Origin of the sequence: Desulfovibrio sp. ZJ746 (genome assembly GCF_011039155.1) — a bacterium.
In the GTDB taxonomy this organism is placed as follows: domain Bacteria; phylum Desulfobacterota; class Desulfovibrionia; order Desulfovibrionales; family Desulfovibrionaceae; genus Desulfovibrio.
In genome coordinates this window covers 55,338-169,795 of sequence record NZ_JAAKEK010000004.1, presented here as the reverse complement: position 1 = coordinate 169,795, position 114,458 = coordinate 55,338, and the positions used below count along the sequence as shown (strand labels likewise).

The 114,458-nt window shown below is 67.4% G+C and carries 97 protein-coding genes and 1 tRNA gene (2 of these 98 cut by a window edge); 60 read left to right on the top strand and 38 right to left on the bottom strand.

Annotated elements, in window-relative coordinates; translation table 11 throughout:
• The 6 genes from G7Y54_RS08135 to G7Y54_RS08110 form a co-directional block, all read left to right on the top strand.
• Positions 1–159, top strand: the 3' portion of a protein-coding gene (locus G7Y54_RS08135; RefSeq protein WP_165078823.1) for an amylo-alpha-1,6-glucosidase. Its footprint begins 2,007 nt before the window's first position; only the last 159 of its 2,166 coding nucleotides appear in the window; the start codon falls outside the window, past its left edge; it ends in the stop codon at positions 157–159.
• Positions 159–1,481, top strand: coding sequence for a glycosyltransferase family 4 protein (locus G7Y54_RS08130; protein ID WP_165078822.1), 1,323 nt, complete (start codon positions 159–161; stop codon positions 1,479–1,481). Before G7Y54_RS08135 ends, G7Y54_RS08130 begins: the two co-directional genes overlap by 1 nt.
• On the top strand, positions 1,481–2,935 hold the full coding sequence (locus G7Y54_RS08125; protein ID WP_165078821.1) for a glycoside hydrolase family 57 protein: 1,455 nt from the start codon (positions 1,481–1,483) through the stop codon (positions 2,933–2,935). Before G7Y54_RS08130 ends, G7Y54_RS08125 begins: the two co-directional genes overlap by 1 nt.
• Positions 2,936–3,060: 125 nt before the next feature.
• Positions 3,061–7,308 carry an alpha-glucan family phosphorylase gene (gene glgP, locus G7Y54_RS08120; protein WP_165078820.1) on the top strand — a complete coding sequence of 1,416 codons (4,248 nt, stop codon included), beginning with the start codon at positions 3,061–3,063 and terminating at the stop codon, positions 7,306–7,308.
• 515 nt (positions 7,309–7,823) lie between these two features.
• Positions 7,824–9,101, top strand: coding sequence for an adenylosuccinate synthase (locus G7Y54_RS08115; RefSeq protein ID WP_165078819.1), 1,278 nt, complete (start codon positions 7,824–7,826; stop codon positions 9,099–9,101).
• Positions 9,102–9,133: 32 nt separating this feature from the next.
• Complete coding sequence (locus G7Y54_RS08110; RefSeq protein WP_165078818.1) at positions 9,134–10,081, top strand: DNA polymerase III subunit delta'; 948 nt, start codon at positions 9,134–9,136, stop codon at positions 10,079–10,081.
• Between the two features lie 8 nt (positions 10,082–10,089).
• Here G7Y54_RS08110 and G7Y54_RS08105 read toward each other — a convergent pair whose 3' ends face one another.
• From G7Y54_RS08105 to G7Y54_RS08085, 5 genes are all read right to left on the bottom strand, one after another.
• Complete coding sequence (locus tag G7Y54_RS08105; protein WP_241159420.1) at positions 10,090–11,643, bottom strand: cobyric acid synthase; 1,554 nt, start codon at positions 11,641–11,643, stop codon at positions 10,090–10,092.
• Positions 11,644–11,752: 109 nt separating this feature from the next.
• Positions 11,753–12,289: a hypothetical protein gene (locus G7Y54_RS08100; protein WP_241159419.1), complete on the bottom strand. Its 537-nt coding sequence runs from the start codon at positions 12,287–12,289 to the stop codon at positions 11,753–11,755.
• A 150-nt stretch (positions 12,290–12,439) separates the two neighbouring features.
• A complete protein-coding gene (locus G7Y54_RS08095; RefSeq protein ID WP_165078817.1) occupies positions 12,440–13,837 on the bottom strand; it encodes a sigma 54-interacting transcriptional regulator in 1,398 nt (465 codons plus the stop codon).
• A 477-nt stretch (positions 13,838–14,314) separates the two neighbouring features.
• Positions 14,315–15,271 carry a glycyl-radical enzyme activating protein gene (locus tag G7Y54_RS08090; RefSeq protein WP_165078816.1) on the bottom strand — a complete coding sequence of 319 codons (957 nt, stop codon included), beginning with the start codon at positions 15,269–15,271 and terminating at the stop codon, positions 14,315–14,317.
• 176 nt (positions 15,272–15,447) lie between these two features.
• On the bottom strand, positions 15,448–17,943 hold the full coding sequence (locus G7Y54_RS08085) for a glycyl radical protein (protein ID WP_165078815.1): 2,496 nt from the start codon (positions 17,941–17,943) through the stop codon (positions 15,448–15,450).
• A gap of 622 nt (positions 17,944–18,565) precedes the next feature.
• On the opposite strand from G7Y54_RS08085, the gene G7Y54_RS08080 reads away from it, so the two are divergent.
• The 4 genes from G7Y54_RS08080 to G7Y54_RS08065 all read left to right on the top strand — a co-directional run bounded on the left by G7Y54_RS08080 (position 18,566) and on the right by G7Y54_RS08065 (position 23,254).
• Positions 18,566–19,576, top strand: a complete 1,011-nt coding sequence (locus G7Y54_RS08080; protein ID WP_165078814.1) for a TRAP transporter substrate-binding protein — start codon at positions 18,566–18,568, stop codon at positions 19,574–19,576.
• 176 nt (positions 19,577–19,752) lie between these two features.
• Positions 19,753–21,606 (top strand): TRAP transporter large permease subunit, encoded by a 1,854-nt coding sequence (locus tag G7Y54_RS08075; RefSeq protein WP_165078813.1) that lies wholly within the window; start codon positions 19,753–19,755, stop codon positions 21,604–21,606.
• Positions 21,607–21,657: 51 nt separating this feature from the next.
• Positions 21,658–22,494: an amidohydrolase family protein gene (locus tag G7Y54_RS08070; RefSeq protein ID WP_165078812.1), complete on the top strand. Its 837-nt coding sequence runs from the start codon at positions 21,658–21,660 to the stop codon at positions 22,492–22,494.
• Between the two features lie 22 nt (positions 22,495–22,516).
• Complete coding sequence (locus G7Y54_RS08065) at positions 22,517–23,254, top strand: sulfite exporter TauE/SafE family protein (RefSeq protein WP_165078811.1); 738 nt, start codon at positions 22,517–22,519, stop codon at positions 23,252–23,254.
• 72 nt (positions 23,255–23,326) lie between these two features.
• On the opposite strand, the gene G7Y54_RS08060 is transcribed toward G7Y54_RS08065, so the two are convergent.
• A tRNA-Ala gene (locus G7Y54_RS08060) sits at positions 23,327–23,402 on the bottom strand.
• 378 nt (positions 23,403–23,780) lie between these two features.
• Between G7Y54_RS08060 and G7Y54_RS08055 the strand changes: the two genes are divergently transcribed.
• A complete protein-coding gene (locus G7Y54_RS08055; protein WP_165078810.1) occupies positions 23,781–26,108 on the top strand; it encodes an ATP-binding protein in 2,328 nt (775 codons plus the stop codon).
• Positions 26,105–27,427, top strand: coding sequence for an extracellular solute-binding protein (locus G7Y54_RS08050; protein WP_165078809.1), 1,323 nt, complete (start codon positions 26,105–26,107; stop codon positions 27,425–27,427). Before G7Y54_RS08055 ends, G7Y54_RS08050 begins: the two co-directional genes overlap by 4 nt.
• A gap of 66 nt (positions 27,428–27,493) precedes the next feature.
• On the opposite strand, the gene G7Y54_RS08045 is transcribed toward G7Y54_RS08050, so the two are convergent.
• From G7Y54_RS08045 to zraS, 6 genes are all read right to left on the bottom strand, one after another.
• Positions 27,494–30,625: an ATP-binding protein gene (locus G7Y54_RS08045; protein WP_165078808.1), complete on the bottom strand. Its 3,132-nt coding sequence runs from the start codon at positions 30,623–30,625 to the stop codon at positions 27,494–27,496.
• 284 nt (positions 30,626–30,909) lie between these two features.
• Positions 30,910–31,422: a GTP cyclohydrolase gene (locus G7Y54_RS08040; protein ID WP_165078807.1), complete on the bottom strand. Its 513-nt coding sequence runs from the start codon at positions 31,420–31,422 to the stop codon at positions 30,910–30,912.
• A 355-nt stretch (positions 31,423–31,777) separates the two neighbouring features.
• Complete coding sequence (locus G7Y54_RS08035) at positions 31,778–32,851, bottom strand: hypothetical protein (RefSeq protein ID WP_165078806.1); 1,074 nt, start codon at positions 32,849–32,851, stop codon at positions 31,778–31,780.
• Between the two features lie 153 nt (positions 32,852–33,004).
• Positions 33,005–34,105, bottom strand: a complete 1,101-nt coding sequence (locus G7Y54_RS08030; protein ID WP_165078805.1) for a LacI family DNA-binding transcriptional regulator — start codon at positions 34,103–34,105, stop codon at positions 33,005–33,007.
• A 21-nt stretch (positions 34,106–34,126) separates the two neighbouring features.
• Positions 34,127–35,497 (bottom strand): sigma-54 dependent transcriptional regulator, encoded by a 1,371-nt coding sequence (locus tag G7Y54_RS08025; protein ID WP_165078804.1) that lies wholly within the window; start codon positions 35,495–35,497, stop codon positions 34,127–34,129.
• Positions 35,498–35,611: 114 nt separating this feature from the next.
• Positions 35,612–37,213: a two-component system sensor histidine kinase ZraS gene (zraS, locus tag G7Y54_RS08020; protein WP_241159418.1), complete on the bottom strand. Its 1,602-nt coding sequence runs from the start codon at positions 37,211–37,213 to the stop codon at positions 35,612–35,614.
• Between the two features lie 189 nt (positions 37,214–37,402).
• Here zraS and G7Y54_RS08015 point away from each other — a divergent pair, with 189 nt between their 5' ends.
• Positions 37,403–37,948, top strand: a complete 546-nt coding sequence (locus G7Y54_RS08015; RefSeq protein WP_165078803.1) for a periplasmic heavy metal sensor — start codon at positions 37,403–37,405, stop codon at positions 37,946–37,948.
• A gap of 892 nt (positions 37,949–38,840) precedes the next feature.
• Here G7Y54_RS08015 and G7Y54_RS08010 read toward each other — a convergent pair.
• On the bottom strand, positions 38,841–39,917 hold the full coding sequence (locus G7Y54_RS08010; protein ID WP_165078802.1) for a radical SAM protein: 1,077 nt from the start codon (positions 39,915–39,917) through the stop codon (positions 38,841–38,843).
• Between the two features lie 247 nt (positions 39,918–40,164).
• Between G7Y54_RS08010 and G7Y54_RS08005 the strand changes: the two genes are divergently transcribed.
• Positions 40,165–40,452: an integration host factor subunit alpha gene (locus G7Y54_RS08005; protein WP_165078801.1), complete on the top strand. Its 288-nt coding sequence runs from the start codon at positions 40,165–40,167 to the stop codon at positions 40,450–40,452.
• Between the two features lie 253 nt (positions 40,453–40,705).
• Here G7Y54_RS08005 and G7Y54_RS08000 read toward each other — a convergent pair whose 3' ends face one another.
• Positions 40,706–40,888 carry a hypothetical protein gene (locus G7Y54_RS08000; protein ID WP_165078800.1) on the bottom strand — a complete coding sequence of 61 codons (183 nt, stop codon included), beginning with the start codon at positions 40,886–40,888 and terminating at the stop codon, positions 40,706–40,708.
• A gap of 133 nt (positions 40,889–41,021) precedes the next feature.
• Between G7Y54_RS08000 and epsC the strand changes: the two genes are divergently transcribed.
• Together epsC and G7Y54_RS07990 are read left to right on the top strand one after the other, a co-directional pair.
• A complete protein-coding gene (epsC, locus tag G7Y54_RS07995) occupies positions 41,022–41,957 on the top strand; it encodes a serine O-acetyltransferase EpsC (protein WP_165078799.1) in 936 nt (311 codons plus the stop codon).
• Complete coding sequence (locus G7Y54_RS07990; RefSeq protein WP_165078798.1) at positions 41,954–42,112, top strand: hypothetical protein; 159 nt, start codon at positions 41,954–41,956, stop codon at positions 42,110–42,112. Before epsC ends, G7Y54_RS07990 begins: the two co-directional genes overlap by 4 nt.
• Positions 42,113–42,119: 7 nt before the next feature.
• On the opposite strand, the gene G7Y54_RS07985 is transcribed toward G7Y54_RS07990, so the two are convergent.
• From G7Y54_RS07985 to G7Y54_RS07965, 5 genes are read right to left on the bottom strand one after another with little or no spacing between them, the layout of a single operon-like run.
• The gene (locus G7Y54_RS07985; protein ID WP_241159417.1) at positions 42,120–43,322 is read right to left on the bottom strand and encodes a sel1 repeat family protein; all 1,203 of its coding nucleotides are present in this window, start codon (positions 43,320–43,322) and stop codon (positions 42,120–42,122) included.
• Entirely contained in the window at positions 43,319–44,611 is a 1,293-nt protein-coding gene (locus G7Y54_RS07980) for a hypothetical protein (RefSeq protein ID WP_165078797.1), read from the bottom strand. The genes G7Y54_RS07985 and G7Y54_RS07980 overlap by 4 nt, the downstream gene beginning before the upstream one ends.
• A gap of 10 nt (positions 44,612–44,621) precedes the next feature.
• Positions 44,622–46,196 carry an MBOAT family protein gene (locus G7Y54_RS07975; protein ID WP_165078796.1) on the bottom strand — a complete coding sequence of 525 codons (1,575 nt, stop codon included), beginning with the start codon at positions 46,194–46,196 and terminating at the stop codon, positions 44,622–44,624.
• Between the two features lie 52 nt (positions 46,197–46,248).
• Complete coding sequence (locus tag G7Y54_RS07970; protein ID WP_165078795.1) at positions 46,249–46,986, bottom strand: P-II family nitrogen regulator; 738 nt, start codon at positions 46,984–46,986, stop codon at positions 46,249–46,251.
• Positions 46,983–48,479: a DUF1538 domain-containing protein gene (locus tag G7Y54_RS07965; protein WP_165078794.1), complete on the bottom strand. Its 1,497-nt coding sequence runs from the start codon at positions 48,477–48,479 to the stop codon at positions 46,983–46,985. The genes G7Y54_RS07970 and G7Y54_RS07965 overlap by 4 nt, the downstream gene beginning before the upstream one ends.
• Before the next feature lie 204 nt (positions 48,480–48,683).
• Between G7Y54_RS07965 and lepB the strand changes: the two genes are divergently transcribed.
• From lepB to G7Y54_RS07900, 13 genes are all read left to right on the top strand, one after another.
• Positions 48,684–49,310 (top strand): signal peptidase I, encoded by a 627-nt coding sequence (lepB, locus tag G7Y54_RS07960; protein ID WP_165078793.1) that lies wholly within the window; start codon positions 48,684–48,686, stop codon positions 49,308–49,310.
• A gap of 15 nt (positions 49,311–49,325) precedes the next feature.
• Positions 49,326–50,903: a YifB family Mg chelatase-like AAA ATPase gene (locus G7Y54_RS07955; protein WP_165078792.1), complete on the top strand. Its 1,578-nt coding sequence runs from the start codon at positions 49,326–49,328 to the stop codon at positions 50,901–50,903.
• A 130-nt stretch (positions 50,904–51,033) separates the two neighbouring features.
• Positions 51,034–51,681 (top strand): redox-sensing transcriptional repressor Rex, encoded by a 648-nt coding sequence (locus G7Y54_RS07950; protein ID WP_165078791.1) that lies wholly within the window; start codon positions 51,034–51,036, stop codon positions 51,679–51,681.
• Positions 51,681–52,520: an adenosylcobinamide-GDP ribazoletransferase gene (locus G7Y54_RS07945; RefSeq protein WP_165078790.1), complete on the top strand. Its 840-nt coding sequence runs from the start codon at positions 51,681–51,683 to the stop codon at positions 52,518–52,520. The genes G7Y54_RS07950 and G7Y54_RS07945 overlap by 1 nt, the downstream gene beginning before the upstream one ends.
• A gap of 424 nt (positions 52,521–52,944) precedes the next feature.
• The gene (locus G7Y54_RS07940) at positions 52,945–53,544 is read left to right on the top strand and encodes a nitroreductase family protein (RefSeq protein WP_165078789.1); all 600 of its coding nucleotides are present in this window, start codon (positions 52,945–52,947) and stop codon (positions 53,542–53,544) included.
• Between the two features lie 114 nt (positions 53,545–53,658).
• Entirely contained in the window at positions 53,659–54,399 is a 741-nt protein-coding gene (gene pyrH / locus G7Y54_RS07935) for a UMP kinase (protein WP_165078788.1), read from the top strand.
• 57 nt (positions 54,400–54,456) lie between these two features.
• On the top strand, positions 54,457–55,017 hold the full coding sequence (gene frr, locus G7Y54_RS07930; RefSeq protein WP_165078787.1) for a ribosome recycling factor: 561 nt from the start codon (positions 54,457–54,459) through the stop codon (positions 55,015–55,017).
• A gap of 10 nt (positions 55,018–55,027) precedes the next feature.
• Positions 55,028–55,771 (top strand): isoprenyl transferase, encoded by a 744-nt coding sequence (locus tag G7Y54_RS07925; RefSeq protein WP_165078786.1) that lies wholly within the window; start codon positions 55,028–55,030, stop codon positions 55,769–55,771.
• The gene (locus G7Y54_RS07920) at positions 55,761–56,570 is read left to right on the top strand and encodes a phosphatidate cytidylyltransferase (protein ID WP_165078785.1); all 810 of its coding nucleotides are present in this window, start codon (positions 55,761–55,763) and stop codon (positions 56,568–56,570) included. The genes G7Y54_RS07925 and G7Y54_RS07920 overlap by 11 nt, the downstream gene beginning before the upstream one ends.
• A 100-nt stretch (positions 56,571–56,670) precedes the next feature.
• On the top strand, positions 56,671–57,999 hold the full coding sequence (gene dxr, locus G7Y54_RS07915) for a 1-deoxy-D-xylulose-5-phosphate reductoisomerase (RefSeq protein WP_241159427.1): 1,329 nt from the start codon (positions 56,671–56,673) through the stop codon (positions 57,997–57,999).
• Positions 57,993–59,093 carry an RIP metalloprotease RseP gene (gene rseP, locus G7Y54_RS07910; protein ID WP_206214929.1) on the top strand — a complete coding sequence of 367 codons (1,101 nt, stop codon included), beginning with the start codon at positions 57,993–57,995 and terminating at the stop codon, positions 59,091–59,093. The genes dxr and rseP overlap by 7 nt, the downstream gene beginning before the upstream one ends.
• A complete protein-coding gene (gene tsaB, locus G7Y54_RS07905; protein WP_165078783.1) occupies positions 59,090–59,917 on the top strand; it encodes a tRNA (adenosine(37)-N6)-threonylcarbamoyltransferase complex dimerization subunit type 1 TsaB in 828 nt (275 codons plus the stop codon). Before rseP ends, tsaB begins: the two co-directional genes overlap by 4 nt.
• A 7-nt stretch (positions 59,918–59,924) precedes the next feature.
• A complete protein-coding gene (locus G7Y54_RS07900) occupies positions 59,925–60,797 on the top strand; it encodes a glycosyltransferase (protein ID WP_165078782.1) in 873 nt (290 codons plus the stop codon).
• A gap of 124 nt (positions 60,798–60,921) precedes the next feature.
• Here the strand turns inward: G7Y54_RS07900 and G7Y54_RS07895 are convergent, their stop codons facing one another.
• The 6 genes from G7Y54_RS07895 to hisI all read right to left on the bottom strand — a co-directional run bounded on the left by G7Y54_RS07895 (position 60,922) and on the right by hisI (position 65,017).
• Positions 60,922–61,689: a 4Fe-4S binding protein gene (locus tag G7Y54_RS07895; RefSeq protein ID WP_165078781.1), complete on the bottom strand. Its 768-nt coding sequence runs from the start codon at positions 61,687–61,689 to the stop codon at positions 60,922–60,924.
• Between the two features lie 58 nt (positions 61,690–61,747).
• A complete protein-coding gene (locus G7Y54_RS07890; RefSeq protein WP_165078780.1) occupies positions 61,748–62,065 on the bottom strand; it encodes a cupin domain-containing protein in 318 nt (105 codons plus the stop codon).
• A 141-nt stretch (positions 62,066–62,206) separates the two neighbouring features.
• On the bottom strand, positions 62,207–62,869 hold the full coding sequence (locus G7Y54_RS07885) for a flavodoxin family protein (RefSeq protein WP_165078779.1): 663 nt from the start codon (positions 62,867–62,869) through the stop codon (positions 62,207–62,209).
• Positions 62,870–62,956: 87 nt separating this feature from the next.
• Complete coding sequence (locus G7Y54_RS07880) at positions 62,957–63,601, bottom strand: TetR/AcrR family transcriptional regulator (protein ID WP_165078778.1); 645 nt, start codon at positions 63,599–63,601, stop codon at positions 62,957–62,959.
• Positions 63,602–63,680: 79 nt separating this feature from the next.
• Positions 63,681–64,574, bottom strand: a complete 894-nt coding sequence (hisG, locus tag G7Y54_RS07875; RefSeq protein WP_165078777.1) for an ATP phosphoribosyltransferase — start codon at positions 64,572–64,574, stop codon at positions 63,681–63,683.
• A complete protein-coding gene (gene hisI, locus G7Y54_RS07870) occupies positions 64,571–65,017 on the bottom strand; it encodes a phosphoribosyl-AMP cyclohydrolase (protein WP_165078776.1) in 447 nt (148 codons plus the stop codon). Before hisI ends, hisG begins: the two co-directional genes overlap by 4 nt.
• Positions 65,018–65,232: 215 nt before the next feature.
• Here hisI and G7Y54_RS07865 point away from each other — a divergent pair, with 215 nt between their 5' ends.
• From G7Y54_RS07865 to G7Y54_RS07840, 6 genes are all read left to right on the top strand, one after another.
• Positions 65,233–67,014: a DEAD/DEAH box helicase gene (locus tag G7Y54_RS07865; protein WP_165078775.1), complete on the top strand. Its 1,782-nt coding sequence runs from the start codon at positions 65,233–65,235 to the stop codon at positions 67,012–67,014.
• Positions 67,015–67,344: 330 nt separating this feature from the next.
• Positions 67,345–67,818 carry a hypothetical protein gene (locus G7Y54_RS07860; RefSeq protein WP_165078774.1) on the top strand — a complete coding sequence of 158 codons (474 nt, stop codon included), beginning with the start codon at positions 67,345–67,347 and terminating at the stop codon, positions 67,816–67,818.
• 18 nt (positions 67,819–67,836) lie between these two features.
• The gene (locus G7Y54_RS07855; RefSeq protein ID WP_165078773.1) at positions 67,837–68,778 is read left to right on the top strand and encodes a bifunctional riboflavin kinase/FAD synthetase; all 942 of its coding nucleotides are present in this window, start codon (positions 67,837–67,839) and stop codon (positions 68,776–68,778) included.
• On the top strand, positions 68,775–69,608 hold the full coding sequence (locus G7Y54_RS07850; RefSeq protein WP_165078772.1) for a histidinol-phosphatase HisJ family protein: 834 nt from the start codon (positions 68,775–68,777) through the stop codon (positions 69,606–69,608). Before G7Y54_RS07855 ends, G7Y54_RS07850 begins: the two co-directional genes overlap by 4 nt.
• Positions 69,609–69,630: 22 nt before the next feature.
• Complete coding sequence (locus G7Y54_RS07845) at positions 69,631–70,458, top strand: YkgJ family cysteine cluster protein (protein WP_165078771.1); 828 nt, start codon at positions 69,631–69,633, stop codon at positions 70,456–70,458.
• A gap of 132 nt (positions 70,459–70,590) precedes the next feature.
• On the top strand, positions 70,591–71,019 hold the full coding sequence (locus G7Y54_RS07840) for a bacteriohemerythrin (protein WP_165078770.1): 429 nt from the start codon (positions 70,591–70,593) through the stop codon (positions 71,017–71,019).
• A 103-nt stretch (positions 71,020–71,122) separates the two neighbouring features.
• Here G7Y54_RS07840 and G7Y54_RS07835 read toward each other — a convergent pair whose 3' ends face one another.
• From G7Y54_RS07835 to G7Y54_RS07785, 11 genes are all read right to left on the bottom strand, one after another.
• Positions 71,123–72,391: a 6-phosphofructo-2-kinase/fructose-2,6-bisphosphatase gene (locus G7Y54_RS07835; RefSeq protein ID WP_165078769.1), complete on the bottom strand. Its 1,269-nt coding sequence runs from the start codon at positions 72,389–72,391 to the stop codon at positions 71,123–71,125.
• Positions 72,392–72,441: 50 nt separating this feature from the next.
• Entirely contained in the window at positions 72,442–73,638 is a 1,197-nt protein-coding gene (gene tyrS, locus G7Y54_RS07830; protein ID WP_165078768.1) for a tyrosine--tRNA ligase, read from the bottom strand.
• Between the two features lie 203 nt (positions 73,639–73,841).
• Entirely contained in the window at positions 73,842–74,090 is a 249-nt protein-coding gene (locus G7Y54_RS07825; protein WP_165078767.1) for a hypothetical protein, read from the bottom strand.
• 169 nt (positions 74,091–74,259) lie between these two features.
• The gene (locus G7Y54_RS07820; protein ID WP_206214932.1) at positions 74,260–75,090 is read right to left on the bottom strand and encodes an FAD/NAD(P)-binding protein; all 831 of its coding nucleotides are present in this window, start codon (positions 75,088–75,090) and stop codon (positions 74,260–74,262) included.
• A 493-nt stretch (positions 75,091–75,583) separates the two neighbouring features.
• Positions 75,584–76,657 (bottom strand): 4Fe-4S dicluster domain-containing protein, encoded by a 1,074-nt coding sequence (locus tag G7Y54_RS07815; RefSeq protein ID WP_165078766.1) that lies wholly within the window; start codon positions 76,655–76,657, stop codon positions 75,584–75,586.
• The gene (locus G7Y54_RS07810) at positions 76,657–78,102 is read right to left on the bottom strand and encodes a hydrogenase iron-sulfur subunit (RefSeq protein ID WP_165078765.1); all 1,446 of its coding nucleotides are present in this window, start codon (positions 78,100–78,102) and stop codon (positions 76,657–76,659) included. The genes G7Y54_RS07815 and G7Y54_RS07810 overlap by 1 nt, the downstream gene beginning before the upstream one ends.
• Complete coding sequence (locus G7Y54_RS07805) at positions 78,090–80,051, bottom strand: CoB--CoM heterodisulfide reductase iron-sulfur subunit A family protein (protein ID WP_165078764.1); 1,962 nt, start codon at positions 80,049–80,051, stop codon at positions 78,090–78,092. Before G7Y54_RS07805 ends, G7Y54_RS07810 begins: the two co-directional genes overlap by 13 nt.
• On the bottom strand, positions 80,048–80,956 hold the full coding sequence (locus tag G7Y54_RS07800) for a CoB--CoM heterodisulfide reductase iron-sulfur subunit B family protein (protein WP_165078763.1): 909 nt from the start codon (positions 80,954–80,956) through the stop codon (positions 80,048–80,050). The genes G7Y54_RS07805 and G7Y54_RS07800 overlap by 4 nt, the downstream gene beginning before the upstream one ends.
• Complete coding sequence (locus G7Y54_RS07795; RefSeq protein ID WP_165078762.1) at positions 80,953–81,537, bottom strand: 4Fe-4S dicluster domain-containing protein; 585 nt, start codon at positions 81,535–81,537, stop codon at positions 80,953–80,955. Before G7Y54_RS07795 ends, G7Y54_RS07800 begins: the two co-directional genes overlap by 4 nt.
• 144 nt (positions 81,538–81,681) lie before the next feature.
• Positions 81,682–82,128, bottom strand: coding sequence for a type II 3-dehydroquinate dehydratase (aroQ, locus tag G7Y54_RS07790; RefSeq protein WP_165078761.1), 447 nt, complete (start codon positions 82,126–82,128; stop codon positions 81,682–81,684).
• 20 nt (positions 82,129–82,148) lie between these two features.
• Positions 82,149–82,997: a shikimate dehydrogenase gene (locus G7Y54_RS07785; RefSeq protein WP_165078760.1), complete on the bottom strand. Its 849-nt coding sequence runs from the start codon at positions 82,995–82,997 to the stop codon at positions 82,149–82,151.
• Positions 82,998–83,125: 128 nt separating this feature from the next.
• Here G7Y54_RS07785 and dut point away from each other — a divergent pair, with 128 nt between their 5' ends.
• The 19 genes from dut (at position 83,126) to G7Y54_RS07690 (ending at position 106,150) form a co-directional block, all read left to right on the top strand.
• Entirely contained in the window at positions 83,126–83,629 is a 504-nt protein-coding gene (gene dut, locus G7Y54_RS07780; protein ID WP_165078759.1) for a dUTP diphosphatase, read from the top strand.
• Between the two features lie 50 nt (positions 83,630–83,679).
• Entirely contained in the window at positions 83,680–84,876 is a 1,197-nt protein-coding gene (locus tag G7Y54_RS07775; protein WP_165078758.1) for an aspartate aminotransferase family protein, read from the top strand.
• Positions 84,877–85,428: 552 nt separating this feature from the next.
• Positions 85,429–85,917, top strand: coding sequence for an adenylyl-sulfate reductase subunit beta (gene aprB / locus G7Y54_RS07770; protein WP_165078757.1), 489 nt, complete (start codon positions 85,429–85,431; stop codon positions 85,915–85,917).
• A 32-nt stretch (positions 85,918–85,949) separates the two neighbouring features.
• The gene (gene aprA / locus G7Y54_RS07765) at positions 85,950–87,938 is read left to right on the top strand and encodes an adenylyl-sulfate reductase subunit alpha (protein WP_165078756.1); all 1,989 of its coding nucleotides are present in this window, start codon (positions 85,950–85,952) and stop codon (positions 87,936–87,938) included.
• A gap of 300 nt (positions 87,939–88,238) precedes the next feature.
• Positions 88,239–89,474 carry an FAD-dependent oxidoreductase gene (locus tag G7Y54_RS07760; protein WP_165078755.1) on the top strand — a complete coding sequence of 412 codons (1,236 nt, stop codon included), beginning with the start codon at positions 88,239–88,241 and terminating at the stop codon, positions 89,472–89,474.
• A gap of 5 nt (positions 89,475–89,479) precedes the next feature.
• Complete coding sequence (locus G7Y54_RS07755; RefSeq protein WP_165078754.1) at positions 89,480–91,804, top strand: hydrogenase iron-sulfur subunit; 2,325 nt, start codon at positions 89,480–89,482, stop codon at positions 91,802–91,804.
• A gap of 12 nt (positions 91,805–91,816) precedes the next feature.
• Entirely contained in the window at positions 91,817–92,998 is a 1,182-nt protein-coding gene (gene qmoC / locus G7Y54_RS07750) for a quinone-interacting membrane-bound oxidoreductase complex subunit QmoC (RefSeq protein WP_165078753.1), read from the top strand.
• A gap of 60 nt (positions 92,999–93,058) precedes the next feature.
• Positions 93,059–93,781: a hypothetical protein gene (locus G7Y54_RS07745; RefSeq protein ID WP_165078752.1), complete on the top strand. Its 723-nt coding sequence runs from the start codon at positions 93,059–93,061 to the stop codon at positions 93,779–93,781.
• 262 nt (positions 93,782–94,043) lie between these two features.
• Positions 94,044–95,453 (top strand): TolC family protein, encoded by a 1,410-nt coding sequence (locus tag G7Y54_RS07740; protein ID WP_165078751.1) that lies wholly within the window; start codon positions 94,044–94,046, stop codon positions 95,451–95,453.
• A gap of 2 nt (positions 95,454–95,455) precedes the next feature.
• Complete coding sequence (locus tag G7Y54_RS07735; protein ID WP_165078750.1) at positions 95,456–96,478, top strand: efflux RND transporter periplasmic adaptor subunit; 1,023 nt, start codon at positions 95,456–95,458, stop codon at positions 96,476–96,478.
• Positions 96,475–97,671, top strand: coding sequence for an ABC transporter permease (locus G7Y54_RS07730; protein WP_165078749.1), 1,197 nt, complete (start codon positions 96,475–96,477; stop codon positions 97,669–97,671). Before G7Y54_RS07735 ends, G7Y54_RS07730 begins: the two co-directional genes overlap by 4 nt.
• Entirely contained in the window at positions 97,668–98,849 is a 1,182-nt protein-coding gene (locus G7Y54_RS07725; protein ID WP_165078748.1) for an ABC transporter permease, read from the top strand. Before G7Y54_RS07730 ends, G7Y54_RS07725 begins: the two co-directional genes overlap by 4 nt.
• A gap of 479 nt (positions 98,850–99,328) precedes the next feature.
• Entirely contained in the window at positions 99,329–100,210 is an 882-nt protein-coding gene (locus G7Y54_RS07720) for a hypothetical protein (RefSeq protein WP_165078747.1), read from the top strand.
• A 102-nt stretch (positions 100,211–100,312) separates the two neighbouring features.
• Positions 100,313–100,867, top strand: a complete 555-nt coding sequence (locus G7Y54_RS07715; protein ID WP_165078746.1) for a hypothetical protein — start codon at positions 100,313–100,315, stop codon at positions 100,865–100,867.
• Positions 100,868–101,160: 293 nt separating this feature from the next.
• Positions 101,161–101,640, top strand: coding sequence for an Lrp/AsnC family transcriptional regulator (locus tag G7Y54_RS07710; protein WP_165078745.1), 480 nt, complete (start codon positions 101,161–101,163; stop codon positions 101,638–101,640).
• Positions 101,641–101,684: 44 nt separating this feature from the next.
• Positions 101,685–102,962, top strand: coding sequence for a glutamate-1-semialdehyde 2,1-aminomutase (hemL, locus tag G7Y54_RS07705; RefSeq protein ID WP_165078744.1), 1,278 nt, complete (start codon positions 101,685–101,687; stop codon positions 102,960–102,962).
• Between the two features lie 131 nt (positions 102,963–103,093).
• Positions 103,094–104,152, top strand: a complete 1,059-nt coding sequence (locus G7Y54_RS07700; RefSeq protein ID WP_241159415.1) for a cobalamin biosynthesis protein — start codon at positions 103,094–103,096, stop codon at positions 104,150–104,152.
• The gene (gene cobJ / locus G7Y54_RS07695) at positions 104,152–104,931 is read left to right on the top strand and encodes a precorrin-3B C(17)-methyltransferase (RefSeq protein ID WP_165078743.1); all 780 of its coding nucleotides are present in this window, start codon (positions 104,152–104,154) and stop codon (positions 104,929–104,931) included. Before G7Y54_RS07700 ends, cobJ begins: the two co-directional genes overlap by 1 nt.
• Before the next feature lie 31 nt (positions 104,932–104,962).
• A complete protein-coding gene (locus G7Y54_RS07690) occupies positions 104,963–106,150 on the top strand; it encodes an MFS transporter (RefSeq protein WP_165078742.1) in 1,188 nt (395 codons plus the stop codon).
• Between the two features lie 10 nt (positions 106,151–106,160).
• Here the strand turns inward: G7Y54_RS07690 and G7Y54_RS07685 are convergent, their stop codons facing one another.
• Positions 106,161–107,126 (bottom strand): AEC family transporter, encoded by a 966-nt coding sequence (locus tag G7Y54_RS07685; protein WP_165078741.1) that lies wholly within the window; start codon positions 107,124–107,126, stop codon positions 106,161–106,163.
• Positions 107,127–107,251: 125 nt separating this feature from the next.
• Here G7Y54_RS07685 and G7Y54_RS07680 point away from each other — a divergent pair, with 125 nt between their 5' ends.
• The 4 genes from G7Y54_RS07680 (at position 107,252) to G7Y54_RS07665 (ending at position 112,215) form a co-directional block, all read left to right on the top strand.
• Positions 107,252–109,567: an AsmA-like C-terminal region-containing protein gene (locus G7Y54_RS07680; protein ID WP_165078740.1), complete on the top strand. Its 2,316-nt coding sequence runs from the start codon at positions 107,252–107,254 to the stop codon at positions 109,565–109,567.
• 210 nt (positions 109,568–109,777) lie between these two features.
• Positions 109,778–110,626, top strand: coding sequence for a flagellar motor stator protein MotA (motA, locus tag G7Y54_RS07675; RefSeq protein WP_165078739.1), 849 nt, complete (start codon positions 109,778–109,780; stop codon positions 110,624–110,626).
• A gap of 105 nt (positions 110,627–110,731) precedes the next feature.
• Positions 110,732–111,439 (top strand): flagellar motor protein MotB, encoded by a 708-nt coding sequence (locus G7Y54_RS07670; protein ID WP_165078738.1) that lies wholly within the window; start codon positions 110,732–110,734, stop codon positions 111,437–111,439.
• Between the two features lie 5 nt (positions 111,440–111,444).
• The gene (locus G7Y54_RS07665) at positions 111,445–112,215 is read left to right on the top strand and encodes a TlyA family RNA methyltransferase (protein ID WP_165078737.1); all 771 of its coding nucleotides are present in this window, start codon (positions 111,445–111,447) and stop codon (positions 112,213–112,215) included.
• 105 nt (positions 112,216–112,320) lie between these two features.
• Here G7Y54_RS07665 and G7Y54_RS07660 read toward each other — a convergent pair whose 3' ends face one another.
• On the bottom strand, positions 112,321–112,914 hold the full coding sequence (locus G7Y54_RS07660; protein ID WP_165078736.1) for an OmpH family outer membrane protein: 594 nt from the start codon (positions 112,912–112,914) through the stop codon (positions 112,321–112,323).
• A gap of 349 nt (positions 112,915–113,263) precedes the next feature.
• Between G7Y54_RS07660 and G7Y54_RS07655 the strand changes: the two genes are divergently transcribed.
• Complete coding sequence (locus G7Y54_RS07655) at positions 113,264–113,863, top strand: RsbRD N-terminal domain-containing protein (RefSeq protein WP_165078735.1); 600 nt, start codon at positions 113,264–113,266, stop codon at positions 113,861–113,863.
• A gap of 3 nt (positions 113,864–113,866) precedes the next feature.
• On the top strand, positions 113,867–114,458 hold the 5' portion of the coding sequence (gene dsrM, locus G7Y54_RS07650; RefSeq protein ID WP_165078734.1) for a sulfate reduction electron transfer complex DsrMKJOP subunit DsrM. Its footprint extends 428 nt past the window's final position; only the first 592 of its 1,020 coding nucleotides appear in the window; the start codon lies at positions 113,867–113,869; the stop codon falls past the right edge of the window.

The following is a 114,458-nucleotide window of genomic DNA, read 5'->3' as shown; positions in this document are numbered from 1 at the left end:
GACGCCTGGGAGCACAAGGTCGCGCACCGCCTCGCCAACCCGGTCTCCGGCGACACCGCGGGCGTGTGCCGCGTGACCATGATCCTCGAAGACGAATCCCCGGCACCCGCGCCCACCGCCAAGCAGGCCAGGCGCGCCAAGAAGAAGGGGGATGCCTGATGCGAGTCCTCATGTTCGGCTGGGAGTTTCCGCCGTATATCAGCGGCGGCCTCGGCACAGCCTGTTACGGCATGACGCACGCCCTGGCCCAGCTCGGGGTTGAGGTCATCTTCGTGCTGCCCCATGTGGAGGACGCGGCCACCGACTTCCTCAAGCTGGAGTCGGCCTCGGGCACGCCCATCACCCAGGAGGTGCAGGAGCGCATGGCCTGGGCCGGGCAGGAGATCTGGCGGTCCAACATCCGCTACCTTCAGGTGGACAGCCCGCTCATGCCCTACCTCACCCCGGAGAGCTACCGCGAGGCCCTGAAGAACCTGTCGAGCGAGTCCACGCCGGGCGGCGAGGTGGTCAAGACCCACGCCGGGCCGGCCTTCACGTGGAAGCTCAAGGGCGGCTACGGGCCGGAGCTCATGACCGAGGTCTACCGCTACGGGCGCCTCGGCGGGGCCATCGCCCTGCGCGAGGATTTTGATGTCATCCACGCCCATGACTGGATGACCTATCCCGCGGGCATCCTCGCCAAGGCGCTCACCGGCAAGCCGCTGGTCGTTCACATCCACGCCACGGAATATGACCGCAGCGGCGAGAACATCAACGAGATCGTGGGCGGCATCGAGCGCGCGGGCCTTTTGGCCGCGGACGTGGTGGTGGCCGTGAGCCAGCTCACGCGCAACATGGTCATCCAGCGCTACGGCGTGCCGCCGGAAAAGGTCAAGGTGGTCTACAACGCGGTGGAGCGCCATGACGTGGCGCGGCATTACGAGATCCCGCCGCGCATCCGCCACGAGAAGCGCGTGCTCTTCCTCGGGCGCATCACCTTCCAGAAAGGCCCGGAATACTTCATGGAGGCCGCGCGCCTCGTGCTCGAGAAGATCCCCAACGTGCGCTTCTTCATGGCCGGCAGCGGCGACATGCTGCCGCGCCTGGTGCGCCGCGCCGGGCAGTTGCGCATCGGCAGCCGCTTCCACTTCGCGGGGTTCTTGCGCGGCGAGCAGGTGGACCGCATGTTCGCCCTGAGCGACCTCTACGTCATGCCCTCGGTGTCCGAGCCCTTCGGCATCACCCCGCTGGAGGCCATGCTCTACGACGTGCCCGTGCTGCTCTCGCGCCAGTCGGGCGTTTCCGAAGTGCTCGAGCACGCGCTCAAGGCCGACTTCTGGGATACGCGCGACATGGCCGACAAGATCTGCGCGGTGCTCCGCTACCCGAGCCTCGCCGAGGAACTTGTGAAGAACTGCCGCGAAGAAATGAAATCCATCCGCTGGGGCAATGCGGCGGAACAGCTTCTGCAAATTTACCGCAACGTTACAGGGGAAAACTGATGCCAGCTCTCTGCCTTTGCTACGAAGTGCATGAACCGTACAGGCTGCGTCGCTACACGGTCTTTGACATGGGCCAGAACTCCATCTACGAGGACGATGACAAGAACTGCGACATCCTCCTCTACACCGCGCGCGCCTGCTACCTGCCCATGAACGACCTTCTCCTCAAGCTCATCCGCCGCTTCGGGAAGGACTTCAAGGTCTGCTTCTCCATTTCCGGCACGGCGCTCGACCAGTTCGAGCAGTACGCGCCCGAGGTTCTGGAGAGCTTCCAGGCGCTGGCCGCCACGGGCAGCGTGGAATTCGCTTGCGAGACGGCGCCGCACAGCTTCTCCTTCCTCTATTCCAAGCCGGAATTCGTGCGCCAGGTGGAGGACCACGCCAAGCGCATCAAGCGCCTCTTCGGCAAGAAGCCCGTCACCTACCGCAATGCGGAACTCGTGTACAACAACGCCATGGGCGTCGCGCTTGGCGAGCTCGGCTACAAGGCGGTGATGGCCGAAGGCGCGGACCATGTGCTCGGCTGGCGCAGCCCCAACTATCTCTACAGCCCCATCGACGCGCCCAAGGTGAAGCTCTTTTTGCGCAATATCCGCCTCTCCACCGACCTTGGCCGCCGCTTCAGCGACCAGTCGTGGGACCAGTGGCCGCTCACCGCGGAGAAATACGCGGGCTGGATCCACAGCCTGGCCGGCGATGCGGAGGTCATCAACATCTTCAACGACTACCACGTGTTCGGCCTGCGCAACACGCGCGAGTCCGGCATCTTCGCCTTCATGGAGGCGCTGCCCGACCGCATCCTCGCCAACAAGGACTTCCACTTCGCAACGCCCGCCGAGGCCGTGAAAAAGCTCCCCAGCGTGGGCGAGCTGGACGTGCCCGACTTCATGAGCTGGGACTACGAGGGCCGCGACCTCACCGCATGGCTCGGCAACGACATGCAGAAGGACGCCATCCACACCCTCTACAAGATGACCGACCGCGTACACGCCCTCGGCGCGCCTGACATCACGAGGGATTTTGAGCGCTTGCAAAGCTCCGACCACTTCCATTATATGTCCACCAAGTGGTTCACGGCCTTTGCGCCCGACAGGCCCAATCCCTTCCCGAGCCCCTATGACGCCTATATCACCTATATGAACGTGCTCTCCGACCTTGAGATGCGCGTGACCGCGGCGGAGGCGGAGTGGGAACTGGTGGACGACGTGGAAAAGATGGCCCGCAAGATCACCCCCGCCAGGGGCGAAGCGAAAAAGTCCGGGGGCAAGACGAAGGCCAAGGCCGCCCCGGAAAAGGCTGCCGCCAAAAAGCCCGCTGCCAGGAAACCCGCGGCCCCCAAGGCGGCGCCCGCAAAGAAGGCCGCGCCCAAAAAGGCACCCCCCAGGGCCGCCGGCGCCGCCAAGGGCGCGAAGAAATCCGCCCCGGCCAAAAAGTCCGGGGAAAAGAAGGCCTGAAGCAGGCCCCGATGGCTGGACGCCGCTGAACCGTGGGGGGCAAAACCGCCACGGTTCAGCCTTACGTTAATGACAACTGCCTGCCGCCGCCCGGCACCGTGCCGCCGGCGCCCAAAGGAGAAGACATGGAATTCCACAACGCTCCCGTGACCCTGTTCGAGGTGAGCTGGGAGGTCTGCAACAAGGTCGGGGGCATCTACTCCGTGGTGAGCAGCAAGGCCCTCCAGGCTGTGGACACCTTCGGCGAGGATTACTTCCTCCTCGGGCCCCAGCTCCAACACAACGCGGGCTTCGAGGAAACGGACGAGCACATCTGGGATTCCATCCGCCCGGCGCTGGCGGCGCGCAACCTCAAGTGCAGCCTCGGCCGCTGGAACATCCCCGGCCGGCCCAAGGCCATCCTCGTCAATTTTGACCAGCGCTACGGCAGCAACCAGCTGCTCTTCGACCTGTGGAAGAATTTCGGCGTGGACTCCCTCTCCGGCGGCTGGGACTATGTGGAGCCCGTCATGTTCGCCACGGCCTGCGGCGAGGTCATCGCGGCCATCCACGAATGCCTCGTTGCGCCCACCAAGGGCCGCTCCGTGGCGCTCTTCCATGAATGGATGTGCGGCGCGGGCCTTCTGAGCCTCAAGCGTAACGCGCCGGCCATCGGCACGGTGTTCACCACCCACGCCACCATGCTCGGGCGCGCGCTCGCGGGCACCGGGCGCGACATCTATTCCAACCTGCGCAGCATCAATCCGGCGCAGGAGGCCGCGGCCCAGAACATCACGGCCAAGTGGTCCATGGAAAGCGCCTCGGCGCGCGAGGCCGACGCCTTCACCACGGTGAGCCCCATCACCGGCGAGGAGTCCACGGTCTTCCTCGGCCGCTCGCCCGATGTGATCACCGTGAACGGCCTCGACATGCGCGTCATCCCGGACTTCACCAAGGACCGCAAGGTGCCCGCCGCCCACCGCGCCAAGGTGATGGAGGCGGCGGGCCGCTTCCTGCGCACCGAGCTTGCCCCGAACACGCGCATCTTCGCCATCTCAGGGCGCTACGAGATGCACAACAAGGGCATCGACATCTTCCTCGACGCGCTGGCACGCGCGGACAAGAACCTGCGCGGCACGGACGCCTCCATCCTGGCGCTCTGCCTCGTCATGGGCGGCCACACCGGCGTCAACCAGGCCGCGGTCTCGGGCGACCCCAACGCCACGGACAACGGGCTGCCCTTCATCTGCACGCACCACGCCTGGAACGCCCCGCAGGACCCCATCATCAACGCCTGCCGGCGCCTCGGCCTCAACAACCAGCCGGACAGCCACGTCAAGGTCATTTTCGTGCCGGCCATGCTGGACGGGCACGACGGCTTCCTCAACATGCAGTATGAGGATGTCATCTCGGCCTGCGACATGGGCTTCTTCCCCTCCTGGTACGAGCCCTGGGGCTACACCCCGCAGGAATGCGCGGCCTGGGCCGTGCCCACCCTCACCACCGACCTTTCCGGCTTCGGCATGTGGGCGCGCAACGCCCAGAAGGGCAACGACGAAAAGAGCGGCGTGGCCGTCATGCCGAGGCGCGGCATGAACTTCGACCAGAGCGCGGAAATGCTGCACACCTATGTGCTCAAGGCCGCCACCATGGCCCCGGAGACCCTCGCCGAGCTGCGCACAAGCGCGCGCGACGTGGCCGAGCTCACTTCCTGGAGCCACTTCTTCGCCAACTATCTCGAGGCTTTCCGCATCGCGCTCGAGAAATCCACGGCCCGCACCGAGCAGGAGAGCGAGGCGCGCGAGGGCATGAACCGCGTGCTCCAGGCCTCCTCCTCGGTGACGCCTTTCCTCCGGCCCATCCTCGCCGTGGCAGAGCTGCCGCCCGAGCTCTCGCGGCTGCGCGAGCTCTCCAACAATCTCTGGTGGTGCTGGCACGACAAGGCGCGGGCGCTCTTCATGAGCCTGAACCCGCAGATGTGGGACAAGTGCCACAATCCCATCCAGGTGCTCGGCCAGGCGGACAACGAGCGCCTCGAGAGCCTTGTCGCCAATGAGGAATACATGCGCCTCTACACCGAGGTCATGGCCGAGTTCGACGCCTACATGGCCGAGCCGCTGCGCGACCTCGACGAGCATGTCAACGTCAAGCACCCCGTGGCCTACTTCTCCACCGAGTACGGCATCACCGAGTCCGTGCCCATCTATTCGGGCGGCCTCGGCGTGCTCTCCGGCGACCACCTCAAGAGCGCCTCGGACATGGCCGTGCCGCTCTTCGGCATCGGCCTGCTCTACAAGAACGGCTATTTCAAGCAGGAGATCGACGAGAACGGGCGCCAGGTGGCCGTCTATCCGCTCAACAACTTCTCGCAGCTGCCCGTGAGCATGGTTACCGACGCCAACAACGCGCCGCTCTATGTGCAGCTGGAGCTGCCCGGCCGCATCCTCTACGCGCGCATCTGGCAGATGAAGGTCGGCCGCGTCACCCTCTACCTCATGGATACGGACACCACCCGTAACAGCGAGGAGGACCGCAAGATTACCGACCGCCTCTACGAGGCCAACCGCGAGATCCGCCTGCTCCAGGAAATGCTCCTCGGCATGGGCGGCATCCGCCTCATCCGCACCCTCGGGCTGGAGCCCCATGTCTACCACATGAACGAGGGGCACTCCGCCTTCCTCGTCATCGAGCGCCTGCTCGAGTGCATGGGCCAGGGCATGAGCTATGACGTGTCCACGGTGCGCGTGCGCTCCAACACGGTGTTCACCACGCACACGCCTGTCCCGGCGGGCAACGAGGCCTTCTCCATCGACCTCATGAGCCGCTATTTCACCCACTTCGCCAGCAAGCTCGGCCTTGACTGGGGCCAGTTCGTCCAGCTCGGCCAGATCGAGGGCGGCAATGCCCATAACTTCGAGATGACGGTGCTGGCGCTCAGGTTCTCCTCCTGGGCCAACGGCGTGAGCCGCCTGCACGGCGAGGTCTCCAGGCACATGTGGAACAAGCTCTGGAAGAGCCTGCCGCTCGCCGAAACGCCCATCACCTATGTCACCAACGGCATCCACACGCCCTCCTATGTGGGCACGCAGATGCACGAGCTGCTCAACCAGTACCTCGGGCAGGGCTGGCTCCAGGCCGAGCCGGACGACCCGGTGTGGGCCAAGGTGGACGCCATCCCGGACGACACCTACTGGGCCGCGCGCATGACCCAGAAGGAAGAGCTGCTGGACGCCCTGCGCGCCGCCATCCCCGGCTACGCGCAGAAGTACCGCTTAAACCGCGCCGAGCGCGCCCTCATGGAGAGCGCCCTCAAGCCGGGCACCCTGCTCATCGGTTTCGCGCGTCGTTTTGCGCCCTACAAGCGCGCCACCCTGCTCTTCGCCGACCCCGACCGCCTCGCCCGGATCATCAACGATCCCGAGCGCCCGGTGGCCTTTGTGTTCGCCGGCAAGTCGCACCCGGCGGACGAGGCGGGCATCAACATCCTCCAGGAAGTCATCAGGATGAGCCGGGACGAGCGCTTCCTCGGCAAGATCTTCTTCATGGAGGATTACAGCCTCGCGGTCTCGCGGCTGCTCTCGCAGGGCTGCGACGTGTGGCTCAACACACCGCGCCGGCCGCATGAGGCCTCGGGCACCAGCGGCATGAAGCTGCCCGTCAACGGCGGCATCAACCTGAGCATCTCCGACGGCTGGTGGTGCGAGGGCTACAACCGCGAAAACGGCTGGACCATCGGCCCGGTTGTCACGCTGGAACTGCCCACGGACGACCAGAACGACTACTCCGACGCCGAGGCCCTGTACACCCTGCTCGAGCACCATGTGCTGCCGCTCTACCATGACCTCAACAACCAGGGGCTCCCGGGCCGGTGGATCACCATGTCCAAGCGCTCGCTCAAGAGCCTGACCGCCATGTACAGCAGCAACCGCATGGTCCGCGACTATGTGCACGAGGCCTACTGCCCGGCCGCGGCGCGCCGCGACGAGCTCGCGCGGGACAACTGGGAGCTCTGCCGCGAAGTGGCCGAGTGGAAGAAGGACCTGCCCGTACGCTTCGGCACCGTGAAGATGGAAGAGATCATCCTGAGCGGCGCGGACGGCAACACCATGCTCTGCGGCGAGCCGGTCAACGTGCGCCTGCGCCTCAACCCGGGCGAGATGAAGCCCGAGGAGATCCTGGCGCAGCTCGTCATCGGCCGCACCTACGCCAACGGCAACTTCCGCGACCGGCCCGACGTGCTCCGGCTGGAGCCGCGCGCCAATGGCAACGGCATCACCTATTCGGCCACCTATATCCCGCGCCGCAACGGCGCCTACCGCTACGGCATCAGGATCATGCCCGTGCACAAGGGCCTGTCCTCGCCGCTGGAGACCGGGCTCGTGCTCTGGGGCTAGCGGCGGCACGCCCTTCCGCTGAATGACGGACCGCCCCTTCTCCCGCGTCCGGGGGGAGGGGCGGTTTTTGTATGTGCCTTGCTGTGGTGGGGCATGGTCTCAATGCTGAAGTATCCGTCAAAAACAGCCTGGCTCCCGGCCGTTGCGGCGCAGGAAGCCGCGGAGGGAGGCAGCAATCAGGCAACGCGCCGGTCATCCGGCGAAACCGCTGTCGCCAGCCGTGTGGCTCGCAAGCTCGCCGGCGGCTGGCGCTCAAGCACCCCAAAATCTTGTTTTCCAGGATTCTTCCGGCACCACCCGCCCGTCTCCCGCCTCGCTCCGGAAGGGATAGCGGAAGATCCCCCTCCTGCATACCAACGCTCTTGCGCATGTCCCGCAGCAAAAGGCTTCGAATGACCACAAGCCCCGGGCTCCCGCTTGACTTGCCCCGGCCATCTCTCTAGGGTTAAAATTCCGGCGGCGCGCGGCGCGTTTGGTCGCGGGCGCCTGCCGTCCACCTCAGAGGAGAAGGCATCATGGCCAATACAGTGATCATCGGCGCGCAGTGGGGCGACGAGGGCAAGGGCAAGATCGTGGACATGCTCAGCGCCGAAAGCCAGGTCATCGTGCGCTTCCAGGGCGGCAACAACGCCGGCCACACCATCAAGGTGGACGGCGAGGAGACCATCCTGCACCTCGTGCCCTCGGGCATCCTCCACCCGGGCGCGCTCTGCCTCATCGGCAACGGCGTGGTGCTCGATCCCGGGGTCTTCCTCCATGAGCTCGACGAGCTGGCGGCCCGCGGCGTCGACGTTTCGCCGGCGCGCCTCGGCGTGAGCAAGAAGGCGCACCTCATCCTGCCCTACCACAAGAGCCTCGACAAGGCGCGCGAGGCCAAGCGCGCGGGCCAAAAGATCGGCACCACGGGCCGCGGCATCGGGCCCTGCTACGAGGACAAGGCGGCGCGCGTGGGCCTGCGCGCGGCCGACCTGGCCGACCCCGAGCTCGTGCGCGCCAAGGTGCGCCACGCGCTGCTCGAAAAAAATATCCTCCTGCGGGAGCTCTACAAGTTCGAGCCGCTGGACGCGGAGGCCGTGAGCGACGAGCTGCTGGCGCTGGCCCCCAGGCTGCTGCCCTATGTGCAGGACACGGACGCCCGGCTCCACGCCGCCATGCAGGCCGGCGAAAACGTGCTCTTCGAGGGCGCGCAGGGCATTCACCTCGACATCGACCACGGCACCTATCCCTTCGTGACCTCTTCCAACACCGTGGCCGGCAATGCGGCCGCGGGCAGCGGCGTGGCGCCCTCGGCCCTCGACCGCGTGGTGGGCGTCATCAAGGCCTACACCACGCGCGTGGGCTCCGGCCCCTTCCCCACCGAGCTCCTGGACGATGCCGGGAGCTACCTGCGCACCAATGGCCACGAGTTCGGGGCCACCACGGGCCGGCCGCGGCGCTGCGGCTGGTTCGACGCGGTGGTGGCGCGCGAGAGCGTGCGCCTCAACGGCATCACCGACTTGGCGCTCACCAAGCTGGACGTGCTCCAGAACCTGCCCGTGCTCAAGATCTGCGTGGCCTACGAGCTCAATGGCAAGACCCTCGACTACCTGCCGCAGGAGGAAGGCGCGCTTGCCCGCGTGACGCCCATTTATGAGGAAATGCCCGGCTTTGAGGAAGACATTTCCGGCTGCCGCACCTTCGACGAGCTGCCGGACACGGTGCGCGCCTATGTGGAGCGGCTGGAGGAGCTGGCCGGGGCGCGCGTTTCCATCGTCTCCGTGGGGCCGGGCCGCGAGCAGACCATCCTGCGCTGAGGGGCCGGGCGCCCGCGGGATTTCCGTCTATCATGGCTGACGCGGCTGACAGCCCTTTCGCGGCCATTGCCGGCGAAGACTTCGCCCGGCTGCGCGGCGTGCTCGACCGCCTGGCGCTTGCGCCGCCGCAGACCCTGTTGCTCGAGGGCGGCAGCGAGGCCGGGCGCCTGGGGCTTGCGCGCTACTGGGCCTGCGCCAACAACTGCCCGCAGGCTCTCGCCGCCGCAGGGCGCGGCGAGCCGGCGACGCCCTGCCTCGCCTGCCCGGCCTGCATGCAGGTAGAAGCCGGGGAGCACCTTGACGTGCTCGCCTTTGACGGCCGCATCGGCAACCGCGAGGACGAGGAAAACCCGGGCCCGGTGATGGCCTTCAACATGCGCCGCGCCCGCGAGCTCAAGAGCCGCCTGCGCGACGCGCCCCACGGGCCGGGGCGGCGCGTGGTGCTGCTCATGGGGCTTTCGCCCGCACGCGACGAGGCGGCCAATGCCCTGCTCAAGGCGCTGGAAGAGCCGAGCCCGCATACGGTCTTCGTGCTCCTCGCGCCGCAGCGCGAGCAATTGCTGCCCACCCTCGTCTCCCGCTCCTTCTGCCTCACCCTGCCGTGGCCGGAAACAACGGCGCCCGACGCCGGGCTCGCCGCTTGGGAAGCGGCCCTCACCGACTTTTTGCGCACCGGCCGGGGCTTTCTGGAAAAAGCCGCGGCCCGGGGCGGCCTTGACGCCGCGCAGGCGGCCGGCCTGCTCCTGTCGTGCCAGAAAGCACTTGTCCATGTGCTTGCCGGGGGCGCGCCGGCAGCTTCGGAAGGGCCGCTCGCGGCGGCGCTGGCGCCCTTGCACGACGCGCCCCGCGCGGCCCTTTGCGGCCGCTGGCTCGACGAGGCGCAGGAAATGCTGCGCTACGGCGTGGCCCCGGCCCGCGTCATGGAAGGCCTTGCCAGCCGCCTCTTCGTGCTCTTGCGGTCGGGCGGTAGTCCGGACTAACCCTTCCCTCACAGCCCGAGCAGGGCGTCGATGGCCGCCATGTCGAGGCTCGCGGCCACCACGTCGGCCACGCGGTCGAGCTCGGGCCCCAGGTCCCACACCGCGCCGGCAACGGGCGCCAGGCCCGCCTCCCGGCGCAGGCGGCCGAGCAGGGCATGCCGGAAGCTGTCGCTGTCAAACACGCCGTGCAAATAGGTGCCCCAGATGCGCGCGGTGTTGCCCCCATCCAGCCGGCCCCAGCCGAGCGGCGCCCCCTCCCTGTTCCTCATGATGACCTGCGCGCCCCGGCTTTCGCTCACGCCGTGGTGGATCTCATAGCCGGCCACGGGCAGCGCCTCGCCGGCCACAGTCGGGAGGGCCGTGCCTTCCGCGCGCCTCAAGGTCTTGCCGGGCGCAAGCTCGGTCACCAGCGGCAAGAGGCCCAGCCCGGCCACCGTCCTTTCCCCGTTCTTCCCGGCTTCCAGCCCCAGCGGGTCATGGATACGTTCCCCCAAAAGTTGCAGCCCCCCGCAGATGCCCACCACGGCGCCGCGCCCCGCCTCGAGGCACTTCAGGGCGTGGGCCCTAAGGGCGTCAGCGAGGCCCGAGGCGCGCAAAAAGGCCATGTCCGCCATGCTGTTGCGGCTGCCCGGCAGGATGGCGAGCTGCGGGCGGCCCAGCTCCTCCGGGCGGCGCACCGCGCGCAGGCGCAGGCCCGGCTCGGCGCGCAGGGCGTCGCAATCGGTCACGTTGCTGATATGCGGCAGGTCGATGAGGGCCGCGTCCAGCAGGCCGGGCGCCGCGGGCTCCTGCCCCGTTCCCATGCCCGGGCTCCTGCCCAGCTTGAAGCTGACGGAGTCCTCCTCGGGGAGCCTGAGGCCCGGGATCATGGGGATGACGCCGAAAAAGGGGCGCCGCGTGCGGCGGCTCACGGCCTCCATGGCCGGCGCGAGCAGGCTCGCGTCCCCCCGGAAGCGGTTGAGCGCAAAGCCGGCCACCCGGGCGCGGTCGGCCCGGCCGAGCAGGGCCATGGTGCCGGCAAGGGCAGCGAAGGCGCCCCCCCGGTCGATGTCCGCCACGAGCAGCACCTTCGCCCCGGCATGGGCGGCCATGCGCATGTTCACGATGTCGTGCCTGCGCAGGTTGATCTCCGCCGGGCTGCCCGCGCCCTCCAGCACCATGAGGTCGCGCCCCTCAGAGAGCTCCGCCCAGGCGCGGCGCACCGCGCCCCAGGCCTTGCGCTTGTAGATGATATAATCGCGCACGCGCATCATGCCCACCGGGCGCCCGAGCACGATGACCTGCGAGCCCTGGTCGCTTACGGGCTTGAGCAGGACCGGGTTCATGCGCGCGTCAGGCTCGAGGCCGCAGGCAGCGGCCTGGAGCGCCTGGGCGCGGCCCAGCTCCTCCCCTTTCAGGGTGACGAAGGAATTGAGCGCCATGTTCTGCGCCTTGAACGGCGCGACCTTGAGGCCCCGGCGCGCGAAGAGGCGGCAGAGCGCGGCGGCGATCAGGCTCTTGCCCGCGTCCGAGCAGGTGCCCTGCACCATGAGGGCGGGCACGCGGGGGCGGGCCTCAGGCATGGCGGGGCGGTGGGCAGGGACGCGCCCCGCGCGGAGCGGCCGGCCGGAAGATACAGGGCCGTCCGCTCCGGCAGGGCGCAACAGGCTGGCGGAGTGGGCTCACGCGGGGCTACTTTCTCACGCTCTCGGCGAGCACGTCGAGCATGAGGGCGCCCGGCTGTTTCTTGCAGGCGTCAAGAAAGGCGTCGAGGCTCTCGTTGCTTTCCAGCGCCGAGGCCGGCTGGCCGCTCTTGCCGCGCTGGTAGCCGTCCAGCCAGATGACGAAGCCGCTGCCGTCCTCCTCGTTGGCCGCATAGTCCTTGCAGGAGGTCTTGTCCGCGCGCCAGGGGCCGTCGGTGGCCGCCACCTTCTGCTTGCGGGCCTCCTCCCAGTGGGGCAGCACCTTGTCCGCCGGCGCGGCCTGGCAGGTATCGTAGACCTCGAGCAGCAGCGGCGAAAGCAGGGCCGGGTCGGCCACGGCCGCGCCGGCCCTGGCCGCGGCATAGCCGTCCAGCTGGAGGCCCTCGAAGAGCGGCGGCTCGCCGGAAGTCGTGGCGGCGACGAGTTCCGCGCAGATATAGGTGGCCGGGTCGATCTTCTCCTCGGCCGAAACGGTATTCGCCGCCAGCAGCAGGGCGCAGCAAGAGAGCAGGAGTTTTTTCAGCATGGGATTCTCCGGGGGCAGGGGCCGCGCTCGCCGGCCCCATTGAAAAATGACAGGCACAAAACGACTTTGGGGAAATTAATATGCTGGCGGGAAAAAAGGAAGCAAAATTTCCGGCCGCCCTCGTGCGCGCCCCCGGCGCGCTTCCGGGGCCTATTCCGCCCCGGCGGGGGGCTGCCTGAGCTTGCGGAAGATGGTGGTGCGGCTCACGTTGAACATCTTGGCGACCTTCTGGATGGAGCCGTGCACCTCCACGGCCTTGGTGAGGAAGTCGCGCTCCATGTCGGCCATGATGTCCTTGAGGGGGCGCTCGGTGGTGAAGATGTCCGGGTAAACGGAGGCGATGTTTTCCTTGGCGCCCATGTGGAAGGGCAGGTCGGCCGGAGCGATGAGCGGCCCCGGCAGGGTGATGGCGAGGGTGTGCACCATGTTCTGCAATTCGCGCACATTGCCGGGCCACGGATGGGTGCGCAGCATGTCCAGCGTGATGTCCATGAAGGCCAGCACCTTGTGGTACTTGCTGCAATACATGCGCAAAAAGTGCTGCGCCAGCGGCGCGATGTCGTCCGGCCGCTCCCTGAGGGGCGGGATGCGCACCGAGGCCACGTTGAGGCGGTAGTACAGGTCGCGCCGGAAGGTGCCCTCCTCCACGCACTGGGCGAGGTCGCGGTTGGTGGCCGCGATGACGCGCGCGTCAATCTTGCGCGGGATGGACGAGCCGATGCGCACGATCTCCCCGTCCTGGAGCACCCGCAAAAGCCTGGTCTGCATGGTGAGCGGCAGCTCGCCGATCTCGTCGAGGAAGATGGTGCCGCCGTCGGCTATCTCGAAATAGCCGGCCTTGCCCTTGCTGGAGGCGCCGGTAAAGGCCCCGGGCTGGTAGCCGAAAAGCTCGGACTCGGTGAGCGATTCCGAGATGCCGCCGCAGTCCACCTTGAGGAAGATCTTGTCCTTGCGGTTGCTCAGGTTGTGGAGCATGCGGCCCATGACATCCTTGCCCACGCCCGTCTCGCCGAGCACGAGCACCGTGGCGTCCGTGGCGGCGAAGCAGCGGGCCCTGGTGATGGTCTCGAGCATCTCGGCGCTCTGGAAGACCGGCTCCTCGGCGCTGCCCCCCTGGCTCATGTGCACGAGCTGGTCCTTCATGTGGTCGATGAGCTGGTGCTGCTCGGCCACGCGCTCCTGCAGGTTGGAGAGCAGGGTGATGTCGCGCGCGAAGGTCACGACGAGGCAGACCTCGCCGTTGGCGTCAAAAACCGGGAAGCCCGACAGCACGAGGCGCATGCCGTTTTTCAGGGTCTGCGCATGGGTGGCGGGCTTGCCGGTTTTCACGATCTCCGGGTTGAGCACATGGTCGAAGATGCCCTCCTTCACGAGCAGGCGCACATTCTTGCCTTCCACATGCTCGAGGCGGATGCCGGTCACTTCCTCATAGGTGCGGTTGATGTAGAGCGTCTGGCCGCTGGCGTCGGAAATGAACACGCCGTCGGGCAGCGCATCCAGTATCTGGCGCGCATAATGGCTGATGAGCGGGGGCGTGTTCCTGGCCACAGGCTTCCCTCCCGAAGGAAGCGGCTTCCCGGCGGCGGGAGAACTGATGTAGAGTATTTTACTTTGGCTTTGTTGTATATTTGCGATGCTGGCGAGAGCCTGTGGATGCCCTCCCGCTTTTCCAATGCCGAAATTATCCGTCAAAAACAGCCTTTTCGGTGCTGGCTGCGTCAGAGAAAAATTTTCTTGGTCGAGTACTTAAGTACACTCCCCGCGAAAATTTTTATCTTCCTTGCTTCAGCCGTTGCGACGAAGGAAGCTACGGATGAAGACAGCAGTTAGTTAGCGCGCCAGACAGCCAACGATGCCACTGTCGCTATCCGTAAGGCTCGCAGGCTCGCCAACGGCTAGCGCGCCAGCACCGAAAAATCTTATTTTTTAGGATTCTTCCGGCACCAGCACCCGTCTTCCGCTTCGCTCCAGACGGGAAGTGGAATTTCTGTCAACGATACGGCATCCCCGCGACATCACAAGGCTTCAGTGCGGCACCTGGAGGCGGTCCCCGATGATGCCGCGGGCGGTGTTCTGCAGCGTGGCCATGATCTTCTTGTCCAGCGTCACGTCGCCCATGGGCGGCTCGCGGTGCAGGAACTGGTATTTCTGCGTGCCGAGCCGGTGATAGGGCAGAAGCTCATAGCGGACGCGCTCGAAGGGCCGGATGAACTCGGCGATCTGGGCGATGGCCTCCGCATTGTCGTTGAAGCCCGGGATGATGGGCGTGCGCGCGAGGATGGGAAGCTCCGGGAACTCTTCCACCAGTATGCGGAAATTGGCGAGGATGCGGTCATTGTGCGCGCCGGTGTGCGCCTTGTGCACCTCGCGGTCGAGGTGCTTGAGGTCGAAAAGCGCGAAATTGAGCCAGGGCGCGGCCTCGCGGATATTCTCCTCCGGCACCATGCCGCAGGTCTCCACCGCGGTCTTCATGCGCCGCTTGCGGCCGTTTTTGAGCAGGGCAACGGCAAAGTCCTTCTGCAGGAGGGGCTCGCCGCCCGAGAGCGTCATGCCGCCGCCCGAGCGGGCGTAAAAGGCCATGTCCTGCTCCACGCGGTCGAGCACGTCGCCCACAGTGCGCTTCTGGCCGTAGACGATGAGCCCCTGCGAGGGGCAGGCGCGGGCGCAGGGCATGTCGCACTCGCCGCAGCGGGAGCGGTCGAGCTTCGGCTTGTCGTCGTCGCCCGGGGTGAGCGCGCCGTGGGGGCAGACCTCGACGCAGTGGCCGCACTTGGAAAGGCCGATGCAGCGGCCGGCGTTCCACGCGAGCTCGGGGCGGTGGTGCTGGGATTCGGGATTGCTGCACCAGCGGCAGCGCAGCGCGCAGCCCTTCAAAAAGACCAGGGTGCGGATGCCGGGCCCGTCATGGACGGAATATTTCTGGACGTTGAAGACCATGCCCTCGCGGGCGAGTTCGTCGTCGGTGGGGGTGTCGTCGTACATGCGGTTCCCGGAAAGTTGGGGCGTGTCCCGCCGGCCGGGCCTGATGCAGCCCCCCGCGCGGGAACGCCAGTGGAAGAAGCCTAGCCTGACGAGGCGCAAATGCCAAGCCGCCCGGCACATATGAAAAAAGTGCCTGCCGGCACGGGGCCGGCAGGCACAGGTCGCGTTGCGCTCAGTTAGCAGCTCTCATGTTCCGTGCGGGCGATGAGGTCATTCTGCAAGTCCGGGGAGAGATCCACAAAATAGGCGCTGTAGCCGGCGATGCGGACGATGAGGTTGCGGTACTTGTCCGGGTCGCGCTGGGCGGCCAGGAGCGTGTCGCGGTTGAGCACGTTGAACTGCACGTGCCAGAGCTTGAGGTCACAGAAGGTGCGGATGAAGGAGACGAGCTTCTCCGTGCCCTGCTCGCCCTCGAGGCACTTGGGCGTGAACTTGATGTTCAGCATGCGGGCCGCGCGGTCGCGCATGCCCATGTTCTTGGTGTTGTAGTTGGAGAGCAGGACGGCCGTGGGGCCGTTGACATCCGCGCCGTGCGAGGCGGAGGAGCCGTCCGACAGGGGGAAGCCCTCGGTGCGGCCGTTGGGCGTGGCGGAGACCACCTTGCCGAAGGGCACGTGCGAGGTGAAAGGCACGTAGCGCAGGTCATTGTGCATGCCGAGGTCGCGCATGGAATACTTGTTGCCGTATTCCACGGAGAGGCGGTCGATGTCGCGGCCGATGGCGTCGGCGTATTCGTCGTTGTTGCCGTAGCAGGGCGCGGAGCGCAGGAGCGCCTGCACGTCCTCATAGCCCTCGAAGTTGGCGTCGATGGCCTTGATGAGCTCATCCATGGTGAGCTTCTTTTCTTCAAAGACCAGCTTCTTGACCGCGGCGAGGGAGTCCACCACGGTGCCGAGGCCCATGTACTCGAAGTAGCCGAGGTCGACGCCTTCGGGGATGTGCTCCTGGTGCAGGTCGATGCAGTGTTTCATGCAGAGATCGTGCATGGCGGAGCCCATGGGCTGGGCGAAGTGCTGGGCGCGCAGCTTGTTGATGATGTACTGCTGCGTGAAGGCGGTCTTCAGGAAGAGCATGTGCTGCTGCACATAGGCGTTCCAGAACTCTTCCCAAGTCTTGAACTCGCGCGGGTCGCCGGTTTCCACGCCCAGGAGCTCGTCGCCGTATTTCTTCATGCGGCCGTTGCGCAGCACCATCTCCACGGCGGCGGCGAAGTTGATGTAGGCGCCGCCCGAGGTGTAGGTGTCGCGGTTGGGCATGCGGGCCTCGGTGCAGCCGGAGACGGCGTAGTCCAAGGCCTCCTCGAAGGTGGCGCCCTTGGAGACGTAGAGCGGCACCACTTCCTCGTCATTGATCAGCTTGGGGAAGCCCGTGCCGTCCTTGATGGTCTCGGCCACGTCCCACAGGTAGCGCTCGGGCGCGCGGGAGTGGATGCGGGCCGCGAGATCGGGATAGTGCAGCGGGAACTCGCGCTTGGACTTGAGGATAAGGTAGGTGAGCTCGTTGCTGGCGTCGCGGCCGTCCGGGGTCTGGCCGCCAACGGTCACGGCCTCCCAGTGGGCGTAGCCCTCGTTGAAGGCGCCGCCGGTGGGCGAGATGTACATGTCGATGAATTCGGCCATGCCCACCCACATGCACTCCATGAGCTCGGTGGCCTCGTGGTCGGTGAGCTTGCCGGCCTCCTTGTCCTTCTTGTAGTAAGGATAGAAGTACTGGTCCATGCGGCCGTTGGAGATGGTGGTGCCGGTCTTCTGCTCGAGGCGGGAGAACATCTGGGTGAACCACTGGCTCTGGCAGGCCTCCCAGAAGTCGCGCGCGGGCTCGCCGGGCACATGCTCGGCGTTTTCGGCCATGCGCAGAAGTTCCTTCTTGCGCTGCGGATCCTTCTCCGTCTCGGCCATCTTGCGGGCGAGCTCGGCGTGGCGCTTGGCCCAGTGGACGATGGCGTCGCAGACGATGATCACGGCCTCGAGGAAGGGGCGCTTCTCGCGGTCGTCCTTGGCGCTCAGCGGGTCGAGGGCGGCGAGCTTTTCCTGGGCTTCCTTCTTGATGCCGTTGAAGCCGCGCTTCAGGATCTTCTCGTAGTCGTGCACCCACTGGATGGAGGAGCGGAAGGACGAGGTCTCGTTGACGATGAAGCGCGAGATGAGGCCCTCGGGGTCGTCATAGGTGAGCTTGTGCACCTCGGGCGGGAGCGCCGCGTTGAGCGCCTCGTGGTAGGTCTTGCCCTTCCAGTAGGGGGCGATCTCCTCGATGACCTTCTTGGCGTCCTCGGGGTCGATGGTGGCCGGCGAGGTGGCGCGGGTGGGCAGGTCGCGCACCGCGATGTCGAGGAAGTCGCCGTCGAGCTCGGGATAGAGGATGCCGTAACGGCCGATGGCGCCGGCGCGCCCGAGGAGCAGCTGGTCATCCTGCACATAGACCGTGATGTTCTCGGCGATGTGCTTGAGGGCCTTGGCCCAGCGCAGCACCAGCGGCTGGCCTTCGGTCTCCTTCATGGACTGCGTGAAATAATAGGCGCGCTCGATATCGATGCGCGGCTTCTGCCCCGAGAAGCGGTCGAGCAGGCGGAAAACGCGGGCATGGTCCTTGCGGAAGATATTTTCCTTGCCGGCGATCTCGCGGTCCAGCCGCTGTTCCTGGGGGGACTGGCATGCGCAGGTGGTAACGTCCATCGTTCTCTCTCCCTTGTTTGTGCGTGAGTCGCACACATTTGGTTGCATGCGCCGGCATTTGCATGGCGTGTGCCAAAAAATATCCCTGTGGATTTATTGGCAGAAATATTTTCAGGTTTTTTTTCTCGGCCGCACGCGCTCTTTCCCGGCCGTGCATGGTTCAATTTTGGAACATATTTCGTGCTTCTGAAATTTTAGCGGGATTCAATGTTTCAATATTGGAACGCGACTTTCGCGTCGCCGCCGTGAAGCCGCTCAACCGCCCATGTTCCATTCTTTCACAAAGTGCCCGCAGGAGCGGCATCATGTTGCAATTTTGAATCATGGTTCGCGCCTTCCGCTCCAAAGGCCCTGCCACCCCCGGCGCCAGCCCCCCTGCAATGCCCCGAAAACCGCCGCTTTCCGGGGGGCTCCCCTCGCGGGGCGCGGCACCGGGGCCTTAAAGGAGTGGTATGGATTGTGCTAAGCAAAATTATCACAAACGCGGCCGGCAGCCGCCGGCGGCGGTGCCGCTTTTCCTTGTGTGCGCCCTGTGCCGGGCGCCCTTGCCGGCCCGGGCCATGACTTGGGGCTGCCAGGCCCATCCTGGCAAAGTTCTGCAACCGGAAGAAGGAGTATCGGGATGCGTAAACTCTTCGTCGCAGCGGCCTTCGCGGCCGCCTTCGGCATGGGCCTCGCGGGCTTCGCCACCAATGCCCGCGCCGACAAACCCATCACCCTGCGTATCGGCCACCCCATGGCCCCGGGCAACAACGTCACCGTGGGCTATGAGAAGTTCAAGGACCTCGTGGAGAAAAAAAGCGACGGCAAGATCAAGATCCAGATCTTCGGCAACGCCCAGATCGGCTCCGACCGCGTGACCACCGAAGCCGCCCAGGCCGGCACGCTGGACATGTCCTCCTCGTCCACGCCCAACCTGGCGAGCTTCTCCCCGGCCTACATGGCCATCGACCTCCCCTATGTGACCGACCCCAAGAACCAGGAAAAGCTCTACAAGGCGCTGGACGAGGGCGAGCTCGGCAAGGCCCTGCGCCAGGTGGCCAACGACATCGGCCTTGAGACCATCATGTTCAGCGAATACGGCTACCGCAACTTCACCTCGGCCAAGCAGCCGCTGAAGGACATCAAGGACCTCCAGAACATGAAGATCCGCACCACGGATTCCCCCGTGGAAGTGGCCGTGGCCACCGAGCTCGGCATGAACCCCGCGCCCGTGGCCTGGGGCGAGACCTACACCGCGCTCCAGCAGGGCACCGTTGACGGCGAGGGCAACACCTTCTCCCTGCTCAACGACGCCAAGCACTCCGAAGTGCTGAAGCACGCCATGGATTCCCAGCACAACTATTCCATGCACATCCTGCTCATGAACAAGAAGAAGTGGGACAGCCTCACCCCCGAGCAGCAGAAGATCATCCGCGAGGCCGCGCAGGAAGCCACGGAATGGCAGCGCAAGGAATCCGTCGCCCTGGAAGAGAAGGCCTGGCAGGCCTTCCGCGACAAGGGCATCGACATCACCATCCTCACCCCCGAGCAGCGCGCCGAGCTGAAGGCCAAGACCATGCCCGTGCGCGAGAAGTTCGCCAAGGAGATCCCGCAGAACATCCAGAAGCTCATCGAAGAGACCCAGAAGTAACTGCTGCGTGAAAGGCCGGGGCGGGCGACCGCCCCGGCCTCGCGCATGCGGGGCATTTTTCTGGCCGGGATGTTCCGCCGCCCGCGCGGGCGGACGGCGCCGCCGGGGCCGGGGCGCATTTTTGTGCGCCGCCGGGCCCGGGCCTGTTTTCAATCTGGTCAAACCGGGGGGAGCACATGGAAAGCGCGCCCAAGCACAAGGTGCTGGACTGGCTGAACGAGAATTTCGAGTCCGTGTTTCTCGTCATCGGCCTTCTCAGCATCATCCTGTTCATCACCTGGCAGGTCATCTACCGCTATGTGATCACCCAGTTCATCGAGCGCGCCGGCGCGGCCGTGTGGACGGAAGAACTCTCCCGCTACATCTTCATCTGGATCTCCTACCTCGCGGTGAGCGTGGCCATCCGCAAGCGCTCGTCCATCCGCGTGGACATCCTGTATGACAAATTGCCCAAGCGCTGGCAGGACATCAGCTGGATCGTGGTGGAGACGCTCTTTTTCTGCCTCACCGCGGTCATCGCCTGGTACGGCTGGGGCCAGATCGAGCGGCTGTTGCGCTTTCCGCAGCTCACCACGGCCCTGCGCATCCCCTTCCTCATCCCCTATCTCATCCTGCCGCTGGGCTTCGGCCTCATGTGCTTCCGCCTCATCCAGCGCCTCTGGGCGCAGGTGCAGGTGTGCGGCCTGAAAGATTCCTGTATCGGCTTCGCCCTCGTGGTCATCATCTGCGCGCCGTGCTTCATTTTTGAATATATCCCGCCGCTGACCGCGCTTTTCGGCTATTTCGTGGTGCTCTGCGCCATCGGCGTGCCCATCGCCATCTGCCTCGGCCTCTCCACGCTCGCCACCATCATCAGCGCGGACACGCTGCCCATCGAGTACATGGCGCAGATTTCCTTCACCTCCATCGACAATTTCCCCATCATGGCCATCCCGTTCTTCATCGCCGCCGGCGTGTTCATGGGCGCGGGCGGCCTCTCGCACCGGCTGCTCAAGCTGGCCGACGAGATCGTGGGCGGCCTGTACGGCGGCATGGGCTTGACGGCCATCGTGACCTGCATGTTCTTCGGCGCCATCAGCGGCTCCGGCCCGGCCACGGTGGCGGCCATCGGCGCGCTCACCATCCCGGCCATGGTGGAGCGGGGCTATGACAAGTATTTCTCCTGCGCGCTCGTGGCGGCGGCCGGCTGCGTGGGCGTCATGATCCCGCCGTCCAACCCCTTCGTGGTCTACGGCGTGGCGGCGCAGGTCTCCATCGGCGACCTCTTCATGGGCGGCATCGTGCCCGGCGTCCTCACCGGCCTCGTGCTCATGGCTTATTGCTACTATTACTCCCGCGCGCGCAACTGGCGCGGCCAGGAAAAGAAGCGCGACGCCGCCACCTTCGGCCGCGCCTTCTGGGAGGCCAAGTGGGCCCTCATGGTGCCGGTCATCGTGCTCGGCGGCATCTACGGCGGCATCATGACGCCCACCGAGGCCGCGGCGGTCTCCGCCTTTTACGGCCTCATCGTGGGCCTCTTCCTCTACCGCGAGATGTCCTTCAAGGGCATGTGCGTGGCCTGCGTGGAGGCCTGCGAAACCTCGTCGGTCATCATCCTGCTCATGGCCATGGCCACCCTTTTCGGCAACATCATGACCCTCGAGGACGTGCCCGGCACCATCGCCCGCACCATCCTGAGCGTGACCAACAGCAAGATCCTCGTGCTCCTGCTCATCAACATCCTCTTGCTCATCGTGGGCACCTTTATGGAGGCGCTGGCCGCCATCGTCATCCTGGCGCCCATACTGCTGCCCGTGGTGACCAATGTGGGCGTTTCGCCGCTGCACTTCGGCATCATCATGGTGGTCAACCTCGCCATCGGCTTCATCACGCCGCCGGTGGGCGTCAACCTCTTCGTCGCGAGCGGCGTGGCCAAGGCCAAGCTTCAGGGCATCGCGCGGCTGGCGCTGCCCATGATCGGGCTCATGCTGCTTGTGCTGCTCGTCTGCACCTATATCCCCGAGATCCCGCTCTGCCTCGTCAGGAAGTAAGGCCCGGGTGAAGGGATTGCACAACCTCAAGCTCCAGAAGGAACGCGCAAGATGAAGGTCATCGACTTCCGCTTCCGGCCCAATACCCCGGAGATCATCGACGGCATCAGGAACAGCTCCATGTTCAAGGCCTCCTGCAAGGCCATCGGCTTTGACGCCCGCAAGCCCGAGCCCCTGCCCGACATCGTGGCCGGCCTCGACAAGCTCGGGGTGGAGCTCGGGGTCATCACCGGCCGGGACTGCGAGACCACCTACGGCTTCCCCTCCAACAACCCGAGCGTGCTGGAGTTCTGCCAGGCCTATCCCAAAAAATTCGTGGGTTTCTGGGGCATCGACCCGCACAAGAAAATGGCCGCCGTGGAAGAGACCGAGCACGCCGTCAAGGTGCTGGGCATGAAGGGCATCGCCATCGACCCCTACCTCGCCCACATCAAGCCTTCGGAGGCGCGCTTCTATCCGCTGTACAGCAAGTGCTGCGAGCTCGGCTGTGCGGTGTTCATCACCATGGCGCCGCCGCCGCAGGTGCCGGGCGCCATCATGGAATACGCCGACCCGAGGGACGTGGACAAGGTGGCGCGGGACTTCCCCGGGCTCACCATCGTCATGAGCCACGGCGGCTATCCCTTCGTCAACGAGGCCGTCTACACCTGCCTGCGCAACGCCAATGTCTACATGGATATTTCCGAATACGAGCGCGCGCCCATGGTGAATGTCTATGTGGAGGCCATGAACAATCTCATCCCGGACAAGGTGGTGTTCGCGAGCGCCCATCCTTTCGTGGAGCTCAAGGACGCGCTCAAGGCCTACGAGGCCTTCCCGCTCAAGCCGGAAGTGCGCGAAAAGGTGATGTACGGGAACGCCCGCAGGATCCTGCGCCTGGCCGACTGAGGCGGCGGTGGCGGGGCCGGCCATGCTGTCCTGGCTGTATTTTTGCGTCACCTGGCTTCTCGCGGGGGTGGTCACCGGGCTGACCTCGTTCGGCGGCAACCTCTTCGCCGTGCCGCTCATCACCCTGGCCATGCCCCCGCGCGAGGCCATCCTGTTCGGGACGCTCTCCGGCTCCGCCATCTTTCTGGGGATGGCCGTGGTCTACCTGCGCCACATCCTCTGGCGCGAGACGGCCATCCTCACCGTTTCGGCGCTGGGCGGCATCCCGCTCGGCGTGTGGTTCCTCGCCAATGCCGGCGCCCGGGCGCTCCTGCTCGCCGCGGCCGCCGCGCTTTCCCTCTTCCTGCTCTGGCAGTTCGCCGCCGGCCTGCTGCACAGGCGCGAGCGGCCGCTCCCCCTGTGGTGCGCGGCGCCCTTCGGGCTGCTCTCGGGCACCATGATGAGCGCGGTGAGCTTCGGCGGGCCGCCGCTGGTGCTCTACGCCTTCCTGCGCCACTGGCAGAAGACCGAGACCCTGGGCACGGTCAATGCCGTGAGCATCGCCATCATGGCCTTCGTCATCCCCTGGCTCGCGCACAAGGGGCTCTTCGCGGGCGAGCTCCCCCTGCTCGGCCTTGCGGGGAGCCTCGCCGCCTTTGTGGGCATCGCCGTGAGCGTGCCTCTGGCCCGGCGCCTTGCGACCGGCTTTTTCCGCCGGCTGCTTCTGGGCATGCTCGTCCTCTCCGCCATTATGCTCTTCTGGCGCGGCTTTGCGGCGTGAAGCCGGACGCATATTTCGGGGCAACAGGAAAAGGGGACGCAAGCGCGGGCTTGCGTCCCCTTTTGAAATTCCTGGTGGAGAAGAAGGGATTTGAACCCTCGACCCCCGCCTTGCGAAGGCGATGCTCTCCCAGCTGAGCTACTTCCCCACAGGTGGAGTTGATTTGTATTCCGGGGCGCGCATCTTGTCAAGGCTTGCGGTGGGGCGTTCCCCCACGGGCATGCGGGGGCCCGCGCTTCGGTGCCCGTGATTGCCATCCCCGCCGCTGTGGTGTAAGCTGTGGGTTAGTTTACAATTTGTGGCCTTGCGAGGCTGTGCTGCCCGGGCTTTTGCGCGTGCGGCGGCGTCGCCTCGTGCCCGGCATTGCCGCGTTTTTTCGCGCGTGAGCCCGACGGTCCCCCGCTCTTCCGCAGGGCGGCCGCCCGGGCCTCTTCCTGTTGCCCGTGCCCTGCCCCGGCCGCTACGGGGCGCGACGCGCAGCGCGCATGCCCATCCCGAACCATGGAATTTGAGCGGAGAAAATTCCATGACCAGGCGCGACAAGGTTTTTTATACCAAGCTCCTCCTGCTCTTTCTCGGCATCGTCTCGCTGCTGAGCTTTTTCTATACCCTCAAGCTGCGCGAGGTCATCGAGCGCAACATCCTCTTCAACGTCACCGAAGTGGCCCAGCACGACAAGCGCGCGCTCAGGGCCAGCATCGAGCTCTTCCTCGACGAGCTCTCCGGCGTGGAAAAGCGCCTCGCCGTGCAGGGCGCCGCCTCCATCCGCGACCTGGAGGCCCAGCTCAACCTCGAGGGCGCCACCACGGCCTTCACCCGCCTTTTCATGCTGGCCGAGGACGGGCGCATCTTCACCGACAGGTTCCTCATCTACGACCGCGCGAAGGAGGGCACGGGCGCCCGCTTCGACTTCCTCCAGCTCCTCGAGGGCAGCGACCGGCGCGAGCTGGTGCTGCGCTTTGACGACAATGACGAGCTCGCGGGCATCGCGCGCGAGTCCATCCTCTACGCCATCAGGCTCGAGGATTTCAGCGTGGACGGCCTGCGCATGACCGCCCTCATGGGCTGCACGGACATCACCTTCCTCCAGCAGCACCTGATCATCGACGGCTTTGTGAAGAACGGCAAGTCCTTCGGTTTCAGCTCCGTCATCGACCTGAACGGCAATTACATCGTCGGCCGCACGCGCGATATCTACCTGCGCAACGACACCAATTTCTTCACCGAGCTCGCCGCCGGTCAGGGCAGCCTCAGCAAGCGCGACATCGTGGCGAGGATGGCCCGGCGCGAGGAATTCAGCCTCTATCTTGAAGACGGCGAGGGCAGGAAGCTCGTCTATTTCGTGCCCTTCGGCGGCAAGGAGGGCCCGAAGCTCGACTGGTACTTCATCATGGTGGTGGACAACGGCATGCTCGTGGAGCGGCAGGCCACCTTCACCCTCATGGGCCTTTCCCTGCTCGGCCTCGTGGTGCTGGCGCTGACCCTGCTTCTGCTCTACGGCATCGCAAGCCGCAAGAAGCTGCACCAGGCGCACGAATCCGTGCGCGTGCGCAGCGAGTTCCTCTCCAGCATGAGCCATGAGATCCGCACGCCGCTCAACGGCATCATCGGCCTCAACCACCTCATCGCCGCCCATGTGGAGAACCCGGGGCGGCTCTCCCAGGTGCGCGACTGGCTCAACAAGTCGCGCAGCCTGGCGGACTATCTCATCTCCCTGCTCAACGACGTGCTCGACATGTCGAAGCTCCAGGCCGGCAAGGTGGAGATCGCGCACAACCGCTACTCCATCACGGCCATGATCGCGGATGTCGTCTTCATGCAGGCCGCCCACGCCGAAAAGCGCGGCCTGCGCCTCACGCTGGAGGAGGCCGTGCCCGACCCCTGGGTCATGGGCGACGAGACGCGCGTGAAGCAGGTGCTCGTCAACATCATCGGCAATGCCGTCAAGTTCACGCCCGGCGGGGGCTCGGTGACGGTCTCCGTGCGGCAGGAGCGCGTCGCCCGCCGCCACGTGCGCACCTTCTACCGCTGCCGCGACACGGGGCGCGGCATGAGCAAGGCCTTCCTGCAAAAGCTCTTCGACCCCTTCACGCAGGACCCGCGCGCCCAGAAGGACGCGGCCCTCAAGGGCTCGGGCCTCGGCATGCCCATCGCCAAGGAGCTCGTGCTCGCCATGGGCGGCAGCATCGAGGTGGACAGCGAGGAAGGCGCGGGCAGCACCTTCACCGTCACCATCCCCTCCGAGATAGCGGCGAGGCCCGCTCTCCGGGAGGAGGAGCCGGCAGCCGCCCCGCGGCCGGCCGCGAAAGCCGGCAGGGACGCGGCGAAGCCCGGGGCTCCCAGGGCGCAGGCGCCAGTGGCAGCCGCCGACGCGGCCCCGGCGACGCCAAGCACGGCGAGCCCGCAGGCCCCGGCCACGCCGGCCGCGCCCGAGCCGCCGCGCAAGGGCCGCATCCTCCTCGCCGAGGATGCGGAATTCAACGCCGAATTTCTCATGGAAGTGCTGGCCGACGCCGGCTTTTCCGTGGTGCACGCCAAGAACGGCGAGGAGGCGGTGGAGATCTTCCGCGCGTCCGCCGAGGACGAGTTCGCGGTCATCCTCATGGACATGCAGATGCCGGTCATGGACGGCTGCGAGGCCACCGCCGCCATCCGCGCCCTCAAGAGGCCGGACGCGGAGACCGTGACCATCTACGCCTGCACGGCCAACAGCTTCAAGGAGGACATGGACAAGGCCATGGCCAGCGGCATGGACGACTTTCTCACCAAGCCCATCGACATCAAGGTCTTTTTGCAGAAGATGGCGGCCATCAACTGCGCGCCCGCGGGCCCGGCGGCGAAGGGGCGCCCGTGAGCCGCCGCCCCGCGCACGCCCTTGCCGCCGCCATGCTGCTGGTGGGCCTGCTGGCCGGCTGCGGCTCCGAGCCCTCCGCGCCCGAGCCACTGGTCATCATGACGCCCGCGCAGACCATGAACACGGTGAGCAATCCGCATATCCGGGACACCACCTCCTTCCTGAAGCAGGCGTCCGCGGCCTTTGCGAAGCAGCGCGCCGGGGGGCCCGTGCAGCCGGAGGTCAAGACCTTCAACCATGTGGACGAGATGCAGGCCGTCACCGGCAGCCTCGGCACGGCCCAGGCGCCGGACATCGTCTTCGGCGCGTTTTTCAATCTCATCGGCTACATAGACATGGGCCGCGCCGTGCCGCTGGATGATGTGCTCGACCCGGCCCTCAGGGCCGATCTCGACCCCAAGGCGCTGGACACCGGGAGCCGCGAAGGCCGCGCCTATCTTTTGCCCTTCCTGGGCACGCAGAACGTGCTCATCTACAACAAGGAGCTCTTCCGGCGCTGCGGCCTCGGCGACTATATCGGCAAGGGCCGCGAGATCCAGGACTGGAGCCTCCCCCAGTGGCGGCAGATCCTCGACACCCTCGCCGCAAAACTTCCGCACGGCATCTACCCGCTGGCCCTCTTCGCCAAGAACAACGACGGCGACACGCACATCCTCACCTATTTGCGCGCCTTCGGGGGCACCATCTTCGACAGCGAGGGCAATTTCGACTTTCAGGCGCCCGAGACGGTGAAGGCCCTGGCCTGGCTGCAGGAGGGAGTGCGCCGCGGCTGGTTCCCGCCGCATCCCGAGAACCTGGAGATGAAGGATTGCGCCGCGCTCTTCGCCAACGGGCAGCTCGCCATCTTCATGTTCAGCAACGTCAACCCGGCGCTCGCCCCGCATCTGGACGACTACGGCTTCGTGAACTATCCGGGCACGGTGGCCACGGCCTTCTACATCGGCTTCGCCGTGTTCGACAACGGCGACCCGGCCCGGGTCAAGGCGGCCAAGGATTTCCTGGCCTATCTCTACAGCCATGACGAATGGCGCGACCTCTCGGCCGGCAATATCCCGGCAAGCCGCCGCAGCCTCGCCCGCTACCGCGACCGCATCGCCCTGATCGACCAATTCGAGCGCAATGCCGTGAACGTGGTCAACTTCACCAACAAGAGCCCCAACTGGCAGGGCCGGCGCGACTCGTTCCGCAGCGTGTTCTGGCCCAACATCAACAGGTTGCTGGCGCTCAGGATCACGCCGGAACAGTGCGCCGCCGCCCTCGACCGCGCTTGCAACGCCGCGCTGGAACGGGGCCGCAAGGAGCAGAGGCTGCATCCATAAGAACTGCGATCCACTGCATGCAGGGTTGCGGGGTGCCGGCTGACAGGGCGCGACCGCCCACTCCTGTCACTCCTGCCCGAGCAGGCGCGCCAGCGTCCCGAACAGGACGTTGAAGTCGATGGGCTTGGCGATGTGGCCGTTCATGCCGCGGCGCAGGGCCTCCTGCTTGTCCTCCTCGAAGGAATTGGCCGTCATGGCGATGATGGGCACGGAAGCGAGGCGCGGGTCCTCCAGGGCGCGGATGGCCTGGGTGGCGCCGTAGCCGTCCAGCACGGGCATCTGCACGTCCATGAGCACCACGTCATACGTTCCCGCCGGGGCGCCCGCCAGCATCTCCACGGCCTCGCGGCCGTTGGCGGCCACGTCCACCGTATAGCCGGCGTCCGTCAGGAACTCCACGGCGATCTCCTGGTTCATGGCATTGTCTTCGGCGAGCAAAAGCCGCCCGGGCCGTGGCGCGCGCGGCACCGCATGGCCCCCGTCCCCGGCGTGGGCCGCCCGCGCCGCCTCGAGCAGGGCGCGCACATCCCCCCAGAACACGGGCTTGCCGAGCCACGCGTCCACGCCTTCTTCCGGCGTGTCGGGCATGTCCGGGTGCACCCCGGCCCAGTTGTCGCGCATGAGCGCCGTGAAGGGGCGCCCTTCGCCGCCGGACGCGGCGATGCGCCGGGCGATCTTTGCCGCGCCGCCCGGAAAATGGCTGCTCACAAGGCACAGGTCGTAGCCGCCGGGGCTTGCCAAAAGATCCAGCGCCTCGGCCTCGGTCGTGGCGAGATGCGCCTCCACGCCGCGGTCAGGCAGCATGCGCAGGAAGCGCGCGCCGTCCGCGGGGTCGGGCTCGGCCACGAGCACGCGCGCCGTGGCGCCGCCGGGGAGGCCGTGCTCCGCCGCATCCTCCGGCAGGCGGAAGCTGACGCGGAACACGAATTCCGTGCCCACGCCAAGGGCGCTCGTGACCTCGATGTCCCCGCCCATCATGTCCACGAGGTTTTTCGTTATCGCCATGCCGAGGCCCGTGCCCTCGGTGCCGGCCACGGTGGAGGTCTGCGCGCGCTCGAAGGGCTCGAAGATGCGCGCGAGAAAGTCCTCGCTCATGCCGATGCCGTTGTCGCGGATGCGGAACTCATAGGCCGCGCGCCCCGGTTCCGCGCAGGCCGTCTCGCGCACGAGCATGCCGATGGCGCCGCCGCGCCCCGTATACTTGACCGAATTGCTGAGCAGGTTGAGCAAAATCTGGTTCAGGCGCAATTTGTCGCAGAGCACGCGCTCGTCGCGCAGGCCCTCCACCTCGAGGGTGAGGCTCTGCTCCCTGGCGCTGGCCGTGGGCTGGACGATGTTCCAGATCTCGCGCAGGATGACGGGCAGCTCCTGCGGCTTTTCCTCCAGCTCGATCTTGCCGCTCTCGATATAACTCATGTCGAGGATGTCGTTGATCAGGCTGATGAGGTGGTTGCCCGAGGCGAGGATCTTCTGCAGATAGCCCTCCACCTGGCCGCGCCGCCCGAGATGGGTGAGCGCGAGCGAGGTATAGCCCACCACGGCATTCATGGGCGTGCGGATGTCATGCGACATGTTGGAGAGGAAGAGGCTCTTGGCGCGGCTCGCCTTCTTGGCCTGCTTCAGGGCCTCGGCGAGCTGGCTTTTCTGCTCCATTTCGCGGCGGGTGCGCGCGTCCACGCTCTGCAGGCCCACCACCACGCCGAAGTCCTCACCGGGCGCGCCCACGCGCACGGCCTTGAGCTGGAAATAGAGGATGTCGCCGCCGTTCTGCGCCCGGTAATTGTGATAGACCGTCTCCCGCTCGGCCAGGGCCGCGCGCAGCGCAGCGGGCGAGCAGCCTTGGCGCAGGGCCTCGCGGTCGTCCGGGTGAACGCAGGTGCGCACATAGGTCTCCACCTTTTCCATGAAGGGCGCGTCGCCGGCGAAGATCTCGCCGAGGCGCCTGTCCGGGGCGCCGGCGAGCTGGAGCACGCGGCCGTCGTCCGACCCCGCGTCGAGCACGCACACGAGCTGGTAATCCGCGCTCAGCGCGCGCACGAGGCGCCGCTGGCGGCGTTCCTTCTCGTGCTGCTCGCGCTCCTCTGCCAGTTTTTGCGCCGTGCAGTCCAAAAGGAAGCGCTGGCAGACGAGCTCGCCATCCTTCTCCACAAGGCGGGCGCTCCCCATGATATGCACGGTGCGGCCGTCGCGATGCAGGACGCGGTATTCATAGTTGGTGCTGTCGCCCGCGTTTTTGAGCTGGCCGATGGCCGCGCGCAGCTTGTCCTTGTCCTCCTCGGCCACGGTGCTCGCCACCATCTGGAAGCCGTGCGATTGCAGGTCCTCGCGCGAGCCGAAGTCCAGCAGCTCGAGGGCCGCGCGGTTGATGCTGATGACGCGGCCGCCGTCCAGCGAGTGGCAGAGGATGCCGCAATCCATGCTCGTGAACAGGGCCTCCAGGGCGGCGTTGTCCTGCAGGATGCGCTCACGGTAGCGGCGCTCGCGGGTCACGTCCACGGCGATGCCCATGGTGCCCATGACCGAGCCATCCACATTGTGAAGCGGCGACTTGTAGACCGTGAGCAGCCGCTCGCCCGCGCCCGTGTGGATGGCCTCCTCGGAGACGTGGATGCCGCCCTCTGCCATGACGATGCGCTCGGACTCGACGCAGGCCGGGTCGTCGCGCTCCACGTCCCACACGGCGGCATGCCCCCGGCCCTCTATCTGCGCCTTCGTCTTGCCCGCGGCGCGGCAAAAGCTGGTGTTGACGCGCTCGTGCAGGCCGTCCCTGGTCTTGAACCAGATCATGTGCGGGCTCGTCTCGAGCACGGCATCGAGGAACTCCCGCGCCTGCCAGAGATCCTTGCCCTCCCTGAAGCGCTCCTGCCAGCGGCCGAAGCGGAAGCGCAGCTCGGCCTCGTCCATGGGCAGGCGCCAGATGTCCGCGGCGCGCCGAAGTACGTCCTGCGGCACGTCGAGACCGCAGGGGGCCAGCACGACGAGCCCGGCCGACGGGTGTTCCCGGCCAAGGGCGAGCGCGGCCTCCCAGTCGGGCGCCGTGCCTTCCCCGGCGGCGCTCGCGATGATGACATCGGCCCCGGCGACCGGCTCAAGGAAAACTTCGTGCGAAAAACCGGGCAGCGGCGCAAGGGCCTCGGCCACGCGGACGACAGGCTCCGGGCAGCCCGCAAGACAGATCCTGATGGTGCAGCTATACATGGAGGCGCTTCCCCGGCTCCGTGCCCCTGGGCCTTGCCCGTGCGGCCAATGCGGGCCTACGCCTCGCGGCTGTCGGGCGCTCCCGGCGCGAGCCTTGAAAAAGGCGCGATACAACGCGGCAGGTGCGGAAAATCGTACCCTTGGCTATACGGCGATTTGCCCGCTTTTACAAGCCCGGCGCGCTTCGGGCGCGAAAAAACCGCCCCCTCCCCTGCGCTGGTGGGGAGAGGGCGGCCGGGGCCCGAGGGAGGTGTGGGCCCGATCTTGAAAAGTGTGTTGGCGGTCTAGGGGGCGACGTGACCGCTCCCGCCTTCGCAGGCCCGCCAGCGGGCGTGGAGCTCGCCGGCAAGGGCCTCGGCCCGTTGCCGCCCGCGCACGCCGTGCACGGCGAAGACCGCCCACGGGAGATCCGCGCAGCTTGCCTGCGCCGCGCGGAACACGCCTTCAAAGGCGCCGTCGCGCCGGGCCTCGTCCTCTATCTGCACAGCCGCGGCGCAGGCCGCGTCCAGCCGGCCCCGGGCCGTCGCCTCGGCCGCCACGGCACTCAGGCGCTGCGCCTTGACTTCCGGGGCCACGAAGCCGCTGGCCGCGCTCACGATGCGCTCCTTCCACGGCCGGCCCCCGGGCGTATCGAGGTCGATGGCGAGCGCCCGGGCCTTGTCCATGAGCGCCCGCGGCAGCTCTGGCGGCGGGGCGGGCGGCGTGCGCAGGAGCGCGCCCAGCCCCATGAGGACGAGCATGGCCCCGCAAAAGAGCAGGGGCACCTTCCAGCCGGTCGCCTTTTGCCGTGCGCCCATCGTGTTCTCCGATTCCCGCGTCCTGCATACCTGACCGGCACCGGGCCGGGCAAGAAAAAGCCGGTTCCCGCGGCCAGATTTTTATTGAAAAATCATTGAAAATTTTAGAAGGGCCCCCACCTGCCCGTGCCCGGCCGGGGCATGGCCGGCTGCTGCCCGCTCCCCGGGTGCCCCGGGTGGCCGCATCCATTGTGAGCCAGCGGCCCGGCGTTGCAGTCGCAGGCCCGGGATGAAGTTCCCCACAGGGCCGAAGCCCGGGCGGAACAGCCGCCAACGGCCTGGCACCCCCGAAGCCGGCTCCTGGCAGTTCCGCTGTTGTTGCGGAAACGGGCCGGCCCTGGCGCACCGCACCCCTTTATTTTGCCCGGAGGAGCTTGATGAGCACTTTTGCCATCTCAGGGGTTTCTGCCATATGGCCGTCAGGATGGGAATACACCCACGTGGTAAACGGTGAATCGGGAATATGGTGGATACCCTCCGGGAGTTCCGGCTTTGGGGTGGAGAGCGCTGCCCTGAAAAATGGCAGAAAATGGTCTTGATAATGATGGGTATCCAAGATATTTTGAACCATAAAGACAGTATTGTTGGAAAAATTTTTAATGTTTGCGACCGTACTCAGGCGATTGTTGAAAGTATTAATCATTTCTTCATCTGAAAGCCCCTTGAATCCAATTTTATATAACATAGTATGATATTCATATTTAGATATATCTGTTTGCGCGTTGACTGCAACGGCTGTTGACAAGGGGAAATACTTGGCGAATTGCATCGCAATAAATCCGCCCGCTGATGAGCCCCAAAAAAATAGATTTCTGTAATTGATGTGTAATGTTTCACAAAAGATTTTGATTACTTTGCTGAAGCACACCGTGGCATCTTCCTCCCGGGTTCCCACAAACCAGCCGGCACCAAGACGCGGGTCAAGCCTGAAGGTGGGGTCAGACACGACGAGGACATTTCCCGGAAATTTCCCTTGCGCCGCCCATTTCCACCGATAAAAGTGCGGGACTGGAGTTTTGCCGGGGATAATGGCGCTCGGGCAGAGGACAAACAAGTTTTTACTGCGGGCCGGGAAAAAGATGAAATCAAAAACCAGGCTCTTGCTCCGGCCCTGAAATGCCGTTATGGCCGACTCTTTTGAAGCGGCGAGCACCTCTTTTTCAAAATCCCGGACATCCCTCGGGGAATCGAAGCGATACCCTCTCTCCGGCGGAAAATATCGATATTCATAGGTGGAAATAACTACTTCATCATTTTCCTGGGCATAGGTCTTGGCCTGATAGATTCCTGGGGATGGAACTTCATAGATAATTTGATTATTTTTTACCCGTCCCTCAACCTGTATTTCATCATAACGGCTCACGGTATAGAGAATCGGAGCATCGCCCGAATTCGTATTTCCAACAGTATATGCCAATATTTCTTTCATGATACCTTCATGCCCAAGAGAAGTTCCCTGTGCTGGAACGCACTGTCATGAGCAGCCCCGTGCACTGCCATGGCCATGCACCTGTGCCCGTTTTCCTTGTGCACTGCTGGCATGGCGCATGCCTTCGCACGGAACAGGCGTGCATGTCCGCATTTACCGTCCCAAGGGCTTGCCGCTCTTGTGGCGGGGCGCCCCCTCAGGACAGGGCGCGCCCGTGGAGGCGCGGGGCACGAGCTCGGGGCGGATATGGCGGCGCACGGCCACCTCTGTTGCCTCGCTCTCGCCGGCCATCTTGCGGTAGAGCAGGCGGAAGGCCTCCCGCGCGTTCTGCGCCATGGAGTGCTCCACGCTCGTCAGGCTCACGCCCACGAGGTCGGAGGGGAAGTCATTGTCCAGCCCGCAGACGCTGCAATCCCCGGGCACGGAAAGGCCCGCGGCGGCCAGCGCGTCCAGCGCGCCATAGGCCATCATGTCGTTGATGGCCACGATGGCCGTGAAGGGCTCGCGCGCCTCCTCGAGCACGGCTTCCGTGATCTTGCGGCCGAGGTGCCGCTCGAGCAGGATATTGTCCCTCGCCTGCGCGTGGCTCGCAAAGCTCGTGAACAGCGAGACCTTCCCCTCCGGGCAGAGCTCGGCCCAGGCGTCGCGCAGGCCCTCGAAGCGCCGGACGCGCACCGGAAAGGCCTGGGAGAGCGGCGTGGAGATGCAGATGATGCGCCTGTGCCCGAGCCGGGCCAGGTGCCGCGCGGCCAGCGCCCCGGCCTCGCGGTTGTGCAGCTCCACGAAGTCGGCCGCGCTCTCGCCCTCGCGGTCGGCCATGATGACCATGGGGAGCTGGCGGGCGATGCGCCGCACCAAGGGCCGCGACTGCGGCATCATGGCGAAGATCACCCCGCCCACGTCCGACTCGGCCATGACGCGCAGAAGGCGCGCCTCCTCGGCGGCGTTGCCGTAGGTGGTATAGACGAGGACATTGCACTCCATGCCCGCGGCCTCGCTCTGGAGCGCCTGGACCACGGTGGAGTAATAGTAGTTGCGGATGAAGGGGCAGACCACCATGACGGTGCGCCGCGCGAAGAGCGCGCCCCGCCGCCGCGCGGCCGTGTAGCCCAGCTCCTCGGCGGTGGCGCGCACGAGGCGCACGGTCTCCTCCGCGAAGGAGACATCGGGCCGCCGCGACAAAATCATGGAGACCGTGGCCTGCGAAAGCCCGGTCTTGCGGCTCACGTCCGCCAGTGTCACCCGCCGGCTCATGCTTCGGCCATCAGCAACGCGTTAATCCTGCTCAAGGCCGTACTTGCGCAGCTTGTTGTGCAGGGTGGCCCGGGTGATGCCGAGGCGCCGGGCGGCCTCGCTCTTGTTGTCGCCGGTCTGGCGCAGGGTGTCCTCGATGGCGAGGCGTTCCACGTCCTCGAGGGCCATGCCGGCGAGGGAGATGGCGTCCTGCGGTTCCGGGGCCTCGGCGGGCTCGGGCGCGTGGGCCACGGTGTCCGGGAGTTCCGCGGGCGTCACGAGGTCGCCGCAACAGAGGATAACCGCGCGCTCCACGGCGTTTTCCAGCTCGCGCACATTGCCGGGCCACCGGTAGCGGCGCATGCTGTCCAGCGCCTGCGGCGAGAAGCCCTTGATGCTCTTGCGGTTGCGCTCGGCGAAACGCTGGAGGAAGTAGGCCGCCAAAAGCGGGATGTCGTCCCCGCGCTGGCGGAGCGCCGGCACCTCGATGGAGATGACATTGAGGCGGAAGAAGAGATCCTCGCGGAAGCGTTTTTCCTGCGCCTCGCGCAGGAGGTTGCGGTTGGTGGCCGCGATGACGCGCACATCCACGGTGATGGGCACGTCCGAGCCCACCCTCTGGATCTCGCCCTGCTGGAGCGCCCGGAGGAGCTTCGCCTGGAGCTGGAGCGGCATCTCGCCGATCTCGTCCAGAAACAGCGTGCCGCCGTTGGCCTGCACGAAGCGGCCCTCGCGGCGCCGGTCGGCGCCGGTGAAGGCGCCCTTTTCATGCCCGAAAAGCTCCGATTCCAGCAGGGTCTCGGTGAGGGCCGCGCAGTTCACGGTGACGAGCGGCTTGTCCGCCCGCGCGCTGGAGGAATGCAGGGCGCGCGCCACGAGTTCCTTGCCCGTGCCGGACTCGCCCGTAATGAGCACCGTGGCCTCGGTGGGCGCCACGGTCTCGATGAAGCCGAGCATGCGCTTGAGCGCGTCGCTCCTGCCGACGATGTCCTGGCTGCCCGAGGACTCGGTGAGCTGCCGCCTGAGCTCGCGGTTCTCCACGCTGTGCTGGGAACGCTCGATGGCCTGCTCCAGCGTTTCGCGCAAGAGGTCGAAATCGAGCGGCTTGACGAGATAGTCGTAAGCCCCGATGCGCAGGGCGTCCACGGCCGTCTCCACCGAGGAATACGCTGTCATGAGTACCACGGGCAGCGCCGGATTGTACTCCAGCATGGCCTTGAGCGCGTGGATGCCGTCCATGCGCGCCATGCGCACGTCCGAGAGCACGGCGTCGAAGGCGCGCTCGCGCACGAGGTCCACGGCCTCGTCGCCGTCCGTGGCCTCTTCCACGGTGAAACCCCAGGAGCGCAGCATGGTGCGCAGCATGCTGCGGTGGGCGTCGTCGTCATCGACCACAAGAATGGAGCTTGCCAAGCCTTCCTCCTTCATCCCTCAGCAGTGCCCGGGCGCCTTCCGAAGCGCCCGGCCAGTCCCCCGCCCGGCCTTCCCCCCGGGCCGGCGGGGCATCACAAAAATCCCTGCCGCTGCTCAGCGGCCGCCGTGCTCTTCCTCGGGCGCCAGCGGCAGCCAGATGCGGAAGATGGTCTCGCCGGCCTTGCCCTTGCCCCCGTTCCTGCCGGGCACGGCCTCCCGCGAGGAGACCGAGATCCTGCCGCCGTGGGCCGTGACGAGCTTATGCACGAGCGGGAGCCCCAGGCCCGTGCCGCTGCCCTTGGTGGTGAAATAGGGGTCGAAGATATGGTCCAGCGTGTCCGGCGACATGCCCGTGCCCGTGTCGCGCACCATGAGGCAGACGCTGTTCTTGGCGCGCGCGATGGCGATGGTCAGCGTGCCGCCGTCGGGCATGGCGTCCAGCGCGTTGAGGCAGAGGTTGAGCAGGGCCTGCCCCAGGCGCTCCATGTCCACATAGACCTTGGGCACCCGGCGCGAGGTGCGGCAGACGATCTCCACATGGCGCTCGGCCGCAGTCTGGCGGATAAGGCGCAGCACATGGGTCACGATGGCGCCGAGGTCCACCGAGCCCGGCTTCACATAGCTCGGCCGGGAGAGCCCGAGCAGGTCGGTGATGACGCGGTTCAGGCGGTTGACCTCGCGCACCATGATGGAGGCGGCCTCGCGCTCCTCGCTACCCTCGCTGAAGCGCTGGCGGAAATAGGTGGCGTAGCCCTTGATGGAGCTCAAGGGGTTGCGCACCTCGTGCGCCACGCCGGCCGCCATGGTGCCGATGGCCGCGAGCTTTTCGCGGCGCCGCACTTCCTCCTCGAGCTCGTGCACCTTGCCCTCGGCGCGGTACTGGCGCCGGCGCGACTCTGTGGCGCGCTGCGCGAAGCTCACGGCCAAAAGGCAGAGCAGGCCCATGAGAAAGGTGACGACGCCGAGCGCCGTGGCGTAGCTGCGGTTCTGGCTGCGCGTGATCTCGAAGGGGGCCACGTCCAGCCCGAGAAAGATGGTGGGCAGCGGCAGGTCCGCCGGCCAGTTCTCCCGCCCGAGCAGGAAATGGCGGTAGACCACGAAGACGCGGCGCCCCTCCATGCGCACCATGGTCCAGTGGGTCTCGTCCGTGGGGTCAAGCTCGGCCATGCGGTCTTCGTCCATCTCCGCGTCCTGCATGCGCAGGGTCTCGCCGAGGCGCGTGCGCTCGCTGTGGGCCACGATGGTGCCGTCCGGCATGGTCACGGCCACGAACTCGATGTCCGGGCTGCGCGCCATCTCCTCCAGCAGCACCTGGAGGCGCACGGCCGATTCGCCCCGAAGCCCGGTGCGCAGCGAGCTCTCAAAAGCCATGATGAGCGAGGAGCCCTTTTCGGCGAGCAGGTCGGCCATGCCCTCCTCGCTGCGCAGGATGGAGAGATAGGTCACGAGGGCCACGGCAAAGATGAGGATGAGCGCGGCGCTGCCGAGCATCCAGCCGATGGGCATGCCGAGGGCCGGATTGCGCGGGCGCGCGCCGCCCACGACCAGCCGGGCCGTGCCCTTGCCGCCCTTGCCCTCCTTCCCGCCCTTGCGGACGGACGCGCCGGAAGACAAGGACGGCTCGGGCGCCCCGGGCGACGCCGCGGTGGCGGCCCAGGCATCCCTGAGACGGCCCTCGCCCGGCGTGCCGGGCGCTGCCTCGTGCTCTGCATTCATGGGCGGAGTATAGCCGGGCGGCCGCCGCCTGTCATCTCCCGGCGGCGCCCCTTTTAACGGAGTTTTTCGCACATTTTTTGCATATCATTTCCTTAATGGTGCCGGACTGCCCGGCCCAGGACTCCGTTTTTCTGTTCCTCCGCAACGCCCTTTTGCCGTATCCTGCGCATACGCGCGAAGAACAACGCCATGTCCAAACTCCCCTGTACTCTCCTGCTCGCGGCCGCCCTGCTGGCCCCGGCCGCAGTGTCGGACGAGGCCGCGGCCCGCGGTGGCGCGCCGGCGCGCCACGCCATCCAGAACGAAACCGACCAGCATGACCTCTCCCCGGAACGCGAGGCCCACTACACGCGCTCGGTGCGCCAGTGGCTCGAAACCCTGCCCGAAGGCCAGCGGGAACAGGCGCTGAAGATCCTTCAGGAGGCCCATCCCGATGTCCACGCCCTGCGCGTGCGCATCCGTGAAAAAAAGGCCGAGCTGGAGAGCCTGCGCTTCGACAGCACGACCCCGCCCGACACCCTGCCGCGCATCGGCCTTGAGCTCCAGATGCTGCGCAGCCAGTTGCGGCGGCGCCTGCTCCATATCAGCGAGGTTTTGCGCACCGAGGTCGGCGTGCCCATGGGCCCGCTCGGCGAGGAAGGCTTCTGGCTCAACCCCTTGACCGACGACCGCCCCATTCTGCCGCGCAAGGGCTCGGGCCTCGTCAGGCCCGTGGCCGCGCCGGGCCGCAGCTAGCCGCCCACACGCCGCGCGCGTTCCTCCTCACCCCTTTTTCCCCAGGGCGCCCCATCCGGGCGCCCTGCTTTTTAGCGCCGTCCCTTCCCTCCTGTTCCTTAATCCTTAATGGGGAAGGAGTACCTCGCCCTCCCGGGCTTTCGCCTCCAGCCCCCTGCGCACTTTCTAGACACCTGGATGAAATTTTTACAGCCCATCTGGACAGATGTAAAAAAAGCATACATCCACCCCGGGCATGGCGCTCCCTACATGGTGCATGGAAATAAATTATCAATATATATTACATAGTTATCATCTAAAATATATGTTGGCACGCGGGTTGCTATAAGAAAGGGCAAGAGCGCGCCGGAAAGGGGCGCTGGAAAAACCGAAGAGAGCTTGAAAGAAACCCAAGGTTCCGCAAGAGGCCAAGGGCCCGGAACCTGGAAAAGATATACAGCGGATGGCGGAGCATGGGCCCGCATCCCCCCAACACTCTTTGACTCCGCCACCGGCGGTCAACATATAGGCAGACCAGCGAGGCGCGCATGAAGCAAATTTCCGTAGCGTCCTGAGCCCCCATCAGGGACGCCGCGATTTTCACCCCCCAACCTTCCTCCCTTACAGAACACTCTGAAACCCCCATCAGAACATCCTCCCTCCCAAGCGGCCACCGTCCCCCCGGTGGCCGCCCTTTCTTTTAACCATTGTTAGTTGGAGATTTTCCCAATTCCCCTGCAGGGGAATTGGGAAAATCTCCAACCTTACGCGCTGGCGTTTCGCGGCGGGGGCGCGGCCCCGCCGCTCACTATCGCGCGGGCGCCCCTGCCCGGGGCGCCTGTGTCCCCTCACACCGGCTGATGGGAAAATGAAGGGTGTGCGCGCTGGCGTTTCGCGGCGGGGGCGCGGACTTTTACTCCTCTACCCAGAGCCGGAGCACAGGCTCGCGCGCAAAGCGCACCTGCCCCGGCCCAAGGCCCAGAGCGGCCCAGCCCTCGCGCAGTTCTCCGCCGTGGCCCCAGAAATGCCCTTGGGCATGGGCCGGCACATCGAGATGGAGGGCGCCCGCACCTTCATGGCGGCGCAATGTCCGCAGAAGCTCCCGCACCTCCAGCCACAGGGCGCGGCCGAGCACGCGGCCCCCCAAGGCCGGATGCCACGGCCCAGACAGGAGCGCCCGGCCAAGGTCCTCCCCGGATGCCACGCCCATGCGCAGCACAAGGGCGCCGGCCTTGCGGGCCATGCGCCAGCCCTCGGCCAGCGTGTCCAGAGTCAGCTCGAGATCCCACGGCATATACTCCCCGGCGCGCCAGCGGGCGGCGAGCCCCGTGCCTTCGAGCACCAAGCAGGGGTAAAAGCGCAGGGCCGTCGCCCCGGCCTCAAGGGCCGCCCGCACATCCGCGCGAAAGACCTCGGGCGTGACGCCCGGCATGCCGGGCAGGAGCTGCACGACCAGAGCGAGCCCGGAATCCCTCACCTGCGCACAGGCCCACTTCGCCTCCCGGCCCGTGTAGCCGCGCCCCGTGAGCGCAAGCGCCCGGCCGGAAAAACTCTGGACGCCCAGTTCCACCGTGGCGCAGCCCGCGCCCGCGAGCCGGCGCAAGATCGCGGCGTCCACGCGGTCCGGCCGCGTGGAGCAACGGAAGGACGAGGCAAGGCCCGCGGCCTGCATGGCTGCGGCAAAGGCGAGGCAGGCGTCGAGCGCTTCAGGGGGAAGCGCGGTAAAAGTGCCGCCATAAAAGGCCAGCTCGGCTGGCGGGAGGCCCCGGGCCGCGCGCAGCTCGAGGCATTGGCGCGCCTCGGCCAGCAGGGGGGCGAGGTCGGCTGGCCCCGGCGCGCGCCTGCCGGTCTGCGCCTCCTGGGAGCAGAAAAGGCAGCGCCGCGGGCAGCCGAAAAAGGGCAGGAAAACGGGCACAATGGCGCGGCGCGGCGGCGCGGGCCACGCCACGGCGACGGAAACGGCGGCCCGGGAGCGGGAAGACGGCTTCATGGCACGGGTATTCCGCAAAAAAGGGAGCGTCAGGGAAAGCCCCGCAAGCAGCCCCACAGGGCGGCCGCACGCACGGGTGTGTCCCCCGGGAAAAGAGGCCGGCCGCCCTCAAGAAAGCGCTTGCCCCTTGCGGGCATTCCGCGTATTTTCCTACAAGAAATCTGTGCCCGTGGGAAGCGGCATGGCCCTCCCGGCACCAAGGCAGCCAGGCCAATGCAAAACCCGGGCAGGATGTGGAGAACCTGCCATGAAAAAAACTCTTACGAAAGCGGACATTGTGGAGGCCATCTACGAAGAGACCGACAAGAACCGCGTCGATGTGAAACAGGTGGTGGAGAAGCTGCTGGAGATCATGAAGGAGGCCATCAAGAAAGACCGTTCCCTGCTCATCAGCGGCTTCGGCAAATTCGAGTGCTACGAAAAAGCGTCCCGCAAGGGGCGCAACCCCCAGACGGACGAGACCATCACCCTGCCGCCGCGCAAGGTCATGGTGTTCCGCCTCTCCCGCAAATTCCGCGCGGAGCTCAATTCCTGAAACCAGAAGGCCGTGCCGGTTCGCCGGTGCGGCCTTCTCCGCTGCCGGGGCCCGGAGCCTCCAAAAGCGCCGGGGCCCGCGTGCATGCCGCGCTTGGCGGGCGCTTTTCCTGCTTCCGGGCGCGGGCGCTCCTGCGCCGTGCCACCCGGACCGCGCACAAGGGCTGTGCACCTGCGCGAAAAAGCCGCTCCGGCATCCCGAAGCGGCCTTTCCGGCAAAAAAGCGTCTTCTTGAAAGAGCCCGCGGCGCCCGCTCAGGCGACCACGTTGAGTTTCGCGCCGATGCCCTCGGCGGCGAGGCCCTGGCTGCGGAGCATCTGCTCCATTTCCGCGCCTTTTTCCAGCGAGCCGTTGATGAGGTTCGCGCTCATGCTGGCCTGAAAATTCATGGCCTCCTTGGTCACGGCCACACTCATGCCCATCTGTACGTCGTCCATGACATCCTCCGGCCGCCCTCCGGCGGCGCTGTTTATTGATCTTCGTCCTCCTTTTCGGCCGATACGCCGGAAACTTTAGGGGAGTTGCGGGCCGGCCGCGCCGCGTGTACACAGGGGAAAAAAGGAAGTTCCCATGGCATTTTCCCTCGGCGGAAGCGGCGTTCACGCCACGCTCGACGCGGTGACCGAGCGCCTCTGCCGCCCCGAATCCCTCGATGCTGTCTGGCACCGCCAGGCCCACGGCGCGCCCATGCCCTCGCTGGAGACCCTGCGCGAGGTCATGGGCCGGCTACGCGCGGCCATCTTCCCCGGCTATTTCGGGCCGGTGCGCGTGGGCCGCGAGTCCATGCGCTACCACCTCGCCGCCAATCTCGACACCATCCTGCGCCGCCTCGGCGAGCAGGTCGTGAGCGGCCTCTGCTTCGACTGCGCGGACAGCGAGGACGACCCGGCCTCCGGCCCCTGCGGCCGCTGCGAGGAGCGCGGGCTTTCCGCCGCGCTCGCCTTCATGGAGCGCCTGCCCGAGATCCGCCGGCTGCTCGCCGGCGACGCCACCGCCGCCTACGAGGGCGACCCGGCCGCCAGGAGCCCCGGCGAGACCATCTTCTGTTATCCCTCGCTCACGGCCATGTTCCATCACCGCGTGGCCCACGAGCTCTACCGGCTCAAGGTGCCGCTCATCCCGCGCATCATCGCGGAAATGGCGCACTCGGCCACGGGCATCGACATCCATCCCGGCGCCACCATCGGCGAGGAATTCTTCATCGACCACGGCACGGGCGTGGTCATCGGCGAGACCTGCGTCATCGGGCACGGCTGCCGCCTCTACCAGGGTGTGACCCTGGGGGCGCTCTCCTTCCCCAAGAACCCGGATGGCACGCTGACCAAGGGCATCCCGCGCCATCCCGTGCTCTGCGACAACGTGACCGTCTATGCCGGGGCGACCATCCTCGGGCGCGTCACCATCGGCAAGGGCGCGGTCATCGGCGGCAATGTGTGGATAACAGAGGATGTGCCGCCGGGCGCGCACATCTCGCAGAAAGGGAACAGCAAGGGCGGGAAGCGATGAACGGGGAACGCGGCCAGCGGCGGCGCGTCCGCAGCCTCGCGGGCGCCATGGGGCTTTTGCTCGTCTGCGCGCTGCTCGCGGCGTGCGCGGGGCAGGGCGTGGAGGTGCGACCGCGCGGGCAGGCCGTCATCAGCGTGGGCACGGGCAGCCGCTGAGGGGCGGTCAGCGCGCGGCGCGCGTTTCGTGATACACGGCCGGCACCATGTACATGAGGCTCATCTGGCCGTGGGTGGGCGCGTACTGCGTGGCCACGAGGGTGGAGCCGAGGTTCCAGAGGCGCGAATCCTCGCCCTCGCCGGCCGAGGGCGTGCCGAAGCGGCCCTCCACCATCTTGAGGATGGCCTCGGCCCGGGCCTTGTCCGGCGCGGGATAGTCGATCTTGATGAAGGCGAGCCGCGCGTCCTTGCCGCGCCCGTAGCAGACGGCCATTTCGGTGGCGCCGGGTACCACGCGGCTGGCGTCGTACGTGTCGCAGATCTTGCCCGCATCCTCGCTGCGCGGCGCGGCTCCGGCCTTGTGCAGGGCTTCGCGCATGCCGGCGCGCGTGGCCGTGTCGAGCTTTTGCCCGAAGAGCACCGCGGGCTCCTTGCCATCGCCCGCCATGAGCCTGAGCTCCTCGATGGCCGCCGGCAGTCCCTCCATGGCCGCGGCATAGAGCAACAGGCTCGCGCGCTGCGGATTGACCGCCACACCCCGGCCCACGCGGTAGAAATGCCCGAGCCGGCCGAGCGCCTCGCGCTGGCGCTGGGAGGCGGCGCGGCTGTACCATGCGGCGGCCGCGGCGTCGTCGCGGGGCACGCCGCGCCCGTGCTCATAGAGAAAGCCCAGATTGTACTGCGCCTCGGGCTGGCCCTGGCGCGCGGCGAGGTCGAACCAGCGCGCCGCCTCGGCCGGGTTGGCCTCCATGCCGCGCCCCTGCTCGAGCATGCGGCCGTAATTGCTCATGCCCGAGGCGTTCCCCGCCTCGGCGGCCTTGGCAAACCAGTGGAGCGCCCGGCCCACATCCGGCTCCACGCCCTGGCCCTGGTCATAGAGGACGCCCAGGTTGTTCATGGCCTGGCCGTCGCCCTCTTCCGCCAGTTTCTCCCAGATGGCCCGCGCCTTGGCAATGTCGCCGGCGGCAAAGGCCCGCGCCGCGTCCCCGGCCGGCCCTTCGGGCCACACGGGCGCCGGGGGCTCGGGGAGCGGTGTCGCCGCGGCAGCGGAAGCGGGGGCCGGGCTTGCCGGAGCCGGGGTCGAAGCGGGCGCTGGCGCCTTCGCGCCGCTCTTCTGCGCCGCCCAGGGCACGCCAGCCGCCAGCGCGAGCGCCAGCAGCACGGCGCAGGCCAGCGCGGTCTTCTTGAGCAGGGAAAGCACACCATTCATGGCCGGTCCTTCCTCGGGGCGCCAGCTTCACTCCCGGGCGGCACGTCGCCCGGCGTCCGCTTGGGGCAGCCGAGGCGCATGAAGTCCGTCTCCGGGAGCGGGGTCAGGCGGCTGTCCGGCACGATCACATGCCCGGCCCAGCCGCTGATGACCGCATCCAACTTTTCCATGTCCACATAGGGGAGCAGGGCCGGCCAGCGGTCGGCCATGCGGCGCAGGATGCGCGCATAGCTTACTTCGCCGCCGTGAAAGCCGTCAATGAATTCGCAGTCGCCGGAGGCGAAGCCTGCCGCGTCCGTGCAGTCGAGGGCGTCGATGCCGCGGCTTGCCAGCGCCTCGCGCAGGCGGAAGAGATGCGGCCAGGCCCCGGGCGTTTTGCGCATGGCCTCAAGCACCCTGGGGGAGAGCGGCGCGATGAACACGAAGGTCTTGACGCCCCGGCTGCGCAGCCGGCACCAGATCTCGGCGAAGGCGTCCAGATGCGCCTCCGAGGGGCCGTCCTGCCCGGGCCGCGCGCGGTAGAAGGCCTTGCTGCCTTGGGCCACCTGCGCGAGCGTGTCGCGGAACTGGAAGTCCAGCGGGAGCTTCTGGCCCGTGGCCTCGGCCGTGGCATACCACGAGCCGTCCGGGCCGAAGCCGTCGTCGGTCTGCTGGGCCATGATGCCGAAGCGGTCTTCGCGAAAGCCCGCGCCGAAGAGGCCGAGCAACGGCGCGGCGAGCTCCCGCGGGGAGATCTTGCCCTCCAGCAGCCACTGCCACGGCTTTTTCAGGCTCGAAAAGCCGTAATTGTACGAGCCGCTGGTGGGCGGCACCTCCTTGAAGGGCTCAGCCTCCCACTGCGGCAGGAACCACCAGAAATCGAGGCCCAGGATGACGGCCCCTGGCTTGTGGATGCGCAGCATGGCGTCCACGGTGGAGCGGAGCACGGCGAGATTGCCCGCCACGCCGCCCATGTTGCAGAAGGGCTTGCGGAACCACGCCCCGCGGAACTGCATGACGCGGGAAGAGCCCACGGCCGCGATGTCGGGCTTTATGGCCGCATAGAGCCTGAGCTTGTAGTCCACGAAATCCTGTGACACGCCGGAGCCGAAGAGGGCGAAGCGGCCGGAACCTTGCGCGGCCACGGCGCGCTCCACGGCGGCGTCGCCGCTTGCGTGGAGCCACCATGCCGCATAGGGCGCGAGCACGAGCAGCCCGAAAAGCCCGAGCCCCGCCAGGATGAGGAAATAGCGGGTGAGCCATGCCGCCGCTTGCGGCGCTTGCGTGGCCTGTGTCTCCGTCGCGCGCATGTCTTCCCGCCTAGAACTGGAAATAGAGAAACACGGTTTCCCGCGAGGCCAGCACCAGCGCGGCGAAGCCCAGCAGCGCGAGCGCCGCGGCCCATCCCGTCGTCGGGCGCCAGCGCACGCGGGGCCCGGCGCCCTCCTTCCTCCCGAACACCACCTCCTGGCTGTTGGGACAGCACCAGACGATGACGCCGCACACGGCGAGCAGCGCAAAGGGCAGCCAGCCGCTGAAAAAACGGTTGGGTAATAGCGCGGCCATGAGGCTGCCGGGCGCGGCCGGGTCGAGCCGGGCGAGAAAGCCCTCAAGCCCCGCCCCGGCGTCGGGCGCCATGAGCGGCGGCCACACGTCAGGCCCGGCGCCGGCCATGGCCGTGTAGATGGTCAGGGCCGTGTCAAGGTTTGGCGCGCGGAACACCACCCAGCAGAGATTGATGCAGAAAAAGGTGAAGGCCACGCAGACAAGGCGCCCGGGCGCGGCGCCGAGCAGCCGTTCCGCCAGCGTCCCGCGCGTACAGGCGCGGAAAAAGTGGTTCACCGACAGCATGGTTCCGTGGAGCGCGCCCCAGACGATGAAGGTCCAGCCGGCGCCGTGCCAGGCGCCGCCGATGAGCATGGTCAGGAAGAGGTTCGCATACTGGCGCGGGCGCCCGCGCCGGTTGCCGCCGAGCGGAATATAGAGAAAGTCCCTGAGCCACGCGCCGAGGGTGATGTGCCAGCGCCGCCAGAAGTCCACGATGCCCGTGGCCTTGTAGGGCGAGGCGAAATTCTCGGGGAGCCTGAGGCCCAGCATGAGGCCGAGGCCGAGGGCCATGTCCGTATAGCCGGAAAAGTCGAAATACAGCTGGAAGGTATAGGCGAGCGAGCCGAGCCACGCCTCCAGCGTGGAGGGCCAGATGCCCCGGGCCGCGGCGTTGAACACCGCGTCCGCATAGGCGCCGATGCTGTCCGCCAGGAGCACCTTCTTGCCGAGCCCGAGCGTGAACAGGGTGAAGCCTTGGGCGAGGTTTTCGGCCCGAAGGCCCGCGAGCGCCCCCAGTTGCGGGCCCATTTGGCCATAGCGCACGATGGGCCCGGAAATCACCCACGCGAAGCAGGAGGTGAAGAGCGCGTGCGCGGCCAGGCCCTCGGGCGCCGTTTCGCGCCGGTAGACGGCCACGAGCCACGCGATCTGGATGAAGGTGTAGAAGGAGATGCCGAGCGGCAGGCCGGCCGGCGTGAAGCTCCAGTCCGCCCCGCAAAGCCTGGCCGCGCAGTCCGTGAGAAAGCCAGCGTACTTGAACCAGAGGAGCGGCAGCAGGTTGCAGGCGAGCGCAAGGGCGAGCAGGCTCTTGCGGGTGAGGCGCCTTTTGCCCGCGCCCTCCTGTTGCGGCGCGGCGAGCGCCGTGCCGAAGGCGTGGTTCATGACGATGAGGCCGAGCAGCAGCACAAGGAAGCCGGGGCCCCAGAAGGCGTAGAAGACGAGCGACAGCGCGAGCAAAAGCCAGCCGAGAGCCTGCGCGGGCTGCGCCGCCGCGCGCGCCGCGAGCTGCCACGCGGCGAGGGTGAGCGGCAGGAAGCAGAAAAGGAAGCTGTAGGAGCTGAAGAGCATGTCGACCCTGCCTACGGGCGCCCGCGGGAAGTTTCAGGCTGCGCCCGCGGCCTCAGCGGACTTCGTTGCCCCGGCCGGGCCCCAGCGGGAAGAAGTCCTCGGCGGCCACGCTGAAGATGATGCCCGAGCCCGGCTCCTCAAGGCAGGGCGCCCTGCGCACGGCCTCGAAAATGGCCGGCGCCGCGTCGTCCGGCGCCAGCACGAGCAGCACTTCCTTTTCCGGCACGATGGTGATGCCGAAAAAGCTGGCGTCGGCCTCGGTGCCCGTGCCGCGCGCCTTGAGGATGGTGCCGCCGCCCGCGCCCGCGGCCCTGGCCGCGGCCATGAGGTCGTCGGCGTAGCCCGCGTTGACGATGGCGAAGATGAGCTGGTGCCCGGCGGGCTTTTGCGGGGCTGTGTCGTGCATGGCCTCCCCCTGGGGGCGCCCGCCGGGGGCGGGCTTTTCCGGCTTCGGCGCCGGTCTCGACAGGGCGCCGCGGACGATGGCGTTGACGTCGAGAACGATGCCTATGCCCGTGGTCTTGCGGAAGACCTCCGGCGAGCCGCGCACCGCGGCGATGATTTCCTGCATGTCGGGCGCGGGCGCCAGCACGAAGACGAGGTCTTTTTCGGTATCGGCGAGGCAGAGCAACTGCAACAGGCGGTTCGCCGCGCAGCCGCGCCCGGTGAGGATGGTGCCGCCGCGCGCGCCGGCCGCCCTCGCCACGCGCGCCACGCGGTCGCCCGCGCCATGGCGCGTCACCACGATGAGCAGCTTGCCTGAGGCGAAGCTCGGGAAATCACTGGTCATGCGCCCTCCCCGCCTGCCGGGGCTGGTGGCGGCGGCGCGGCCGAAAGGCGCCGCGCCGCCCTGCCGTAAAGGATGCCGAGCGCCTGGATGGCGATGAGCGGCGTCATGGCGATGAGCGCGATGACGCCGAAGGCGTCGGTGATGGGGTTGCCCCCGAGGCCGCCGGAGGCGCCGAGGGTGAAGGCGAGGATGAAGGTCGAGGCCATGGGCCCCGAGGCCACGCCGCCCGAGTCAAAGGCGATGGCCGTGAACATGGGCGGGCACAAAAAGGTCAGGCCGAGCGCCAGCGCGTAGCCCGGGATGAGGAAGTACCAGAGCGAGAGCCCCCCGGCCACGCGGAACATGGCGAGCCCCACGGCCGAGGCCACGCCGATGCAGAGCGTGACGAGGATGACGCGGCTGCGCACGCTGCCGCCCGAGACCTCCTCCACCTGCGCGGTCAGAACCCACACCGCCGGCTCGGCGAGCACGGCCAGCGCGCCGAGCACCACGCCTGTGACTATGAGCATCCACGCGGGATGCGTCACCGCGATGATCCGCCCGAGGGAAGTCCCGGCGGGGATGAAACCGCCCTTGACGCCCACGAAAAAGCAGACCAGCCCGAGAAAGGTGTACATCAGGCCCATGACCACGCGCACCAAGCGCATGCGCGTCATCCGGCGCAAGAGGAAGATGCGGAACGCGGCGAAGAGCACGACGAGCGGCGCCAGCGCCATGCCCACTTCAAAGGCCGTGCCCGGCACGAGGGCGAAAAAATGGGCCGCGAGGCCGGCCGCGCCCTCTTCGGCCAGGGCCGGGGCGGCGGCGCCCGCGCCCTTGTGCAGCATGCCGAGCAGGAGGACAGAGAGGATGGGCCCGATGGAGGCGAGGCCAATGAGCCCGAAGCTGTCGTCGCGCCCGTCGCCCCCGCGCACGGCGGCCACGCCCACGCCGAGGGCCATGATGAAGGGCACGGTCATGGGGCCGGTGGTGGCGCCGCCGGCGTCGAAGGCCACGCCGAGAAAGGCCGGGGCCGTGAAGGCCGCGCAGGCGAAGATGACGCCGTAAAATATGAGCAGGAGCAGCCGGAGCGACACCTGGAAGACGATGCGCGCGAGCGCCACGGCCACGAAAAGGCCCACGCCCACGGCGATCATGCCCACGAGCACGAGGTTCGAGATGCCCGGGTCCACCGCGGAGACCTGCTGGGCGAGCACATGCACGTCCGGCTCGGCCACGGTGATGAAGAAGCCGATGACAAAGCCAGCTCCGAGCAGAAGCGGCAGGTTGCGCCGCGAGGTGAGCGCCGAGCCCGCGCGGCTGCCCACCGGCACCACGCCGATCTCCGCGCCGAGCAAGAAGACCGCGAGCCCCAGGATGAGCAGCACGCCGCCGGCGAGAAAGCGGCCAAGCTCGTCCCCGAGCGGCGCGGCCGTGAAATGGAGCAGCCAGACCACGCCCATGACGGGAATGACCGAAGTGGCCGCTTCTTTCAGTTTCTCGAGCAGGATCATGCGCCCTCACCCCGCAAGGCTTTTGTCGTCCTTGTTGTATAGGAAAAAGGATGCGCAGGGTCAAGGCGCGGGCGCCGCAAGCGCCCGGGGCGCCCCAACTCCGCCGCCCGCGCGCGGGGCCGCGCCGGCTTGCCATTCCGCCCCCGAGGGGGCATACTGCCGAATCCCCGCTTTCATGCGGGCTCCCTCCCCCAAAGGACGCCCATGAAGCCCATCACCCTCCAGCGCCGGCCGCGCGGCAAAAAGTCCCTGTGGCGCGAATATGCGGAAGCGCTCGCCGTGGCGCTCATCCTGGCCTTCGTCATCCGCACCTTCATCGTCCAGGCCTTCAAGATCCCGTCGGAATCCATGGTGGGCACCCTGCTCGTGGGCGACCACCTGCTCGCCAGCAAGTTCGCCTATGGCGTCAAGATCCCCTTCACCGACACCTATCTCTACGAGGGCGACGAGCCCGCGCGCGGCGACATCATCATCTTCCGCTATCCCAACGACAAAAGCGTGGACTATATCAAGCGCATCATCGGCGTACCCGGCGATGTCATCGAGGTGCGCGACAAGCAGCTCTACCGCAACGGCCAGCCCGTGAAGGAGAGCTATATCCGCCACAGCGACCCCACGGGCCGCGAGCCCGTGCGTGACAACTACGCGCCCGTGACCGTGCCGCCGGGCAAGTACTTCGTCATGGGCGACAACCGCGACAATTCGCTGGACTCGCGCTTCTGGGGCTTCGTGGACAAGAGCGACATCAAGGCCAAGGCCTGGCGCATCTACTGGTCCTGGGGCGGCCTTGACGACATCCGCTGGTCGCGCATCGGCCAGAAGCTCCTTTAACGGCCGGCGGCGCGCGTGATCGTCCGCCTCTTGAGCGGCGCCCTCTCCGGGGTGGACGCCTACCCCGTGGAAGTGGAGGTGGACTACGCCCGTCAGGGCCTGCCCGGCTTCAGCCTCGTGGGCCTGCCCGAGACCGAGGTGCGCGAGGCGCGCGACCGCGTGTTCGCCGCGCTGCGGGCCAGCGGCTTCAAGCTGGCGCCGGCCCGCGTCACCGTCAACCTCGCCCCGGCCGGGCAGCGCAAGTCCGGCGCGGGCTATGACCTGCCGTTGGCGCTCGGGCTGCTCGCGGCGGCCGGGCTCGTGCCGGCCGAACGCGCGGAGCGCCTCGTCTTCACGGGCGAGCTCTCCCTCTCGGGCGGGCTTCGGCCCGTGCGCGGCGTGCTGCCGCTGGCCCTGCTCACGCGGGAGCTCCATGCGCAAGGCCGCGCCGACGGCCTCGTGGTGCCACCGGCCAATGCCGCCGAGGCGAGTGTGGTGGCGGGGCTTTCGGTCATCGCGCCGCCAAGCCTCGCGGCCTGTGCGGCCTTCCTCGCCGGGGAGGACGCATCGGAACTTCCGCCCCGGCCGGAGCCCGCGGCCCCGGACGCCGCTCCCGTGCCGGACTTCGCCGAAGTCAAGGGACAGGAGGCGGCCAAGCGCGCCCTTGAGATCGCCGCGGCCGGCGGCCACAATATCCTGCTGGTGGGCCCTCCCGGCAGCGGCAAGACCATGCTCGCCCGGCGCCTCCCGGGCATTTTGCCGCCGCTCTCCTTCGAGGAGGCGCTGGACGTGACGCGCATCCTGAGCGTGGCCGGCCAGCTCGCGCCGGACTCGGGCCTTGTCACCGAGCGCCCCTTCCGCGCACCGCATCATACCGTCTCGGACGTGGCCCTCGTGGGCGGCGGGCGCACGCCGCGCCCCGGCGAGGTGAGTCTGGCGCACCGGGGCGTGCTCTTTCTCGACGAACTCCCCGAATTTCCGCGCGCCGCGCTGGAAGCGCTGCGCCAGCCGCTGGAGGATGGCATGGTCACGGTGTCCCGCGCCGCGGGGAGCGTGACGTATCCCGCGCGCTTCATCCTCGTGGCGGCCATGAATCCCTGCCCCTGCGGCCATTATGGCGACAGCGCCCACGCCTGCGCCTGCCGCCCCGAAGAGGTGGCGCGCTACAGGCGCAGGCTCTCCGGGCCGCTGCTCGACCGCATCGACCTGCATGTGGACGCGCCGCAGGTGAGCTATGCCGAGTTCCGGCCCGGCAGCCCTACCGTGCCCGAGCGCTGGAGCAGCGCGGCCATGCGCGGGCGCGTGCTCGCCGCCCGGGCGGCGCAGGCGGCGCGGGCTTCCGCCGAAGGGGGCGCCCACGCGGCGCCAGCGCTCAACGCCACGCTTTCCGGGCGCGAGCTGGAACGCCACTGCGCCCTGGACGCGGCCGGCCACGCCCTCATGGAAGCGGCCATGGACCGCCTCGGCCTCTCGGCCCGCGCCTGCACGCGCATCCTGCGCGTGGCCCGCACCATCGCAGACCTCGAGGGCGCCGGCGCCATCGGCGAGGCCCACCTTGCCGAGGCCGTGGGCCTGCGCCTCCTCGACCGCCAGGGCGGCCATTCGGGCCGCTAGTCCCTTTCCCCCGGCCGGCGCCCCTGCGCCGGGGCGCTTGCACCGCGGCTTTTTTTCACGTATCGCATACGCTGACGGGGCGCGCTCGGCACCCGGCGCACCGCCAGACTTTCGCCCCAAGGAAAGGATCATGACTACCGCCCCCAAGAGCAAACATATCCCCCGCGCCACCATCCAGCGGCTCGCCATCTATGTGCAGGTTCTGGAAAACCTTGCCCGCGACGGCGTGGAGGTGGTGTCCTCCAATCCCCTCGCCGAGGCCTGCGGCGTCAACGGCTCGCAGGTGCGCAAGGACCTCGCCTATTTCGGCGAGTTCGGCGTGCGCGGCGTGGGCTACCGCGTGGACGCGCTCATCGCGGCCATCAAGAACGCCCTCGGCGTCAACCGCGAGTGGCGCATGGCCCTCGTGGGCGCGGGCAATCTCGGGCGCGCCATCCTCAACCACGGCGATTTCCGCGCGCGCGGCTTCAATATCGTGGGCGTTTTCGACTGCGACCCCTTCAAGATCGGCGAGATCATGCACGGCCTCGAAGTGCGCTGCACCGACGATTTGCCCGCGTGCGCGCCCGAGCTCGACATCCAGATGGGCATCATCACGACCCCGCCGGAACGCGCCCAGCGCGCGGCCAACCACATCGTGGAGGCGGGCATCACTTCCATCCTCACCTTCGCGCCGGCCCGCATCAAGGTGCCCGAGCATGTGCACGTGGAATATGTGGACTTTTTCCACCACCTCTATGCCCTCGCCTTCGCCCAGACCCAGGGGGGCCGCGCCTAGTGGGGGCGTGGAGGCCCGCCGGAGCGGGCCTTGCCGGCGCCCTCGCCTTTCTGAGCCGCTTCGCCCTGCCGCGCACGGCCGCCGCCATGCCGGGACCCAACGCGCCCGGGCTTGACCGCGCCCTCGCCTGGTTCGGGCCCGCGGGCCTCGTGCTCGGCTGCATCTGGACACTCCCGGCGCTCGCGCTGCCTGGGCTTTTCGCCTGGGGGGACGGTGCGGGATGCCCGCAGTGGCCGCAAGCCCTGCTCGCCGGCTGGATCTGGCTCTTCCTCTCGGTCTGGACGACCTTCGGCCTGCACTGGGACGGCACCGCCGATTTGGGCGACGCCGAGGGCAGCGGCGCCACGGGCGAGCGCTTCCGCGAGATCCTCGCCGACAGCCGGCTCGGCGCCTTCGGGGCCCTGCGCCTGCTCCTCGTGTTCGGCGGGGAGTGGTGCGCCGTGAGCTGGCACGCCGCCCGGGTGTTCGCGGCTGACGATCCCATGGCTGGCGCCGCCCTCGCGCTCCCGCTGGCGCTGGCCCCGGCCTGGGGCCGAGGGGCTGCCGTGCTGCTCGCGCACATGGGCCCGCCCCGCAAGGGGCCCGGGCTCGGCGCCCTGGCCTGTGCCGCCGCCAGGCCCGGGATACGCGCGCTCTACCGCATGGCCGGCCTTGCGGCCTGCGCGGGCCTCGTGATGCTCGGGCTGCCGCCCTTGCGCGCGGGCCTGTTGCTCATGGCGCAAATCCTCCTCCTGCGCCGCCTGACAGGTCTTGCCCGGCGCGAGGGCGGCCTTTCCGGCGATTTTTTCGGCGCTGCCATCGAGGAAGGCACGCTGTGCTTCTTGCTCTTCACCCTCTAGCCGCTCTCCTAAGCCCAAGAAAAAGCATGTTACACAAAGCCCTTGAGAGACCTTCCTTATGTCCGGCTGGAGCGCAGCGGAAGCCGGGTGGTCGTGCCGGAAGAATCCTAAAAAATAAGATTTTTTGGTGCTTGCAAGGAAGAAAAATAATTTCCGAAGGGAGTGTACTTAAGTACTCGACCGAGGAAATTTTTTTCTGACGCAGCAAGCAGCAAAGCGGTAGCCGTTAGCAGGCTCTGCCTGCTTACGGATAGCGACAATGGCATCGTTGGTTGACATTTGCGGCGACTTGTTGCTGTCTTCATCCGTAGCTTCCTGCGTCGCAACGGCTGAAGCAAGGCTGTTTTTGACGGATAATTTCGGCATTACTGGGGCGCACAAGCACTGCACAAACTCGCAAATGCACAAAATAAAGGAGAAACCCATGCCCGTAAGCCCCCGCGATTTTCAGGCCCTTGTCCGTGAGGCGCGCACCTGCCGCCGCTTTGTGGAAGATCAGCCCCTGAGCATGGCCGACCTCGAATGGCTCGCGGACTGCGCGCGCCTGACGCCCTCGGCCCGCAACGCGCAGGTCCTGCGCTTCGTCCTCGTGACCAAGGGCCAGACCTGCGACGAGCTCTTCAGGCTCACGCGCTGGGCCGGCGCCCTCAAGGACGCGGGCACGCCCAAGCCCGGCGAGCGGCCCACGGCCTTCATCGCCATCCTCGCCCCCGCCGAGGGCGCCAAGCTCGTGCCCTATGACGCGGGCATCGCGAGCGAGACCATCCAGCTCGCCGCCGCCACCCAGGGCTGGGGCTGCTGCATCATCTATTCCGTGGACCGCGCGGCCGCCGCGCCGCTGCTCAAGGTGCCGGCGGGCATGGACATCCCGCTCGTGCTCGGCCTCGGCGTGGCGAAAGAGCAGCGCGTCATCGCCGAAATGCCCGCGGACGGCTCCTTCAACTACTGGCGCGACGCCCAGGGCGTGCACCATGTGCCCAAGCGCAGCCTCGGGGAGCTCGTCGCAGGCCGCTTCGGCGCCTGAACCCGCACCCCCACCGCGCAAAAAGGCTTTGAGGATGCCGGATTTTCTGGTATCCTCAATGCGTTGCGGCAAGGGCCGGCCCGGGAACCAGCCACCTCCAATCAAGGCGGAGCCATGACCGAAGACAACGCGACAGGCGAGCGCGGGCTCAAGTACGGGCGCGTGCTGCTCAAGCTCTCTGGCGAGGCCCTGGCCGGCGCCCACAAGACCGGCATCGACCCCGAAACCGTGGCCGCCGTCTGCGAGGAAATCGGCTCGGTGCTCGACATGGGCGTGGAGATGGCGCTCGTCATCGGCGGGGGCAACATCTTCCGCGGGCTTTCCGGCTCGGCCAAGGGCATGGAGCGCTCCTCCGCCGATTATATGGGCATGCTGGCCACGGTGCTCAACGCGCTGGCCGTGCAGGACATGCTCGAGAAGCAGGGCTATCCCACGCGCGTGCTCTCGGCCATCAACATGAAGGAAGTGTGCGAGCCCTTCATCCGCCGGCGCGCCCTGCACCACCTCGAAAAGGGCCGCGTGGTCATCTGCGCGGGCGGCACGGGCAACCCCTATTTCACCACCGACACCACGGCGGCCCTGCGCGGCATGGAGCTCAAGTGCGACGCCATCATCAAGGCCACCAAGGTGGACGGCATCTATGACAAGGACCCGGCCACCAACGCCGACGCCGTGAAGTTCGACCACATCAGCTACGAGGACACCCTGCGCCGCCGCCTCGGCGTCATGGACGCCACGGCCTTCGCGCTCGTGCGCGACAACCATGTGCCCATCATCGTCTGCCGCATGTTCGGGGGCGACATAAAACGCGCCATCCTGGGCGAGCCCGTGGGCACCATCGTCCGCGAGGAGTGAGCGCCCCCGGGACCTCACGCGCCATCAAGCCGGGGCCAGCCCCGCAAGGAAGAAGCCATGGACATCGACACCACCCTGCTGGACACCGAAGACCGCATGGAAAAGGCGCTCGCCTCCCTTGAGCGCGACTTCGCCAAGCTGCGCACCGGCCGCGCCTCCACGGCGCTTGTGGACGGCATCAAGGCCGACTATTACGGCACGCCCACGCCCATCAGCCAGATGGCCTCCGTGGCCGTGCCCGACAGCCGCACCCTCACCATCCAGCCCTGGGACAAGGGCGGCATGGCCGCGGTGGAAAAGGCCATCCTCAAGTCCGACCTCGGGCTCACGCCGGTCAATGACGGCAAGATCATCCGCATCTCCATCCCGCCGCTCACCGAGGAGCGCCGCAAGGAGCTCGTCAAGGTGGCCCGCAAATACTGCGAGGAGGCCAAAGTGGCCGTGCGCAACGTGCGCCGCGACGCCAACGACAGCCTGAAGCGCGCGGAAAAGGAGAAGGCGATCACCGAGGACGCGCTCAAGCGCGCCACCGACGAGGTGCAGAAGCTCACCGACCGTTTCGTGGCCGAGGCCGACACCCGCTGCCAGGCCAAGGAAAAGGAAATCATGGACATCTGACGTGGATGACATGAGCGGGGCACAGGAGGGCGCGGAAAAGCTGCCCAGGCATATCGCCATCATCATGGACGGTAACGGCCGCTGGGCGCAGGCGCGCGATCTGCCCCGCACGGCCGGGCACCGGGCCGGGGCCGACGCCGTGCGTACGGTGGTGCGCGAATGCCGGCGCCTCGGCATCCCGCACCTCACGCTCTACGCCTTTTCGAGCGAGAACTGGAACCGCCCCAAAACCGAAATCAGCGCGCTCTTCGGGCTTTTGCTCGAATTTCTCGGCGCGGAAGTGCCCACCATGCTGGAGCGGGGCATCCGCCTCAAGGTGCTGGGCGACCTCGACGGCCTGCCGCTCGCGCAGCGCACGGCCCTGCGCCACGCCATGAACCGCACGGCCGCGGGCAAGGACATGACCCTCAACCTGGCCCTCAACTACGGGGGGCGCGCCGAGCTCGTGCGGGCGGCCAAAAAGCTCGCCGCCGAAGCCGCCTCCGGCGCCCTCGCGCCCGGGGCCATCACCGAGGCGGCGCTTGCCGAGAGGCTCGACACGGCCGGCCAGCCCGACCCGGACCTGCTCATCCGCACGAGCGGCGAGCTGAGGCTGAGCAACTTCCTTCTTTACCAGTGCGCGTACAGCGAGCTCTGGTTCACGCCGGTGCTCTGGCCCGACTTCGGGGCCGAAGAGCTCGCAAAGGCCCTCAAGGACTATGCCGGGCGCTCGCGCCGCTTCGGCAAAACGCGGGAGCAGGCCGATGGCTGTTGACCATGCAGTGGACCTCCGCCGGACCATCACCGGCCTCATCCTGGCGGCGGGGCTGCTTTTGGTGCTCTGGTGCCGGGGCTGGCCGCTTCTCGGCGTCATCCTCCTCGTGTCGGCGCTCGGGCTGTGGGAATTCTATTCGCTCTTCTGGGGGCCGCGCGGGCGCATCCCGAGCCGCATCTGCGCCATCGGCCTTGGCTGGGCCATGCTGGTGCTCACGTGGATGCACCGCCCGCAGGACGCGCTCGTGTGCCTCGGCGCGGGCTTCGTGCTGGCGGCGCTCTCCTTCCTCTTCCGCTGGGACGTGGTGGAGGAGGAAAACGCCTTTTCGGCCAGCGGCATCTTCATGGCCGGGCTCGCCTATGTGCCGCTTCTGCTTCTGCCGGCCACCTATCTCTCCACGCTCAAGCTCATCTTCGTGCTGGCCGCGGTGGCCGCGTCCGACACGGCCGCCTATTTCGTGGGCACGCGCTTCGGCCACCACAAGCTCTGGCCGCGCGTGAGCCCCAACAAGAGCTCCGAGGGCGCCGTGGGGAGCCTCGCGGCCTGCGTCATCTTCTGCGCCGTCTACGGCGAAATCTTCGGGCAGGCCGGGTGGTTCGCCTTCGCGCTGCTCGGCGTGGCGGTGAACGCCTTTGCCCAGCTCGGGGACCTTTTCGAGTCCGCGCTCAAGCGCTCGGTGAACGTGAAGGATTCCGGCTCCCTCCTGCCCGGGCACGGCGGCGTGCTCGACCGGGCGGACAGCTTTCTCTTCGCCATGCCCATGGTGGCGGTGGTGGACCAGTGGTTCTCCTTTTTCTGAGCCGAGCGCCCGGGCGCGACACTGAACCCGGCGCCCCTGACCACAGCTTTGGGGGGCGGCGCCCGTGACCGCGCTCTGGCCCGGACGCGGGGGCCCGGCGGTGGACTATATCTCGCCCCCGCCGGCTGAAGCCCTCGCCGCCATCCGCCCGCGCCGCGTGGTCCTGCTGGGTTCCACCGGCTCCATCGGGCGCAACGCGCTTTCCGTGGTGGAGGCGTCCGAAGGGCGCCTTGAGGTCGCCGGCATCGCCTGCGCGCGCAATGTGGAGCTTCTGGCCCGGCAGGCCCTGCGCCACCGGCCCCCGGTGCTCGCCGTGCTCGACGAGGCGGCGGCCGAGGCCCTGCGCCCGCTCCTCCCCGTGGGCTATGCTCCCGATATCCTCACCGGCCGCGCCGGCTATGCGCGCCTCGCCGCGCTCGACGGGGCCTGCGCCGTGCTCTCGGCGCAGGTGGGCGCCGCCGGCCTCACGGCCACCCTGGCCGCGGCCCTCGCGGGCAAGATGGTCGCACTCGCCAACAAGGAATCCCTCGCGCTCGCCGGCGCCCTCGTGCGGGCCATCTGCGCGGGCACTGGCGCGGCCGTACTGCCCGTGGATTCGGAGCACGACGCGCTCTTCCAGTGCGTCGCCGGGCGCGGGCAGGAGGTGAAAAACCTCGTGCTCACGGCCTCGGGCGGCCCTTTCCGGGGCCGGAGCGCCGAAGAGCTCGCCCGGGTGACGCCCGAGGCGGCGCTGGCACACCCCAACTGGCGCATGGGGGCCAAGATCAGCATCGACTCGGCCACTATGATGAACAAGGGTCTCGAGCTTATTGAGGCCGTGCACCTCTACGGCGTGCCGCCGGAGCGGGTGCGCATCCTCGTGCATCCGCAGTCGGTGGTGCATTCGCTGGCCGAATTCGCCGACGGTTCCTTCATGGCGCAGCTCGGCGCGCCGGACATGCGGCTCCCCATCGGGCACTGCCTGGACTGGCCGGCCTGCGCCGGCCGCGGCGCGCCGCCCCTTGACCTTGCTGCCGTCTGGAGCCTCACCTTCGAGGAGCCGGACCCGGAGCTTTTCCCCTCCCTGCGCCTCGCGCGCGAGGCGCTCCTGGCCGACCGCGCGGCCATGGGGGGCGCGCCCGGCTTCGGGCCGGCCTGCGTGGCGCTCAACGCGGCCAACGAGGCGGCGGTGGAGCTTTTCCTCCACGGCGGCTGCGGCTTTACGGACATCCCGGCCCTTGTTTCGGCCACGCTGGACGCGCTGCCGGGCCTTGACGAGGGCCGCGCCCTCGCCCCGCTTTCTCCCGGCGACCTGCCCCGGGCTCCCCTTGACGAGGCCCGCGCGGCCGCCCTCGCCGTGGAGCTCGCCGCCCGCGTGGACGCCCTTGACCGCGCCTGCCGCGCCCTTGTGCGCCGCCGCGCCGCCCATCCCGAGGAGCCAAAGTGCTGACGACCATCGTTGCCGTGATCATCGTCCTCGGCGGACTGATCTTCTTCCATGAACTCGGGCATTTCGCCGTGGCCCGCGCGCTCGGCATGGGCGTGTCCACCTTTTCGCTCGGCTTCGGGCCCAAGATCCTCAAGCGCAAGATCGGCAAGACCGAATACGCGCTCTCGCTCATCCCCCTGGGCGGCTATGTGGCGCTTGTGGGCGAGAGCGACGAGGCCGACATCCCGCCCGGCTTCACCCCCAGGGAGAGCTTCGCGCTCAGGCCCGCGTGGCAGCGGCTGCTCGTGGTGGCCGCCGGGCCGGTGGCCAATATCCTGCTCGCCTGGCTGCTCTGCTGGGCGCTCGCCTTCGGCTGGGGCGTGCCCGTGCTCCAGCCCGTGGTGGGCGCCGTCTCGGCCGGCAGCCCGGCCGCCCGCGCCGGGCTCGTCCCCGGCGACCGCATCCTCGCCATTGACGGCAAAAAGCTGGAGAGCTGGGAGGCCATGTCCGCCACCATCAACGCCAGCGGCGGCCGTCCGCTGCACCTTGAGGTGTTGCGGCCCGAAACGCCCGGGGAGAGCGGCCCGGAAGCGCGGGGCCATGTGCTCGAGCTCACCCTCACGGCCGAGCGCGCCACGCGCAAGACCATTTTCGGCGAGGAGGAGACCGCGTGGCTCATCGGGGTGCGCGCGGGCAACAGCGTGAGCGCGGAGCCACAGGGCTTCTGGGCGGCCGCCGCGGCCGGCGCCCGGCAGACCTGGGGCATGGTCTCCCTCACCTGGCAGAGCTTCGTCAAGCTGGCGCAGCGCGTGGTGCCGCTGGACCAGGTGGGCGGCCCCATCATGATCGCCCAGATGGTGGGCGAGCAGGCGCACCAGGGCCTCGCCGGCCTCATCGCGCTGACGGCGCTCATCAGCGTCAATCTCGGCATCCTCAATCTCCTGCCCGTGCCCGTGCTCGACGGCGGCCAGATCGTCTTCTGCCTCATCGAGATGATCTTCCGGCGGCCGGTGCCGCAAAAGGCGCAGGAAATGGCCACCCGCGTGGGCCTCTTCCTGCTGGTGGGCCTCATGGCGCTCGCCACCTTCAACGACGTATGGCGGCTCTTCAAATGAGCGCGCGCGCACCGGGCTACTCCACCGGGCTCGAGCTCGTGCTCAACGCCGCCGAGGGCGCGCTCCAGATACTGGTGACGGAAAACGGCCGCCGCCGCTGCTTTGAGGAGTGGCACGAGCCGAACCGCGCCACGGAGCTTCTGGCCCCGGCCCTGCGTGACATTTGCGCGGCCCTCGCCATCGCTCCAGCCGGTTTCCGGCGCATCGGCTGCGTGGCCGGCCCTGGCTCGTTCACGGGCATCCGCCTCGTGCTCGCCACGGCAGCGGCCCTGCGCCGCGCGGGGCACGCCCAGCTTGCGAGCCTTGACTATCTCCAGGCGCTGGCCACCAGCGCGGTCATGCAACGGGGCCTGCTCTATCCCGCGCCCGTCATGGTGGTGACCCATGCCCGGCGCGACCTCGTCCACTACCGGCCTTTTTGCTCCTACGGCCCGCAGATCCCGGCGCAGCCGCTCGGGCCCGTGGAACTCATCACGCCGGAGGAAGCCCTTGCCCGCATGGCCGGGGCGCCCTGCCACGCCTGCGGCAGCGGGCTTAGTCGCAACCCGCGCTGGTTCGAGCCCGAGGCCACGGGCTTGGGCCCGGCCGGCGCGCCGGGCGCCGTCGTCATGCCCGAACTCGTGGACCCGGGCGCCCCGGCCCTCGCCCTGCTCGCCCGCCACGGCGACTATTTTCCCAAGGATATCGAGCCCCTCTATGTGCGGCCCTGCGACGCCGCCGAAAACCTCGGCGAGCTCGCGGCCCGGCAGGGCATGGACGGCAAGGCGGCCTGCGCCGAGCTGGAAGACCTGCTCAGCCGCAAGCCGGAAAGCCGGGAAGAATGAGCCCGCGGTGAGCCCTCGCGCCCCTGCCCCCCAGGCGGCGCCCGCGCTTCCCCAGCAGCACGGCGCCCCCCTGCACATCGCCTACGGCATCCACAACAGGGACGGCTATTTCATCCACGGCCTCGCGTCCATGCACTCGTTGATGAAAGGCGCGAGTGTCCCCCTCGTGGCGCACATCCTGCATGACGGCACGCTCGGTGCGCCGGAGCGGGACGCTTTTCAAAAAGTCGCTTCCCGTTCCGGCGGCGAGGCGGTATTTCACGACCTGGCAAAAGAGAGCGCCGGGTTTCCGCAGATTCCGGCGCTTGAGCGGTTCAGCAAGGGCTGCCTGTTCCGGCTGTTGCTGCCGCAGCTTTTGCCCAATGAAACTGTACTTTATCTGGATAGCGACATCATCGCCACGGGGGATGCCCTGCCCCTTTTTGCCGACGCGCTGGCAAGGAAGGACGGCCCGCCGCTCTGGGCCGTACGGGACAGCGCCCCGGCGCATCGCCCGGGCTTTCGGGCCTACATCAGGTCGGTCTTCGGCGAATATGACGGCTATTTCAACTCCGGCGTCCTGGTTTTCAGGAATGCCGAGGTGAACAGGCTGGTTCCCGATGTTCCCGCCGCCGTTTTTTCCCTGTTCAGGGCGAGGCCGGAATTGCAGTTCCCGGACCAGGACGCCCTCAATTTCCTGTTCGGGCTTCCCGGGCACACGGGCGCCTTGTCCGGGAAGGCGAACTTCCAGATGGAATACGGCAGGCGCCTTCTCCTGGGCGAGACGGCGCTTCGCGGAAAACTCCTTCATTATTCGTGGCACAAGCCGTGGCAAAAAGCCTTCCCGGCCGCGCTCCCCTATTGGCGCAACCGGGAGGAGGTGCGGGCAATCCTCGCCTGAGGGACCGGCATGCCCCAACCGGCAAGAGCGAGGACGCCGTCCCTTTCATTCAGCGCTTTTCACCGCCCAGCGGTGCGCCCTCGCAGCACCGCTGGGCGTTCGTTGCGCCGTTCACGCCGGCGTGTCACAGAAAGAGCTTCGTTTCCAGGTGCAGGCCGGCAAAGGTCACTGTCGCCGCCTGGTGCAGCATTTCCCGCGCCTTGGCGTCGCCCATGGTGCGCGCGTCCACGGGGCAGACATGCGCGCAGGCCGAGCAGCAGATACAGAGCTTGTCGTCCTGCGTGACGAGGTCATCTTCCGGGATGGCCCCCGCCGGGCAATTTTCCGCGCACTGGCCGCAGCTGATGCAGGCGTCCGCGTCGGTAATGGGGAAGAACACAAGATCCTTCATGGGGCCGCGCTCGCCCGGGATCTTGGAGAGCGATTTTCCCTCATTGGCCTGCGCAAGGGCCTTCTGCCCAAATTCGTTCAGCAGTTTCGCGTCGTCGGCGTCGGGCCGGGCGTGGCTCACCGTGGGCATGAGCGTGTGCTCGGCCACGGCCGCCACCGCGGCCACGGGCCTGAAGCCGCGGGCCCTGGCCAGGTCGTCCATGGACCAGTAAAAGCCGCCCGGCTCGGTGTCGCCGCGCACGGCCACATACACGCAGGGCGTGTCCTTGCCCTCCACGCAGGCGAACACCTTGTCCGCGATTTTCGGCAGGCCCGCATAGACCGGGAAGCTGAAAAATACCAGGGTCTCCGCATCGAAGGCCAGTTTCGCGTCCCTCTCGTCCGGGAGAGTGAGGTTATGCCGCTCCACTTCCACGGGCAGCCTGGCCGTGAGCAATTCGGTGACTTTTTCCGTGCTGCCGCAGGGGCTGAAAACCACCGTCGCCACTTTCCTGATAGCCATGGTTCCTCCTTATGGCTGTTCGCTTGCGGCCCGGGGCCGAGACTCCGCCCGGGCGCGTTCATTCCCCGTTGAACACATAGTCCATTTCGGCGTAGCCGGCATGCAGGGTGATCTGGTGCTTCTGCCCGGCCGGGATGAAATAGATGTCGCCCTTCTTGTACGTGACGGTCTTGCCGTCCGCGGTATAGGCACAGGAACCGCTGACGACCACGGTATATTGCGCCCCGTGCGCATGCTCGGCAAAGACGATTTCTTTCTGCGCGCTGACAAAATAGGTCTCGCCGAGGGGCGAAGTGTCCACATGCACGGTCAGGCCCGGAAGGCCGTAGTCCCGGAGCGGCAGTTGCTCCACAAAGTCGGGAAAGGGACTTTTCATCGCGCCTCCGAATGCGTTTCCGGGCATATCTGGCAATTGGCCGCTTTCGTCACCCTGATACTCACATACAGGAATTGCCCGTGCCGCTGAAGCAAAAGACCAGTTCTTCCGCCATTTCATCTCCCGCGTTTGCCGCAAGCATCAGTGCGCCTGACCGAGGGCGAGCGCCCTGCCCATCGCCCTGGCCTTCTCGCGGTCGATGGGGAACTGCGCTTCGCGCACTTTCGCCTTGGCCTCGGGGGAAAAGGCGTCCGACTTGTACTTGGCGTACTCCTTGAACTGCCAGGTATCGCAGACATATTCCATCAGCGGCGCGTGGCCGAGCATCCGCGCCGCAATGTCTTCCATGACTTTCAGGCGCTCGGGATAGTGGATGTCTTCCAGCATGCCCTCGGGCGCGTTCATGGTATAGACAAAGCCCGTGCGCACCTTTTGCGGCGCAAGGGAGGAATAGTTCTTGTCATACACGAGCACGGGGAAGAACAGGCGCTCCCAGTAGCAGCGCATCATGCCCGTCACGTCGGAAAAATAGATGGGCGTGCCGAACACCAGGCAGTCGGCGTGCAGGGACTTTTCCAGCACTTCCGAAATGCCGTCTTTGACGGCGCACTTGCCATAGCTCTTGCCGCCGATGCGCTTGCATTCAAAGCAGCTCACGCGGCCCTTGTAGTCATGCTCATAGAGATGGATGAGCTCGCCCTCCAGCCCGGGCATCGCCTCTTTGGCCCCGGCGAGCACGCTTTCAAGAATGGTCGCCGTGTTCCACTTTTTACGGGGGCTTCCGTTGATGGCCAGCAGTTTCATGGGATGACCTCGTGTTGAATTTTGTAAACCTGATAATAAAAACAGGCCGCGAACGTCAAGGCGCGTGGCGCGCCCCGAGGCGGACCTTCAGTCCTGGCCGGCGTTGGGGAGCAGGGCGAGGCCGCGCCGGGCGATCTCCGCAAGCTCGGCCTGGCACAGCTCGCCGCGGGCGAGCAGGGCGACGCCTTTCATGAAGGCGATGAGGGCGCCGACGATGGCCGGGACATCGCTTTCTGGCGGAAGCTCACCGGCCTCGATGGCCAAAAGGAGACGCTTGCGGAAAAGGGCTTCCGTTTCCCGGTCGAGGACGGCGAGGGCTTCGATGATGCGCGTCTCGCCCGGCGCGAGGCCCACGGTGGAGATCTCCACGAAGCAGCCCTTGGGGAGGCCCGGGCGCATATAGATCTGCACGGCGTCCTCAACAAAATTTTTGAGGGCCGTGCGCACGTCCCCTGCCTGCATCAGGCGGTCGAGGGCCTTGTCCCAGTACTGTTGTTTATAGTGCGCGACGGTCTCGAGAAAGATGTCCTCCCTCGTCCCGAAGGCGCAATAGAAACTCGGCGCGCTGATGCCCATGGCCTGGCAGAGGTCGGCAAGGGTCGTCTGCATGTAGCCCTTGCGCCAGAAGGTCTCCATGGCGGCGTTGAGGGCCGCGTCCCGGTCGAACTCCCTGGGGCGGCCGCGCGGGGCGGGGTCAGGCGGGCTTGCGGTTTTTTTGGGCGCACGCGGCATGGCAGGCTCGGCGCATTGTATCCGGCGTTTGACAAATATGGCGCGGGGGGCGCGCCCCATGCGCCCCGCAGGGGCATGGTCAGATGACCTTGTTCAGCGCGTACTCGATGATGCCCTCGGCCCCGGCGGCGCGCAGGCGCGGGATAAGGTCGCGCACGATGCCCACCTCCACCACGGTCTCCAGCGAGAGCCACGCCTTGTCGCGCAGGGGCGAGACCGTGGGCGAGTTGAGCGCGGGCAGCATCTCGAGGATGGCGTCGAGCCTGTCTGCCGGGGCGTTCATCTTGAGCGCCACAAGGTTCTCGGCGCGCAGGGCCCCCTGCAGGAGCAGCGTGATCTGGTCGATCTTGGCGCGCTTCACGGGGTCGGCCCAGGCCTCGCGGTTGGCGATGAGCACAGGGAAGGACACCATGACCTCGTCGATAATCTTGAGGCCGTGGGCGCGGATGGTCGTCCCGGTCTCGGTGACTTCCACGATGCCGTCGGCAAGCCCCTCCACCACCTTGGCCTCGGTGGCGCCCCAGGAATAGAAGATGTCGGCGTCCACGCCCTTGCCCGCGAAATAGCGGCGCGTAAGCCCTTCGAGCTCGGTGGCGATGCGCTTGCCCGCGAGGTCGGCCGCGCAGGTGTAGGGCGCGTCCCCGGCCACGGCCAGCACCCAGCGGCAGGGCCTGGAAGAGTTCTTGGAATACACGAGGTCGGCCACGCGCACCACCTTGTCTTCATGGCCGCGTTCGCCCAGCCAGTCGAGGCCGGTGATGCCCACGTCCAGCACGCCGGCCGCCACATAGCCGCCGATCTCCTGCACGCGGCAGAGCGAGGCCGACAGCTCGGGGTCATTGATGTCCGGGAAGTAGTTGCGCGCATGCTTGCGGATCTTCCAGCCCGCGCGCTCGAAAAGGTGGATGGTGGCCTCCTCGAGCGAGCCCTTGGGCACGCCGAGCTTGAGGACGGGACGGTTCTGGGCGCTCATGCGTTGCTCCCGTGGCTGGAAGTGGAGGGGGATCCGGCTGTGCCGTACACGGCCGCGGGGTCGAAAACCATGGGCGCGCACTCGGCAACTTCGCCCGCCCGCCACTCGCGGAAAAAGCAGGAGCGCCGCCCGGTGTGGCAGGCCGCGCCGCCAATCTGCTCCACGAGGAGCAGGATGGCGTCGCTGTCGCAGTCAAGGCGCACGGAGAGCACGCGCTGCACATGGCCCGAGGTGCCGCCCTTGTGCCAGAGCTCGCGGCGGCTGCGGCTCCAGAAATGGGCCTCGCCGGTCTCAAGCGTGCGCCGCCACGCCTCTTCGTTCATCCACGCGAGCATGAGCACCTCGCCGCTTGCGGCGTCCTGCACCACGGCCGGCAGGAGGCCCGCCCCGAATGCCGGCGCAAAGCCGGACTCTTTCGCTGTTTCGGCCACTGTGTCCGCCATGGCGTCCCTCTCCCCTCGCTGGTTCCGCGACCGGCCCTCGCCGTGCGGCCCCTCACGTTAGGCGCATTCCGTGCGCGGGGCAAGCCGCATTTCGCGGCGCCCCCGGCCTACGCCTTGCGGAAGCCGGCGGAATGGCGTATTCTTTGGCTTTCCATGGACGGGAAGCGGCGCAGGCCGCCTCCTCATTTTGGCGCGCCCGCGCGCAAAGGCCCCCTATGCCGGAACCCTCCTCTTCCCCCTCCCCGGAGGAAAACCCCGCGGAAAGCGCCGCCGCGCCGGCCGCGCCTGTCGTCGCTGAAGACGAACTTGTCGATATTTCCGTCACCGAGCCGGAAAACGCGCTGCCCCCGGTGACGCTTGACGAGCTCGCCGCGTCCCTGCGCGAGGCCTGCGCCCGCGCCGGCTGGCACAGCCTGATGCCCGTGCAGTCCCTGGCGCTGCCCTACCTGCTCGCCGGGCGCGACATCATGGTGCAGTCGCGCACGGGCAGCGGCAAGACGGGCTGCTATCTCCTCCCCATGCTCGAGGAGCTGGACCCGGGCCTCAAGGCGCCGCAGGCCCTCGTGCTCGTGCCCACGCGCGAGCTCGCCCTGCAGGTGGAGCGCGAGGCGAAGACGCTTTTCGCCGGCACGGGCCACGATGTCTGCGCCATTTACGGCGGCGTGGGCTACAAAAAGCAGATGGACGCCCTGCGCGCCGGCGTGCAGGTCATCGTGGGCACGCCGGGCCGCGTGCTCGACCATCTCCTGCGGCACACCCTCGACCTTGCGAAACTGCGTTTGCTCGTGTTCGACGAGGCCGACCGCATGCTTTCCATCGGCTTCTACCCGGACATGAAGGAGATCCAGCGCTATCTCCCCACCCGGCGCCATACCTGCCTCTTCTCGGCCACCTATCCGCCCCATGTGCTCAAGCTGGCCGCCGAATTCATGACCGAGCCGGACATGCTCTCCCTCTCGCGCAAGGAAGTGCATGTGGCCGAGGTGGCGCACGAGTTCTGCGAAGTCAAGCCCATGGACAAGGACCGCGCCCTCGTGCGCCTCCTGGAGACGGAAAACCCGGCTTCAGCCATCATATTTTGCAACACCAAGGCCAATGTGCACTATGTGACGAGCGTGCTTCAGGGCTTCGGCTACAGCGCGGACGGCCTCTCGGCCGACTTGACGCAGGCGAAGCGCGAGGCCGTGCTGCAAAAAGTGCGCGAGGGCAAGCTCCAGTATCTCGTGGCCACGGACGTGGCGGCGCGGGGCATCGACATCCCGGCGCTCTCGCACGTCTTCCTCTACGAGCCGCCGGAAGACCACGAGAGCTACATCCACCGCGCCGGGCGCACCGGCCGGGCGGGCTCGGCGGGCACGGTCATCTCGCTCGTGGACGTGATGCAGCGCATGGAGCTCGAGCGCATCGCACGGCACTACAAGATCAATCTCACGGAAATCCCCGCCCCCACGGACGCCGATGCGGCCAGGGCCGCTTCCGCGCGCCTCATGGCCGTGCTCGAGGCGCGGTACCGCGGGCTCACCGGGCTCGAGCGCATGCGCGTGGCGCGCTACGCCGACCTTGCGCGCGAGCTCGGTAAGGCGCCGGAAGACGGGGGCGCGGGAGACGGCGAGGCCCCGGGAGATGGCGAGGAAAACGCCAACCTGCTCCTGCTCGCCATGCTGCTGGACGCCTGCCATCAGGAAAATTTGCGCGAAGGCTTCGTCTTCCCCACGGGGAGCGCGGCCCCGGCTCCCAAGAGTTCCGGGAGTGGTGCCGGCGGCCGCGGCGCCCGGGGAGGCCGCACGCGCGGCAAGCGCGGCCCGCGCCCGCTTGGCCCGGATGCGCCGGCGGCAGCGGCACCGGCGGAAGCCGCCCAGCCCCCCGAGGACGGGGCAGCCGGCGGTGAAGGCCAGGCTCCGCGCAAAAGGCGGCGCCGCTCGCGCGGGCGCCGTGGCGGCCAAGGGGGCGGCGGGGCTTCTGCCGCCACCGGCGCAGCAGGTGACGACGGAGACTAACGGCCCCATGGCGGCGGGCACTTTGGGTGTGACAGCAAGACGCGGCAATTGATTTTTCCTCCTTCCGTCTGGAGCGAAGCGGAAGACGGGTGCTGGTGTCGGAAGAATCCTAAAAAATAAGATTTTTCGGGGCTGGCAAGGAAGATAAAAATTTCCGAAGGGAGTGTACTCAAGTACTCGACCGAGGAAATTTTTCTCTGACGCGGCCAGCACCGAAAAGGCTGTTTTTGACGGATAATTTCGACATTAAACGGGCAGCAACAACGCGCCTGCACGAGGACGACAACTCAAACCTACAACCACGCCTTCAGTCCATTGCACGGAGCGTCCATGCAGTATCTCGCGGAGCCAGACGAATCGCCCGGCATCACCCAGGTGGCGCTGGACAATTTCGCCGCCCTCCTGGACGACGCGGACTTCACGGCCGAGCTTGAGCTCATGGGCGTGGGGCGCTTCCAGTTTTTGCGGCGCCGCCAGATGGGCCTCGAGCTGCGCGGCCTGTACATCGCGCTCTGGCGCCTGGCCCTTTCCCGCTCCTTCCCCAACGATGCGGACGCCATGTTTGCGTCCTTCCTCCATGGCCACCTCACGCGCCACCCCGACAAGGGCGCCCGCCAGACGGCGGAGCGGGCGCGCCAGTACTGGGGCATGCTCCAGCCCACGGGCGACGCGGATTTCAACGAGGTGGCGCGGCATCTCACCTCCTTCGCCGAGCGGGACGAAAAGGCGCAGCGCACCCTCACGCTCAAGCTGGCCCTCCACATCCGCAAGGTGTACCGCTTCATCTTCGACCGCCTGATCTGAGCGCCCCGAGCCCCAGCCATGCAGATCGCCGACACTCCCGCCGCCTTTGCCGCGCTGCCTGCCACGGGCGTGACCATCGGCAACTTCGACGGCGTGCACTTGGGGCACCAGGCGCTCGTGCGGCGCACGCTCGAGGTCTGCGGCGCCCGCGGCCTTGACTGCGTGCTCGTGACCTTTCGCCCGCACCCGCGCACCGTGCTCACACCCGAGCGCCCGCACGCGCCCCTGAGCACGCGGGCCGAGCGCTTCGCCCTCCTGGATCGCCTTGGCGTGCGCCACATCCTCGAGCTGCCCTTCACGCGCGGGCTCGCGGCGCTCACGCCCGAAGACTTCGTGCGCGGCTACCTCTTGCCGCTCAGGCCGCGCGAACTCGTTGTGGGGCATGACTTCACCCTCGGCAGGGGCCGCAGCGGCCACCCGGAACTTTTGCGGCAGCTCGGGCGCGGCATGGGCTTCGGCGTGGAGCAGGTGGGCGCGGTGCTCGCCGACGGCGCGCCCGTGAGCTCCACGCGCCTTCGGGAATGCCTTGCCGCAGGCGACGTGGCACTGGCGCGGCGCCTTTTGGGGCGCCCCTATGCGGTTTCGGGGCAGGTGGCGCACGGCGAGGGCAGGGGCCGGGGCCTGGGCTTTCCCACGGCCAACCTCGACGGCGCGGCCACGGCGCTGCCGGCAAACGGCGTCTATGCAACGCGCGCGCGCTGCGGGGGGCGGCGCTTCGACGCCGTGACCAATATCGGCATGAAGCCCACCTTCGGGGGCGACCGCCTCACCGTGGAGAGCTTTTTGCTGGATGCGGAAGGCGACTTCTACGGCGAGGACCTGCGCCTCGAGTTCGTGGCGCGCCTGCGCGGGGAGCAGCGCTTCCCCGATGCGGCCGCGCTCGGCCGCCAGATAGGCGCCGATGTGGCGCTAGCCCGGCGCCTGCTGGCGGAGGACGGCGAACACCCGGAGCCCGCATGATCCTTGCCGACATGCACAACCACACCACGGCCTCGCACGGCACGGCCGATGTGGCCGCCATGGCCGCGCAGGCCAAGGCGGCCGGGCTCGCGTGGTTCGGCTTTTCCGAGCATTCACCGCTGCCCGGGGGCTTTTCCTGCGCGCTCTATACCGGCGACCTCGCCGCCGAATTCCCGCGCTATGCGGCCGAGGTGCTGCGACTCAGGGAAAAATCCGCCCAGCCCGGCGCCGACGGCCCGCGCATCCTCCTCGGGCTGGAGCTGGACTGGCTGCCCTCGCGCCCCGGCTATATGCGCGAGCTTGTGGCCGCATGGCCCTTCGACTATGTGCTCGGCTCCCTGCACTACCTTGACGGCATGTCTGTGGGCGCGGTGGCCAACTGGGGGCCGGAAGTCCCGCGCGAGGAGCGCTTCGCCCGCTTTGCCGCCTATTTTTACGAAATGGCCTCCATGGTAAAAAGCGGCCTCGTTGACGTGGCCTCGCACCCGGATTTCATCAAGCTGCGGGCGGTGGACGATTTCCATGCGTGGCTCGGCGCCGCGGAAAGCCGGGCCCCGCTCGAGGCTGCCGTTTCGGCCCTCGCCGAGAGCGGCACGGCCATGGAGGTCTCGGCCGCGGGCCTGCGCCTGGACTTTGCCGAGCCTTACCCGGCGCCTGCCATCATGCGCCTCGCGGCCGAGGCCGGGGTGGACATCTGCTTCGGCTCCGACGCGCACCGCCACGCGGACGTGGGGCGCCCCTTCGACCGCCTGGCCGACTACGCACGCTCCTTCGGCTATGCGGCGTCGGTCATCTTCATCAACCGCCAAAAACGGCGCCTCGCGTTCTGAACGCCCGCGCCCCGGAGCGCCCATGGACGGCACCAAACTGCCCGGCCCCGACCACATCGAGGCCAGCCAGCCCGACACGGACGAAGGCCGCGACCTGCTGGAAAGCCTGCCCGAGCTCGCCCCGGACGAGACCTTCGTTTTCGACTGCGGGCCGCACATGCCCTGCTTCAACCGCTGCTGCGCCGAGCTCACCCTGCCGCTCACGCCCTATGACGTGGTGCGCCTGCGGCGCCAGCTCGGCATGAGCGGCGAGGACTTTTTGCGCACCTTCGCCAGCATGCGCTCCTTCCCGGATACGGGCTTTCCCCTGCCGCTCCTGCGCATGCTCGAAAGCCCCGACGCGCCCTGCCCCTTCGTGACCCCGGCCGGCTGCTCGGTCTATGAGGACCGCCCGGGCGCCTGCCGCTGCTACCCGCTCGGGCGCGGCGCCCGCATGGGCACGGACGGCGTGAACGAGCGCTTCTTCCTCGTGCGGGAGGAGCATTGCCGCGGCTTTGACCACGGCACGGCGCGCACGCCGGCCCAGTGGTTCGCCAACGAGGGCATGGAGCCCTACACAGCCTTCAATGACCGCTACATGCGCCTCATGGCCATGGTGCGCGCCACGGAGCGGCAGCTCGAGCCCAGGCTCGCCACCATGGCCATCCTCTGCCTCTTTGAGCTCGACAAGTTCCGCGAGCTCATCGAGACCATGCGCATCTTTTCGCGGGTGGAGGTGACAGAGGAGCGGCAGGCGCGCATCATGGAGGACAGCCTCGCCGGCGACGAGGCCGCCCTGGACTTTGCGCTGGACTGGATGGAGCTCGTCATCTTCGGGGTGAGCCCCAACCTCACGCGCGCCGGGAGCTGAAGCCGGCCTTCCGTCCGGCACCGGGCCAAAAGCGTCCTTGGCATTGACGGGCAGCCGCCCCCATGGTAGCAGGGGATACTCTCCCGTGTTCCCGATTTCCGGCACGGTCACCTGTCACCCGTGAGGTCCCGCATGCTGGATTGGCACGAACGCTACGAAGTCGGCGTGGAAAGCATCGACCATGCCCACAGGGAAATTTTCCGCGTCATCAACCGCCTGCACAAGATGGTGCGCGTGGGCGGCAACACGCAATGGGCCGCCGCCGAGGCCGTCAAGTATCTGCGCACCTATGTGGTCAAGCATTTCGAGGACGAGGAAGCCTACATGCGCTCCATTGACTTTCGGGATTATGAAGCGCACAAGGCCATCCATGACGGCATGCGCGACCGCATCGTGCCGCGCCTGTACTCCCGGATGGAAAACAAGAAGTATTCCGAGGATTCCATCCACCAGTTCCTCGACATCTGCGGCAAGTGGATGAGCAAGCATATCCTCGGCCATGACCGGGAATTGCTGAAGTATCTCGAGAGCGAGGAGGAGGCCGAAGCCGCGGAGAGCTGAGCCGCCGGATTCACAAAACGCCTTAAAAACATGAGCCGCCGGGGCGCCTTTGCATGGCATCCCGGCGGCGTGTTTTTTAGCTGCGCCGCGTCTGCGCCCCGGCTCAGGCGTAAATCTGCGGGTCCTTGAGGGCCGTGTCCTTGTCCACGGGCACGCCGCCGCTGCCCTCGTAGGGGATGCGCTCGAAGAGCTTGCGGTGCGGCGTGAGCGCGATGTGGAAATACTGGTTCTGCGGGATGTGGATATAGGGCACATCTTCGGTGCGCTGGCGCAGGAAGAGCGACACGAGCACGCGGTTGATGGCCTGGTGCCCGAGGATGAGCAGGGGCTGGTCGCCCGCGAGGAAGAGGGCGCGCCGAAGCCCGCGCTGCACGCGCTCGCGCAGGATGGCGTAGCTTTCGCCGTTGGGATAGGCGTAGGCGTACTTGTCCGCGTTGCGGGCCGCCGTGACCTCGGGCATTTTTTCGCGGATCTCCGAGTAAAGCATGTTCTCGCAGTCGCCGGCCCAGATCTCGTCAAATTCGCGCAGGGCCATGACATGGGCCTCGGGGTGGCTTTCCAGCAGGGGCGCCGCCGTCTCGTGGGAGCGCATGCGCGTGGAGGTGAACACCCAGTCGATGGGGCGCCCCTCCATGTGGCGCGCCAGCGCCTGGGCCTGGGCGCGGCCCTTGGCGGTGAGCGGCGGGTCGCCGCCGATGCGGCCCTGGACGTTGAACTCGGTCTGGCCGTGGCGCGCGAGGTAGAGGCAGGGCGTCCACACGCTGACCACGATCTCGCGGATGGCCGAATAATAGGGCGAGCTCTCGCACGGTCGCTCGGCCAGCACGCGGTTGGCCGTGGAATCCACACACATCCAGTATTTTTCGTCCGTCAGCGGGTCGTAGATGGTCTCGTAATACTCGATGCGCTGCATGAAGCTCTTGAGCGCCTCGTCCTTGGTGTAGGACGCGTATTCCGGCAGGTCCGCCTTGCGCCGGATGCAGGCGTTGAGCAGGAGCGGGTCCTCGTTGACGCACTCCACAAAGAGCACGGGATGGTCGCGCAGCTTGGACTCGATGAACTGGCGCCGCGCGCGGCTCGCGTTGGTGGCGTCGAGGATGGCCACCTCGCCGTCGCCCGAAGCGAGCCAGGATTGCGCCTCTTCAAGGTTGCGGCGGGCAATCATTTCGCGCGCCTGGCGCCCGAAGCTGTTGTCTGGATTGTAGAAATCCGGCTCCGTGGATTCGGCGCCGAGCAACTGGCGCCGGATGTCGCCATTATTGAAGCTCTTGGCGGCGATGCCCTCCGCCAGGAGCCCGTCGCGGATGCGGCGCGCCATGGTGGATTTGCCCCGGCCCGGCAGGCCGACCATTGCCACATAGAGCTTGTGCATCTCGTGCCTCCGTGGGTGGATGCGGGCGCCGCCGCTGGCGGCAGGCGATCTCAGCGCACCGTGAGCCGCAAAAAGCGCTTCTTGCCGAGCCTGACCTCGTAACTCCCGGCCGCAAGGGGCGCCGCCGCGTCGTTCACGCGCTCGCCATTGGCGCTGAGCGCCCCTTCCTTGACAAGGCGCTTGGCCTCGGCGCGGCTCTTGACGAGGCCCGCGGCCTCGAGAAACGCCGCCGGGGTGCTGGCCTCGCCGGCCTCGCAGGCATATTCGGGCGCGTCCGCCGGGAAGGAACCCCCGGCAAAGACCGCGTTGAACGACTGGCGCGCGGCCCTGGCCGCGTCCTCGCCGTGGTAGCGCGTCACCATTTCGCAGGCCAGGTCTTCCTTGGCGGCCTTGGGATGGACTTTGCCGCCCTCCACCTCGGCGCGCAGGGCGGCGATGTCCTCAAGGCTTTTGGCCGAGAGCAGCTCGTAATAGCGCCACATGAGCTCGTCGGAAATGGCCATGAGCTTGCCGAACATCTGCTCGGGCGGCTCGCTGATGCCCACATAGTTGCCATAGGACTTGGACATCTTGCGCACGCCGTCCGTGCCCTCGAGGAGCGGCATGGTGATGATGCTCTGGCCGGGCTGGCCGTAGTGGCCCTGCAGGTTGCGGCCCATGAGCAGGTTGAATTTCTGGTCCGTGCCGCCCATCTCCACGTCGGCCTGAAGCGCCACGGAGTCATAGCCCTGGCAGAGCGGATAGAGGAATTCGTGGATGGAGATGGGCCGCTCCTCGCGGAAGCGCTTTTCAAAGTCGTCGCGCTCCAGCATGCGGGCGACGGTGCTGTGCGCGGCGAGGCGGATGAAGTCGGCGGCGCCCATCTGGCCGAACCAGCGGGAGTTGAACTCCACGATGGTCTTTTCCGGGTCGAGGATCTTGAAGACCTGGCTCTTGTAGGTCGCGGCATTGGCGAGCACCTGCTCCCCGGTGAGCGGCGGGCGCGTCTCGCTCTTGCCCGAGGGGTCGCCGATGCGGCCCGTGAAGTCGCCAATGAGGAAGATGACCGTGTGCCCCAGCTCCTGGAAGTGGCGCATCTTGTGCATGACCACGGTGTGGCCGAGGTGCAGGTCGGGCGCGGTGGGGTCGAAGCCCACCTTGACGCGCAGGGGGCGGCCGGCCGCCAGCTTGGCGGCAAGCTCGCCCTCGTCGATGATTTCCGCCGCGCCGCGCCGGATGAGCGCCATCTGGCGGTCAATGTCGGTCATGAGTGCCTGCCGGTATCTTGACGTGGAGCCCGGGCATCCGGCAGGCGGGCTTCTGCCCCGCCTGCCGGAAGGCCGGAAAAAAATGCCGGGCGCCCCGTCACCATGACGGAACGGCCCGGCATTTTGATACTCTTTCGCCGGCGGCGCTGTCAAATGCCCGGCGGGCGCGGCGCGAAAGGCCGGCCCCGGGGGCTGCCCGGGCGCTACATGCCGAGCAGGGCGAAGACGCGGCTTTCGGAAAGGCCGCCGTGGACGGACAGGGCCGCCACATTGTCCTGCGCGATCATGGAGAGGGTGTCGTCGAGGACGCCGTCCACCTCGCTGTCGTCGAGCAGGGTGGGCGCGTGGATGTCGACCATGTCTCCAACCGGCGCGGGCGCGGCCTCGCCGCCATCCTTGTCAAGCGTGGGAAAGGCAAAGGGAAGCGCGGAACGGATGCCGGAAATTTCCATGGTCAGTCTCCTTTGGTCCAAAAACCGCCCGCAGGCGGGGTGCGTCAAAATTGCCGCATGAGCGGGAACGCCTACTAGTATGCAAGGGGAATGCCAACTCGAAATGAAAGAAGCCGGCCCCGCAGGCGCAACCCGCGGGACCGGCCCCCAAACGCGAGGCTCTGGCCGGCTACATGTCCGGCGGCAAGCCCTGCAATTCCTTGAGCGTGAACACCGGCCCGTCCACGCAGACATAGCGGCTGCCGATATTGCAGCGGCCGCAGATGCCGATGCCGCACTTCATGCGCTTTTCCAGCGTGGTCACGATGTTCTCGGGCGCGAAGCCGAGCTTTTCCAGCGCCTGGAGGGTGAACTTGATCATGATGGGCGGCCCGCAGAGCACGGCCACGGTATTCTCCGGCGAAGGCGCGAGCTCCTCCAGCACCTTGGGGATGAGGCCCACGCGGTGCCCCCAGTTCTCATAAGGGTTGTCGATGCAGAGGGTGCAGTCGAGATCCGGGTTCTGCTTCCAGTCGTCGAGCTCGTAGCTGTAGGCCATGTCCACCGGGCTGCGCGCGCCGTAGAGCAGGCTGATCTTGCCGTAATCCTCCTTGCGCTCCAAGAGGTGCAGCATGATGGTGCGGATGGGCGCCATGCCGATGCCGCCGCCGATGAAAAAGACATTCTTGCCCTTCCAGTCCTTCCACGGAAAATAATTCCCGAGCGGCGCGCGCACGCCCACCTTGTCCCCGGGCGAGAGGTGGTGGATGGCGTCCGTCACCTCGCCGGCGTCCATGACCGAGAACTGGAGAAAGCTCTTCTCGGACGGCGGCGAATTGATGACAAAGGTGGCTTCGCCCGCGCCGAACACCGAGACCTGCCCCACCTGCCCGGGCTCGAAGGTGAAGTTCTCCATGGCTTCGGCGTCGTCCAGCACCACGCGCAGGGTACGGATATTGCGCGTCTCCTGAATGATCTCCACCACGGTGGCGAGCTTGGGGAGGTACGGGTTGCCGGTCATGAGCGGGCGCGGCGAGATGCCCTGGGGCATGCGCGGGCCCGGCTTGCCGGCGGCATCCTGTTTGGGCGCGGGCTTGGGGGCCGCCTCCTCCTTTTCGGCAGCCTTGGGCGCGGGCTTGGCAGCTTCCGCTTTCGGGGCCTTGGGCGCTTCCGCAGCCTTGGCGGCGTGAGGTGCCTCGTTTTCGGGCACGGGCAGGTTCTCGCCCTCCACGGCCGGGAGCGGCGCTTCCTTCAATTCGGTCAGCATGGGCTGCTCGTCCGCGGGCAGGGCCTTTTCCTCCGCGGGCGCGGCCTCCTTCACGGCCTTGGGGGCCTTCACGGCCTTGTCGGCCTTGGCGCTCTTGCCCCCGGCAGCCGGGGCGGCGCGGCCCTTGGTCTTTTTCGTATCGGCGTCCGAAGCCTTGGGAGCGGCCTTGGCCTTTCCGGCAGTCTTCCTGGTTGCCATGAATCAGCTCCTTTCACACAAATGGACTTCAAGAGATGCCACGAAGGCCCTAGACCTTGCCCTTGGCCGCGGCCACGGCGTCGAGCACGATGGCGCGGATGTCGAGGCACACCGGGCAGTTGGTGATACAGCGCCCGCAGCCGCTGCACAGGTAGGGCCCCCAGTTTTCCGGGTAGGTCCAGAACTTGTGCGAAACGCGGTTGCGCATGCGCTGGTACTTCTCCGGGCGCGGATTGTGGCCGCTGGCCTCGCGCGTGTAGAGCGAGGACATGCAGTTGTCCCAGCTCCTGAGGCGCCGGCCGCCGCAGGGGCTTTGCGGCTCGCCCTCGTCCGTGATGTTGAAGCAGTAACAGGTGGGGCAGAAGTAGGTGCAGGCCCCGCAAGAAAGACAGCGCGCGGTCTCGGCCTCCCAGAAGGCCGTGTCCTCGAACATGGCCTTGAGGCTTTCCTGCGCCGCCTTGAGGTCGGGCGCGGGCACGAGGCTCGCCCAGGCGGCCTTGCGCGCGGCCTCGGCCAGCGGGAACTTGTCGGCCCCGTCGGGAAGGCCGCTCGCCTCAAGGAGTTCCTCGCCCTTCCCCGTCATGGCCTGGAGCACATAGCCGCCCTCGATCTCGGTGATCAGCACGTCCGAGCCGATGGGCGAGGTGGGGCCGCCGCCCACCCAGTGGCAGAAGCAGGTCTCGCAGCCCGTGGCGCAGGTGAGGCTCACCACCGTGAGCTTTTCGCGCCGCGCCTTGTAGTAGGGATCGGCATAGAGGCCTTCGAGGAAGGGCTTGTCCAAGGCCGCGAAGCCGCGCGCGTCACAGGGGCGGCAGGCGAAGACCACGGTGGGCACGCCCTCTTCCACCGCCGTGAGCGCCAGCGTCGTCTGGTTGAGGTCCGCCGGGTCGCGGCTTTTCTGGAAGGTCATCAGGGTCTCGCACTCCGGCAGCACCGCCTCTTTGGGGGGCACCGTGGCCTTGGCGAGGGTCATCTTGATACCCGGCTCATAGGGCGCGAACACCACGGAGGGCTTGGAGGCCGCGGGCTTTTCCACGGGCACGAGCACGCGGCGGCCGCCCTTGGCGAGGCTGGCCGCAAGGCCCGGAAGCCCGTCCGAAGCGACAAAACGGATCTTGCTCATTACCAGTCCCTCTCATGGATATGCGGTTCTTCCACGGCGTAGGTCAACAGCGGCGGGATGGCTTCCGGGTTGATGCCGGACTGGTAGCCGCCGAAGAGCTTGCCCACCGCGCGGGCGATCTGCTGGCGCAGGGCGAGGATGGGGATGCCCACGGGGCAGGCGCGCTGGCACTCGCCGCAGCCCGTGCAGCGCCCGGCGAGGTGCAGGGCGTGGATGGTCTGGAAGAAGAGCTTGTCGCGCGCGCTCTCGCCCTGGCTCATCCAGTGCGGATCGCGGGCATCGGAGATGCAGTAGTCGCGGCAGACGCACATGGGGCAGGCGTTGCGGCAGGCGTAGCAGCGCAGGCAGCGCTCCATCTGCGCCTTCCAGAAGCCCATGCGTTCCTCAAGGCTCATGGCGTCGAGCATGGCGAGCTCGGGCGGCGTGTGCGCGGCCGGCGTCACCTCCACGGGCGTGCCGAAACGCTGGTCGGCGATGACCGCGCCCGGCGTGGTGCAGCCATAGCACTTGCCCTGGGCGCATTCCGTCATGCAGAAGCGGTGCTCCTTGCCGTCGGCCGTGATGGTCACCGAGGCCTCGTCCATGGTCACGCTGTCGATCTTCGTGTAGCGGCCGAGCTCGGTGTTCACGCGGGCCATGTCCAGCACGCCCTCGCAGGGGATGGAGAAGATGGTCACGTCCTCGCGGTTGATGAGCTTTTCCTGCAACAGCTCGGCGATGGAGCGCGAATCGCAGCCCTTGACCACGATGCCGACCTTCCTGCCCTTGAACTGCGGCAGATAGACGGCCAGATTGTTGACGTTGAGCGGCCCCCAGACGAGCTTGTCCACATCCTCCGGGGTCTTCATGAAGAGCGGCACGGTATGCGCCGCGTCATAGCCCTGCTGCCAGCCGATGACGAACTCGAGCTCCGGGAGCTTCGCCTTGATGGCCTCCTTGAGCTCGGCGAGCGCCGCCTTCTCCCCGGTGCCCAGCGGATGCAGGGAGGTGAGAGCCATGTCGGCGAGCCTGAGCAGGGGCTTGGCGTCCTCGAGGCGCGGCGCGGGCCCGAGGTCATGGATCTCGGCGGTGAATTTCTGCACCACCTCCTGCCAGCGCTGGCCCTCCGAGGCCGACACCCAGGTGTAGGCGAAGCGGCGCGGGTCGATGCCGATGACGGGCAAGAACTCGCGCACCACTTCGAGGCGGCGGCGGGCGTAGAAATTGCCCACCGAATAGTGGCAGTCACGCGGGTGGCAGCCGGAAACGAGCACGCCGTCCGCGCCCTCCAGCAGGGCCTTGACGATGAAGAGCGGGTCCACGCGGCCCGTACAGGGCACGCGGATGACGCGCAGGTCGGTGGGCTGCCCGGCGCGCGCCACGCCGGCCGTGTCCGCGCCGCCGTAGGAGCACCAGTTGCAGAGAAAGCCGACGATCCGCAGTTCCTTGCCTTCTAGAACCGGCATAGCGCGTTGACCTCCGCGAGAATCTGGTTGTCGGTGGAATGCGAGAGCTGGATGGCGCCCTGCGGACAGGTCGCCACGCAGAGGCCGCAGCCCTGGCAGACCGTTTCAATGACCTGCGCCTTGTTCACGCCGCGCATGTTCACTTCCTCGATGGCGCCGAAGGGGCAGCAGCGGATGCACTTGCCGCAGTCCACACAGCGGCGCATGTCCACATGCGCGATGGCCGGGTCGCTCTCGAGCTGGGGCTTGGCGAAGAGGCCGAGCACCTTGGCCGCCGCCGCCGAGCCCTGGGCCACCGAGGCCGGGATGTCCTTGGGGCCCTGGCACACGCCGGCGAGGAAAACGCCCGCGGTGTTGGTCTCCACGGGTTTCAGCTTGACGTGGCTCTCCATGAAGAAGCCGTAGGCGTCATAGGAGATGCGCAGCTTTTCCGCCAGCTTGGCGGCGCCAGCACTGGCCTGGATACCCACGGCGAGGACCACGAGGTCGGCCTTGATCTCGATGGGCTCGCCCATGAGCGTGTCCGCGCCCATGACCACGTAGCGGCCCTCGCCGTCCGGGTAGATGGCGGAAACGCGGCCCCGGATGTAGTGGGTGCCGTATTCCTCCATGGTGCGGCGCGTGAACTCGTCATAGAGCTTGCCCGCAGCGCGGATGTCCATATAGAAGATATAGGAATGGGAATTGGGCAAATGGTCCTTGGTGAGCACGGCCTGCTTGGCCGTGTACATGCAGCAGAACGAGGAGCAGTAGGGGCGCCCCACGGATCTGTCGCGCGAGCCCACGCACTGGATGAAGACAACGTTCTCCGGCTCGCGGCCGTCCGAGGGCCGCACCACGTGGCCGCCCGTGGGGCCCGAGGCGTTGAGCAGGCGCTCGTACTGGAGGCCCGTGATGACATCCGGGTAGCGGCCGCCGCCGTATTGCTCATAGACGGACCAGTCCATGAGGTCATAGCCCGTGGCCGCCACGATGGCGCCCACGGTCTCGGTGACATACTCGTCCTTGAGTTCGTAATCCACGGCGCCCGTGGGGCAGACCTTGGCGCAGATGCCGCACTTGCCGCTCGTGAGCTTGCGGCAGTAGGGCGCGTTGATCACCGCCTTTTTCGGGATGGCCTGGGGGAAGGCGATATTGATGGCCGTGGTGTCGCCCATGAACTCGTTGAAGGCGTCGGGCGTCTTCTTGCTCGGGCATTTCTCGGTGCAGGCGCCGCAGCCCGTGCACTTGCTCCAGTCCACATAGGGCGTTTTCTTGCGGATCTTCACCGTGAAATTGCCCACATAGCCCGAGATGTCCTCCACCTCGGAATACGCATAGAGCGTGATGAGCGGGTGCTGGGACACGTCCACGATCTTGGGCCCGAGGATGCAGGCCGAGCAGTCCACGGTGGGGAAGGTCTTGTCGAGCTTGGCCATCTTGCCGCCGATGGTGGCCTCGCGCTCCACGAGGATGACGGGCACGCCGCCGTCCGCGCAGTCGAGGGCGGCCTGGGTGCCGGCCACGCCGCCGCCGATGATGAGCACCTTCTTCGTCACCTCGAAGGCCTTGGGCGAGAGCGGCCGGTTGCGGCGCAGCTTTTCCACGGCCATGAGCACGAGCTCGGCGGCCTTGTTGGTGTTGGCCTCCTTGTCCTTGCCGATCCACGAGACGTGCTCGCGGATATTGGCCATCTCGAACATGTAGGGGTTGAGGCCCGCGCGCTCCACGGTGCGGCGGAAGGTGGGCTCGTGCATCCTGGGCGTACAGGAGGCCACGACCACGCCGTCGAGCTTGTAGTCGTGGATGGCCTGCTCGATGGCCTGCTGCCCGGGCTCGGCGCAGGTGTACATGGGGTCGTCCGCGTAAACGACATCGGGATACTGGCGGGCGCGCTCGGCCACCTGGGCCACGTCCACGGTGCCCGCGATATTGCTGCCGCAATGGCAGACGAAAACGCCGATTCTCATGCCTTGCCTCCCTTGGCTTCCGTGCCCTTGGCGCTCGCGGCCTCCATCTTGCGCAGGAGGGGCCCGGCGCTCACGCAGAGCTGGTCCAGACCGAGGTGCTCGGGCGCGATGCCCATGGCGAGGCCCATGAGCTGGGTGAAATAGAGCACCGGCATGTGGAAAAAGGCGTCCTCGGCCTTCTCGGCCTGCTTCTGCCTGAGATCAAGATTCATCTGGCAGAGCGGACAGGCCACGGCGATGGCGTCCACGCCGAGCCGGGTCGCGAGCTCGAGGATGCGCCCGGAATTGCGCGCCGTGAGCGGCCGCTCCGGGATGCCGAAGGACGCGCCGCAGCAGACCGTCTTGAGCGGAAATTCCACCATTTCCGCGCCGCAGGCGGAAAGCAGGGTCTCCATGAGGGTGGGGTTTTCCGGGTCGCCGAACTGCATCACGTCCGCCGGGCGGCTCATGAGGCAGCCGTAATAGGCCGCGAGCCTGATGCCCGTCAGCGGATTTTTCACGCGGGCGGCCAGCGTGTCCGCGTCATAGACGCGGCCGATGAGCTGCATGACCGAAGTGCTCTCCGGCAAGTCCTCGGCGGCGGGCGCGTCCAGGAGCTCGTTGACGCCCTTGCGGAAGGCCGGCTCCTTCATGCGGTCGGCCGCGAGCCTGAGGTTGGAGAGGCAGCTCGGGCAGGGCGTGACCACCTGCTCGGCGCCTTCCTTGGCCGCAAGGTCGAGGTTGCGCGCGCAGAGCGCGGCGGAAAGCTGGGTATCCACGGCGTGGGCCGGCGTGGAGCCGCAGCAGCTCCAGCCCGGGATCTCGGCGAGCTCGATGCCGAGCGCCGCGCAGAGCGCGCCCGTGGACTTGCCGTAGTCGAGGGCCGAGCCTTCCTGCGAGCAGCCCGGATAATAGGCGAACTTCATGGCCGCACCCCCTTGGCCTTGGCCCGCTCCTTGTAGCGCGAAAGGATGCGCCCGGCAGCGGCCGCGCCCTCGTCGGGCGCGCACTTCGGGATAAAGGGCAGCTTGTGCCGCTTGAGCGCCGCCGGCGCGAGGTCGAGGTCGGTGGTGAGCCTGAGCGAGCGGAACATGTAGAGCGCCATGGTGCCGATCTCCCAGGTGCGGCCGAAGGCGCGCACCGTATCGAGGAAGGAGAGCCAGAACTTCTCCACCCGGGGCACGGTCACGTCGCCCTCGTGGCGCGCCATGTGGCGCAGGGTCTCCATGACGCGGGCCACGTCGATATTGTTGGGGCAACGCTGGCTGCACATGGAGCAGCCGAGGCAGAACCAGACGGCATTGGACTTGAGCACCTGCTCCTTGAGGCCGAGCTGCACGCCGCGCATGATCTGGTTCACCTGGCGGTCATAGACGAAGCCCGCCGGGCAGCCGGCCGTGCAGTTGCCGCACTGGTAACAGGTGGAGATGTCCTGGCCGCTGCGCTCCTCCACCTCGCGGGTGAAGGCCGCATCGCGCATCCGGCCAAGGGAGATGGCATTCATCATGGCAACTCCGAAACTGGTCGCAGGTTATATAACCGGGAAGGCAAAACACCGCGTTTCCCGTCAGCGTACAGGAAGCACGAACGAAAATCCAGCCCCCCCGCCCCGGGGAGTGGAATGGCCGGGTGGGGGCGCAGCCCCGGGCTCTTAGCTGCCGGAACGCCCAGCCAGCGCCACGGCCGCGCGCAGGCCGAGCAGGTAGCTCATGACGCCAAAGCCAGCGATGCTGCCCGCAACGACGCGGGCGAGCACGCTCTCGTGCCGGAAGGGCTCGCGCGCGTGCACGTTGGACATGTGCACCTCGACCACGGGCACGGCGAGGATGGCGAGCGCATCGGCGATGGCGTGGCTCGTGTGCGTCCAGGCGCCGGCATTGATGACCACGCCGGCCGTGCCGTCATCGAGGGCGGCGTGGATGCGCTCCACCATGGCGCCCTCGTAATTGGTCTGGAAGGTGGCAAGCCCCACCCCGAGCTCCGCGGCCAGGGCGGCGAGGGCCGCGTCGATGTCGGCCAGCGTGGACGTGCCATACTGCTTGGGGTCGCGCCGGCCGAACATATTCAGGTTGACCCCGTGCAGGACAAGGATGTTCATGGCTATTCCCCCTCCCCGCCTCAGCGGGCGCCCAGCGCCGCCATGAGGGCTTCGCGCGCCTGTTCCGGGAGCGCCTGCCCGGTCCAGATGCGGAACTGCGCGTCCGCCTGGCCGAAGAACATGGCGACCCCGTCGATGCAGCGCCGCCCGTAAGCCGCCGCCTCGCGCAAAAAGCGCGTCTCGGCCGGGTTGTACACGATGTCGTAGGCGATGCCGCCCGCCACCTGCGGGGCCAGCGCGAAGTCATAGGGCGTTTCGCCTTCATGCTTTCCGTGCATCCCGAGCGGTGTCGCGTTGATGACAAGGCCCGCGGGCGCGGCGTAGCGTTCTTCCCAGAGCACGGGCGTGAAGCCGAAGCGCTCGGCGAGTTCAAGGTGGCGCTTGTTGCTTGGCGTGGCGACGCGCACCTGCCGGCAGCCGCGCAGGCGCAGGGCCGCGGCCACGGCGTGCGCGGCCCCGCCGGCGCCCAGCAACAGCGCGTCCATGCGCTCCAGCGGCACGGGCCCGAGCGGCGTGAGAAAGCCCGCCACGTCCGTATTGTCGCCGCAGAGGGCTTCTTCCTTCCAGAAGAGCGTGTTGGCGGCGCCGGCCAGGGTGGCGGCCTCGCTCACCACGTCCAGAAAGGGCAGGATGGCCTGCTTGTGCGGGATGGTCACGGAGCAGCCCCGGATGTCGAGCAGGCGCACGGCCTCCATGAAGGTGCCGAGGCCCTCGGGCGGGACCTCCCAGCGCAAATAGGCTGCCGGGATGCCCCGGGCCCGGAAGCCCGTGTTGTGGAGAAGCGGCGAAAGGCTCTGGCCGAGCGGCCAGCCGATGACGCCATAAAGCTGTTCGGGCAGCGGCGCTTCTGTGGGCGTGGGTGCGGTCATGCGTATTCCCCGGCTGAGGTGTGCCCTTCCCATACGCCCGGCCACGGTGGCGGGTCAATGCAAAAGGGCGCCTGCCGCTTCTCCCCGCTTCCCCTTGCAGTCGGCCGGACGCTGCGCTACAAGGCGGCATGAACGAAACTTCCGGCCTTGGGGCTGCTCCGGCCCTCCCTGTGCGCCTCGCCTTCACGCGCCCCGGCGCGGCTCAGCTCTATGCCACGGACGGGAACGCCCTGCCGGCGCCGGCCACGGCCCATTCCGCCGGCATCGACCTGCGCGCCTGCCTCGAGGTGCCGGAAACGCGCATCCCCGCGGGCGGCCGCCTCGCCGTTGCCACGGGCCTGAGCGTCCAGCCCCTTGCGCCCGGCTGGGCGGCCTTCGTCTATTCGCGCAGCGGCCTCGGCGCGCGCGACGGGCTCACCGTGGCGCAGGGCGTGGGCCTCATCGACCCGGACTATACGGGCGAGATCCGCGTCTACCTCTTAAATACTTCCGACGAGGAGCGCGTGCTCAGGCAGGGCGAGCGCGTGGCGCAGCTCGTTTTTCAGCCCTACGCGCGCCCGGCCTGGGAGGAAGTGCCCGAGCTCGCCCCCACCGGGCGCGGCGCCGGCGGCTTCGGCCACACGGGCCGCTAGTCCTTTCCCCAGTCTCACCAGCACGCGGCGCCGCCGCAAAGGAGTCTCCCATGTCGCACGCCTTCGACACCATCCGCGCAGAGGAAGAGCGCCTGCTGTGCCGCTCCTACAGCCGCTATCCGCTGGCCATCGCGCGCGGCGAGGGCTCCCGCCTCTGGGACGTGGACGGCCGGGAATACATCGACCTTCTGGCCGGCATCGCCGTGGTGAGCCTCGGCCACTGCAATCCCGAGGTCAACGCCGCCCTGGAGGCCCAGGCGCGCAAGCTCTGGCATGTGAGCAACCTCTTCTACCAGCGGGAGCAGCTCGACCTCGCCGAACGCCTGCTCTCGACCACGCACCACAGCAAGGCCTTTTTCTGCAATTCCGGCGCCGAGGCCAACGAGGCCTGCATCAAGCTCGCCCGGCGCTACATGCGCAAGGTGAAACAGCGCGACGCCTACGAGATCATCACCCTCGAGGGCTGCTTCCACGGGCGTACCCTGGGCGCGCTCGCCGCCACGGGCCGCGCGAGCCTTTCCGACGGCTTCACGCCCCTGCCCGAGGGCTTCCGGCAGGTGCCGGCGGCCGACCTCGACGCGCTGGCCGCGGCCATGGGGGCGGCCACCGCCGCCGTTTTGGTGGAATGCGTGCAGGGCGAGGGCGGAGTGGTACCCCTGCCGCACGACTATCTGCGCGGCGTGGAGGCCCTGTGCCGCAAGCGGGATGTGCTCTTCCTCTGCGACGAGGTGCAGTGCGGGATGGGCCGCACGGGCAAATTCTGGGCCTTCCAGCACGCGGGCCTCACGCCCGACGCCATCAGCGTGGCCAAGTCGCTGGCCAATGGCCTCCCCATGGGCGCCATGCTGGCCACGGACGAGATGGCCCGTGGCTTCGAGGCCGGCAGCCACGCCACCACCTTCGGCGGCGGCGCGCTCACGAGCGCGGTGGCCGCGAAAGTGGTGGAGATCATGCTGCGCGACGGCCTCGCCGAGCGCGCGGGCAAGCTCGGCGCCGCCCTCATGGAGCGCTTGCGCGGCCTTCAGGAGCGCATGCCCAAAAAGATCCGCGAGGTGCGCGGCGTGGGCCTCATGATCGGCGTGGAGCTTGCGGGCGACGGCAAGCCCGTGTGGGAGGAGCTCCTGCGGCGCGGCTTCATCTGCAACCTCTCCCACGGCAAGACCCTGCGCCTCCTCCCCGCGCTCACCATCGGGGAAGTGCAGCTCGACAGTTTCGCCATCACGCTGGAGGACGTACTCAAGGGGTAGCAGCCGGGTACTGTTGCACGGATGGGCTTTTTGGTAGGGGTGCTGGCGGTGATGCACCCTGCGCCATCCCGACGCCGAAATTATCCGTCAAAAACAGCCTTTTCGGCGCTGGCTGCGTCAGAGAAAAATTTCCTCGGTCGAGTACTTGAGTACACTCCCTTCGGAAATTTTTATCTTCCTTGCCAGCACCGAAAAATCTTATTTTTTAGGATTCTTCCGGCCCCCCGCATCCGTCTTCCGCTTCGCTCCAGACGGAGTATAAGGAAGGTTCTTGCAAAAGTTCCCCAGTGATGACATCCCGCATCGCCCCGGGTCACTCAAGGCCCGGGGCGCCGATATTTTTTCCCCGAATAACTAGTGGAAATACAACAACTTTGCACTTAAGAACCCGGGAATTTTTAAAAAGGGGGCTTGACGCAAAGCGCCGCGCCTTGTTACTAATTTCGCAAGCCATGCGCTCTTCGTTTTCGGCTCGGGGATCCGCAGGCGCCCGGGGGGGCGCGCCGTTCCCGGCATGAGCACGGCATAACTTCTTACGAGTGGAGGACACGTATGCCGACGTTTGTCGATCCGTCCAAATGCGACGGCTGCAAGGGTGGCGAAAAGACCGCCTGCATGTACATCTGCCCCAACGACCTCATGATCCTCGACCCCGAGGCCATGAGGGCCTACAACCAGGAGCCGGATGCCTGCTGGGAATGCTATTCCTGCGTGAAGATCTGCCCGCAGGGCGCCATCTCCGCCCGCCCCTACGCCGACTTCTGCCCCATGGGCGGCGTCTGTATTCCCCTGCGTTCGGCCGACTCCATCATGTGGACGGTGCAGTTCCGCAACGGCAGCGTGAAGCGCTTCAAGTTCCCCATCCGCACCACGCCGGAAGGCTCCATCAAGCCCTACGAGGGCAAGCCCGAGGGCGCCAACCTGGACGACGAGTGCCTCTTCACCGAGACCAAGCTCGCCGAGCCCCAGGCCCCCATCAAGAAGAAGTTTGACGTTCAGGAGGCCGACAAGACCTCGACCGTCATCGCCCACAGCAACTAGCCAGCCGCGCACGCGAGAAGGAGAATACGAAGATGCCGACGATTCCTGTTAACGAACCCGCCAAGGGCGTGCCGATTTCCGAACCCAGCGTCAAAACGCACGATGTCGACCTGCTCATCGTGGGCGGCGGCATGGGCGCGTGCGGCGTGGCCTATGAAGCCGTCCGCTGGGGCGACAAGCATGGCCTCAAGATCCTGCTCTGCGACAAGGCCGCGCTCGAGCGCTCCGGCGCCGTGGCCCAGGGCCTTTCCGCCATCAACACCTATCTCGGCGACAACACCGCCGACGACTATGTGCGCATGGTCCGCACCGACCTCATGGGCATCGTGCGCGAAGACCTCATCTTCGACGTGGGCCGGCACGTGGACGACAGCGTGCTGCTCTTCGAGGAATGGGGCCTGCCCTGCTGGATCAAGGACGCCGACGGCCACAACCTCAACGGCGCCCAGGCCAAGGCCAAGGGCATGAGCCTCGCCAAGGGCGACAAGCCCGTGCGCTCCGGCCGCTGGCAGATCATGATCAACGGCGAGTCCTACAAGTGCATCGTGGCCGAGGCGGCCAAGAACGCCCTCGGCGAAGACCGCATCATGGAGCGCATGTTCATCGTCAAGCTTTTGCTCGACAAGAACGTGCCCAATCGCATCGCCGGCGCCGTGGGCTTCAACCTGCGCGCCAACGAGGTGCACATCTTCCGCGCCAACGCCATCCTCGTGGGCGCGGGCGGCGCCGTGAACGTGTACCGTCCCCGCTCCATGGGCGAGGGCATGGGCCGCGCCTGGTACCCGGTGTGGAACGCCGGTTCCACCTATTCGCTCTGCGCCCAGGTCGGCGCCGAGATGACCATGATGGAAAACCGCTTCGTCCCGGCCCGCTTCAAGGACGGCTACGGCCCGGTGGGCGCGTGGTTCCTGCTCTTCAAGGCGAAAGCCACCAACGCCATGGGCCAGGACTACAGCGTGACCAACAAGGCCATGCTCAAGCCCTATGAAGACCGCGGCTACGCCAAGGGCAACGTCATCCCCACATGCCTGCGCAACCACATGATGCTGCGCGAGATGCGCGAAGGCCGCGGCCCCATCTACATGGACACCAAGACCGCCCTCAACACCACCTTCGCCACCCTCAACGAAGAGCAGCAGAAGGACCTTGAGAGCGAGGCCTGGGAAGACTTCCTCGACATGTGCGTGGGCCAGGCCAACCTGTGGGCCTGCACCGACACCATGCCCGAGGAGCGCGGCTCCGAGATCATGCCCACCGAGCCCTACCTGCTCGGCTCGCACTCCGGCTGCTGCGGCATCTGGGTCTCCGGCCCGGACGAAGACTGGGTTCCCGAGGAATACAAGATCCGCGCCAGCAACGGCAAGGTCTACAACCGCATGACCACGGTCGAGGGCCTGTTCACCTGCGCCGACGGCGTGGGCGCCTCCGGCCACAAGTTCTCCTCCGGCTCGCACGCCGAGGGCCGCATCGCCGGCAAGCAGATGGTGCGCTTCTGCGTGGATCACAAGGACTTCCAGCCCACCATCAAGGAATCGGACGAAGAGCTGCGCAAGCTCGTCTACCGCCCGTACGACAACTACATGGCCGGCAAGGGCGTTTCCACCGACCCGGTGGTCAACCCGAGCTACATCGCGCCCAAGAACTTCATGATGCGGCTCATCAAGCACACGGACGAATACGGCGGCGGTGTGGCCACCTACTACACCACCTCCGACGCCATGCTGAAGACGGGCTTCCACCTGCTCGACATGCTGGAAGAAGACTCCGCCAAGCTGGCCGCCCGCGACCTGCACGAACTCTTGCGCTGCTGGGAGAACTACCACCGCCTGTGGACCGTGCGCCTGCACATGCAGCACATCGCCTTCCGCGAAGAGACCCGCTATCCGGGCTTCTACTACCGTGCTGACTGCCTCGGCCTCGACGACAGCAAGTGGAAGTGCTTCGTGAACTCGAAGTTCGATCCCAAGACCGGCGTGACCACCTTCTTCAAGAAGCCCTATATCCAGATCATCCCCGACTAGGGGCAAAACGCAACGCATCAGGGAGGGCGGCACGAGGCCGCCCTCCTCTGGTGGAGGCGGCCCCGCCAAGCCGGGGCCGCCCGCCCGGCCGCGCGGCGGCCGGACGCAAAGGCACGAAAATCGCTCGGTCAACGGCGCGGCAAAGCCGCAGCCTCCTCGCAATTTTCGGGGCCGCTGAAAGTTCAGCGGCCCGGGGAGGGCGGCACGAGGCCGCCCTCCTTTCATCCGCTCCGGCCTCCGGGGCAGTTTCCGCGGCCAAGCCGCAAGCCGTGCGCCGCGCAACGCAGGAGGATCTCCAGGATGTCCAACGCCATTCTCGTCGTGGGCGGGGGCTTTTCGGGCCTCACCGCCGCCCTCGAAGCGGCGGAACTGGGCCACGAAGTGTATCTCGTGGAAAAATCGCCCTGGCTCGGCGGCCGGGTGGCCCAGCTCAGCAAGTATTTCCCCAAACTCTGCCCGCCCTCCTGCGGTCTGGAGATCCAGTTCCAGCGCATCAGGAAGAACCCGCGCATCACCTGCCTGACGCTCGCCGAAGTGGTGGGCCTCTCCGGCAGGAAGGGCGACTATACCGCAAAAGTGCGCCTTCAGCCCAGGCACACGGCCCCGCATAACGTGGACTTCAGCCTGCTCGCCCAGACCCTCGACGGCGAGACGAAGAGCGAGTTCAACTTCGGCCTTTCCTCGCGCAAGGCGCTCTACAAGGCCATGCCCTTCGCCTTCCCGGCCCGCTGGGTGCTCGACCCGGACACCCTCACCCGCGCGGACGCCGCGCGCGTGGCCGGCAACCGCTTCCTTGAGATCAACGAGGGCCCGCGCGAGATCGAGCTTTCCGTGGGCGCCATCGTGGTGGCCACCGGCTGGCAGCCCTACGGCATGGAGCATCTCGTCAACCTCGGCGGCGGCGACATCGTGAACTGCGTGAGCAACATGCAGATGGAGCGCCTGGCCTCTTCCTTCGGGCCCACGGGCGGCAAGATCGTGCGCCCGTCCGACGGCCGGCAGCCGCTCTCGGTGGGCTTCGTGCAGTGCGCGGGCTCACGCGACCAGAACCATCTGAACTACTGCTCCTATATCTGCTGCATGGCCACCTTCAAGCAGTGCCTCTACCTCGCCGAGCAGGCGCCGCAGACGAAGGTCACGGTGTTCTACATCGACCTGCGCGCGCCCGGCCGCTATGTGAAGGTGCTGGAGAAGGTGCAGGCGCTCCCCAATGTGACCTTCATCAAGGGCAAGGTGGCGGAAGCCCAGGCCATCGAGGGCGACCGCGTGCGCCTCATCGCCGAGGACGCCGTGCGCGGCGAAAAGCTCGCCCTTGATTTCGACCTCGCCGTCCTGGCCACGGGCATGCAGCCCTCTCTCGCCGGCAAGGAGCTTCCCCTGCCGCTCCCGCTGGACGAGGACGGCTTCGTGGCCGGCGGGGAGGAGGCGGGCATCTTTGCCTGCGGCTGCGCGCGCATGCCGCTTGACGTGACGCGCTCGGCCCAGTCCGGCACAGCCGCCGCCCTGAAGGCGGTGCAAACGGTGAAAGGGAGGTAGGCGGCATGGCCGGCAAGATTGGCGTCTATTTTGATCAGTCCAACATCGGCGGCGGCCTGGACGCGGAGGCCCTGGCCCAGGGCGTGCGCGACAAGTGGGGCTCGCTCGCGGCCGTGGTCAAGGTCGTGCCCGTGCTCGCGGAGGCCGTGGACGGGATAAAGGCCGACATCGCGGCCGAGGGCCTGGACGGGCTGCTGCTCTGCGGCGCCTCGCCGCGCGTCGACGCGGACCTCTACCGCTTCGCGCCCCATGACGGCACGCCCGTGCAGGTGGAGCACGTCAACCTGCGCGAGCAGTGCGTGCTCGCCTACCGCGACCCGGACGGCGCGTCCGTGCTGGGGCTGCCCCCCGGCGACGCGCCCGAGCTTCTGCGCCTCATGGCCACCGACTATGTGAACATGGGCATGGTGCGCCTTTCCAAGACCGAGACGCCCGAGCCCGCCACAGGCCCGGGCACGCGCCGCATCCTCGTCATCGGCGGCGGCTGGACGGGCATGCACGCGGCCATGGAGGCCGCGGCCTCGGGCTATGAGGTCGTGCTTGTGGAAAAGTCCGACAAGCTCGGCGGCGCGGCCAACAATATCCCGGTCTCCTCGCCGCTCGCCTCCCCGTGGACGGACAAGGAGCCGCTGGAGCTCGCGGAGCGCATCGCGCGCCTTGAGTCCGAGCCCAGGATCACCCGCCATCTCGAGGCCACGGTGACCAAACTCGAGGGCCAGCCCGGCGAATTCAAGGCCGAAATCGCCACGCCGCAAGGCCCGGTCACGGTGGAGGTGGGCGCCGTGGTGCTCGCCACGGGCTGGACGCCGCTGGACGGCAAGTATCTCGAGCCCATGGGCTATGGCAGCCCTTCGGTGGTGCATGCCGGCCAGTTCGCCAAAATGCTCGTGGAGGGCAAGGTCACGGCCAGGCGCATCGCCTTCGTGCTCGACACCACCCTCGCCGAGCGGGCCTTCGGCGCTGGTGCGCTCGCCCGCGAGGCCGGGGACGGCGGCGTCTACGAGGCCGCCGACGCCCTCAAGGAAGACGAAGGCCAGAACGTGGAGAGCGACGGCGAAAACATGGACGCGCCCTACGTCAAGGAAGACCTCACGAGCATCCGCCACCTCCAGTATTCCAACGCCGTGAACAGCGTGGGCATGCTGCGCCAGGCCAACATCATCTGCGACAAGACGAACGACGCGGTGCAGGCCTTCGTCATCTACAAGAACATGGCCATCCCCGGCATCCTCGAGCGCTTCTACAAGAAGATGCAGGACAGGCTTGGGCTCATGATGACCAAGGCCGACGTGACCAGCGTGAAAGACTTGGGCGACCGCGTTGTGGTCTCCTGCGCCAACACCCTGCTCGGCATGGACTTCGACCTCGAGGTGGACCTCGTGGTGCTGCCCTGCGGCCTCGTGCCCACCACGGCCAAAGACCTCACGGTCAACTTCGATTACCGCCAGGGCCCGGACTTCCCGGATCTCGACCTCTTCGACGGCTTCGCCGACTCCAACTACATCTGCTTCCCCTACGAGACCCGGCGCACCGGCGTCTACGCCGCCGGCTGCGTGCGCCAGCCCATGACGCTGGACGCCTGCGCCGAGGACGCCTGCGGCGCGGTGCTCAAGGCCATCCAGTGCATCGAGGCCGCGGAACACGGCGTGGCTGTGCTCCCCCGCTCGGGCGACACCTCGCACCCGCTGTTCAACTTCGTGCGCTGCACCCAGTGCAAGCGCTGCACCGAGGAATGCCCCTTCGGCGCGCTCGACGACGACGAGAAGGGCACGCCGAAGCCCAACCCGGCGCGCTGCCGCCGCTGCGGCACCTGTTTCGGCGCCTGCCCGGAGCGCGTCATCTCCTTCGCCAATTACAGCATCGACCAGATCGGCTCCATGATCCGCGAGGTGCAGGTTCCCAAGGACTTCAAGAAGGAAGGCCCGCGCATCCTCATCCTCGCCTGCGAGAACGACGCCTACCCGGCGCTCGACATGGCGGGCCTGCGCGGCAAAAGCTGGAGCCCCTACTGCCGGGTCATCCCGGTGCGCTGCCTTGGCTCCGTCAACGCCATCTGGGTGTCGGACGCCATGAGCAAGGGCTTTGACGGCGTTTTGCTGCTCGGCTGCAAGTATGGCGACGACTACCAGTGCCACTTCATCAAGGGTTCGGAGATCTGCGCCCGCAGGCGCGACAACATCGCCGAGACCCTGAGCCGCCTCGGCGTGGAGCCGGAGCGCGTGGACCAGCTCGAGGTGGCCATCGACGAATATGACAGGGTGCCGGACCTCATCGACGGCTTTGTCGCCCGCATCACGGCCCTTGGCCCCAACCCGTTCAAGGGCATGTAGGAGGAAGGTCTCATGGCGCAAATGACGCTGCACACCGATCCCGCCTTCACGCGGGAGCTCATGGAAGCAGGGGGTAGCGACCTCAAAAAGTGCTTCCAGTGCGCCACCTGCTCGGTGGCCTGCCCGCTCTCGCCGGAGGTGGCGCCCTATCCGCGCAAGGAAATGGTCTGGGCTTCGTGGGGCCTCAAGGAAAAGCTCGCGGCCGACGTTGACCTCTGGCTCTGCCACAATTGCGGCAACTGCTCCGACCTCTGCCCGCGCGGCGCCAAGCCCGCGGAAATGATGTCCGCGGCCCGCAACATGATCTACCGCGACCTGACGCCCCCGGCCATCGTGGGCAAGTGGATGAGCTCCCGCAAGGGGCTGCCCTGGCTCTTCGGCATCCCGGCTTTGCTCTGGCTCATCGTCTGGTGGATCCGCGCGGGCTTCAACGACGGCAACTGGTTCCCGCGGGCGGCCGACGGCCGCATCGTGTTCGGCCAGGTCTTCTATGGCGACTACACCATCGACCCCATCTTCATGCTCACCTTCTTCGGGGCGCTCGCCATCCTCGCCTGGGGCTGCATGCGCCTGTGGCGGATGTTCAAGCCCAGGGGGAGCCTGCTCGTGCTGGGGCCGAAACAGTGCTGGCTCAAGATCCTCTGGCAGGTGCTCTTCGAGGAGGTCGTCACGGGCCGCAAGTTCGACGATTGCGCGGACGGCCCGGCCACCGGCGTCCCGCAGGAGAGCCGCCGCGTGTCGCACACCATGCTCGTGTGGAGCTTCGCCATCCTGGCGCTGGTCACCACCATCGTGGCCATCGGGCACTGGGGCGGCAAGGTGCTGCCCTGCATCCTCATCGAGACGCCCATGCCGCTCACCTTCCCGGTGAAGGTGCTCGCCAATATCGGGGCCATCCTGCTGCTCGTGGCGCTGGCCCTGCTCACCTGGCGGCGCGCGCGGCTGAACCCGAAATACCAGTCCTCCAGTTATTATGACTGGTACCTGCTCGGCATCATCTGGCTGGTGGCCGTGACCGGCATGTTCTCGCAGGTGTTCCGGCTCATGGATTGCATCCACTCCGCCTTCATCGTCTACTACCTGCATCTGGTCTTTGTCTGGATGCTCTTCGCCTATGCGCCGTGGTCCAAGCTCGGGCACTTCGTGTACCGGGTGGCGGCCATGGTCTATGTGCGGATGTACGGAAGAAGCTGACCCGCAGCCACGGCACGGGCACACACCAACGCAGTACCGATCTTCGAGGAGGAAGCCGCCATGGCTGATGATCGCAAAGTCTTTCCGCTGGAAACTGTTCTCGCCCTCGTGACGGGCAAGAAGGACGTGAACGTGCAGGAGCTCGCCGGCTTCATCACCGGCCGCTCCGTCACCTGCGCGGCCTGCGCCGCCGCCGTGGGGCCCTTCGCGGCCGCGTGGCTCGCGCGCTGGTACCCGAAATTCATGGACATGGACTGGGCCGAAGGCCAGGACTGGAACGCCTTTGTGGCCAAGTGGCGCAAGGCGCTCGGCGACAATGTGTCGCTCACGCCCATGGACGGCCGCACCAAGGCGCTGGCCGGCGAGGCTCTGGACGCCATGGCCGAGGCCAATGCCGCGGCCACCCGCCAGAGCGAGGCCGTGGCGAAGCTCGAGGCCCGCGTGCGCGAGCTTACGCCCTTCGAGGCCCGTGCAGAGGCCGTGCAGAAAAAGTGCGACGAGCTCGAGGGCAAGCTCAAGGCCATGAAGACCGAGGTGGGCGGCCTCACCCGCCAGGTCTCCGAGTTCCAGGGCAAGGTGGCCGTGAACCACGACGAGCTCATGCAGACCATCAAGGACGCCATCAAGGACGGCCTCAAGGGCATGGTGGTGGGCGGCGCTGCCGCCGCTGCCGGCACCGGCGGCGAGGCCGTGGCCGAAGTGCAGGAGGAGGCCGCCTCGAGCGTGCCCGAGGAATTCGGCTTCGGCACCTCCGGGGCCAATGCCGACGGCTTCGGCTTCTAGGTTTTCGGCACAGCGCCTGTTTCACAAGGCCCCGGCATTGCCGGGGCCTTCGTTTTTCATTGCGCCCGGCACGGGGCCGGGAAGGTCACGCCCGGCCCGACGGCAGCCCGAAACGCCGCCGCCCACTCCCGCCCCGGGCCTTCTTGACTTCTCTTTCGCGCCCTATAAAAATACCCGAGACCGTTTCCAGAGAATTTCCAGAGCGCGGCGCAGGCCCGCCCTATCCCGTCCCGTCCGCGCGGGCCACTTCCAAGGGGTGTTTATGCGAAACACCACACACGCTAAATCTGCCGGCACACATGGCAAGCACCGGCTCCCCGGGGCTGCTGCGCTCCCGCTCCTCCTGCTCGCGGGGCTCCTCACCATCCTTCCCGCCCCCACGGCCGCGGCTGACCTGAGCTTCAGCCGCGCCCGCGAACAGTTGCAGGAGCGGAGCAATGCCCTCAAGGCCTCGGCGGCCAATGTGGAGAGCAAGGAGCGGGCAGCGGATTCGCTCAAGTGGCTGCACGGCCCGACCATCGGCGTGGGCGCCGTGGAAATGTGGGGCGAGGCCAAGGTGGACGTTGACCGCTCGGTCTCCACGCCGCTCGGCTCCATGCCCCTCGACATCGAAGACACCTACAATTTCAGCGGCCCGCGCGCGGCCGTCACCGGCACCATGCCCATCTTCACCGGCGGCAAGATCGGCGCGGCGCAAAAAGCCGCCAAGTACGGCGCGGAGGAGGCCAAAGCGCAGCACCGTGACCAGGCCAATCAGCTCGACGCCGAGCTGGTGGCCAAGTATTTCGGCCTCCAGCTCGCGCTCTCCCTCCAGAAATTGCGCGAGGCCACCCTCGCCGAGGAGGATCGCGAGCTCGCCCGCGCCCGCAAATTCGAGAAAGAGGGCATGGTGAGCCATGTGGAGGTGATGAGCGTCAAGGTGGCGCGCGACGCCGCCGAGCGCGAACAGCTCAAGGCGCGCAACCATGTGCGCACGGCCAAGCTCGAGTTGCAGCGCCTGCTGCTCTCCGACACTCTCGGCACCCTGTCCACGCCGCTCTTTGTGCTCAAGAAGGGGCTTCCACCCATGGAGACCTGGGTGGAACAGGCCCTCAGGAACAATCCGCAGCTCGCCGCCGTGGAGGCGCGCGTCCAGCAAGCCGGCCAAGGGGTGGCCGCCAGCAGGAGCTCGTGGTTCCCGCAGCTCATGGCCTTCGGGCAGTATTATTTCGCCCATCCGCACCAAGCCGCCGCATGGCCGGAGTGGCTGGCCGGCCTTGGCGTGAACCTCACCCTCTGGGACTCGCGCGACCGCATGGCTGACTACAAGAGCGCCCGGGCCACGCTGCGCGAGGCGCGCGCGGGCCAGGCCGAAGCCGTGAACGCGGTGAGGACGGCCACGGAGACGGCGTGGATCAACACCCAGAACGCGCGCGAGCAATATACCCTCACGGCCTCGGGCGTGGCGCTGGCGCGGGAAAACCTGAAACTCAAGAGCGAGGGCTTCGGCGAGGGGCTGTACACCGCGCTGGACGTGACCCAGGCCCGCGACCAGCTGCTCGCGGCCGAGGTGGAGCGCCGGGTGGCGGCCTTCCAGTTCGTGGTCAATTACGCCCTGCTGCACCTCGTTTCCGGCAACATGCCGGACTTCATGAACGCCTGCACGGCAACCGACATCATCCGGGAAAACTGAGCATGAGCGACACACAAGGGCACGCCGCGGCCAAGGCGCTCGGCGGCAAGCTGGGCCTTATCCTGCTGCTCGCCACGGTGGGCTGCGTGGGCGTCTTCGTCATCTGGGGCGTGTGGCGCGCGGCCTTTCCGCCGCTCCCCCCCTTCCAGGGCCAGATGGAAGGCCGCACCATCAGCATCTCCTCGAAAGTGCCGGGCCGCGTGAAGGAAGTGCTCGTGGAGGCCGGCGAGAGCGTAAGCGCCGGGCAGGTGGTGGCGCGCATGCACCTGCCCGAGATAGAAGCCAAGCTCGCCGAGGCCAGGGCGCGCGACCGCGCTGCCGAGGCGCAGCAGAGCATGGTGGACGAGGGCCTGCGCCCGCAGGAAAAGAAAGCCGCCCACGCGGAATGGGAGCGCGCCCAGGCCGCCGCCGACCTCGACCGCAAGACCTATGACCGCATCGCGGCCCTCTTCCGGGACGGGCTCGTCTCGCGCGAGCGCCATGACGAGGCCCGCGCCAAAATGCTCGCCAGCGCCGACCAGGCGGCCGCCGCGAAACAGGTCTATGACCTCGCGCGGGCCGGCTCGCGGCCGCAGGAGAAGGCGGCGGCCAGCGCCGAGACCAGCGAGGCCGCGGCGGTGGTCAGCGAGGTGGCCTCGCTGGCGGACGACGTGGAACTCAAGGCGCCGCACGCCGGCGAGGTGGACAAGGTGGTGCTGGTGGCGGGCGAGCTCGCGGGCGCGGGCTTCCCGGTGCTCACAGTGGTGAACCTCGACGACCAGTGGGCGAGCTTCAACATCCGGGAGGAGAGCCTGCCCGGCATCACCGTGGGCCATGTGTTCAAGGCCCGTGTGCCGGCCATCGGGCGCGACGGCATCGATTTCAAGGTCTACTACATCAGCCCGCGCGCCAGCTACGCCACGTGGCGCAGCACCCGCGAGGACTCGGGCTATGACATGAAGACCTTTGAGGTGCGCGCGAGGCCCGTGGAAACGATCCAGGGCTTGAGGCCCGGCATGACCGTGCTGGTGGACAGGGAGCGATGAGCGCCCCGCGCCGCTGGTTCGCCGGCGTCATGGGCTCCCTTGCGAGGGAGTGCCGGGAATGGGCCGGCAATGCCCGGGAAGTGATCTTCTGCAACATCATGCCCCTTGTGTGGATGCTCATCGTCTGGGGCCTGCTCGGGCAGGGCATCATGACCAAGGTGCCCGTGGCGCTGGTGGACGAGGACAAGAGCTCCGCCTCGCGCGAGGTCATCCGCGCGCTCGACGCCAACCGGGCTCTCGGGCTCGAAAGCTACGGGAACAGCATCGAGGCTCTCGCGGCCATGCGCCAGGGCGCGGTCTACGGGGTCATCGTTATCCCGGCCGGCTACATGCGCGACGCGCTCACCGGCGCGGGGGGCACCGTTGTCATCCACACCGACGAAAACCGCTATGCCGTGGGGGGCACCTTCGCCATCGAGACGGCCGCGGTCATGGACGGCCTCGCGCAGGAGCGCACGGCGCAAAAGCTCCTCCAGGCGGGCACGGGCGCCACTGGCGCCGGGCGCATCCTCTCCCTCGTGCACCCCGATTTTTACCGGCTCGCCAACATGGGCTCGAGCTTCCTCATCTTTCTCTCTTCCACACTTATCCCGGGGCTGATCATCATCGGCGCCACCTTCGCCTTCATGACAGCCATCCTGCGCGAGATCTGGAACCGCAGCGTGGCCGCGTGGCTGGCCTCGGCCGGGGGCAGCTTCGGCGCCGCCCTCGTGGGCAAGCTCACGCCCCACTTCGTCTATTACTGCCTCGTCATCCTCTTCTATATCGCGCTCTTTAGCGGCTACGGCGGCTTCGCGCCGGCGGGCTCGGTCATCACCTGGTTCTTCTGCGGCGCCGCGTCCGTGGCGGCCATCGGCGCCATGTGCGTGCTCATCACCGGCATTGCGCCCACATGGCGGCTCGCGCTGGTGATTTCCGTGGGCTACGCGGCGCCGGCGCTGCCCTTCTCCGGCTTTTCCATCCCGCTTGACTCCATGGACGCGGGCGTGCGCTTTTACGCCGACTTTCTGCCGCTCACATGGTATATCCGCGGCCAGTCGCAGGTCTGGGCGCTGGGCGCCGGCCTCGACGAGCTGGGCACCACCTTCCTCGCGCTGGCCTTGCTCTTCGTGGTGCCGATCATTATCGGGCTGCCCTTTTTCCGCCGCAAATACGGACGTTTCGCCGCCAGCGAGGAGGCGGGCCGGCCATGACGCCCGCACGCTGCTTTGCCACGGCCTTTCGCCAGTGCTGCACCAACATGGCCTGCGCGCCGCTCTTCATGGCGGCCATTGTGCTCTATGCCGCCTATTATTGCTGGCCCTACATGGCGCAGCTGCCCGACCACATCCACTGCGCCATCGTGGACGCCGACGGCTCGCCGCTCTCCCGGCAGCTCGTCATGGAATTTCGCGCCACGCCCGACCTCAACATCCTGCAAGTGACGGAGAACCGGCAGGAGGCCATCCTGGCCATGAAGCGCGCCGAGGTCTCGGCCATCCTCGAGATCCCGCCCCATTTCGGGCGCGACGTGGCGGCAGCCGTGCCCACGGCCGTGACCCTCACCGCCGACGGCGCCTACCTCGTGGGCGGGCGCATCTCCACGGCCGGGGCCAGCGGGCCGCTTGCGGCCGCGGCGAGCCGGGCCGTCGCAGCGTGGCTTCGGGAGCAGGGGGCCTCGGCCTCCGAGCTCGCGCGCATGGAGATGCAGGCGCCCGCGCTCGTCACCGTGGCGGCGTACAACACCATTTCCGGCTATCTCAATTTCGCGGTGCCCATCGTCTTTGTCATCGTGTTCCAGACGCTCATGTGCGCCGGCATGGGGATGCTGTTCAACGCCTGGTACATGAACGCGGAGCGGCCGGCCGTGCTCGCGGCGGCGCTTGACTCGCCGCTCTGCCTGTTCGCCGTGCAGATGACGGTGTTCTTTCTCTGCCTGTTCTGGACGCTGTTCATCGAGGGGCCGGTCTTTTATCTTCAGGGCATCAATTCCTTCCAGAATATCCCGGCCACGCTCGGCATGTGCGCGGTCTTCTCGCTGGCCGTGAGCTCGCTCGCCTGCCTGCTCTCGCTGTTGCTCGGGCCAACACACTTCGTCATGCAGGCGGTGGTGCTTTCGGCGCTGCCCTGCGTGTTCATTTCCGGCAATCTCTGGCCCACGCAGAACATTCCCTTCTTTTTCCAGTGCCTCGGCTGGCTCTTCCCGAGCACGCCCGGCTCCTACGGCATCATCCGCGCCTCGCAGTGCGGCGCGGACGTGGCCGAGGCGGCGCCCTATATGGCGCACCTCCTGCTGCTGGCCGTGGTATATTTCCTCCTCGCCTGCCTCGAGGCCCGGCGCCAGGCCAGGAGAGCGGCCCAAGAGGAGCAGGGCGCAGCGACCGCCGCCTGACGCCCCGGGCCTTTGACTTTTGCGCGGCCCGCGCTATGGTGCGCCTGCGCCAGAATAACCCGAGCCGCCCGCTCCTTTTAGCAGTCGGCGACGCTTCCTTAATTCCGTCTGGAGCGAAGCGACAGACGGGGGCTCGTGCCGGAAGGATCCTAAAAAATAAGATTTTTAGGTTCCGGCAAGGAAGAAAAATAATTTCCGAAGGGAGTGTACTTAAGTACTCGACCGAGGAAATTTTTTTCTGACGCAGCCGGAACCTAAGCGGTAGCCGTTAGCAGGCTCTGCCTGCTTACGGATAGCGACAGCGATTTCGTTGACTGGCTTACGCGCTAGCCAACTGCTGTCTCCATCCGTAGCTTCCTTCGTCGCAACGGCTGGAGCAAGGCTGTTTTTAACGGATAATTTCGGCATTGCGCAAGCGGGAGCGGCTCAGCCGCTCCGCGCTCCCGACTGACGACATCTAGCCCATGCCCGGAGACCTCATGCCCGGCACCTTGGCCCCCTCGCTCTGCCGCCTCTATGACCGGCTGTACCACTTCTGGGAAGGCACGGCCACGCAGCGCCGCCTCGCCCTCGGCCTGCTCTGGATCTACCTGCTCACGCTGGGCGCGGTGGAGCTCGGGCGCAAGGGCCTCTTCCCCACATGGCTGCCCGCGCCGCCCTACAGCCACTTCTGGTCCATCGAGCTCGCGTTCACCCTCATCCTCGTCATGGAGCTTTTGAGCCTCATCTTCGTGCTGCCGGCCTCGCTCTCGCGCTCCATGGGCAAGCAGTTCGAGATCCTGACCCTCATCCTGTTGCGCAACGCCTTCAAGGAGCTGCCGCAATTCGGCGAGCCCGTGGAAATCGGCATGGGCAACCTCTTCCAGATCGGCGAGATCGCGGCCTCGGCCGGGGCGGCGCTTTTGGTGTTCCTCTGCCTCGGCGTGTACCGGCACCTCCAGCAGGGGCGCAACTACATCCGGGACGACAGCCGCCGCGAGGGCTATGTGCTCAGCAAAAAGCTCGTGGCGCTTATCCTGTTCGGCATCTTCGCCGCCATCGGCGCGGAGCATGTCTGGGCCTTCCTCGGGGGGCGGCCGGCGCCGGGGGGCTCGGGCTTTTTCGAGACCATCTACACCGTGCTCATCTTCGCCGACATCGCCATGGTGCTCATCGCGCAGCGCTATATGCCAAGCTATTTCGCGGTGTTCCGCAATTCAGGTTTTGTCATCGGCACGCTGCTCATGCGGCTTGCGCTCTCGGCGCCGCCCTATCTCTGCGCCGGGCTCGCCGTGTTCGCGGCGCTCTATGTGCTGGCGCTCACCTGGGGCATCGACCGCTTCGGCGCCACCTTCGCCGAGGAGCGCTCCGGCCGCGGCTAGGGCGCGGACACGGCGCCACGCCCCGCCTTGCCCCGGGGCGCAAATTCTGCCATACTGATGCACCCGCCCGCCGGGGCCATCATCCACTTTCAGGAGTCGACCATGCTCAATCCCTCGCAATGCGTGCTCTACAGCGGCGGCGCCGCCGGTACGGAACAGTTTTTCGGCGCGCTCGCCGAAAGCTGGGGCATCGAGGAAGTCAACTACAGTTTTGAAGGCCACCAGATCGACCGCACTCGCGGCGTGCGCGTCCTCACCTCGGAGGAGCTCGGCCTCAAGGACGTGAGCCTGACCTATGTCTCGCGGCTCATGAACCGCGAATACACGCGCGCCCCGCTGTTCCGCAAGGTGCTCCAGTCCATCTGCTGGCAGGTGAGCAGCGGTGACGAGGTCATCGTGGTGGGCGCCATCCAGCCCGACAACACGGTCAAGGGCGGCACCGGCTGGGGCGCGGAATTCGCCAAGATCTGCAACAAGCCCCTGCATGTCTTCGACCAGCCCCGCAGCGCCTGGTTCTTCTGGGACAAGGATGTCTGGACCGAAGTGGAAGCCCCGGTCATCGAGCACCCCCACTTCGCGGCCACGGGCACCCGCTTCCTCGAAGACAACGGCCGCATCGCCATCCAGGACCTGTTCGCGCGCTCCTTCAAGCGCTAGAGACAGTTGAGCGGATACTTGCCGTCAGCGGCGCTTCCTTCGTCCGTCTGGAGCGAAGCGAAAGACGGGTGCTGGTGCCGGAAGAATCCTAAAAAATAAGATTTTTTGCTGCTGGCAAGGAAGATAAAAATTTTCGACGGGAGTGTACTTAAGTACTCGACCGAGAAAATTTTTCTCTGACGCAGCCAGCAGCAAAAAGGCTGTTTTTGACGGATAATTTCGGCAGTACAGATACAGTACAGACGTACATGCCCCTCTCGCAAGCAATGCAATCACCAGGCCCCGGAGCCGCCATGCCGCCCGCCTTCAGCGCCGCCGAACGCGCGGCGCTCGCCATCGTGCAGGGGAACATCCCCGACTCGCTCACCCCGTACGCGGACATCGCCGCGCAGGCGGGGCTCACCGAGGCAGAGGTGCTCGCGCTGCTCACGCGCCTTATGGAAAGCGGCGCCATCCGCCGCTTCGGCGCCAGCATCCGCCACCAGCGCACCGGCTGGACGCACAACGCCATGGTGGCCTGGATCGCCAGCGAGGAGGAGGCCCGCGCCTGCGGGCCCATCGCCGCCAAGCATCCGCGCGTCTCCCACGCCTATTACCGCCCGAGCCCGGCCGCGGATTGGCCCTATACCCTCTACACCATGGCCCACGGCCGCAGCGAGGCCGAATGCCTCGGCGTGGTGGACGACCTTTTGGCCGCATGGCCCCTGCGGGAATACGCCATCCTGCGCAGCCTCAAGGAACTGAAAAAGACTTCCATGACCTATTTCGCCTGAATGCCGGCACATGCCGGCAGCGGGCGCCAGCACAAGGAGCCCTCATGGACGACCGTTCGCGCGAACTCTACGAAGCGGCCTGCGCCCTCATCCCCGGCGGCGTCAACAGCCCTGTCCGGGCCTGCCGCAATGTGGAGAGCCTGCCCCTGTTCATCGCCGAGGCCCACGGCGCCCACCTCAAGGACGTGGACGGCCGGGTCTATGTGGATTTCGTGCTCTCCTGGGGGCCCATGATCCTCGGCCATGACGAGCCTTCCGTGACGGCCGCCCTTCGCGAGGCCGTGGGCCGGGGCACCAGCTTCGGCGCGCCCTGCCCGGACGAGGTGAAGCTCGCGCAAGAAGTGGTCGCGGCCATGCCCGGGCTCGAGATGGTGCGCATGGTCAATTCCGGCACCGAAGCCACCATGAGCGCCCTGCGCCTCGCGCGCGCGGTCACGGGCCGGGACAAGGTGGTCAAGTTCATCGGCTGCTACCACGGCCACGCCGACCCCTTCCTCGCCGCCGCGGGCTCGGGCGTCGCCACGCTCTCCATTCCGGGCACGCCGGGCGTGCCCAGGGCCGTGGTGGAAGAGACCCTGCTCGTGCCCTACAACGACCTCGAGGCCGCCACCGCCTGCTTCCAGAAGCACGGCGAGCACATCGCGGCCGTCATCGTGGAGCCCGTGGCCGCCAACATGGGCCTCGTGCTGCCGCTGCCCGGCTTCCTCGAGGGCCTGCGGCAGCTCACCGAGGAATACCGAAGCCTGCTCATCTTCGACGAGGTGATCACCGGCTTCCGCCTCGCCTATGGCGGGGCGCAGGCGCGCTTCGGCATCGACCCCGACCTCACCTGCTTCGGCAAGATCATCGGCGGGGGCCTTCCGGTGGGCGCCTTCGGCGGCAAGCGCCGCTACATGGAGCGCGTGGCCCCGGCGGGCGATGTCTACCAGGCGGGCACGCTCTCGGGCAATCCGCTGGCCATGGCCGCGGGCCTCGCCACCCTCACCCGCCTCAAGACCGAGGATTACGCGGCCCTTGAAAAGCGCACCGCGGCCTTCGCCAAAGAGCTCGCCGACATCCTCCGCGCCAAGGGTGTCGCCGTGCAGATGCCTACCATCGCCTCCATGTTCTGCCCCTTCTTCAGCGCGACGCCGGTGGCCAACTTCGAGCAGTCCAAGAAATGCGACCAGAAGCTCTTTACGGCATTTTACAAGCAGATGCGGGCCCAGGGCATCTATCTCGCGCCCTCGGGCTTCGAGACGGGCATGGTCTCCTTCGCGCATACCAAGGACGACTTCGACCGCGCCCTCACTGCGGCCAAGGCGGTGAAATTCCCGGCCTGAGTCCGGTGCGGCGTTTCTTGCTGCGGCGCCGGCGGCCGCGATGTTTTCCCCAAACGCGGGCTGAGGCGCCGTTTTGCGCTCTCGTCTGCTGGACGCTCAGCCGGGAGGGCCTTGCCACGGGGCATAGGCTCGTGGCACGCCTCGCGGAACAGCCCTGGGGGGCGCCCGAAGGGGGCAGCGTGGCCGACTGCCGCCTCTTGGCGCCGGCGCGCCTCTGCGCCCCTGACCGGGAGAACGGGGAAGCGGCGGCCGTTCCCTTCGCGCGCTTCGCCGACGCGCTGGCGCGGGATTTTCGCACGTATCGTGGCCATATCGTCGTCGGCGCGGCCGGCATCGCCGTGCGGGCGCTGGCGCCGCTTTTGCGCCACAAGAGCGAGGACGCGCCCGTGGTGGTGCTGGACGCCGCCGGCCGCCATGCGGTGAGCCTGCTCTCGGGACACTGGGGAGGCGGCAACAGCCTTGCCCGGCATGTGGCGGCCCTGCTCGGCGGGGAGCCTGTCATCACCACGGCCTCTGACGCCCACCCCGGCAGCCCCCCGGCGCTGGACGAGCTCGCCCGCGCCGCATCCTTGCGCATCCTCGACTGGGACAAGCTCCCGCGCGTGGCCGCGGCCCTGCTGGAGGGCGAGCCCGTGCCCTTGAGCGACCCCCTTTCGTGCCTCCCCGAGGCCCGGGAGCCGCGCTTCCTGCGCGGCGCCGAAAAGGCATGCGGAACCCTCCCCCTCGTGCATATCCACTGGAAATTCATCCACCCCCGCCCGGACGTGCTCCGCATGGCCGCGCCTTTGCTGCACGCCGGCGTGGGCTGCCGCCGGGGCGTGGACGCGGCGAGCATCGAGAGGGCCGTGCGCGAGACGTTGGCGGAGCACGGGCTGGAAGCGGCGGCCCTGGCAAGCCTCGCCACGGTGGAGGAAAAAGCGGGAGAGCCGGGCCTTGTGGAAGCCGCCCGCCGCCTCGGCGTGCGCCTGCTGGCGTACCCTGCGCCGGAGCTCGCGGTTGTGCCCGTGCCGCACCCGTCGGAAGCCGCCGGGCTGCGCTTCGGCCTCCCCCCATTCAGTGTTTGCGAAGCGGCTGCCCTGCTGGCCGCGCAAGAAGCACGGGCCGCCGCGAACGCCGTGCTGCTGGCGCCCAAGACGGTCTTTCAGGGCCGCGTCACCGTGGCTGTCGCTGTTTGCCAAGGAGAAAATTGATGCCGAAAACTCCCGCTGCTCCCGCGCCGCTCACCGCCGTGGGCATCGGCCCCGGGGACGCGAGCCTGCTCACCCCCGAGGCACAGGCCGCGCTTACGGCGGCATCCTGCGTGGTCGGCTACAGGCTTTATCTCGACCTGCTCCCGCAGGAGCTTCTTGCCGGCAAGCGGCTCCTCAGCTCGGGCATGCGCCAGGAGCGCGAGCGCTGCGCCGCCGCGGCGGACGCGGCCCTCGGAGGGGTTCCCACCGCCCTTGTCAGCTCCGGCGACGCGGGCATCTACGCCATGGCCGGCCTTGCGCTGGAGATACTGGAAGAGCGCGGGCTGCTCGGGATTATGCCCTTCAGCGTGGTGCCCGGCGTGCCGGCGCTGTGCGCCGCCGCGGCCCTTCTCGGCGCGCCGCTGACCCATGATTTCGCCTGCATCAGCCTGAGCGACCTGCTCACCCCGCTCGACCGCATCCGGGCGCGGCTTCACGCCGCGCTGGCGGCGGATTTCGTCTGTGTGCTCTACAATCCGCGCTCCCACGGGCGGCCCGATTATCTCGGCATGGCTTTCGACATGGCCCGGGGCCTGCGCGATGCCTCCTGCCCGGTGGGCATGGTGCGCAAGGCGTATCGCCCCGGGCAGGAGGTCAGGCTCACCACGCTCGCCGAAGCCGACCCGGCCTGGGCCGACATGCTGACTCTCGTCATCATCGGCAATTCCGAGAGCCGGCTGGCGGGCCCGTACATGCTCACACCGCGCGGCTACGCCCGCAAGCCCGGGAAAACGGCTTGAATTTTTCGCCCGCAGGCGTAGCTTCCGGGGCATGGAAAAGAAGAAGATCTTTCTCCTCGCCCTGGGGCACATGTCCTGCGATGTCAATTCCGGCGCGCTGCCTGCGGCGCTCCCCTACCTGCGCTCGGCCTACGGGCTCGACTACCAGGCCACGGGCGGCCTCATGCTCGCCTATTCCTGCCTGTCGTCCATCATCCAGCCGGTGTTCGGGCTGCTCGCCGACAGGCTCTCCAAGCCGTGGTTCTTGCCCGTGGGCGTGGCGCTGGCCGGCTGCGGCATCGCCTGCATGGGCTTTCTCTCGAGCTACTGGGCCATTTTCACGGCCATCGCCATCAGCGGCGTGGGCGCGGCCCTGTTCCACCCCGAAGGCGCGCGCCATGCCAACCGCGTTTCGGGCGAGAGCAAGGGCATGGGCCTCAGCATCTTTTCCATCGGCGGCAATACCGGCTTCATCCTCGGGCCGCTGCTCGTGGCGGCCTTCGTGGGCGGCTTCGGCATGAAGGGCATGGGCGTTTTCGGCGTGCTCGGCCTTGTGATGGCCGCTGTGCTGCTCCTCGCCATCACCCGCCTCGGGCGCGGGGCGACCAAGGGGCCGCAAAAAAGTCCGGCCGAGGCCGGGCCCGCTGCCGGCCCCAGGCCGGTCAACAACTGGCATGAATTTTCGCGGCTCACCGTGGTCATCGTGGCCCGCTCCACGGTGTTCGTGGGCTGCAACGCCTTCATCCCGCTCTACTGGGTGAACGTGTTTGGGCAATCCAAGGCCGCGGGCGCTGTGGCGCTCGTGATTTTCTGCTCCTGCGGCGTGGCCTGCAACATCATGGGCGGCATGCTCTCCGACCGCATCGGCTGCGTGCCGGTCATCCGCCTCGCTTTCTCGGTGATGCCCTTCGCGGTGCTCGCCTTCAGCCTCGCGCCCTCGGTGGTCTGGGCCTATGCCTGCCTGCCCCTGCTCGGCTTCGTGCTCTATGCGCCCTTCAGCTCGCAGGTGGTGCTCGGGCAGCGGCTCCTCGCGCGCAATATCGGCTTCGCCTCGGGCGTGACCCTGGGCCTCGCCACCAGCCTCGGCGGCGTGGCCCAGCCCGTCCTCGGCTGGGTGGCCGACATGGCGGGACTGCCCGTGGCCATCCGGGTGCTGGCGGGCGTGGCGCTCCTGGGCGCGACCTTCTCCTGGCTGCTCTCGCGCGGGCCGGAATCGCGGCCCGAACCGCACGGGGCGTGAGGGGCGCCGCTCACAGCGATAACAGCAGCATATAGACAGGGATGGTCACGGCGCAGGCGAGCGTGGACAAGGAGACCATGAGCGAGCCGAACTCCGGGTCGGTATTGTAATAGCCGCTCAGGATGGCCACCTGCATGAGCACGGGAAGCGACGCCTGCATGACGAAGACCTTGCCCATGAGCGAGGGCAGGCCGAACAGCGGCAAGAGCGCCCAGACCAAAAGCGGGCTCGCCACCATGCGGCCCGTGAGCGCCAGCGCCATGTCGCGCGTGACGCGCAAATGGCGCAGATCCATCTCGTGCAGGGTCACGCCGATATAGATGAGGGCCAGCGGCGTGGTGAGGCTGCCCACGAGGCGCGCGGCCTCCAGCAGAAAGCCCGGCAGCTCCACATGCAAAAGCGCCAGCGAGATGCCGGCGAGAAAGCCGAACACCGGCGCGGAAACGAGCGCCTTGCGCCTCCCGCCGCCCGGGTGGCCATCCCCGTCCGCCCGCGGTGCGGCGGCGCCGGGCGCGCGCTCGTCCCTGCTGATGGCGTAGTTGCCCACTGTCCAGAAAAAGGACGTGCTCGCAAAATAGTAGAGGAGCACATAGGCCACGGCCTCCTCTCCGAAGAGCGCCATGTTGACCGGGATGCCGATGAAGATGGTGTTCGGGTTGGAGACGCAGGCGCAAAAAAGCCCGAAGTGCCGGCGCTCCACGCCGGCGGCGCGGCCCACCGCATAGGCGAGCGCATACATGAGCACCATGGCGAGGAGCGGCAACAGCGTGCCCTGGAGCATGCGCCAGAGGTCCTCGCGGCCGAAGGAGCGCAAAATGGTGCACATGAGGAAGGGCGGGAGCGCCACATTGGTCACGAGCTTGGGCAGCAGGCCGCGCACCGCCGGCGGGAACCAGCCGCGCCCGGCCAGCACATACCCCACGCCCACCACGAGCAAAAGGCTCAGCACGCCCCCGAATGCCTGCAACAAGACCATGCCCTGTTGTAGCGGCTTTTGCCCCGCCGGTAAACCCGGCTTGCGGGGCGCCGTGACTTCCTGTAGAGAGCTTGCCATAGCCACGGGGCGGCGCTGTCGCCTGCGCGGGCCGCTGCGGAGGCCGCATGAAACGAGTCCTTCTCTGTATCTTGGGCGTCCTCGTCCTCGGCGTCGTCGGGGCGGCGTTCTATGTCACCCACATGGATGCGGGCTTCATCGTCCGGCGCATCGCCGAAGCCACGGAAAAGGCCACCGGCGCGCCGCTGGAGCTCAAGGAGACGCCGCATATCTCCCTGCTGCCGCCCGGGCTGCGCTTCGGCGCGGCCCGCTGGAGCGGCGTGCTCGACGGGAATGCCGTGGCCGTGTCGCTTGCGGGGGGGATGGCGCGCCTCGAGCTGGAACCGCTTTTGTCGGGCGCTCTCGTCGTCAGCGAGCTCAGGCTGGACCGGCCCGAGGCCGACATCCGCCTGGCCGCGGCCGCCGCCGGCGATGCGGAAAGCGGGCCGGCGCAAGCCCCGGGCGCCAGCGACACGAGGGGGCGCAAGGCCCCGGACGACGCGCTGCCCTTCGAGCTCGGGCGCCTCACCGTGAGCCAGGGCGCCCTCCACCTTGAGGACGGCGCCCGCGACATCCGCGTCTCGGGCTTCAACCTTGCGCTGGAAAACCTGCGCCGCCGCGAGGAGGCCGGCATCCAGGGCGACATGGTGCTCCTGCTGCGCGAAAGGGCCCGGGAGGCCGGCGCGCGCCAGAGTGGAGAGGAAGCTGGCGAACAGGCCACGCCGCTTCTGGAGGGCAATCTCGCCTTCAAGGGCGAGCTGCGCTATTACGCGCCCAACCTGACCTTCCGGCAGGTTTCCGTGGCCTTCACCCCGCTTCGGGGCATGGTCCCGCGCGAGCTCGCGCCGCTGCAACTCACCTGCGAGGGCGCGCTCGACCTCGCCGCGCTCCGGCTGGGCCTGGCCGAGGCGCGGCTCACCGCGCCGCAGGGCCGGCTGGAGCTCAAGGGCGAGGGATGGCTTGCGCCGCCGGCCTTCAAGGGCGATGTCACGTTCGCCGGCTCCGCGGCCAAGCTGGCGGCGCTCGCCGGCGCGAAGCTGCCCGTGGGAGCGGGGGGTGCGGGGGACGCGCTCGAGCTGCGCGCCGCTCTCGACTGGTCGGGAAAAAAGGGCGTCGTTGACGCCCGGCTCCAACTGGGCGAGGCCGGCAACGCCGCGCCGCAGGCCCTGCTGACCTTCAAGGGCAACGCGAACCTCGAGCCCCTGGCCGTTGCCGGCGACGTGGCGATCACCGGCTCGGCGCGCAGGATGGCCGCGCTCGGGGGCTTGGCGCTCCCCAAGGGGGCGCCCGATACCCTTGATGTGCGGACCCGGGTGGCCTATGCCACTCCGGCCCTGCGGCTCGGCGGCCTTGACGCAAGGGCGGCCGGCCTCACCCTCGCGGGCGACCTCACCGTGGACCTGCCCACGGCCGCGCAGGCGCCCCTCTCGCTCGGCGGCAAGCTGCGCGTGGGCGCGGTTGCGCTCGACCCGTGGCTCACGGCCGAAAAGGGCAGCCCAGCGGTGGAAAACCGGGCGCCCGTAGGCCAGAGTCCCGCCAAGGGCGCCCCCAAGACCGGGAGCGCAAGCTCCGCCAGCGCCCTGCCCGCGCTCGACCTGGGCCTCGCCGTGGCCGAGCTGCGCTACGGGGGCTTTGGCCTTCGCGACATGGCGGCCCGCATCACGGGCCAGAGCGGGCGCTATACCCTCGGTGATTTTTCCGCCAGCATCCGCAGCGGCGGCGCGCTCAAGGGCACGGCCACTGCCGACCTCCCGGCTTCGGCCTACAGCGTCAACGCAAGCGGCGCGGGCATTGATATCGGCGCGCTCTGCGCCGCCGCCGGCAAGGCGGGGCTGGCCTCAGGGAGCGCCGGCTTCACGGCGCGCCTCAGGGCGGCGGGCGCGGGCGCTCCGGCCCTTTTGGCCAGCCTCACCGGCGAGGGCAAGCTCGAGGCGCGCGACCTCTCCGCCCCGGCCTTGCGCGAGGCTGCCGAAAAGCTGCGCGCCCTGCCCATGCTCAAGGGCGGCATCCCCGACCGCGTCACCATGGTGAGCGCGCCCTTCACGGCCAGCAGGGGCGAGATCACGGCCAAGCCCGTGACGGCCACGGCACAGGGCATTTCCCTGAGGGGCGAGGCGCGCGCGAGCCTGCCGCGTGAATATCTCGAGGGCTCGGCCACGGTGAGCGCCGCGGGCCTCAACATCCCCCTCACTTTCAAGGGGCCCTTCGACGCCGTGGCCGTGAGCGTCGACCCGAAGTTCGCCCTGGATGCGGGCAAGACGGTCATCCCCCGGCTCCTCAACAACCAGCGCGGGACGCCACCGGCCGGCCAGACAAGAGGCGGGAGCGTCCGCGACGACCTCGGCCGGGCGGGCGAGCTTTTGCGGGGCGTCTTCGGGAAATGAGGGGGAGGTGAGGGCAAGTGACGGCGGGAGATGACTGCGCGAAGTGACGGCGGGGACGGCCCGCGCGGAGCGCCCTAAAGTTTCGCCCCATTCCGCCGTTGAGCTGGACAGCGGAATAGTATACAGTCCTGTCCGCGGGCATGTGCCCGCAATCGGAGAAGCACGCGGAGCGCCCGCCGGCATGGGGGGCGGCCGCACAGGCGGTACGGCATGTATCTGCTCATAGGCCTCATCGTTGTCGGAGTCTCCGTGGGCGTGGGTTACACCATGTCCCACGGCGACTGGGGCGTGCTCTTCCAGCCGGCGGAATTCATCATCATCCTCGGCTGCGCCATGGGCGCCTTCTTCGGCAGCCAGACCAAGTACACCTTCGGGCTCATCTTGAAGAGCCTCAAGCACCTCTTCGCCGACCCGGGCTCGAGCAAGGCCCGCTACCTCGAGACGCTGGCGCTCCTTTACGCGCTCTTTTCCAAGATGCACCGCGAGGGCGTCATCAGCATCGAAGGCGACGTGGAAAAGCCCGAATCCAGCCCCATTTTCAGCAAGTATCCCAATATCTCCAAGGATTCCACCCTCGTCCACTTCATCGGCGACACGTTGCGCGTCTACCTGACCACGGGCGACCCGGCCGACATCGACAGCCTCATGGACATGGACATGGAGACCATGCGCGAGGAGGGCATGCTGCCCGCGCACCTCGTGACGCACATGGCCGAGTCCCTGCCGGGCATGGGCATCGTGGCCTGCGTGCTCGGCGTTGTCGTCACCATGGGCATGATCAACGAGCCGCCGGACGTGCTCGGCCACCACATCGGCGCGGCCCTCGTGGGCACCTTCTTCGGCATCCTCTGCTGCTACGGCCTCTTCGGGCCCATGGGCTCCAAGCTCGAGAACTACGTCGCCGAAGAGCATTTTTACTTCAACGCCGTGAAGGAAGCGCTGGCCGCGGCCATCCGCGGGTCCACGCCGCTCATCGCCGTGGAATACGGGCGCCGGGCCATCCCCTACCCGTTCCGGCCCACCTTCCCGGAGATGGAAGAGAAGCTCAAGAGCAACTAGGCCGGGCACGGCAAGCATCTTGCAAATCACTGTCCATTCCCGCATGCCCCGTATGCGGGAATGGAGTTTTCGGGCCAAGCCGGCCTTGCCATACAAGGAGGCACTATGAGCGGCGCATGGAAAGTGGCCTACGCCGACTTCGTGACGGCCATGATGGCCTTCTTTCTCCTGCTCTGGATCTTGAACATGGTGCCGCCGGAGACCCGCGCCGGCCTCGCCGCCTATTTCAGCGGCGAGCGCAACTTCGACTCCAGCGCCACCTCGCCCGTGTCCAACAATCCCTTCATCCAGAACACGGACAAGATCGACACGCGCGACCTCAAGATCAGCGAGGTGGAGAAATCCCACTACGCCATCGCCCAGAAGCTCAAGCAGATGCTCATGGCCGACGCGGTGCCGCAGAACGCCTCGGGCATCAGCGCCGACGACGTGGGCGTGCAGCTGCGCGTCAATTCGGACATCATGTTCAAGCCCGGCGAGGTGGCCCTCCAGCCCGAGGGCATCAAGGTTTTGGGCGACGTGCTCGACATCATGAAGGAATACAACCTCTATCTCGTGGTACGCGGCCATGCCGACGGCAGCGAGGCCCGGCCGCCCTATGACTCGCCGTGGGAGCTTTCCGGCGCCCGCGCCGCGGCCGTGCTGCGCTACCTCGCGGACCACGGCGTCAAGCCCACGCGCCTGCGCGGCGTGGCCTACGGCGAGACGCGGCCGCTCAAGCCCGGCATCTCGGAGGAAAGCCGCGCCGTGAACCGCCGCGTGGAGTTTTTCTTCCACCGGCCCGAGGTCATGTCCTACAGCGTGGTCTACTGAGCCGCATGGCCAAGGCCCGCGTGCGCGCCGACCAGCTCGCCTTTGAGCAGGGCCTGGCCGAAAGCCGCGAAAAGGCGCGCAGCCTCATCATGGCCGGGCGCATCGCGCTCGCGCCGCCAGAGGGTTCGCCCCCGGGGCAGCACCCTGTGCCGGTGCCCAAGCCGGGCCACGGCTATCCCCAGGGCACGCGGCTCGCGCTTCTGCCAGGCGAGCGCTATGTGAGCCGCGGCGCCTACAAGCTGCTCACCCTGCTCGACAATTTCCATCTTGATGTCACGGGCCTGGCCTGCGTGGATGCCGGCGCCTCCACCGGCGGCTTCACCGACTGCCTGCTCCAGCGCGGGGCCGCCCGCGTCTATGCCGTGGACGTGGGGCGCGCCCAGCTCCACGAACGCTTGCGCGCCGACCCCCGCGTGGTCAACCTCGAGGGCGTGAACCTGCGCTACGCCGAGCCGGGGCTCATTCCCGAGCCCGTGGACCTGCTCACGGGCGATGTCTCCTTCATCTCGCTCACCCTGATATTACCGCCCTGCATGGCGTGGCTCAGGCCCGGGGGCCTCGCGGCCCTGCTCATCAAGCCGCAGTTCGAGCTCGGCCCGGGCGAGGCCGTGCGCGGCGTGGTGCGCGACGAGGCCGCCCGCCAGCGCGCGGTGGACAAGATCGTCACTTTCTGCACCGGGGTGCTCGGCCTCGAGGCCGGCGGCGTGCTCCCGGCGGCCATCAAGGGACCCAAGGGCAACCAGGAATATATGGCCCTGTTTCGGCGCCCGGAGTGAACGGAAAGCGGGCGAAAAAGCGAGAAAACGAAAAACGCCTGCCGGGGGCAGGCGTTTTTCGTTGCGTTGGCGGCCGCATCGGCGCGGCGGCATTTTTTTCGCGGCCTAGTTGGCCGGGGCGGCTTCCGCAGGCTTTTCCGCAGGCGGGGGAACCACGGCCGGGGCGGGGGCGGCTTCCGGCGCGCCCTCGGGGGCCATGCCGGAAAGCGCGCTTTCGGGCACGGGCTTGAACTCCACCTTCTGCTTGTTCACTTCCGCGATGATGGCCGCGGTGACATCCGCGCCGGGCTTGAAGGAGGCCACGGCCTCGGCCCCGAGGATCATGTCAAAGCCCTGGGCCTCGCGGTAGCTGTTGACCACGCGCTGCACGCTGTCAAAGAGCAGGTTGACCACGTTCTGCTGCTCGGCCTGCATGCGCTGCTGCGAGGCGGCATAGACGCGTTGGAGCTCCTGCATGGCCGCCTCGTCCTTGGGGTTCTTTTCGAGGCGGTCCTGGATGGCGTCGAGCTGTTCCTGCATGCCGGCCTGCTGGGCCTCGAGGAATTTCACGCCTTCCTTGCCGGGCTCGCTGTCGCGCATGACGCGGCCCATGTCCACAATGGCGATTTTCGGCTGGGCGACCTGGCTTTCCTGCTGCTGGCAGCCGGTGAGAACGAGCAGGCCCATGAGCACGGGCAGGATGATTCGGATACTGCGCATAGTGATATGACTCCTCTTGAAGAAAGTAGCCGACAGCCTAGACTCTTTTTTAAACATTTTCAAGAAAATTCCCGAGATCCAGTCCCCAAAGCCTGCGGACGCAGGCCGGCGCCTCCGATGGGCTCGCGGGGCTGCCGCGGCAACGCGTCCGAAACCTGCCTGCCTTCACCTTTTCGGGATTTTCGCAAAAACAACTGTGATCCCGCTGCCTTGTTCCCCTGCAAAAGCACGGGGAGGACTTGACGCAAAGCCCCTTTCCCCCGTATACCGGGGGAATCCATGTTCACGCGGAAGGGGCAGTTCCGGCGGACGCGCCGGGCGCCTTTTTTCGCGCAAACCCGGGCCGGGCATGCGATCGCTGAAAATCCTGCGCGCGCACAAGAAAGAAGTGGTCGACTCCTGGGTGGAGGCGGTCTTCGCCACCTACCCCCTCGAGACCACGGGCTTTCTGCGCACCGCGAGCGACCCCTTCACCAACCCTGTGGCGCACATGACGCGCGAGGCCGCGGGCGTGCTCTTCGACGCCGTGGCCGGGGAGGACGTGGAGGCCGCCACGGTGCGCGCCTCGCTTGACCGCTTCGTCAAGCTGCGCGCCGTGCAGAAGTTCGCGCCCAGCCAGAGCCTTGCGGTCTTCTATCTCATGAAGCCCATCCTCCGCGAAAAGGTCATGCCCGAGATGCGCCTCAAGGGGCGCCTTGAGGACTATCTCGACGCGGAATCGCGCCTCGACACCCTGGCGCTGCTCGCCTTCGACATCTATGCCGAAGCGCGGGAGACCGTGGCCGAGTCGCGCATCAAGGAGATCAAGAACCAGCACGCCCAGCTCGCCCGCTGGGCGCAGCGCCTTGAAAACGGGCCCGGCATGGCGCAAGCCCCGGAGCCCGAGAGCCCGGAAAAGGCCCCCAGGGACCACGCGGCCCCTGGACAGAACCCCAGCCAAGCGAGGTAGGGAATGTTTGCATCGTTGGTCCTCGTGCTGCTCATCGCGGCCATCGCCTGGATCGGAGCGAGCGTGGGGCTCGCGCCGCTCTTCGGCGTGGTGCTGCCGTATGCGGCGGTGCTCGTCTTCATCGGCGGCATGATCTGGCGCATGGCGTACTGGGCGAAATCCCCGGTGCCCTTCTGCATCCCCACCACCGGCGGCCAGGAGCAGTCGCTCGACTTCATCAAGCAGGCCAAGATCGACTGCCCCAGCACCACCTGGGGCGTGGTCAAGCGCATGTTCACCGAGGTCTTCCTCTTCCGCTCGCTCTTCCGCAACACCAGCGCGGAGATCGTGGAAAACGACCCCGTGAACAAGGGCCCCCGCCTCATCTACTATTCCTCCCTGTGGCTCTGGGCCTTCGCGCTCATCTTCCACTATTCGGTGCTCGTCATCTTCATCCGCCATTTCCGCTTCTTCATGGAGCCCGTGCCCGCGCCCATCACCTGGGTGGAGACCATCGACGGCATCATGCAGGTGGGAAGCCCGCGCTTCTACTGGACGGGCGGCCTCGCGCTCGTGGCCCTGCTCTTCCTTCTGGCGCGCCGCGTGTGGAACTACC

Coding starts and splice junctions, on each gene's coding strand:
- G7Y54_RS08040 (WP_165078807.1), bottom strand. CDS start 31,422: ATGGGCGCACGGCAAAAGGCGACCGGCTGGAAGGTGCCCCTGCTCTTT.
- G7Y54_RS07795 (WP_165078762.1), bottom strand. CDS start 81,537: ATGATGAATGCCATCTCCCTTGGCCGGATGCGCGATGCGGCCTTCACC.
- G7Y54_RS07920 (WP_165078785.1), top strand. CDS start 55,761: ATGGCTGTTGACCATGCAGTGGACCTCCGCCGGACCATCACCGGCCTC.
- G7Y54_RS07890 (WP_165078780.1), bottom strand. CDS start 62,065: ATGAAAAGTCCCTTTCCCGACTTTGTGGAGCAACTGCCGCTCCGGGAC.
- aroQ (WP_165078761.1), bottom strand. CDS start 82,128: ATGAACATCCTTGTCCTGCACGGGGTCAACCTGAATATGTTCGGCCGG.
- epsC (WP_165078799.1), top strand. CDS start 41,022: ATGGCATTTTCCCTCGGCGGAAGCGGCGTTCACGCCACGCTCGACGCG.
- G7Y54_RS07845 (WP_165078771.1), top strand. CDS start 69,631: ATGGACGGCACCAAACTGCCCGGCCCCGACCACATCGAGGCCAGCCAG.
- G7Y54_RS07925 (WP_165078786.1), top strand. CDS start 55,028: ATGAGCGGGGCACAGGAGGGCGCGGAAAAGCTGCCCAGGCATATCGCC.
- G7Y54_RS07680 (WP_165078740.1), top strand. CDS start 107,252: ATGAAACGAGTCCTTCTCTGTATCTTGGGCGTCCTCGTCCTCGGCGTC.
- G7Y54_RS07800 (WP_165078763.1), bottom strand. CDS start 80,956: ATGAAGTTCGCCTATTATCCGGGCTGCTCGCAGGAAGGCTCGGCCCTC.
- G7Y54_RS07835 (WP_165078769.1), bottom strand. CDS start 72,391: ATGCACAAGCTCTATGTGGCAATGGTCGGCCTGCCGGGCCGGGGCAAA.
- G7Y54_RS07775 (WP_165078758.1), top strand. CDS start 83,680: ATGTCGCACGCCTTCGACACCATCCGCGCAGAGGAAGAGCGCCTGCTG.
- G7Y54_RS08065 (WP_165078811.1), top strand. CDS start 22,517: ATGCTGTCCTGGCTGTATTTTTGCGTCACCTGGCTTCTCGCGGGGGTG.
- G7Y54_RS08000 (WP_165078800.1), bottom strand. CDS start 40,888: ATGGACGACGTACAGATGGGCATGAGTGTGGCCGTGACCAAGGAGGCC.
- G7Y54_RS07710 (WP_165078745.1), top strand. CDS start 101,161: ATGCCGCCCGCCTTCAGCGCCGCCGAACGCGCGGCGCTCGCCATCGTG.
- G7Y54_RS07850 (WP_165078772.1), top strand. CDS start 68,775: ATGATCCTTGCCGACATGCACAACCACACCACGGCCTCGCACGGCACG.
- G7Y54_RS07825 (WP_165078767.1), bottom strand. CDS start 74,090: ATGGAAATTTCCGGCATCCGTTCCGCGCTTCCCTTTGCCTTTCCCACG.
- aprA (WP_165078756.1), top strand. CDS start 85,950: ATGCCGACGATTCCTGTTAACGAACCCGCCAAGGGCGTGCCGATTTCC.
- G7Y54_RS07940 (WP_165078789.1), top strand. CDS start 52,945: ATGCCCGTAAGCCCCCGCGATTTTCAGGCCCTTGTCCGTGAGGCGCGC.
- G7Y54_RS07985 (WP_241159417.1), bottom strand. CDS start 43,322: ATGAATGGTGTGCTTTCCCTGCTCAAGAAGACCGCGCTGGCCTGCGCC.
- G7Y54_RS08085 (WP_165078815.1), bottom strand. CDS start 17,943: ATGGACGTTACCACCTGCGCATGCCAGTCCCCCCAGGAACAGCGGCTG.
- G7Y54_RS08055 (WP_165078810.1), top strand. CDS start 23,781: ATGACCAGGCGCGACAAGGTTTTTTATACCAAGCTCCTCCTGCTCTTT.
- pyrH (WP_165078788.1), top strand. CDS start 53,659: ATGACCGAAGACAACGCGACAGGCGAGCGCGGGCTCAAGTACGGGCGC.
- G7Y54_RS07740 (WP_165078751.1), top strand. CDS start 94,044: ATGCGAAACACCACACACGCTAAATCTGCCGGCACACATGGCAAGCAC.
- G7Y54_RS08075 (WP_165078813.1), top strand. CDS start 19,753: ATGGAAAGCGCGCCCAAGCACAAGGTGCTGGACTGGCTGAACGAGAAT.
- G7Y54_RS08070 (WP_165078812.1), top strand. CDS start 21,658: ATGAAGGTCATCGACTTCCGCTTCCGGCCCAATACCCCGGAGATCATC.
- G7Y54_RS08105 (WP_241159420.1), bottom strand. CDS start 11,643: ATGCCTGAGGCCCGCCCCCGCGTGCCCGCCCTCATGGTGCAGGGCACC.
- G7Y54_RS07880 (WP_165078778.1), bottom strand. CDS start 63,601: ATGCCGCGTGCGCCCAAAAAAACCGCAAGCCCGCCTGACCCCGCCCCG.
- G7Y54_RS08080 (WP_165078814.1), top strand. CDS start 18,566: ATGCGTAAACTCTTCGTCGCAGCGGCCTTCGCGGCCGCCTTCGGCATG.
- G7Y54_RS08110 (WP_165078818.1), top strand. CDS start 9,134: ATGGCTGACGCGGCTGACAGCCCTTTCGCGGCCATTGCCGGCGAAGAC.
- G7Y54_RS07895 (WP_165078781.1), bottom strand. CDS start 61,689: ATGGCTATCAGGAAAGTGGCGACGGTGGTTTTCAGCCCCTGCGGCAGC.
- G7Y54_RS07860 (WP_165078774.1), top strand. CDS start 67,345: ATGCAGTATCTCGCGGAGCCAGACGAATCGCCCGGCATCACCCAGGTG.
- G7Y54_RS07725 (WP_165078748.1), top strand. CDS start 97,668: ATGACGCCCGCACGCTGCTTTGCCACGGCCTTTCGCCAGTGCTGCACC.
- G7Y54_RS08010 (WP_165078802.1), bottom strand. CDS start 39,917: ATGAAGCCGTCTTCCCGCTCCCGGGCCGCCGTTTCCGTCGCCGTGGCG.
- G7Y54_RS07965 (WP_165078794.1), bottom strand. CDS start 48,479: ATGATCCTGCTCGAGAAACTGAAAGAAGCGGCCACTTCGGTCATTCCC.
- G7Y54_RS07980 (WP_165078797.1), bottom strand. CDS start 44,611: ATGCGCGCGACGGAGACACAGGCCACGCAAGCGCCGCAAGCGGCGGCA.
- G7Y54_RS07730 (WP_165078749.1), top strand. CDS start 96,475: ATGAGCGCCCCGCGCCGCTGGTTCGCCGGCGTCATGGGCTCCCTTGCG.
- motA (WP_165078739.1), top strand. CDS start 109,778: ATGTATCTGCTCATAGGCCTCATCGTTGTCGGAGTCTCCGTGGGCGTG.
- zraS (WP_241159418.1), bottom strand. CDS start 37,213: ATGAATGCAGAGCACGAGGCAGCGCCCGGCACGCCGGGCGAGGGCCGT.
- G7Y54_RS07690 (WP_165078742.1), top strand. CDS start 104,963: ATGGAAAAGAAGAAGATCTTTCTCCTCGCCCTGGGGCACATGTCCTGC.
- G7Y54_RS07685 (WP_165078741.1), bottom strand. CDS start 107,126: ATGGTCTTGTTGCAGGCATTCGGGGGCGTGCTGAGCCTTTTGCTCGTG.
- G7Y54_RS08130 (WP_165078822.1), top strand. CDS start 159: ATGCGAGTCCTCATGTTCGGCTGGGAGTTTCCGCCGTATATCAGCGGC.
- G7Y54_RS07755 (WP_165078754.1), top strand. CDS start 89,480: ATGGCCGGCAAGATTGGCGTCTATTTTGATCAGTCCAACATCGGCGGC.
- frr (WP_165078787.1), top strand. CDS start 54,457: ATGGACATCGACACCACCCTGCTGGACACCGAAGACCGCATGGAAAAG.
- G7Y54_RS07865 (WP_165078775.1), top strand. CDS start 65,233: ATGCCGGAACCCTCCTCTTCCCCCTCCCCGGAGGAAAACCCCGCGGAA.
- hisI (WP_165078776.1), bottom strand. CDS start 65,017: ATGGCGGACACAGTGGCCGAAACAGCGAAAGAGTCCGGCTTTGCGCCG.
- G7Y54_RS07720 (WP_165078747.1), top strand. CDS start 99,329: ATGCCCGGCACCTTGGCCCCCTCGCTCTGCCGCCTCTATGACCGGCTG.
- G7Y54_RS07950 (WP_165078791.1), top strand. CDS start 51,034: ATGACTACCGCCCCCAAGAGCAAACATATCCCCCGCGCCACCATCCAG.
- G7Y54_RS07745 (WP_165078752.1), top strand. CDS start 93,059: ATGGCTGATGATCGCAAAGTCTTTCCGCTGGAAACTGTTCTCGCCCTC.
- G7Y54_RS07785 (WP_165078760.1), bottom strand. CDS start 82,997: ATGACCGCACCCACGCCCACAGAAGCGCCGCTGCCCGAACAGCTTTAT.
- aprB (WP_165078757.1), top strand. CDS start 85,429: ATGCCGACGTTTGTCGATCCGTCCAAATGCGACGGCTGCAAGGGTGGC.
- G7Y54_RS07760 (WP_165078755.1), top strand. CDS start 88,239: ATGTCCAACGCCATTCTCGTCGTGGGCGGGGGCTTTTCGGGCCTCACC.
- G7Y54_RS07670 (WP_165078738.1), top strand. CDS start 110,732: ATGAGCGGCGCATGGAAAGTGGCCTACGCCGACTTCGTGACGGCCATG.
- G7Y54_RS08005 (WP_165078801.1), top strand. CDS start 40,165: ATGAAAAAAACTCTTACGAAAGCGGACATTGTGGAGGCCATCTACGAA.
- tyrS (WP_165078768.1), bottom strand. CDS start 73,638: ATGACCGACATTGACCGCCAGATGGCGCTCATCCGGCGCGGCGCGGCG.
- G7Y54_RS08035 (WP_165078806.1), bottom strand. CDS start 32,851: ATGAAAGAAATATTGGCATATACTGTTGGAAATACGAATTCGGGCGAT.
- glgP (WP_165078820.1), top strand. CDS start 3,061: ATGGAATTCCACAACGCTCCCGTGACCCTGTTCGAGGTGAGCTGGGAG.
- G7Y54_RS08015 (WP_165078803.1), top strand. CDS start 37,403: ATGTCCAAACTCCCCTGTACTCTCCTGCTCGCGGCCGCCCTGCTGGCC.
- G7Y54_RS07665 (WP_165078737.1), top strand. CDS start 111,445: ATGGCCAAGGCCCGCGTGCGCGCCGACCAGCTCGCCTTTGAGCAGGGC.
- G7Y54_RS07855 (WP_165078773.1), top strand. CDS start 67,837: ATGCAGATCGCCGACACTCCCGCCGCCTTTGCCGCGCTGCCTGCCACG.
- hisG (WP_165078777.1), bottom strand. CDS start 64,574: ATGAGCGCCCAGAACCGTCCCGTCCTCAAGCTCGGCGTGCCCAAGGGC.
- tsaB (WP_165078783.1), top strand. CDS start 59,090: ATGAGCGCGCGCGCACCGGGCTACTCCACCGGGCTCGAGCTCGTGCTC.
- G7Y54_RS07815 (WP_165078766.1), bottom strand. CDS start 76,657: ATGAGCAAGATCCGTTTTGTCGCTTCGGACGGGCTTCCGGGCCTTGCG.
- G7Y54_RS08030 (WP_165078805.1), bottom strand. CDS start 34,105: ATGAGCCGGCGGGTGACACTGGCGGACGTGAGCCGCAAGACCGGGCTT.
- G7Y54_RS07805 (WP_165078764.1), bottom strand. CDS start 80,051: ATGAGAATCGGCGTTTTCGTCTGCCATTGCGGCAGCAATATCGCGGGC.
- G7Y54_RS07810 (WP_165078765.1), bottom strand. CDS start 78,102: ATGCCGGTTCTAGAAGGCAAGGAACTGCGGATCGTCGGCTTTCTCTGC.
- G7Y54_RS07715 (WP_165078746.1), top strand. CDS start 100,313: ATGCTCAATCCCTCGCAATGCGTGCTCTACAGCGGCGGCGCCGCCGGT.
- G7Y54_RS08125 (WP_165078821.1), top strand. CDS start 1,481: ATGCCAGCTCTCTGCCTTTGCTACGAAGTGCATGAACCGTACAGGCTG.
- qmoC (WP_165078753.1), top strand. CDS start 91,817: ATGGCGCAAATGACGCTGCACACCGATCCCGCCTTCACGCGGGAGCTC.
- G7Y54_RS08100 (WP_241159419.1), bottom strand. CDS start 12,289: ATGCTGAAAAAACTCCTGCTCTCTTGCTGCGCCCTGCTGCTGGCGGCG.
- G7Y54_RS07885 (WP_165078779.1), bottom strand. CDS start 62,869: ATGAAACTGCTGGCCATCAACGGAAGCCCCCGTAAAAAGTGGAACACG.
- G7Y54_RS08090 (WP_165078816.1), bottom strand. CDS start 15,271: ATGTACGACGACACCCCCACCGACGACGAACTCGCCCGCGAGGGCATG.
- G7Y54_RS07990 (WP_165078798.1), top strand. CDS start 41,954: ATGAACGGGGAACGCGGCCAGCGGCGGCGCGTCCGCAGCCTCGCGGGC.
- G7Y54_RS07975 (WP_165078796.1), bottom strand. CDS start 46,196: ATGCTCTTCAGCTCCTACAGCTTCCTTTTCTGCTTCCTGCCGCTCACC.
- G7Y54_RS07735 (WP_165078750.1), top strand. CDS start 95,456: ATGAGCGACACACAAGGGCACGCCGCGGCCAAGGCGCTCGGCGGCAAG.
- G7Y54_RS07655 (WP_165078735.1), top strand. CDS start 113,264: ATGCGATCGCTGAAAATCCTGCGCGCGCACAAGAAAGAAGTGGTCGAC.
- G7Y54_RS07840 (WP_165078770.1), top strand. CDS start 70,591: ATGCTGGATTGGCACGAACGCTACGAAGTCGGCGTGGAAAGCATCGAC.
- lepB (WP_165078793.1), top strand. CDS start 48,684: ATGAAGCCCATCACCCTCCAGCGCCGGCCGCGCGGCAAAAAGTCCCTG.
- G7Y54_RS08045 (WP_165078808.1), bottom strand. CDS start 30,625: ATGTATAGCTGCACCATCAGGATCTGTCTTGCGGGCTGCCCGGAGCCT.
- dut (WP_165078759.1), top strand. CDS start 83,126: ATGAACGAAACTTCCGGCCTTGGGGCTGCTCCGGCCCTCCCTGTGCGC.
- G7Y54_RS07660 (WP_165078736.1), bottom strand. CDS start 112,914: ATGCGCAGTATCCGAATCATCCTGCCCGTGCTCATGGGCCTGCTCGTT.
- G7Y54_RS07820 (WP_206214932.1), bottom strand. CDS start 75,090: ATGACCGGCAACCCGTACCTCCCCAAGCTCGCCACCGTGGTGGAGATC.
- G7Y54_RS07970 (WP_165078795.1), bottom strand. CDS start 46,986: ATGACCAGTGATTTCCCGAGCTTCGCCTCAGGCAAGCTGCTCATCGTG.
- hemL (WP_165078744.1), top strand. CDS start 101,685: ATGGACGACCGTTCGCGCGAACTCTACGAAGCGGCCTGCGCCCTCATC.
- G7Y54_RS08115 (WP_165078819.1), top strand. CDS start 7,824: ATGGCCAATACAGTGATCATCGGCGCGCAGTGGGGCGACGAGGGCAAG.
- cobJ (WP_165078743.1), top strand. CDS start 104,152: ATGCCGAAAACTCCCGCTGCTCCCGCGCCGCTCACCGCCGTGGGCATC.